The sequence below is a fragment of the Salininema proteolyticum genome, assembly GCF_042685645.1.
Classification (GTDB): domain Bacteria; phylum Actinomycetota; class Actinomycetes; order Mycobacteriales; family Micromonosporaceae; genus Salininema; species Salininema proteolyticum.
In genome coordinates this window covers 1,470,563-1,583,381 of sequence record NZ_JBHUNX010000001.1, presented here as the reverse complement: position 1 = coordinate 1,583,381, position 112,819 = coordinate 1,470,563, and the positions used below count along the sequence as shown (strand labels likewise).

Genomic DNA, 112,819 nt, shown 5'->3' with positions numbered 1-112,819 from the left:
CCAACAACGATTCGTCACAGTCGACGCACAAGACCGTCTGGCCTTTCCGTAGTTGTTCCAGAGCCGCACGGGAGGTCAGTGACAATGCTCCACCACAAATGTCGCAGTGGGCATCGTCAACGATGGCGCGCACTCCCACGGCGGCAGCGACATAGGACTGCTTCCCGATGGCGCTGGCCGTCTCCCTCCAGAGCGCGCGCCCCAACCTATCATAACCGGCTAGTTCCCAATAGCGTTCGCCGACGGATACGTGGGCAGGGTCGGCACCGTCGACGGGTTCGACTCTGAACTTGATGGGCGTGACTGCTTCGTCGTCCATGGTCACCTTTTTGCGTGTCGTTTTCACAGGTCGAGGCCTATTCTCACGCGGATTACCTTGGCACGCAACCGGCCTGGATAAGACCAATAGCCGATCAGCCATAGCCATAAATGGACCCCGGTTTACAAGGCGACGCCGGCGTGCCATCCTGAACGCCTTGAACACCGACTGAGAAAAGAGCTTCTGGTGGATTACTGCTGTAAACGCGCACATGCAGGCGCTGGCCTGATTTTCAACCGTGACGACATGGTGCAGATCTGCCCGCGGCACTTCTCACCAGAGCAGGCTGCTCTCATCGAGGACCTTGACGCACGGGGCACTGCGGTTGGGGTCAAGAGGAACCCGGATGCATGGCACGGTATGGCGTGGCCGTATGGCCCGAACGTTCAGGTGCCGATGCGGTTGGCGATGATCGAGTGGGCGGAGAAGCACAAGCTGTCGCTCGTCTACCGTCAGAAGCTCAGTTGCGCCTGTTGGCCGACGTCGTCTCGGGTCAGCAAGTGCGACTGCGGCCCGAATGGAGTCAAGTTCGCCCCTGATTCCGCTACGTGGGACCATGTGACCCGATGGAAGGCCCGCCGTGGTGGGCGAGCTGTTGTCGTCTTGCAGCCGTATCGAATTAGCGACGAAGGCTGGGAAACCTTGACGCGATGGAACGACCGCGAAGACGTGGCGGTAGAGGTGCGCCCGGACTCGTGGTACGGCATCGGTACTCTCTTCGTCGGAATTTGGAACGCGGAGGCCGCTCCTGCCGGCGCAGGTCGTCTTGAGCGCCCGGCCGCACGTGTCCAGTAAGCAACACTTGGTTCGTCCTCGTCATCGGAAGGAGGTCCTACTTTATGAACACCAGTTCGCCACCTCCCCCAGATTCGCTCATGGACCTGCTCAACCAGGCCACTCGGTCGCTGTGACGGTTCGAGTGGCAAGAGGTCTACAACGTCGGGACCGAACTTGAACGTGCCGCGGCGTGGGAAGCCGGCTCATCCTCGCGGCCTCCCATGAGTTCGGGCCTTCGAACGTGGTGCGAAAAGATTCGCCAGTGGAGAAGCGAAGGCAAGTCCATGTGCCGAGTCCGCGTTCACAGCGATCCGCCAAACTACTACCAGGCGTTCTTGAAAGCTGTCGGCACATACAACATAGAAGCCGGGGAGGACATGCGTTACCTTTCGAAACCGACTGCGGCCGCACTGGGCGTTCCCGTCGCTGAACCGTTCGACTGGTGGATCGTAAACGAGTCGTACTTGGTCCAGTTCAATTGGGATCCCGACACCCATCAGCGACGATCGCTTGAGGTCGTCACCTCCTCCCACCGTGTTGAAGAAGCGGTTGAATCCTGGAGCGTGGCCTGGAAGGAAGCCATTGGCCAATGACAGCCACACCCGACCCCGCCTACATCCGTCTGATACACCTCGGCTACAACAGCAAGTTCACTCATGACCCTCGGTTCACCTCGCACTGGTGGGAACCGCGCCAGGGGCCCCAGGGACGTGAACGGTTCTCCGCATTTCTCAACGACAAGGAAGTCGCCAGAGCGTCCTGTTCGATCGGCATTGACCTGTTCGAGGTCTCCGCGTACGTTACGACAGCGACATCTCAAATCACTGAAATCGATCTCTTCGAGACTGCCTCCGATGTTCGACGCAACGGAATCGGAGCGAAGGTGGCGCAACTGATTGCCGAGCAGTTCCCTGGGGCGGTGTATGCTCTCGCCAAGTCGGAAGAGGCTGGACGGTTCTGGGCGTCCCTGGGGTGGCGGGAGTTTGAGAACGTGCAAGGCCGGGATTTCAGGGTCATGTACTTGTCCGACCCTGGTACGCCGGTCCGGTCGTGGGCTGAACTCACCGACGTGGTCATGGACGTGCGAAGCGTCGGTCCGGAGGATGTGGCACTGGTGTTCTCGGGTCTCCAACATGGTAAGCCGTTCGATATCACGGTTGAGGTAAACCAGTCCGGCGATGAGGTAAGCGTGCTGGAGCGAATGCGCGTCACCGTCGGCGCTACAAGTGCTATCGGGGTGATCAACGAGATTCAAGAATTCCCCGGGCTGTTGGCTGTGTTTTGGGACGATGAATTTCGAAACCGGGTTGGGAACGTCGCGCTCCGGATTGTCTTTCGCAATCCCGGAGATTCCATTGACGCACTCAGACATCTCGTTGGTTAAGGTGTACCGAGACCGGTTGCATCCGATCCCCTATACACATCAGAATACCCGCAGGTCACCGGTACGCTAGAGCCCATGCGTTCGGAACCATCACTACCCGTCACCGCCCAGGTCCAGCGGTTCTATGACTGGCTCGGTCCTGGCCGGAAGCTCACCCAGACGGGCAACCTCGGCCTCAAGGACGCGAAGGCCCTCGTTGCGGAATTGGGGACCGGCGACGAGGTTGACCCGCTCATCAGCGACCGCCAGTTTAAAACGCACTCCTCCACTGACCTGCCCAACCTGATGGAGATTTACGGGTGGGCGCACACCACCGGGTTCGTCCGCACCGTCAAAGGTAAGCTCACTCCGGTCAAGAACAAAGCCAAGACTGTCCACGACGACCAGAGGCTCACCCAGGCGCTGTTCAACGCGACGTTCCAGAAGACGTTCCTCGCCGACATTGATCCCGGACGCGGGTCAGTGCTGGCGGACGACTACCTTCTGGGGCTGGACATCATTTGGCAGCGGTTCCGCGCCGCTGACACTGGCGACGGCGTTTCTCTCCCAGTGGTGGCCGATGAGCTGTGGGAGGTGATTTCCCCGCGCTGGTCCTGGCCGGAGCTGACGGACAGGCAGCTTGAATCGCAGAGAAATTTCGTCCTCTGGGATCTCCGCCGGCTCGCCGGACTCTACGCACGCCTCGACGCTGTCCGGGTCCATGACGACTATGCCCAGCTCACGGAAGCAGGCCGCACGCTCTACGCCCGCGCCCAGGGTGCCCCTGAGCCCGGTGACATGATCTGGCAGGTGACCGTAGAGTTGGAAGATGTAGAGAACCCGCGGGTGTGGCGGCGCATAGAGATCTCCCCCGCAACGACGTTGAGCCAGTTTCACCAGGTCATCCAGGCCATATTCGGCTGGCAAAACTGCCACCTGCACCAGTTCACAATCGGTGACTGGGACTACGCCCCAACCGCGTTCCAAATCCACGGCTCCCGAGACGAGACTCGCGTGAAGCTGTCAACGGTCATAAAGGTCGGTTCATCTGGGCTGTACGTCTACGACCTGGGAGACGACTGGCGGCACCGGTTCACAATCGATGCCGCAAACATGGCCGGCGAAGGCGTGACGTATCCGCGCTGTGTGGACGGCGCAGGCACCTGCCCACAGGAGGACAATGGCGGCGCGGCCGGTTGGGCGCAGTTGAAGGACGCCATGGCCGACCCGGATAGCCCCGAGGCAGGCGAGTACACACGGTGGCTCGGGCTGAACGGACCCGACGACTTTGACCCTGATGTGGTGGACCTGACCGCCATCAACTCGGCCGTGAACCGCCTCCACTATTGAGAGCTTGCGTACGACCAGAAACCGTGGAACGCTCCACCTGATCAGCACCGTCATCGCAGCCCACGCCATCACAGCGTCATCTGCTTCAGCTTCGCACAACAGGTACACTACGTCCGTCGCTACAGCAATTCGAGCCGGAGGCCTGACCATGACAACACACGGTGCCTACCTCCGTTCGCTCCGCCTCGACAACCCTCCGCGTGGCACCTGGCCTTTCAACCTGCCAGCGTTCGTCAACCTCGAGCACGATCTGAACCTGGATGCCCCAATCGTGGCGTTCTGCGGAGACAACGGTGCCGGCAAGTCAACGTTGATCGAAGCGCTCGCAGTCGCGTGCGGCTTCAACGCCGAAGGCGGGTCAGCGAACTTCCGGTTCACCACCCGGAAGACCGATACGTCTCTGGCTAACCACCTCATCGTCGCCCGTCACCCCGGTGCGCAGCCGGCAACCGGGTACTTCCTCCGTGCCGAGAGCTTTTTCAACGTCGCAACCGAGATCGAACGCCTCGACGCTGACCCCGACACGGAACCGCTGCTGCCGGCCTACGGTGGCGTGTCGTTCCATGAACGCAGCCACGGTGAGGGCTTCCTCGCTCTCGTCAACCACAGGTTCGGACCACGCGGGCTGTATATTCTTGACGAGCCAGAGGCCGCGTTGAGCGTTCACGGATGTCTCGCCCTGCTGTCCCGCATGGTCGAACTAGCAGGTCAAGGCTCCCAGTTCTTCGTCGCCACACACTCCCCGATCCTGTTGGCAGCACCGGGTGCGGTCATCTACCAGTGCGACGAGACCGGCACTCACGAGGTCGACTACGACGATGCGGACCCTGTCGCCCTCACCCGCGGCTTTCTGGCTTCTCCTGAACGGTTTCTGCGGCATCTGTTCACCAGTGAGTAGGTTATTCGCTCTCATCTCAGACGCTATGGCGGCGAGGACTTCCGTTTGCAAATAGACGTGCCACCGGGGGCAACGTCGAATCACCGATTTCTGGTGGGTGACTTCGCTGCAACAACGTCGTACGGTGTATCGGCGTGCAAGGCGTCCGCAGACTGGATTGGGAGGTCAAGCGATGAACAGTGAGTCTACGCATCGAACGCATGACCAGGTTTACAACCATTTGCGCAACCAGATCGTCGATGAAGTCGTTACCGCCGGAGAGCAGCTACCGTCCGTTCAGGTTCTCGCCGACGCGTGGGACGTGCAGGAGTCTGTGGCTTCGTCAGCGCTCGCAGCGTTGGTGCGAGAAGGGTTCGCCCTCGAGGCTCCGTCTGGCGCGGGAGCAGTAGTCGCAAATTTTTCGACTCAGCACACGGCACATGACCACGTGCGGTCCAGTCGCATGTCAGGTCGTATTTACCCCGTCGGAGAGTACGCTCGCATTCTCGAGGCTGACAAAGTCCCAGCGCCCACACATGTCGTGCTTGCACTCGGTCTTGACGCGGGTGCCGATGTCATTCGCAGGCAACGGGTGACGATGTCACGGAGCCTTGACGCTCCGGTATCGACCTCGACAAGCTGGTTCCACGTCACGGTTGCTGAGACGTCGCCGGCGCTGTTGAGCACGGAGCGAATTCCCGAAGGAACACCTGCCTATCTTGAGCGGACCAGTGGTCGTCGGGTGGTCAGTGGTCGCGAACAAATCGCTGCGGATCGGGCGGGCCAGTTCGATGGAGACCTTCTCGGTGTCGAGGCTGACGCTCCAGTAAAGCGAACCCGGACGTGGCTGTTCGACGCGAAGGGCGACGTTGTCGAGTTCGGTGAGTCGGTATCTCTGGATGGCAGGTGGTCTACCAGTAGCTTCACAGTTGATCGTGGTCAGGAAGGCTAAGGCGCGCGGACTGGCGTCTCACGGCTCTGGTTCAAACGGCCAAGTCGCTTGCCGTTGGATAAGGGCAAAGCTTTGCAGGCGGAAGTTAAAAAGCATGGTGAAGCAGTTCCGTGCGGCTGTTCTCCACTGCGGTGCCTGGCACGTTGGGCTGTTCGGCCGTAAACAGGGGCTTGTTCCGTTTCCACTGATATGGGTCCGACTCGTTCATCTTCGGCAGTCAAGGCAGAGGCCCATTATGGTGTGTTAAGCCAGCAGGATAATTGAGTGGTGCACTACGATTCCGCAGTGGGTTGACGATACCACCTGCTAACCTACGGTACAGTCGCCTGCTCACCGCGCTCACCTTGGCTGTGTTCACCACCCCCTTCGCACCAGCGGCGGTAGCGCATGAAGCAACTGAGGAGAAACCAACGCTCGGTCGAACGCACCAGTTCATGCTCGTGATGAGGTTGTCGATGCCGTACTTCGTCAGCCGGTTGATCTCTCCTCCGCTCCTGACCTTGACCAGGCGCTTCTTGTAGTTGGAGTAGCGGTAGAACTGGGCGCACTAGTAGTACCCGAATCCGGCATTGTCGATGGAGCTCGTACGGTTGTCGAGGAACGACGGGTACTTGGCGTTGTTGTACTCCGCTACGAGGCTGCTGCCGGAGAAGTTCGGGTGCTGATACGAGCATGCGTTGAGCTTGGGGCACTTGTTCGAGACAGCGGACGCGGCCGTGCCGGTGAGGACTTGGGCTCCGATGGCGATGGCGGCAGCGATGGTGGCTCCAGCGGCGCCGAGGAACGTGCGGCGGCCGATTGTGGGCAGGCGGAGAGAAGGCATGCTCAGTGGTCCTTTCAACTGGGGGAGATTCCGGGGAAACTAGAGGGGGCGGTGAGTGGTCTGGCGGTCGCGGTGACGGATCAGCATCCCGACAGCGGCTGCGGCGAAACCGAGGAGAGCGAGGATCGGCAGTCCGTAGTGCAGGACGACCGGTTCGCGGATCAACACCGGGTTGCACGTCAGACCGGTGTCCAGGCCGCTGGGGTCGTCGGTGTGGAGTCCTTCCCCGAAGTGGAGGAGGCACTCCACCCGGCTCAGTTCCTCGGTGAAGCCCAGGCGCACACCGATGAAAGCGAGAGTCACGACTGTTGCGTAGACCGCCAGGTAACGCCAGAAATAGCGTCGAGCGTGGGCGCGGACACGTTGCCACATGGGTCACGAACCTCCTTCCTGCCGAGCATGCCGGACCTGCCAGACGAGGCGGCCGACGACCGCTACACCGCCGAGCGCCAGCAGCCACGGGAACAGGGCGTTGAAGATGACCGGTTCGTAGTGGTCGTCGGCCGAGCACGGAGTACCGGGCAAGAGAGAACCTTGGAAGTTGTCGAAATAGGATGGGTCCCAACGGTGGCCTTCTCTCTGGCACGTCTCCTCAGGGTCCCAGGCTGAGTACTTGAACCGCTTATAGAGGTATAGCATGAACAGGGTGAAGAGGTAGGAGATCGTATAGAACCAGTAGGCTCCGGCAACATGGCCGACCGCTCGGCGCACGAAACCATCAGATGCACTCATCAATAGCCTCTTTTCGCAGCATGCTAGTTCTCTTCCTTCGCGCGTTTTTCCACCATTTCACAAAACCCTCTGATGAACGGCATGATCTTGTCCTCGTCCTGGTTCCACGGGCGGGTATCGAGGAAACCCATTTCCTTACTCAAGAGCACGGCATCAGCAAAGTCCTCGAACATGGAACTCTTGATCGATCAGGGCGATCCCAAGGATTCCTGTAACCAGTCACCTGGGCAGCGGCAGGGGCGGCAGGGGCATCAAGCAGGAACGCGACCATATCGCCAACCGGCCCTACACGGCAACGCTAGCGATACTCGGAATCGCGCGCATAGAACAGGGGCCCTTGTTCGACGACTTTGAAAACGCCGCGGCGATCTACTAGTTCCGCGAAGTACTCAAACGGACCCGAATTGCAGCTACAAACGAAAGGACGAGGACAGGGATAATCCCTAGCACATACCACCACCACGGCATAGCAGGAAACAACGAGAGAAACTTACTACTGACCAACGAAATTGGGATACAAACACCTGGAAAAAGAAAGTACGCTGCAAGAACAGAATGTAGCGAGGAATCTTTATCCAAATGCAGTCTTGACCTACCGACAACTACACATATAGGAATTGCTATCAAATATACCGGAAATTGCCCTATTATAAACAGAAAAATAGGAACAACGAATAGCAATTCGATTGCACCAGGTGCATCGCTTAGCGCCATTATAATGGGACTAGCAATTGAGGTTATAATGACGCTGAAGCCATACAGTGCTTCTGCTCTCGGTATTGATTCAATGATTCCGCCAAGGCGCTCAGAAGAACAAGATTTTCTGTTCATCGCTACCACTCCTTCACCCAAGATCCAGTATCTTGTACAGAAAATGGAGTCATAAGCGACGCTGGTGTAGTCTCATCATAGGTACCCAATATGTTACCGTTCTTTCCTTTTTCATAGTAGGAGATTGTAGTCGAAGGAAATGCATCTCCCTCCATATCGCCATGTACTCTTCCATCAGAAATCCACACGTCTACCCTTCGATCAATCTCCGGAGATGGAATCGCGAATGCGGATTGTCGGGCCGTAATCTCGATTCTAAAATGCCCACTACCTGTCCATTTTTCCCCTTGCATCTCATCGGTTACCACCCGGTTGTCTCCGGAATCACAGAAACAGGTTTCCAATGCATCCTTGGGATCGCCATTCTTAGTTGAACTAGGCCACGCAACGATGGACATCCTACCTGATTCAAGATCCCAATAGATTCTCACTCGACTCTCAGCTCCTGGATCACTCGTGTGGCCCCGGCCATCACCGTGAAGTCCCCATGCCTCATCAGCAGCAATAAACATATCAAATGTGACTATTCCGCTGCCGCCCTCGACTACGTAATTCGTATCGGTAGTGGCACAAGCCCCCTGAACTGGAGTCGAATTGCAGTTAAGATAGGAGTTTGCTAGATCCCATTCGGTCTCATTGCTCCCGCTACCTGAATTATTTCCAGGACTCGAGGGATATTCACTAGCTGGGCCAGCTGGATGCCCTGGAGGGGGAGCCTCACCACTTCCACCAAGCCCAAGCGCTTCTTCCTGCTGAGATATGTCCTGCCCCGGGCAGAATGCGCCAGGAGAAGGGCTGCAAATCAGCAAGCCTGTGGGGTCTGAGAACGTGGTCGGGTTGTTGTTTGAATAAGCGTAACCGTTGAGTTGGAGTGCGCTGCCCATGTCAGCAATTGGGTCGACTGTCATAAACCGGCCCAACGTCGAGTTGTATTCTCTCGCCCCTATATGAGTGTATCCGGTTCCGTCAATCGTGCCCCCAACGTATCCTTTCTGTCCGATCCAGTTCTTGGAAGTCGTGGTGTTGCCGGCGAGGTTGCCGTAGGGGTCGTATTGACGGCGGGTGATGTCGCCGGTGGTGCAGTCGATGGCGATGGTGCCGGTTCCGTGGTGGTCGGTGAACTGGAGCTGTGTCTGGTTTCCGCTGGATTCGATGCGGGTGACGCCTCCGGAGAGCTTGACTGCCCGTGTTGAGGTGGTTTTTCCGGTGGCGGTGTTGTGGACCAACTCCAGGTCGTTGAGGAAGAGGTTGGCAGTGGTGTCGCCGTCGAAACGGAAGATCCGTTTGCCGTCGGCGTCGTAGGCGTAGGTGGTGGTGCTGTCGGAGATGTTTTCGCCAACGGTCTGCGGGTCGGCGGTGGCCGATCCGGTGGTGGTCAGGCTGGCGAGTTTTCCTGTGGGACTCCATTCGAATTGCTGGTTGAATCCGTTGCCGTTGGAGACGGTCTTGGTGTTGCCGACGCTATCGTAGGCGAACTGGGTCGTCTCGGTGGCGGGGTCGATAGTGCCGTCCATGTTCTTGTCGGCCTCGACGGCGTCGAGGGCGTGGGCGGCGCTGTCGTCGGTGGTGTTGTAGTCGTAGTTAACGGTGCGATCTTGTTCTCCTTCCGTTACGGCGTGGTGTGTCATCGAAGTGCGGTTGCCGGCTTTGTCGAAGGTGTAGGACTGCCAGAATGGTGCCGCACCGGACACACCAGTAGTGGCGGCGCCCCCGTCGCAAGCATTCGCGCCGGTGCCGGACTTGGCGGTGGTCCAAGCTTCGGTCAGTCGGCGCAGTCCGTCGTAGGCGAAGCATTGGGCCTGGCGTTGACCTTCTTGGGTGGTTGGCTCGTCGATGATCGAGTCGATGTTGCCGGCGTCATCGTAGTCGAAGTTGACGTGGGACAGCGCTCCGCCCAGGTCGTCCTTTTCGATCCAGGACTCAGTGAGCCGGTCGGCGGTGCCGTAGACGTTGGTTTTCTGTACCGTGGTTCCGGCCGCGGGGTAGCGTGCGGAGGTGAGTTCGCCGGTTGGCGTGTAGTGGGCGCTGGACATGTAGACGCCGTCGCTGCCGGTGGCTTTGACGACCTGGCCGAGCTTGTTGCGCTCGTAGTAGACGCTTTCGGCGTCGAGACCACCTTGGGCACTCCAGCCTTGTCCTTCAAGAGTGCCGTCGATGTTGTAGTCGACCGAGGTGCTGTAGTAGCCCTTGAGCGGGTCGGCTTTGCCGCCGCCGACGTAGTACATCGTCGAGGTGGGCTTGTAGTTCCAGTTGCGACCGGTGATGTACTTGTAGATCGTCACATCCCCTTGGTAGGAGATGGAACTGGTTTCATAGCCCTTGAATTTCGTGTCCCACAAGCGTTTGGTCAGCTGTGTTCCGGTTCCCGGCTGGCCCTCCCATGTGGCGGTGGTCCGGCCTAGTGCGTCGTATTCGGTGGAGACGGTCACTCCGCGGGCGTCGGTGGTGGAGGTCTGGTTGCCCAGTGCATCGTAGGTGTAGGTGGTGGTGCCGGTATCGGGGTCGGTGTACTTGACCTTTTGGCCCAGTTGGTTGTATTTGGATTTCCAAACGTTGTCGGCGGCGTCGGTGGCCGTCTCCATCTTGCCCGCAGGCGTGTAGGTGTAGGAGATTGCCTCGTAATCGCCGGTCGGTTGGGCCCCGTAATACTGGCGCAGTTCGGTGGTGTTCCCACGGGCGTCGGTGTAGGTGCGGGTGGCGGTGCCGCCGTCGACTGCGGTCAGGGCCGTCTGGTCGGCCCAGTGTTCCGTGGTCGTGTGCCACAGTTCCTCGCTGCCCTGGTAGGTAATCGACGTTGTGGCGCGGCCAAGGTCGTCGAACTCGGTCACGGCCCGTTCGTCGGTCTCACCAGTGTCGACCACCAGTAGCGACGTCGAAGGGGCACCGGTGGCGTAGTAGGCTTCGCGTTTCTCTGAGGTTCGTCCGAGGGCGTCGTAGATCGTGTCTGAGACCAGTCGTCCGCCGTCGGGGCCAAGTGCCTGGGTCTGACGTTGGCGAGCCAGGCCGTCGTAGATGGCCACGCTGGAGCGTTGGCTGTTGAGGTCGTTGGTGACCTGCTTTGTCACTACGGCCGGTGCCGTACTGGAGGCGATGTTGTACTCGAACTCCAGGTAGGGAATGTTGGTGTCGTTGATGACCTGCCCAGGTGTCCAGACTGTGGTCATCCGTCCCAGCGCGTCGTATTCGAGTGTGGTGGTCTTGCCGTTGGCGTCGGTCTTCGTCAACTTCGAACCACGCCTAATGTCGAATTTAACAATCTCCCTGTGTCCGAGCGGGTTAGTCACCACGGACTCTACTAGGTGACCTTCCGTGTCAGTATATGCGGTCTCAATCGTATTACCTACCGCATCAGTGACTGAAATAGAACGCCCATAGCTATCGTAGGAGGTTTTTGCCACGGACTTATATTCTCCGGCTACGCCGTCATGGGATTCAAGAATCTGGGTCTCAGTGGCCAGTCCCTTGGTGGGGGCGTCGCCGTAGGCGCCGCCGTCGTAGAGGGTGCGGGTGTCGCTGATGACCTGGGTGGCGCGGTCGGGTGTAGCGCTGCAGCCCACCGAGACCGTCTCGACCCTCTTGGTCAGTGAGACGATGTTTCTGCCCGTGTTGTCGGCGTATTCGTATCGGGTGCACTGGTCATCGGCGGCGCCGGGGCCACCGAGGTCTTGCGCCTCGGTCAGGCGCCCGTAGGTGGAGTCCCAGTTTTTGTTGGTGCTGGTGCGCCGCCAAGTGCCGTCCTTTTTCAACGCGTCGGTCTTGGCGATGTTCTCCCGCACATAGTAGGACTGCAGGCTGCCCCAGTCGTGGTTCTCCTCGGCGGTCTGGTGCCGCCAGTAGGTGGTGGCCGACTTCTGCACGGCCGTGCCGTCGTTGTAGGACACGGTGCCGGCGACTTGCCCGGACAGTTCTTTGTAGTCGGTGACGGTCTGGCCGATCGGGTTGGTGAAGGTGACGTTCTTGGTCCCGCCCGAGCCGTCGTCATCGCCGTGCATGCCTTGGAAATAGGTGGAGGTGGACTGGGTCTCCAGGGTGGTGCCGGGGGCGCCGACGGTGGTGACGGTGCGGTAGCCGCGCCAGTCCGACCACGTCAGGTTCTCCTCATCCCCGATGCCCTTGTAGTCGGCCTTCCTCCAGGCGGGGTTCTTGTAGAGGTAGGTGGTGACCTGGTCGGGCGATTCGGCCACGCGGTCGGAGACGGTCACCTTCGCGACGGGGTACTTGTTGAACCAGTCGGTGATGTCGTCGCTCTTGGAGGCTGGCTTCCAAATGACGGGGAAGCACCGCCGCGTGTTGGTCTCCGGAGTCGGCGTGTCTCCCGGGGTGCAGTTGGCTTTGTTGTAGGTGACGTCGATCTGGCCGCCGAGGTCAGTGTAGATGGTGGCGATACGCGGCCGGATCATTGGGGAGATGTTGTCGCCGGTCTCATCGACGCGGTTTTCCAGTTGGACGGGCAGCAGCTCGGTGGAGGGCAGGGTGATCGGGTCGGTGCCGGTGTGGCCGGTGCGGGTGATCTTCTCCAACCACAGCGACCGGGTCCCGTCGCCGTTGGACACCCAGGAGTGCTCGAGTTTCCAAGAGTCGACCTTCTGGTATCCCGACCCGTCGTGGACCTCGGTGGTGATTCCGGTCAGGCGCTTGCGCGTCCAGAACGTCGGTGAGGCCTGCCAGTACTCGCATTTGGTATCGGCTTTGCAGTTGCGGTCATAGGGTACGTCGGCCCAGTTGCGGGCTGTTTCGGCGCCATCGTCGATCTTGGCGGGGTCGCAGTCGAACTCCTTGGTCGCCAGGCACCGTTCGGAGGTGTCGAACACGATCCGTGAGGGGGCGGTGGCGTAGGCGTTGTCGGCGTCCAGGCCGTAGTCGACGCGTGTGAGGTAGCCGCCGCGAATGTAGGCGTCGCCGTTGACGTCGGTGTCACCGTGTCGTGCGTAGTGGTTGGTCTCGGTGCCGTAGTAGTAGGCCATGGCCGCGCCGGTCGGGGAGACGATGTAGTCGAGGTTCCACCGCCACGCCTGGTCGCAGTAGGCGTCGGCGAAGGTGGAGTTGTAGCACGGTTCGCCGGAGTCGTCGCCGAACACCGGGACGGTCCAGGTGGAGTCGGTCGTGGCGTCTCCCGAGGAGTGTCCGGGGAGTTGGTGGCGTCCGAAGTAGTACTGGGTGCCGTCGGTGGTGGTGACCTTCCAGTACTCGCCGTTGTTGTCGCCGTTGTCCGCTCCGGTCAAGTGTTCGACTTTGGAGCCGTCGTCGCTCGACAGCCTCCAGGTGTCGCCATCCTTGACCAGATCTCCTGCGGAGCCGTTGAGGGAGATGGTGGCGTTGTCCCTCGCCCAGCACTGGTCGCCGGCGCCGGGTTCGTCCTTGTGTCCGTCGTCGGAGCAAGACTGGTATCGCCGTTCGATATAGCCCGGTTCGAGTGTGAAGCCCTCTCCGATCCAGGAGCCTTGGTTGTTGGTCGCCGACGTCCGACCGTCGGAGGACTGCGAGGAGTATGACAGTGCCAGTTCAGGCGCCAAGCTCCGCACCGTCGAGGGTGCGGAGAACGGATAGGACCACGTGAACGCGCCCGATGCGCCCGAGTGGTTCCAGGAGGACGACTCGGCCAAGCTGGTGGCCTTATAGTCACCCGCGGCGGAGTCCTCACTGGCCGCCAGAGCGACCACTCTGGTGGAAGCCGGCGCGGCGGACCACTCGGCCTGATGGGCAAGCGTCGAACCGTTGCCGGTGTAGTCAGCAGGGCGAACCTCCGCCTTGCCTCCCGACTCGTTCGACTTGCGGTCGGCCTTCTTCTCGTCTGCAGTGCTGTTTGCGCCAGTGGCGACGGTGAACGTGACCGTCTGGTCTTCCCCGTTGTTGGACGAGGCCAGCGCGGTCGCGCTCTGCGCGCACTCAGCTTCGACCACACCGCAGTCGGGAACCGACCACGCCGCCAGACGCTGGCCCCAGTCGCCGCCGTAGGCGGCCGTGATGCCGTCATAACCGACCGACACGTCGACCGTGCCCTCATCATCGGCCGCGACCGCGAGCAGGACCCCGCCGATGTCGGCCTGCTCGGTCTGTTGCGGTGAGACAACCCCCACGTCCACCTGGTCGGGACCGGAAGACCCGGTCCACGACACCATGACAGGCAGACCACCAACTCTGCTCTGAGCCAGTCCGTCTCCCGACAGGTCGAGCGAGACAGTGTCGGACTCCGGCCACGACACCTCCGGCGGCGCTTCCACGGCGAGGTCGTTGCCTTCGCGGTCGCGCACTTCAGCGTCACGGCCCTCTGCGGGGTCCCCGTAGCCGGGGTGTTCGGGGACGTCGCCGAAGAACAACGGTTCCAGCGCGACGGCGCCAACGCCGATAGCCAGCGCCAGACACAGTGACGAGGCCAGGGCGCGCGTGCGGGCGCGGGTTTCGCGTTCAGGCTCGGTGGGCAGCAAGGGTGTGGTCATGAGGGTGGTCGTCCTTCCAACCGTGAGGTCGCTGGGGCGGTCAGATGTCGGGGAACTCTTCGAAGTCGCGGTTCAGCCTCTGGATCGAGGTGTCGTCGAGAACGCCTTGGTAGATCCGGAAGTCGTCCAATCCGCCGTGGAAGTACCCGTTGTACGAGCCGCTGGCGAAGCCGCGCCCGATCTGAATGTCACCGGTCGCCTTCCATGCGGTGGTGAACGGTTCGGCCAGTGCAGTAGTCGACTGACCGTCCACGTACAACCGGAGTTGACCGGTGATCCCGTCGTAGACCACCGACAGCAACTGGCCGGCGTCCTCGTCGGTGGGCAAGACCTGCGAGTGGACGATCGATACTGTCTCAGCACCGGCAGCGTCAGAGGTCATGGCCCTCAGAACCCAACCTCCCTGGTTGTCGTTGGCGGCCGGGTCATAGCTGAGCGTGATGGCCGACTCGTTGGCGCCGGGCAGCGACATGACCGTCATGGCTTTCTCCGGGTGGGCCGTGTTCAGCTTGGCGCGCAGCGAGAGACTGAACGACCGCGACGAATCGATCATCGGGTCGGGCACACTGGCGTATCCCTGGCCTGCGCTGTCGAGCTTCAAGTAGCCGTCTCCGACCAGCACTCTGCTCGGGGGGTTTCCGCTCGGGTCTGGCGGGGCGTCCTGCCACCGGTAGATCTCGCTTCCGGTCTCCGACAGCACTGCTTTGGCGCCGCCGTCGAGGTTCTCCACCGTGCGGCCCTCGCCGAGGATCGAGAACTGCCACAGTCCCTTCCTGGCCGGGACTTGTTGACCCAGGTAGGCGGCTTCAGGTGCGGGAACGACGCGGTCGTAGACGCGGACGTCGGCGATACCGCCGGAGAAGTTGTCGCCGTAGGCGCCATTGGTCTCAGCACGGCCGATCTGAACCGTGCCGTCCCCCCACCACGGGATGATGCCAGTTTCCTGGGCGATCTGTTTCCCATTGGCGAACAGGGTGAGAATCTCGGTGCTGCTGTTGTAGACACCCGTCAGGTGCACCCACTCGTCCTGGTTGGATTCCGAGACGATGCCGCCGGCGGCTTCCTTGTAGGCGAAGGCGTTCAAGGGCATGTCGGCCATCGCGACCTTCCACCGGCCGCCGGTGGTCGAGGTCGACTCGTAGGCCAGCATCATTCCGGCCTCTCCGGTCGATCCGATCGCGGCGATCACACCGTCCCGCGACAAATCATCGACACGAGCCCAGGCCGCCATCGACACGCTGGCTCCGGTCGGCGTGAGGCCCCATGACGTGGTGCTGACATAGGCGTCGATGGTTCCATCAAACGATGCCGCGGACCGCGTGCCGGGGCCGTTGACTCCAAACGTGACACCGCCGCCCGGGGTACCGGGGTTGCGGTCGGCCTCGTCGGTGGCCGTGGTCGAACCGACCGAGTCGGTCAAAGTCCAGTGCCCGTCTGGCGCTGCAGCCGAAACCCGGAACGAGTAGGTTGAGGCGGTTCCGTTGCCCGCATTGTCCAGAGCCGTCACCTGCAGCACATGCCGGCCAGGCACCAGAGGACGATAGGTGATCGTCGCCGGGTCCCCACCTTGGGAGACGGACACCGTCTGTGGTCCGGACTCATCTTGCAGGAAGTCGTAGCGGTAGGAGAAGACATCGGTCGACGTCGTCGACAGGGTCAACTCACCAAGCTGGCCCACCATGGGAGACACTACCTCATTGCCGTCCGCATCGGTCTGCGGCAAACTCTGCGATGAGATTGTGGGCGCGTCGGGAGCGTCCGCGTCATACCAGAACCGGCAACGAGTCGGAGACCCATGTCCACTCCACGGCCCTGCTGCGCCTTCTTGATCGACAGCTTTCACCTGCCACCGGACCTCAGTACCATCGGAAATCTTGTCCGCCAGTCCCGACACCGTGTTCAGGTCCAGCTCGAACTCCGACCCCGAGGCCTTCTCTGCTGCTCCGGTTCCACTCCACAGCACGGCATCATCGGCATCCGTCAGCTCCCACTTGGCCTTCAGCTGCTCGGTGACCTTTCCCCCGTCATAAGAGCCCCACTCATTAGTGTCTCCGTGATCGGGGTCGGTCAACGTCGCATACAGCGTCGGAAGCTCGTTGACCGCGCGGGATCCGTCACTGGGATTCCACGCGCAGACCGGCCCGGGGTTCATGCGCAGCTCGTCCATCGGCGCCTGGTCCGGCTTCGTGTTGTACTTGACGCGCAGTGTGGCGTTGTTGCAGATTTTCAACCAACGCTTCGACTCTTTCTCCGAGTAGTTGCGCACCTCGAACGACAAGCTCGACTTGCCGTCGTCAGCAGCCTCCTGGACGGTGGAGGTGATGCCCCACTCCATCGACGAAGTCGACCGGTTCGTCGGAGCTTTACACTGACCGCCGTCGGCGGCAGGCGCGTCGGCATAGGTGACGTAGGACGAGGAGGGCATGTTGTTCCAGTTGGTCGAACTGGAGAACCCGGAGACCTGACGCAGGTTCACGTTATACCCGGTCGCATGGTTATCGTGGTACCAGTTGTAACCGACCGCGACGGCCAACTCGGCGCTGAGAATGTCCTTGCCCCGGTAACGCGAGGTAGGAACACGAATGTACTGTCGCTTGACCGAGGCCCCGTCGTTCCACGTGCCGACCCCGCCGTGCTTCTGGGAGTTCGACCACTTCCAATATTCCTGGTGGGGGTAGTCGTCGAACACCGCCGCCCAGGCCGACCGGTAGTAGTCGTGGTAGACCGGGTCGATGAACACGGGGAAGACCGTGTCAGGGTCCTCCAGCATAGCCTGATCGGGCCGCAGGCCGATCGCCGTATCAGAGGCATCGATATCGAACTCGGTCTTCCGACCGGTCGCTTTAGTCGCCGCCGACGTGTCGCTGAATCCCTCGACATCAGTCGTGTCGACCGACTCAGGCATGCTGCGCAGCAAGCCTGGATCAGTGTTCTCACTGTCAGCCCGGTCAATGCCCGAGGAGTCCCACATGACGGCTCCCCCGGACTCCATCCACACGCCTTCATCGCCAGCGTCGCGGACGGTCATGCCCCCATTCTCGGCGTTCTCGACAGAGACACCGTCAACCGTGACCGGCATGTCGATCGCGTCCAACGCAGGGTTCGCCGCCGCCTCGGCAGTCGTGACCACGAGGGTGTGCGTGAACCCCGCTGCCAGAGCGGTCACCACGAGGTCGACACCCGGCAGCACGTCAGCATAGTGCGCCGAATCGCCCTCCACTGTCGGTTCAGGAAGGTCGCCCTCCCAATCCAGTTCGAAAGTCGAACCGGATTTACGCACTGTCACCAACGGGTCACTGCCACCCTCGGAGAAGGCAATCGGCAATGTCGTTGACGCAGGCCGAATCCCATTGCCGGAATCAACCGACAGTGTTGTGTCAATCGGCCTCCACTCTCCACCGACACGCGCACGCACCGGGGCGGCATGTTCCGAAGCCGTGAACGTCCCATCCGGATTGGCTACCACGTCCCGGCGTTCCGAACGTTCGGACAACACCTCGACGGGCTGCCCCGAGGACACTGCCTCCTCACGTGCAGCCGCCGCGGTTTGAGCCGCTCCGTCGGACTGTCCCGCTTCCTCAGCCTGGGCGGACGGAGGGGATGCCGCATTCCACGGAAAGGTAGCGGCCGCTGTAGCGGCCAGGACCGTCGACACTCCAGCAGCTACGAGCCGCTTCCAACGGAAGGCATGTCGGTCTTCGGGATTCATGGATTCCTCTTCACATCACAAGCAGGGGGCAGGGGGCTGTGTCAGATTCGATGGGCGTCGCTAGGCGAGAGCAGCGCCGAAGTTGACCGAGTCGGCCGGGATTCCATCTTCACCGGGCTTGTACACGATCACCGTTTCAGTTTCACCGGCGTACAGGTTGTCCCAGGGGATTCCGTACACAGCCGGTGCCGCGTCAGAGAAGTCGGTGAAAAACAGATGTGTAGCCGTCGCATGAAGCACATCCCCAATCCGTGAACCCGAATGCCAGGTCATCGCATCTGATTCCACTAGACTCTTATCGATGGAAGAAATGTGGTCATCGGGAGAGGTCAGCAAAGAGACTGTCTGCACCCACCCACGGTCGACATGCTCAGCCCCATCGTCGCTGGTGACATCCTCACCAGGCACCCCAACGGCCAACAACAAGTCCGACCATGCCGGCACAGAGCCCGGTTTCCGGTTGATCGCTGCCAGACCGGCGCCGAACAAGTCCCCGTCTTCCCGCGCGCCAGGGATTCCGGATGACCCCTGCCCGAAATTCTCTTTTTCGACGATCGACCCGTCGGCCGTGAACTCGTAGACTCCGCCCTGGTCCTTATATCCGCCGTCTTCACCGGGGTTGCCCACCACGACGATGCTGGAGAAGTCTCCGCTAGAGGTCTTGTAGTCGACCATGTCAACAGAAAACCCCATCATGTCCCCAGCTTCGGCGACTCCGCTAATGCCGGGAGTGTCTTGTTGCAAGTCCCCCCAGACAGTTCCTACCGACAAATCGGCCGGATGCTTGAACACATGGGCCACTCCCGCGTACTCGCTGGGACCGATCGCCTCCCCAGGGGCGCCAATGACGAATCCTCGCGCAGAGGCCGCCAGGGAATAACCGTACATGTCGTTGACTTCGGCGCCGCCGACGACGTTGTCATGGCCCTGGTGAATTGAAGCGAACTCACCGCCCGGGCGGCCGTAAACGACCATGCCCGCCCGTTCCACTGCACCGATCGACTCGCCCGGAGCACCGATCAACACGAACGGGTTGTCGCGCTCGTCAACGCCGGCGGCAATGGAGTACCCGAACCGGTCGCCCTCCTCCGCGCCGCCCGGCACGGCCGACTTGCCTTGGTGGATCAGCTCGGTCTTGGCCACGTCCAGCCCCGAGGGAGACCCCGGAATCATGGCAACCATGCCTGCCTCTGAGATCGTGTTGTTGTTCCACAGCTCGAAAGGTGCTCCCACGAACAGGTCCGAACAACCGTCATCGTTCCAATCAACGGAGTCGAGGGCGAACCCGAACCGGTCACCGGCACCGTTATCGTTTCCCGGGGTTTCGCGCTGGTCAATGACCTGCGTCCCTCCACCTCCGTAGGCCACAGTGACGTGTCCAGCGCGGACTTGGCCGTCAACGGTCGCGTCCGGGTCGGCAATCGCAAGGTCAGGTTTGCCGTCACCGTTGAAGTCCGAATCCACCCCGCCCTGGCAGGTATTCGCAACAGCCGCACTCGGAATTGAAAATGCAGCAACACTCGCCAGGAGAGCGAGAGCGGATACCTGGATAACGGTCTTTCGCGACCGTCGACTACTACCGATCGCGGGCACGACAGCGGGAGTAAGGGGCACAGAATCTTCCATCAGAGGTCCTGATCGGGGTTGAGGGCATAGAGTTTTCGCTTCGCAATGTTAGGAAACGTTAATGCATGGGGAAATGCTCCCCCTCTTGAGCAATTTCCGACACCCCGAACAGAACAGCACAAACAGTCAATAGATACTTAATAACTCAGCAAGAAACTTTCTGATCACAGTCAGCTATTAGATATGGAAGCCACGTTTGAAAATTCAGAACGTCACAGGTTCGCAACAAAATCCTCTCACCGAGTTCCATGAAGCCAATCACCCAGACTTATTTCTCGACGGTTGAGTCTCGCCCCGTGAGCGCACCAACCACCGCTTGCGGGCCCAACGCCGAGGCAACCCCGCGTGGTCAGGAAGGCTGAGGCGCGCGGACTGGCGCCTCACAACTCTGGTTCCAGCGGGCCGAGTCACTTGCCGTTGGCCAACGATGCGCTCGTGCGGACCGGTTGGCCGCTGTCACGCTTGGATCCGCCGATGAAATTTCGCCTAGCGTTAATCCAGTCCCGGGAAGTAGACTAGTTCGCCGCCGGGTGCGCAGATGACGCGCTGACGGCTGGGGCCGACGATGTTCCACGACTCGAATTCCGGGTCGGGTTCCACGACGAGTTCAATGCCCGAGCTGAACTGCAGCTCGAGGACTCCATCGGTCATGGTTGCCGCCGTGACCGTGGACTCTTCCACAACTTTTCTCAGCCGGCCGGGCAATTCAGGACTCTCCCTGTTGAGCTGCTCTCTGCCCGCCGCAGTGATGGACATCTGCATGTCGTTCTCAATCTGGATCACCCAGCCGGTGTCCGTCCTCATCGTCACTGGAAGGTAGTGCTCTATTTTTGCGACGGAGGAGCCAGTGAGGTCGTTGAAAATCATTCATCACAGCCTTTTCGGTAGCTCGTACATCCCATCGTCTCTCATGGGCCATGGACCTGCACTAGCTAGGTGCCTCCGCCACAGATCCCCTGTCGTGACCAGCACTGGGTCAACAAGTCTGCCGGAGCGCCACCCGTTCGGGTTATGCACTACCGTCGCGTACGGGAGGAAAATCAGAGACATGATTCTCTTGGACACGAACGCGGTGCGCGGCGATGCGCGCGAGACGAAACCACACTTTCGTCTCGTCCAGGCTGTCGCTAGGCGGTGGCAAGTACTGGTGCGAATTCCAGAGCTCGCGGTCGAAGAGTACGTGGGGCAGCGCATTCGCGACCTCGATACCTCAGGAAAGAGGGCTCTACCTCCTTGGGTTGCCGGCCTCAAAATCCGGTCTAGTGACCGCGGAGCGTACCTGGCGGGATGCAACGAGGCGGCTCCTTCGATCGACCAGATTGAGGAGGTTCTCCGCCGCGGCTTGAACACCAAGTTTGGGCCACCCGTGCCAACTCCGGTTGGCGCTGCGGATAAGGCTCAGCGACGTGAGATCCGCCGTCAGGCACCTGCGGACAATAAGGGTGGCAACGGCCGCGATGTCACGATGCTGGAGACGGCAATCCACCAGGCAGAAGACGACAAGGGTCACGTGACGTTCTTCGTCTCGAACGACAAGAAGGCGTTCTTCACGGACACGGCGTTGAGAGAGGAACTCGTCGCGCGTACAGACGACCGACTCGTCATCGTCCCAAATCTCAACACCCTACTGAACATACTGGGCGACCTAGATTCCACCACCTGGAACAGCGATGACGAGCACTGCCGCGGTCTCAGAAGGCGTCTCTGCGGTCATGATTCCATTTTGGATAGCTGTCGGGCCATGACGAAGATGCTGGCGACCAGCACGAACCCCTCGGCGTGCTCGGGCTTGCGCTCGTAATCACGGCAGAGTCGGCGCCGGTGCATGAGCCAGGCGAAGGATCTCTCCACCACCCAACGGCGTGGCTGTACCACGAACCCTCTCTGGCCTGCCAGTTTAGAAACGATCTCGACGACAAATCCATAGAGCTCTCGAGCGAGGTCGGCAATCGGGCTCTGGTAGCCGCTATCGGCCCAGACTCGGGCGATGGTCGGGAACCGCTGCGATAGGGCGAACAGGAGGTCGCGGGCGGCGGTCCGGTCCTGGACGCCGGCGCCGGTGACCATCACGACCAGGATCAGGCCCATGGTGTCGACGGCGATGTGTCTTTTGCGGCCGTTGATCTTCTTCCCGCCGTCATAGCCCCTGGTCGCGGCCGGAACGGTCATGTCAGCCTTGACCGACTGGGAGTCGATGGAGACAGCTGAGGGTTCGGCCTTCCGCCCGGTGGCGTAGCGGAGCTTTTCACGAATGACGGTGTTTATGCGGTCCCACACACCGGCTGATACCCAGCGCGAATAGAACCCGTAGACGGTCTTGAACGGCGGGAAGTCGACCGGGAGGCTGCGCCATTTCGTGCCGGAGTCGGCGATGTACCGAATGGCGTCGACGATCGCCCGACGACAGTGGTGTTCATGCCCGCCTCGTCCGCTCAAGGCGGCCGGGACCGGCAGGAGCGGGGCGATCAGAGCCCACTCTGCATCGGTGCAGTCTGACGGATAGACGGAGGTGCGGGTCGTGTGAAGCCATGGGTCGCAGGTAGGATGCAAGGGAGCCTCTGGGGTTGTCGATCTTGTGGTTAAGAAAGACTGATACCAGAGGCTCTTTTTCTATGGGCCGCAGGGGCTCCGACTCCAAAGACAGCTTCTCATAGGCGGCGTCAACGAGGCGGTAGAAGCCCTCGGCGGCGTCTTCGGAGACCGGGAGCAGTCCGATGTCGTCGACGATGATCAGGTCGGCGCGGGTGATCCTGTTGAACGCCTTGGCGACGGTGTCGTCGACGCGGTGCTTACGGACGATCGCCCCGAGGTCCTCGATGGTGAACCAGGAGACGGCCAGGCCGGCGTCGACAGCGCTTTGCCCGAGTGCTTCGCAGAGGTGCGATTTCCCTGTCCCGGAGGGGCCGCAGATGCAGAAGTTCTCCCGGCGCCCGACCCATTCCAGCGTTCTCAATGCTTGCTGGGTGGGGATGGGGATGGACGAGGCGGTCTCGTCCCAGACGTGGAAGGACTTCCCGGTCGGGAACGCGGCGCGGCGGCGCCTGGTGCGGAGGTTGGAGGCGTCGCGTCCGGCGACTTCTTCGGCCAGGAGGACGCGGACGATCTCGGCCGGATCCCAGCGTTGCGCTTTGGCGGTGGGGATGACTTCTTCCAGCGCGCGGCGCAGGTGCGGCATCTTGAGGCGTTTGGTGAGGTGGACGGCCTCGTCGAAGGCTTGGCCGGTGACGGCGGCGACGGCCGATGCGGGCGCCGCCATTCTCGGCGGGGCAGGGGTGGAGACGGTGTCGGTCATCGGTTACCTTTCTGAATTAGATGTAGTTGCGCCTCGAACCCATCTCTGGCCGGGTTCGGGGCGTTTTTTAGTTGGCTCCGAACGACGCCCAGGCGCCGGTTCCCGGCTGGAGGGAGTGCTCTTCGGAAGCGCGGGTGATCTCACCGGTGCGGGCCTCGAACCGCTGGTACTCGATGATGTCTTCGATGGCGTGCTCGTCGAACCGTTCGGCCTCGGAGGCTGCCGCGAGGGCGCGGTTGACCGCCTCGGGACCGTAGATGGCGGAGGCTTCGACCGCGTGGCGCATCTTCAGGCGCATCCGTACTGTTCCGGCGGCGGCTGCGGCGACCAGCCATATCTCGGCGGCCGGGCCGATGGCGAGGAACGCCTCTTCATCGGGGTTGGTGGCCCTGGCCCGGCGAATGCCCCTCGAGGAGGGCGGGTAGTGCTCGTCCTTGATACTCGGCCTGCCCGGTGTGGAGACGTCATGGCGGGCGATCTCGCGGGCGGACCCTTCGACGACGGCAGCGATGACGACCTCGTCTCCGGCCAGGCGGACCCAGACTGTCCCGTCGATGTGCTGGTAGGGAACGGAGTAGCGGACGCCGTTGAACGAGATCGTGGAGTCGCGGCTGACCTGGCGAGTCTGACCGAACGCCGCGGTGTAGGCCTGCTCGGGGATCAGGTGGAGGCGGGTGCGCTCCTCGAAAAGCGCCTCGGCCGGGGCCCGGCGGGTCTCGCGATGGATGTCTGCGTTGATCCTCTCGCAGAACGCCTCGGCGGCGGCTTGCAGGTCGCCGAACGACCCGTAGTGGGGTCGGAGGTTGACGCCGGTGGGCAGCAGGTCGCGTTTGGCCAGCCGGACGGTGGCTTCCGATCCGCCCTTCGACTGCGGGTCAGCCGGCAGGCAGGTCTTGATGGTGGTCCCGTAGAACCGGCCGATGGCGGCCATGTCGCTGTTGAGCACCGGCAGGCGGGCGATATGGTCGACGGTGACGGTCTTCTCGTTGTCGGTCAGGACGTTGTCCGGGACGCCGCCGAAGCGGCGGAACGTCTCATCCAGGCACGCGGCGATGGTGGGGATCTTCTTGTCCCAGACAGGGATCACGACTCGGTAGCGCGACCAGGCCAGCCATGCGCACCAGAGGAACGTGCGCTGCCCGTCGACCTTCGGGCCCTCGCCCCAGTCGAATTGCGCCCACAAGCCCGGCTCCGGTGTCCAGGGACGGAAGACGCGCCTATTGCCGTCGCGGTAGGACTTCTTCGCTGCGGACACCGCGCGGCGGGTCGTTCGTTCGTCGCCTTTGAAGCCAATGGCGGTGATCTTGTCGTGGACGACGTCGGCACCGACCAAGCCTTTGGAACGCTCGACCAGCTCTTCGATCTTGGGCATGTAGCGGTCGATGATCTTCGCCCGCGGTTTGCGGTTCTTCGGGTCCACGCCCTGGCCGCGCAGCTTCACATACCGCGCAACGGTATCGGGGTTGCATCCGACCAATGCGGCGGCCTTGCGGTAGGACTTCACCAGGTCGTAGGCTTCCAGGATTTCCATGATCTCCTCGTTCGACTTCACGAACAGATGTTCTAGGAAACCCTGTGTTACGGGGCACCCAGGTTATCTGTCCGTGGCTGACACCTCGGAAATGTCCGCAGGTGCCGGACCGAACTGTCCGTCAATACCTAGAATGACCTGTCCGCTGACAATCTCCTCGGACAGCAGGAAGGCTCCTTGTAAACATGCAGGTGTTCTAAATCCGCCTGTTACAAGGAGCCCCAGTGCACTATCGTGCCTCAATCAACCTCTCGGAAGCAAGTCTGCAGCTCACTGCCCGCCTGATCAGGAAGCGTCGGGCGGCCATCGGCACCCACTGGCGCAAGCTCGGCCCTGCCGGGCAGGCCAAGCTCGCCCTCGTCTACCTCGTCAAACACGACACCCTCGCGGAGCTGGCCTCCGGATTCGGCGTCGGGATCGCCACCGCCTGGCGCTACATCCGTGAAGTCCTCGACCTCCTCGCCGCCCTCGCCCCCAGCCTGGAAGCGGCGCTATGGACAGCCTGCTCACGTGGGCTCCGCACGATCCTGCTGGACGGAACCTGCTGCGAAACCGATCGCCTCCACGACTACCGCGACCCCGACATCCCCTGGAGAGAGCAGGTCGACCGGCACTGGTGTGCCAAGCACAAGCACCACTCCGTCACTCTCCAGGGCATCACCGACCTTGACGGGAATCTTCTGTGGCTGGGGACGGCCTACCCTGGTTCGGTCCACGATCTCACCGCCGCGCGAGCTGATGGCGTGTTCACCCTGGCCAGGAAGGTTGACCTGGAGATCTTCGCCGACAAGGGCTACATCGGCGCCGGCCCCGGCGTCACCACACCGATCAGAGGCCGCAACCTCCCTGAGGCGAAGCTCCGACACAACTACGTCGTCAACTCGATCCGAGCGCTGGTCGAACGAGGCTTCGCCCAGCTCAAGAAGTGGGCCATCTTCAACCGATCACGGTGCAGCCCGCAGAAGGTCGGCCAGGCCGCCCATGCATGGATCGCCCTCACGATCCATGAAGGACAGATTTAGTCCACATAGTCATACGTGACCGTCGATGGATGCGCCAGTTGAAAAGAGTTCACTGGTCTGAAACCGAAACGCTTCGAGTACTGCAGCCCTTGGAACCGGGGGCACGATCCCGAGTTTGAGTCGAAGGACGTGTACTCCGGGATCTGGTTCACTGTCGGAATGCTGGCAGTGAAACGAGACGATGCTTCGGACTTCGTGTTTGAAAGCGCCACCTGGTCTGCTCCAAGGCTCGCTGGCCCCGCGTCGACGATGGAGAGTTGAGTTGATGACTGACACAGACGTGAAGGCCGTTCTCGTGTCAGACACAGCTATCGTCGAAGCCCCTCAGAACCTCTGGGGCTACCGCCGCATCAGCGTCGAACACGGCGCCGCGACGGCGTTGGCCGCGCTCACCGCTGGCGCCTACGTCCCTAAGGAAAACGAAAGATGGGCCGTCGTCCGGTGCGGAGCGAACACTGACCCTTGTTCTCTCAATATGTAGGGTTCACATCGCATCGGCGTAATCGCTGCACATTCAGCCTGCTGGCTCCACTACCTGTACCGCGTTCATGCCACGTGAGGCGCCCGTGTGAGCAGGTATTTGGGAACGAAAATGAGGTGGCAGATGCAGAGACCTCACCGTGGAAGTGGGCCCGAGGAGCGCACAGTTAGGCAGGCCCCTCGGGCCACACCATGCGGGAGTTGTCCCGCAGGTGTCCTTTCACTAACCGGCGCTTCGACTACTAGAGCCGTGGAGACGCTTCCACCTGACTACTTCTTCTCTTGGTCAGACTCGTGCTTGTCTGCGGCGGACTGGGACCACTCTGAAAAGCCAGACTTTGCCGAGCTGCTGTCGGGGTTCTTGTCCGATGCCGACTGGATACGAGAAGCGGACTCTTTGTCCATCGCTTGCCGGCCACCGTCGCCCTTGTTCGTACGGCTCATGGTCGTTACCTCCTTTCTTCGTCGATGTTGCGGTTTCAGGATAGTGGCAATTTGCGCTCCCGCAGTACAAACGCCATCAGTTCGCTCCGAGGGGACGCCCGGCTTTAGCCGGGTGAGGAATCGGAGCCCCGCTGTGGCGGGCGTCCTGCGGAGCAGGACCACGTTTAATATGTTTACTTGTGCTGTATGCATAATAGGCGTGTGACTGACACGCGAACGGTGCGCCGCTATTCAGGAGGCGTCTACGACCTCGGGTACCACGTAGTGTGGTGCCCGAAGTACCGTCGTCGTGTCCTCGGCGGACGGGTCGCTGAGCGCCTGCGTGAGCTGATCAAGCAGAAAGCCGCTGAGAAGAACTGGGAGATCATCGCGTGTGAGATCATGCCTGACCACGTTCACCTGTTCGCCAAGGCCGACCCGAAGTCCTCCCCGTCGCATATCGCCAACCAGTTCAAGGGGTTCACCTCGCGTGTGCGGCGATCTGAGTTCCCGCACCTGAAAACAGGACTGCCCACGTTGTGGTCGTCGTCGTTCTTGGCCGCGACGGTAGGGAACGTGTCTGCCGCGACGGTGAAACGGTACATCGACACGCAGTGGGAACGCCCGTGGGTTAAAACCAAGGGCGGTAAGAAGTGACAGCTACGGTGCGCAAGGCGTTCAAGTACCGGCTGCGGCCGACCCGTCCGCAGCGGCGGATGTTGGAGGCGATGCTGACTGACCACGCCGAGCTGTACAATGCCGCTCTGGAGGAGCGCCGCACCGCCTGGTCCAAGGCTGGAGTGTCGATCACGTACACGCAGCAGTCCGCGCAGTTGAAGCACATCCGCCGTGACGACACCGAGGGACAGGGACGGTGGTCGTTCTCCAGCCAGCAGGCCACACTCAGGCGGTTGAACCGGGCGTTTGAGAACTTCTTCCGACGTGTCCGGCAGGGGCAGACTCCCGGGTTTCCGCGTTTCCGCTCCCGCCACAGGTTCGACTCAGTGACCTGGCCGTCTGATGGTGACGGCTGCAAGTGGATCGACGGAGACACCAAGAACGACGGCGTATCGCGCGTCCGCCTGCAAGGAGTTGGTACTGTCCGCGTCCACCGGCACCGTCCAACGGCCGGCAGGATCAAGACCCTCACCGTCAAACGCGAAGGCCCGAAATGGTACTTGGTCCTGTCGGTCGAAACCGCGCTTCCCGACGAGGTCGAGAAGACCACGCAGGCGACGGGCGTGGACATGGGTGTCACGCACTTCGCGACAACCGCCCAGGGCGAACACGTCACGAATAACCGCGCCCTGGAAAACAGCGAAGAGAAGTTGGCGTCCGCGCAGAGAGCCCTGGCTCGATATCCGAGAAGCAGGAAGGGTGACGACAGGTCCTCTCGGCACCGGCAAGCCGCCCGTAAGGTTGCCAAGCTGCATCGGAAGGTCGCCGACACCCGCCGCGACTACGCACACAAGACCGCGCTAGAACTCGTGCGCCGTTTCGACGTGATCGCAGTCGAGAAGCTGTCGATCCAGAACATGACCAAGGCTCCGGCCCCTAAGCCGGACCCCGGCAACCCCGGTCAGTACCTCCCTAACGGTGCTGCCAATAAAGCTGTACTCAACAAGCGAATCGTTGACGCCGCCTGGGGACAGTTCATCGCAATCCTGACCGCCAAGGCAGAATGGGCCGGGCGCGAGGTGAGAACGGTGGACCCCAGGAACACGTCCCGTACCTGTTTTGAGTGCAAGCATGTTGACGCCGCCAGCCGCGACGGCGAAAAATTCGAATGCACCGCGTGCGGACACACTGATCACGCGGACGTGAACGCGGCCAAGAACATCGCTTACAGGGCCGGGCTGGTCCTCGGTGGGCACGGCATCTAGAGTGCCGTGCCCACCGGAAGCCCCACGGATTTACCCGTGGGGAGGAGTCACTCCCCCTTCGAAGTGGAGACTTCGCCGTTGTCCACGGTAACCACGAGATCTGACTCGCGCTCGCTCCTGGTCGAAGAGCGCGATACTGCGAGTCCCTTTCGTCCTGACGCTCGTTCGATGCGGTTGAGGTCGGCAACAACATGGGCCAGCTCGGTGGCGTAGTCAGGCTTTCCCCTGAAGCGGTTCGTCACGGAGCGCAACGCCTCTGCGGTCTGCCTGTTCGGTGACCGTGCTGGATTTCACGGTCGACGCTGTTGCGGTGCTCGCGTCGGTGTGCGTGGATACGCTGGGCAAATGCATGGAAATATGGCCGTTATGTACGAGCTCCTGGCCACGATTCGGGCCCGCGTCAGCGGCACCCAGTTGCCGCGCTCCAGGTTCGTTTCGAGCAACGCCACTAGGTTCGTCAACGGCGAGACATTGGTTGAGCGGGTCGGCCGGCTTGATCCTGATGTGATTGCGACCGTTGAGGCGGCGCCGTATTTTCTCTGGCCCGATGGCATTCGCCCTGCTGCAACTGCTCCGAGCCGTTCTCCGATGGCTGTGGTCGTCGACTTCCATTCGCACCGCGAGTTGTGGTGGCCGCGAAGAGACTACAGGCCGGTAGCGCCACCGTCGGGTGCTCGATTTGGGCGATCACAGTTCGTTGGCCATACGATCCTCACTCAAGCCACGGCGCTCAGCCCTGATCGCCTGGACATTGATGAACAAGAGGACCTCTTGAGGCAAGCACTGGACGGCATCATCGACGCTTGCATCCGGCATGAGCCCGCCGACATGATGTGGACGCGCTGGTTCGAGCGAGCCCGCAGTGCTCTCGACGACGGTGGGTCAGGAAAGCGGATCGATTGGGTCGACTCGCTGTTCCCTGCAAGCCTCTATACGGCGCGAGCGCGCCGCGTGCTCGCTTCGGCTGCGGATGCGTCGGACGTGTTTGGTGGCATGGGTTCGTGGATTGACTGGAGCGTCTGCCAGGATTTCGACTATGGGCCGTTCACTGGTCGACTGGGGACAGCGGTCGACAGGGCGTTGGCTGCGGCAGCGAATCATGGTCTGCTGCCTGGAGCGACGCTGTGACGCCCTGGTGAGGTTTTCAGCTCTGGACGGTGGTGGACGAGGTGTCGGTCCGGTTGGGTTCTCAAGCGTTCGGGTTTACCAGGCTTCCTCTCGCGGCGTGTTGACTGTCGCAAGGGTTTCGTTTGGTTGGCGATGCTGCCGTGGCGTGGGATGGATGGCGTTGTGAGAGGAACGGCTGTGGTGGCGGATCGTGCGAACTGAAGTGCGTGACGGTGCAGGTGGGACGTGGCGTGTTGTCGTGTTTCTGACAGGTGGCCCGCTTCTGCTGGACAGGCCAGGCGGTGTCGATGTGTCGTGTGCCGTCCGCGGTTCACAGCGAATAAAGGTGCGGCCCCTGGTGGAGTCTGCTGGTCGTCTTCGTGGCTCATGCGCCTGTTCGTTGAGTTTCGCCTGGTAGTGAGCGCTGCTCGGTTTCTCATGGCGGTACTCTGTCTTCTCAGAACCACTCGTGTCCAATGCATTACTGAACGTACGATATTTCCTGTTTCCCACCTGTCAGGAGGTACCCATGACGTCCACTGCCTGCCAACGAGTGGCCCCAAGCCTTGCTGCTGTGGCAGCCCTGCTCGTTCTTCTCGTCGCCGTCGGCCAACCCGTTCAGGCCACTGAGCTGCAGGAAAAGCCGCAGGAAGAGGCCAACGACTCGGCCACGTCACCCTTCACCAACGGGGCGAAGCTGCGCACTGACGTGTGGATTAAAACCAAAATCGTCGGAACTCCCGAATTCCCATGGAAGACGAAAGTCGTCATCGAGGGCGGCAGCAAGCCTGCGGCAGGACATGACTGGGTCCAGAACACGACCTCGTTTCAGTCATATGGCGTCGCCTCGTCGGTCACCGAGTTCGGCCAGACCAGTAGCGAAGTGTCCGAGACGTGGCGCAACGACGCCGGCCAGCGAGGTTCGTTTCAATCTGGTGCGTTCACGATCAACTGGCGCACCATGTACGTCGAGGGGCACGTGTCAGGGTCAGCGTTCTACAACGGGCAGACCGTTCATTCCAGCGCTCAGACGAGCATTTTGACGTAGCACGAGGATCAGAGAGAGGAGGGTTTGCTGGCATGGCGTTGACGACTAAGAAGCAGGTCCTGTGGAGTGCGGCCGCCGGCGTCGTGGTCGTCGGTGTTGCCGTCGCTGCGTTGGTGTTCATTGGCCACCGCGGGGATGACTACACCGACCGGCTCGTAGCCGATCTTGAACAGTTTCGCACCGATGACGACTTGTTCGGTTACGCCAGCGCTCACGCGCTCAGCCCCGCAAGCCTGGAGGCGACCTATTATGCGTCGGCAACGTTGAACGCCGTCGGCCATCCTCTGTCGCCAACACTCGCTGCTGCTGTCGACGCCTCCACCGCGGACGCTGAGAACGGGCTCGATGAGGCATGGTTCGCCGCTCAGGTGCGGTCCCTCATCGACGCGCCCGAGCACGGACAACTCTCCTACACCGCGACAGACTGTCCCGACGCCGGTTGCCAGCTGCTCAACCAGGCCATGGAAGCCGACCTGAAGGTTCTCGCCGGCACTGCTATACCGCCGTCGCTGGTTGACGAACTCGTCCAGGGGCTGGCTGCCTCGGACTCTCCCTACCAGTGGGCTCGCGTACTGCAGACTGTGGAACGCGCCGACCAGCCGGTGGGGCTCGCACCGCCGGACTTCACGCCACCAACGGGCACCGGCCTCGCCTCACTCATGGATTCGTGGGGTTTGACATGGCTACACCACGCTGGACATGTGGACACCCCAGTGCCGGGACGGCCGTTCTCCCAGGAATGGGAGGCGATGACGAACCTCGAGATCTACCTCAATGCGACCGGGGTGCAGTGGAGCGGCCAGGACATGGACACCACTGCCGTGGCGGACGTGGTCCTGGCGCGCGGTGACGCTGCCAGTGGCCTGTTCGCGGACAAGGCCGCCACGATCGGGTCGCTGCGGGCCACGTACTATGCCGCGTCGATCGCCTCCACGTGGGACGTGGCCGGCGATGTGATCGACGCCGACACTCGACAAGCGGTGCGGGAGGCTGTGACGCGGGCCGAGAACGAGGAGGACGCGCTCGCTCTCGCCTACGCCGCGGCGACGCTCGACACGATCGGGAGCCTCGACGATGCTCTGGCGAGTAAGGCGCTCGGGGGCCTGGACACGATCGTCGCGGGTCCCCTCGCTCCCGAGTCGCTTCCGGTCGTGGTGGAAGCGGTCAATATGGCACGGCAACTGGGCGAGGCCAGTCCAGCGGTCACGCTCGCGGATCTTCCCCCGCCGGACGGTCCCGAGGCTCTCTACTACGCGCGCTTGGCCATTGGGATCGAACCGTGGACGACCGAACCGCCGATGGACGAGGCCACGCGTACGGACGTCCTCGCCGCAACCAACGCCAGTATCGACGATGAGACCCTGTTCGACCTGCCGACGCGTGAGGTCGCGGCCGCCTACCAAGCCGGCGAGTCCGCTGACGTTCCCACCACCGGCAAGGAAGGGTTCACCAGTTGGGAACAGGACGTCTACACGTGCGACAACGCCTCCACGTTGGCGCGATCCAGCCGCGGCGTGACCGACTGCGACCTTCCATCGACGTACGTGACCCTCATCAGTGGTCTCAACCCGCACTTGCAATGACGAACGGAGACCCATGCCTCCAGTCCTGACGCTGACCGACATCACGAAGTCCTACCCGGACGGCGCCACAGAGCGCCGCGTCCTGTCGGACCTCAATGTCACGGTCGACCAACGCGAGGTCGTCGGCATTACGGGACTGTCGGGCAGCGGCAAGACCACACTGTTGGGCATTGCCGGGCTTCTCATCGCACCCGACTCAGGCACCGTCACCATCGGGGACACCGAGGCACGCCACTGTGGTTCACAGGCAGCCCACCTGCGCCACCACGATATCGGGTTCGTGTTCCAAGAGTTCAACCTGATCGACCGCTACAGCGTGGCCGACAACATCCGCATCGCCATGACCGGCCCCGACTCCGACGCACGCGCCACCGACCTCATAAACAGTCTCGGCCTAGCCGCCGTGGCACGCCAACCGGCCAGGTTCCTCAGCGGCGGCCAGAAACAACGCACCGCTCTCGCCCGCGCACTGGTCAACAAGCCACGCCTCGTTCTCGCGGACGAACCCGTCTCCGGCCTGGACGCCGACAACAGCCGCATCGTTCTCGACATGCTCCGCCAAGCGGCAGCCGACGGCGCCGCCGTCCTCGTCGCCTCCCATGACCCCACGATCGACCAGATCACCACCCGAACTGTCGCGCTCGACCACGGTCACGTACACGACCTGGAGAGGAAACCACAGAGATGACCAATTTCTGGATCGTCCTCACCAACACACGATGGCTCCTCACCACCCGGTGGCTCCTGGCCGCGCTCATAGCCCTCGTCATCACCGCCGCGTTGACCGCCAGCCTGATCGTCACCCACCACCGCCTCGACGTTGACGCGAAAATCGCCACCGACCGGCCCGCCGCCACCCTTCTGGTCAACCAGTCCGACGGCGGAACTATCCGCCACAGCGACCTGGACACCATCACAGCCCTCCCCGGCGTGGAGAACGCGTGGCCATGGACAACGACCGGCGGCAGTGTCACGACCGGCAGCGACCACGTCGTGTTGTGGGCCGTCCCCTACACGCCCACGGGACTGCCCATCGTTAGGGAATCAACACGCGCGAACGTATGGCCGCTGGCCCCAGGCGAGGCCATCGTTCCCGACACCGTGGACGGCAGAGACTTGTCCGGTCTCCTCGGCGACCAGGTCGCGTTCGAAGGAACAGTCGCCACAGGCCCCAACACCGGCAGTGAAACCCGCAGCCACACGTTCACCGTCGTCGGCGTGTACGACGCCTCCGTGGGAACGTTCAACGGGCCCGACTCTCTCTACTTGCACAGCGACGACGCACTGGCCATCCGAGCGGACAACGACGGAACAACACCCGAGAGCCTCCTCGAGACCCAAGGAGTGGCGAAAGCGGTCGTCGCCACAGGCGACCCGGAAATGGCGCGCGAGATCGCCCGTCACCTGTCCGATGCCGGCTACTACGCCATACCCGTGTCCGATGGCATCGGTTTGTACGACGACACCTACGCCCTCATCGACCAAGCAGCCGCGGCACTCGGCGTGCTCCTTGTCGTTCTCTCCCTCGCCATTGGGCTCGTTGTCGCGGCCACGGTCACCTCGAGCCGACGACGTGAAATCGGCATCCTCAAAGCCATCGGCTTCACAACGAAACGCATCATGGCACTCATGGGAGGTGAATTCGTGCTGTTCGCCGCTAGCGCCCTGGCCGCGGGGATCGTGGCCAGCTGTATCGTCGCCATAGCCCTCGCGTCCTGGTGGCACGACGCCTCCGTCCTCACCGCCTACCTTCACACGTTCGCGGACGGTCTGACGTTGTTCATCCTGGCCACTCCGTTCCTCGGCATGATCGCCGGCATGATCGTGCCGTTGTCTCGGACCACACGAGTGCCAGCTGATGTGGCGTTGAGATCGGCCAGTACCTGAACCCGAGCTGCGAATAGGAGTTTACTGGAAGGTCCGGCCTTTCCCGTTGTACTCGACGAACACTTCATCGGGCAGGATCCCGGCGTCGTTAGAAGGCGTCTCTGCGGTCATGGTTCCATTTTGGATAGCTGTCGGGCCATGACGAAGATGCTGGCGACCAGCACGAACCCCTCGGCGTGCTCGGGCTTGCGCTCGTAATCACGGCAGAGTCGGCGCCGGTGCATGAGCCAGGCGAAGGATCTCTCCACCACCCAACGGCGTGGCTGTACCACGAACCCTCTCTGGCCTGCCAGTTTAGAAACGATCTCGACGACAAATCCATAGAGCTCTCGAGCGAGGTCGGCAATCGGGCTCTGGTAGCCGCTATCGGCCCAGACTCGGGCGATGGTCGGGAACCGCTGCGATAGGGCGAACAGGAGGTCGCGGGCGGCGGTCCGGTCCTGGACGCCGGCGCCGGTGACCATCACGACCAGGATCAGGCCCATGGTGTCGACGGCGATGTGTCTTTTGCGGCCGTTGATCTTCTTCCCGCCGTCATAGCCCCTGGTCGCGGCCGGAACGGTCATGTCAGCCTTGACCGACTGGGAGTCGATGGAGACAGCTGAGGGTTCGGCCTTCCGCCCGGTGGCGTAGCGGAGCTTTTCACGAATGACGGTGTTTATGCGGTCCCACACACCGGCTGATACCCAGCGCGAATAGAACCCGTAGACGGTCTTGAACGGCGGGAAGTCGACCGGGAGGCTGCGCCATTTCGTGCCGGAGTCGGCGATGTACCGAATGGCGTCGACGATCGCCCGACGACAGTGGTGTTCATGCCCGCCTCGTCCGCTCAAGGCGGCCGGGACCGGCAGGAGCGGGGCGATCAGAGCCCACTCTGCATCGGTGCAGTCTGACGGATAGACGGAGGTGCGGGTCGTGTGAAGCCATGGGTCGCAGGTAGGATGCAAGGGAGCCTCTGGGGTTGTCGATCTTGTGGTTAAGAAAGACTGATACCAGAGGCTCTTTTTCTATGGGCCGCAGGGGCTCCGACTCCAAAGACAGCTTCTCATGCCTGCAACCATTACTGCCGTACCGAACCCCCGACAGCCACCGTCACCGTCACCGCGACCGGCGTCCCTGCTGGGACCGTGAAGCTGGAACGTTCTAGCGGCGGCGGCCCGTGGGAGACCGTCCAGGGCGCTCACGTCCTGCTGGATGACGTCGATTATGAACATGATGTCCCGCCTGAACAGGAACCACTCCATGATCAGTGCGGCAACTATCCACCATGGTGGTTTAGAACCGGAGTCTTCCGACACTAGTGCCTCCAACAGGCGAGGGGATGAGACAGGAACTCCACCATACTTTCCCTCACCCACCTCAATTACCTGAGTACCAAGAGTGCAACCAAAATGTCGCCCCCACACCAATACCTCACCGAAGACAGCGTGACCGCCCTCGCGTTCCACCGCATCTACGCGGGCGCGACCGCCTCTTACGTAGGATTTCTCATTATGCCCCGGACCTGAGGTCCCACCATGTGAACTGTGGAATTGCGACCGCAGCCCACCAGGAAGCAACACTCACGGTGGCGACGGCAGGAAATGACAACCGAAAAGTGAGGTCGTCCCCCGCCACGCTGGCCATCGGCAACAGCGTCAGGAGCAGTGAGACAACCCAAATGCTAACCGTTGTGACTTTAGCCGTTCTCCAGGAAAACCGTTCAGCATAAGAGAACTCCCGGCATGGCCACTTGATGAACTTGTAGGCGTTCCTCCAGCACAGCCCGGTGACAGCTGCGGCAACGAGTAGATCCCCGATCGGGCCAAACGGGTAGAACACTATCCGGGCGTCAACTTCGAACATGGTCACCCATGGAAAGAGCGTAAAGAGGACACACATCGTGACCCGAAAAGCCCAGTGATGCTGGTGTTCCCGCTGCAGGCAGGACCAGGGCGAGCGTGGCGGTTTTCTGCGCCGGCTCGTGCGGTTCGGAACGTCCGCCTGATCGTGTGGAGTGCCAGCTCGGGTTTCGTCAGAAGGAATCGGCAAAAGGCGGGGAATCCCGTCCGGTCCCCTACGCTGTCTGGGGCGCAGCGGTCGGGGTTGACCTCCTGGGTTCACGTGCTCATCACTGCTATGTCTCGTAGATGACGGTGACTGGAGGTCTACCGCGATGGGCAACCGTGGCAGATGTTCTTGCTGTTCCTTCGTGTCCGCAAGGAATCGGTGGGCATGGCCGTTCACTGGTTCCATAGTTCCGGAGACTTGGTAGGCGAACAGGCGCATCCCGACTTCATCCGCGTAGTCCCGCGCCGGTTTGCTGTAGCCGGTTCCAGTGAAGAAGAACAACTGTTGGTCACCGATACCGCGGGCACCGAACAGGCGCTGAAGGTCGGGGCGGCCTACCTGGGAGGCCACATATTTCACTTGTCCTAGGGCTCTACCGGCGGTGGCATCAATACCGTTGTCGCTGCCTCGTCGAGTCTTTTGGGCGTCGCTGAAACCCCAGTGCCGCATCCAGTCGACGGCATTCTCTTCTGCCTGCTCCCACGTCATGATGTGGCGGGGGCTCGGGGGTTTCACGATCTCTCACCCTTCCAATTAATCCTGCCACCGATTGTCCTCGACTACTGTTCGAAGCCTCAAGACGGTCATTCCGATGTCGTCTTCCCTGAAGCAAGTTGCCCTTTTCATGCCTGCGCCCATCCCTGCTGTCCCGGACCCGGCACGTGGCGTTCCCTTATTGACAGGACCGCTTCTATAAGTGACACCACGGCCATGCCAGCAGGCAGCAGCCACAAAAGACCACCCCACCATCCGGCCGCGACCATGGCCGCCAAAAGCACCATGCCGGGCGCGATGCTGGACGCTAGAACAACTCCGGCGATCAGACCGGAGCGCGTCACTCTGCTACATCCCCACACCGTCACCACTACAGCGGCCGTGAACAGGACCGTACCCAAGACTCCACCGATGAAGTTTCCGTTCGCGGTCACTCTCGTGCTCGCGTCCGCCTGCCATGGCGGAAGCGACGCCATCTCATACCACGGCGCCAACAACGCAACCGCCGCACCGGCACCGACAACCAGGGGATACGCGACCAGGAACCTCGCTGTAGGAGAGGAAAGAGATTTTCTGTCCATCACCACATTTTATCCGACCAGCTGTTCCACCCCCGTTCCGTAGTGGAGCACCTCGACCGACACCCCCGTCTCTGTTCTCAATAACCTCTCTGCCGGCCAAGTGCGTCAACCTCTGCTGCAAGCCGCGCCAGCCTGAACTCGTCCCTTCACAGTGCCCCGGCGTAGAGAAGAACCAGTATTCCCGAGGCTGGTAGTCTCGTCACATGTCACGAGACAGTCTCATCCCCAAGGCAAGTCGTCGACCCACTGAGGTCACCCCGCCCGCCCGCTTGTCCCACCTTCAAGTCGACCCACGGGGTTACCCCATCATCAGTGTCATCCCGCAACAACCAGGAGACGTCGACTTCGGTGTCCTGTCGGAAAAGCGGAAACTTGTTGTCGCTACGTACGACCTGTGCGCAGTGTGCGCGCTTCCGTTCCGTGACGAACTGCGCTGGCAGGTGATTTTCGGTGAGGAAATACAGAAGGTCGACTCGTCAGTGGCGGTCCCCGAGGCGCCAGTGCATGAAATTTGTGCATTGTATGCCGCGCAGGTGTGCCCGTACGTGTCGTCGCCGTACGCCCGCCTGGGCGACCCGTACCGCAAGGGCCAACGTCGCCCCGAAACGCTCACGCTCGCCGGCTTCGCCAGCACTGCCTCGGTGTTCGGCTACGCAAGCGACGTGCAAAAAGGCGAAAACGTCCTCGTGTACGAGATGGCCGATCTGCGTCGGACCCACACACTCGTCAGCGCCGACGATGCCCGGGAAGTGTACGAGACGGCGTTGCGCACTGAAACTGCGATCGAACTCGACGACCAGGAGCGGCGCATCGTTGACCTCCTGTGCAACCCACTCCCGGAGAACAACGAGGACTCAGGTACGGCCATGGCTGGTGCCGCTTTGATCATCGGTGCAGCGTTCTGCCCTGATATTCGGCAGGTCCAAGGGATGAAGATGTTCACCGAATCTCACAACAGCCATTACTTCCCATTCGCAACAAACCTCCTGTTCAAACCCGAGTTGATGGCCGCTGCAGACTTCGAGGATGACTCCTTTGCAGCAGCGGTCTCATGGTTCCAGACCAGAGAGAACCTACCTGCCGTCCTGGAGAAATGGCGTCTCGATGCCGCCCGCACGCTGCGAGACCCACAAGGTCGGCGACCGCCCATCGCTCGTCGGCAGGCGCCGGTCGTCCGCGATGACGAGGCGATCCGTAAACGCCACGAAGCCGAGGCGCGCCTGCGCAAACAGCGCAAGAAGGGCAAGGGACCGTCGCAGAGCTAGATGGCCTGGCCTGGAAAAAGAACGAATTTGACCAGGCAGGCAACGATAGTCGCCGGCGACTGCATCAACCACGGGCGGGAAGACGCCAACGGCACATAAGGCCGTCTGAAATCCGACAGGCAGCCTCTGGCCAAGGTCAGATGAAAACACCAGCGCAGTCCTAAACTCAGCGGTATGACAAGCATAACAGATCCGACGATGCGGATTGGAACCGAGACTTTCAAGGTACAAGTACAGCTTCCAGATGCCGTGCTCAAGCCTCTGTCTACCGAAGAGCGACACGGAACTGCAACCATCCATACCGCTCCTCTTACCGCTGCTTTGGCCAATGCCATCAACGAGGACAACGGATTCGAACTCGAATACAGCGCAGCCTCCGACGCACTTGCCATCCTCGACATTGACGTAGAAAGCCAGGTCGAAGAGGGCGACACCGAAATTGTGTGCCTGGCGCCAGGCGGTGGATGGCCCAAGCTCGCAGCGCGCCCGATTGACTGACTCGCCAGGCCCGTGCCTGAATGAAATCAACCGATGCCAACCTGGCCCAACTTGACCTGCCCCCCATCGGGCTGCGGGACGCCCATTAAGGGGGAGATGTCTGGCTCAGAGGAAGGCCGCCCGCCGTCAGTCAAGAGGTGCTTCTAATAGTCCCTCCCCATCCAACTCATGGCTGGATCACCACCTGCCGGGCGATCCCGGAGAACGACTCTGGCGCCGAGACAGAGAAAGCGACCTTCCAGAGCCCGTTGGCCTCCGCCACGACCCCAGCCTCATCCGTTAGAACATAGTCGCCGGGCGTCCCATCCGGGGCGAACGGCATTCGCAGGACCCGCTCCTTGTCGAGAAACCAGTAGTCCTCCGCTGGCAGAGCGAACGCTGGGTCGGCCGTGATTGCCGCCGACCTCGAGACGTACCGGAAGCTCTCCCCAGCGTCAGCGTTCCACGCCGCTGTCCACCGCACCCACTGTTGATACAGGGTTGGTGCGTCCTCGTGGACGCGGACGCGATGGAGGTCGACGCCCCGCGCGCGCCAGGAACGGACGAGATCATGCCACGCAGCTTGCCGGCGGCTGGGGTCGAGGGGTGCGCCGTTCCCGAACGCCTCCACCTCGTCGCCCTCTCCGACTTCGCACCGGGGCTGCAGCTCCAGCCGCCACAGGCTGCGGACGGTGGAATCCAGGACGTTGAGTAGGTCGTGCTGGGGAACGGCGCGTTCCATGAAGTTTCAGCTCCAGTTCTCTTTGAACTTGTCGATGACGTTGCGGGGGTGCGACCACGGCGTCTTCGCTGGGGTTGAGGTCTCGAAGTTCCGTCCAGTCGGCCGGGTCGGTGAGCTTCCGGGCCTGGACGACATAGCCGCTCTCGGTCTTGTAAACGGTCGGACAGTTGCCGGTGTCGAAGTTGTCGTCCTTCCACAAGTATGTGGGTTCTCAGTGTTCGCCTTCGTCGGCTCAGTCACGTTCGCCGCGGTCAGCCGCAGCATCAATCCTATCCCAAAGGTCAACAGGCCCAGTTTGAACCAACGCCACGTCTTTAGTTCATGTTTGCAGGTAGGGCGGTAGTATTGCTGAGGTGGATGTCGTGATCGGCGCGGGTGGTGGCGGGTTCGTCGGTTCGGCGGGCGCGGAAGCGGTGGTTGGCTCGGCGGCGCGCTCGGGGCGCCTGGCGCCCTGGCCGGGACTTGACCAGAAACCTAGTTAGTTCCACTACGGCCCTGTCGATGACGGATTTCCACTGTCGAGGGGGAAAAAGCCTCGGCGACCGAGGTGATGGTGGAACGGAAGAACCGCAGGGTGTCGGAGAACGAGATCCGATCCGGGCTTTCGCCAGCCGTGTCGCCGACCTGCACGACGAGGTCCCCGATCGCCTGGTAAACGCACAACAGCGCCCACGCCTCGCCGCGGGCCAGTTCCGGCGACCTCGACCGGAGCACGGCGTCGGTCCCGCCTCGCATATCGGTCTTGACCGCGTCGAAAATTTCCTCGGACACCCACCGGGACCGGTAGAGGTCGGGGAAGTCCTCCGCCGGGTAGGCCTCCACGTCGAGCAGGTCGGTGATCAGGCGAACGGTCTCTCCTTCGGTAACCTCACCGGTGGCGTGGTCGGTGGTGGTCACCGAGTACTCGATCACCCGCACCGTGATCGCCTCACGCCCGGCCTTGTGCAGTTCGGCAAGGTACGTCCCGTCAGGCAGGACCTTCGCCTGCGTCAGCGGGAACTGCGAGCCGGCCCTCATGACCACGTGTGCCCCGGTCGCTCTGAGAAGCCATCTCTGGGGTCGAGACCCCTTCCGGGGCAAGAAAAAGAGCCTCTGGTATCAGTCTTTCTTAACCACAAGATCGACAACCCCAGAGGCTCCCTTGCATCCTACCTGCGACCCATGGCTTCACACGACCCGCACCTCCGTCTATCCGTCAGACTGCACCGATGCAGAGTGGGCTCTGATCGCCCCGCTCCTGCCGGTCCCGGCCGCCTTGAGCGGACGAGGCGGGCATGAACACCACTGTCGTCGGGCGATCGTCGACGCCATTCGGTACATCGCCGACTCCGGCACGAAATGGCGCAGCCTCCCGGTCGACTTCCCGCCGTTCAAGACCGTCTACGGGTTCTATTCGCGCTGGGTATCAGCCGGTGTGTGGGACCGCATAAACACCGTCATTCGTGAAAAGCTCCGCTACGCCACCGGGCGGAAGGCCGAACCCTCAGCTGTCTCCATCGACTCCCAGTCGGTCAAGGCTGACATGACCGTTCCGGCCGCGACCAGGGGCTATGACGGCGGGAAGAATATCAACGGCCGCAAAAGACACATCGCCGTCGACACCATGGGCCTGATCCTGGTCGTGATGGTCACCGGCGCCGGCGTCCAGGACCGGACCGCCGCCCGCGACCTCCTGTTCGCCCTATCGCAGCGGTTCCCGACCATCGCCCGAGTCTGGGCCGATAGCGGCTACCAGAGCCCGATTGCCGACCTCGCTCGAGAGCTCTATGGATTTGTCGTCGAGATCGTTTCTAAACTGGCAGGCCAGAGAGGGTTCGTGGTACAGCCACGCCGTTGGGTGGTGGAGAGATCCTTCGCCTGGCTCATGCACCGGCGCCGACTCTGCCGTGATTACGAGCGCAAGCCCGAGCACGCCGAGGGGTTCGTGCTGGTCGCCAGCATCTTCGTCATGGCCCGACAGCTATCCAAAATGGAACCATGACCGCAGAGACGCCTTCTGAGGGGATGTCCTCGACCGTCCACGTCTTCGACCCGCGCGCGGGAGGGGCGTTCCGCATTTCGCTGACCTACGCTGACGAGGGGCAGAAGGGGAAGTCCGAGGCGCACACGGACACCTACCGGGGGACGTTCCTCGCTCTCGTTCCCGACGTCGAGGTCGTCGAGGAGTTCTCCTTCGAGACCGGCGACGACGCCCTGCGGGGAACGATGACCATGACGACCTCGCTGGAGCCGGTCGCCGGCGGCACCGAGGTGACCATACTGCACGAGAACGTGCCCGACGCGATCCCGCCGGAGCAGAACGACCAGGGCATGACGATGGCCCTGGACAACCTCGCCCGTCTGGTCGAGGAACCCCAGGGCCCGAACGCCGCGTCCTAACTCTTCCATTTGATGTTGCAGCCGATGGACGGCTTCTGGTCCTCGGGGACCTCTCCGTTGAGCACCGCGTCGATGGCCGCGGACAAGTCGTTCCCGGTCACCGGGACGTCGTTGCCCGGGCGCGAGTCGTCGAACTGTCCCCGGTACGCCAGCTTGCGATCGGCGTCGTAGAGGAAGAAGTCCGGCGTGCACGCGGCGTGGTAGGCCTTCGCCGTCTCCTGCGACGCGTCGATCAGGTACGGGAAGTCCCATCCCGCGCGCTTTGCCTGGTCGGCCAGCCCTTCCGGGCCGTCATCCGGCACGTCCACAGCGTCGTTCGAACAGATCGCCACCACGTCCAGTCCTTCGACGCCCGAGACAACCCTTCCGAAGACTTCCTCGACATGCTTTACGAACGGGCAGTGGTTGCAGGTGAACGCGACAAGAAGCGCCCGTCCGGTGAAGTCCGCCAGGGTCCTCTCCTGCCCGTTCAAGTCGGGCAGGGCGAAGTCCGGGGCAGGGGTTCCGAGCTCGACCATGCTAGAGGGAGTCGCCGCCATTCTATTCACTCCTTGATAGGAATCTACATCTGCACGTCTCAGTCTAATCCGCTGGAGGCGCCGTCCTCTCCCCCACACCGGACCAATGATCATGCTGTACTTATACGGCCCCACCGAGCACGGCGACGGACCTGTCACCGCCCTCTCGGTTTGGGGATGGCGACTCCTTCGGCTTCGGCGATGTCCTGCCAGCTGCGGCTCCTGGTGCGGGGTTTGGCGCGTTCGGCGGTGCAGCCGTCGCAATAGCGGTCGTCATTGTCGGTGGGCACGTTGCACGTCCAGCAGTTGAACTTCCGGTGCGGCCGCCTGCCGTCCTTGAGCGGCGGATTGAACACCGCGACCTGCTTCAACCGGTGCTTGAGCACACCGAACGGGCTGTTGATGGTCCCATTGGGCGGCCCGACCCACCGGCAGAGGCTCTCACCGTCCCAACCTTCGGCGACCAGCGGGGCGACATGGTCGCGCAGGTACTTGAATCCCCCTCTGCGTATGTCCCACAACGCGCCGATCGCGTGGAGCGCCTCGGCGAGCTCGCCCTCGTCAACGACCACCTCGGGCTCTTCAGGTTCGGTATCCTCCCGCTGCACCTGCGGTGCGGACGCCGGACGGTTCACCGGCGCCGGTTCCGGAGCCGCCGGCGCCGCCGGCGCCGCGGGCGGCGCGGGCGGCGCGGGCGGCGCGGGCGGCGCTTCGGCCGGGACGGGCGCCGGTTCCGGTGCGGGTTCGGGTGTCGGCTCGGGTGCGTGCCCGGTGTCGACTGAAATGGTGAAACTGTTCGGCCGCCGGTAGGCGCGGTGGCGCTGGACGAGCCCCACGTCTTCGAGCCCGCGCAGAGCGCGCTGGACGGTGCGTTTGGAGACACCGCACAACTCGGCTAGCGCGGTGGCCTGCAGTCGCGGAGTGGTGGCCGCGTCGTCGGCGAAGGTGGCGAGAACGAGGAGGACGACCTTCTCGCGGCATTTGAGGACACGCTCGCGGCAAGCGGTGATGAGGTCGGGACGCATGATAACGTGGAATCTCCTTTCTGGCGCCGCATTGCGGAACCAGTTGGTTAGTGGAAGGCGTCCAGGAACGTTTGCCGACGAAGGCCTGGGCGCCCTTTTCGGTGTGCCACGGACTCGAAGGTGGTGATGTAACTGTTTTCGAGGTGCTGTGTAGCTGATGGAGGTTGGCCCTCCGAGATCGCCTTTCGGGAGGGGGTCTCAAACCGGCGTATGCTGCATGACCGGTAACGGGACTGTGGTGAGCGATACGTTTAGAAGGCAGCGTTGAGCTGTCAGGTGGGGACTGCGGAGACGTTGCGTGAAATCCAGTGTCAGAGACTCTGGCTGGGGCCCTGTTTGAAGCGTCGAAAAGCGTTGAACTGATGTCAAAACCGGCCTGTCGAAAAGAGGCTGGGAGGAGTCTGGCAGAAACCCGTTTACTGGCCAGGCGGCATCCGGCGTAAAGGGGGCGTGAACGCAGTCTGCTGCGGCTGCATGGAACGTGGGAAGATCCTCGCTCGATGCGAAGGGAGTGTTCCGAGCCTTAGCCGGCGAGGAATCGAGTACCGATGCGGGCAGGGGATTGCGGACGGTCTCGTAGTAGTGGCGAACCTCTTGCTGGCGCGGTGGGAGTGGAGCGAAGGGGACCGGCAATACAGATTCAGATTACTGGGTCAACCAGCGATGGGAGGAACCCCGTGAGTGAATCACGGTCAGCGACCGGGAAGCCTTTTGACGTGTCCCGGGAGGAGGTATGGGCCGCCTGGTTGGCGGTGGCCCGTAACGGCGGAGCCGCCGGAGCCGACGGCGTGGGGATCGACGATTTCGGTCGTGATGCGAAGACACTGCAGGGAGGCCTGTACAAGATCTGGAATCGCATGGCGTCGGGATCGTATTTCCCTAAGCCGGTTCGGTCGGTGTCCATACCGAAGCCCGCAGGCAGTGGTCGGCGGGTTCTCGGCATACCTGTTGTGGCCGACAGGATCGCTCAGACGGTGGTGGCGAAGCGTGTTGAGGAGGTGGTGGAACCTCTGTTTCACTCCGACTCCTACGGGTTTCGACCGGGCCGTTCAGCGAAGGAGGCCGTGAAGGTTTGCCGGGATCGGTGCTGGTCACGGTCTTGGGTGGTCGATGTTGATATCGCCTCGTTCTTCGACGAGGTGGACTGGAACCTGCTGGTGAAGGCGGTGGAGGCCCTTGGGCTTCCGTCTTGGGTGGTGCTTTATGTGCGCCGCTGGCTGGCCTGCGAGGTCATCGATGCCGACGGGGATGTTGCACCGCGTGAACGGGGGCTGGCGCAAGGGGGACCGGTCTCGCCGGTGTTGGCGAACCTGTTCCTGCACTGGGCGCTGGATTCCTGGCTGGAACGTGCCCATCCGATGGTCATGTTCGAGCGTTACGCCGATGACGTGGTGATTCACTGCGTTTCGCAGCGTCAGGCGGAGAAAGTCCTGGCTTCGCTGGAGGTGAGGATGACCGAGGTGGGTTTGCGGCTCCATCCGGAGAAGACTCGTATCGTCTACTGCGGAAATGACCGCGACGTTCGATGGAGTGGCCCGCGGTCGTTTACTTTCCTGGGGTTCGATTTCCGGTGCAGGCCGGGAGGATGGCGCCGGGACGGGGAGCGGATGACGACGTTTTCGCCTGCTGTCAGTAGAGCGGCGCGTAAACGGATGTCGCAGGTGATGCGGTCTTGGCGGATCGGCAGGCGAACCGATCGGGGGTTCGATGAGATCGCCCGGTTGGTCAACCCGATCGTTCGGGGCTGGATGAACTATTACGGGTCATTCGGTCGCTCCGAGCTCTATCCGCTTCTGGGACAGTTGAACGCGATGCTGGCGAAGTGGGTGAGGAAAAAGTATCGACGGTTTCGGAGCTGGAAGCGGTTTATCCGCCGCTGGTGTCAAGTCGTCGAGGAGTACCCCGCCTATTTCGAGCATTGGCGTTGGGTGACGAGAATGGCACGCTGACCGGTGTTGCAGGAGCCGGATGACGCGAGAGTGTCACGTCCGGATCTGTGGGAGCGCGGCGGGGAGGTTCCGCCGCGCCACCCGACTATGCTTAGAGGTTCAACGAGCGGGGAACGGTCCGGTTACGGCCTGTCCCAGTTTTTTCTCACCTGTCTTTCGTGGAGCGATCCCACCGGTGACCGGTCACCGGTAAAACCAGTACCGGTGAAACCGGTACTGGGAGTGGCTCACCCTGTCACCCTTCCTTGCACACCAACAGATGCGCCTGCGGGAAGCCCCGCTCGTCCTCCTTCGGGACGCGGATCAGGCGGGCGGTCTCGGCGAACCCCTCGCTTCGCAAGAGCTCGGCCATCGCGTCCACCGGCCACCGGTAAGCCTGTGCCACCCTGTGGTCGAAGGCGGTCGGAACGGTTCCCTCGGTGTCGGACTGGAACGAGATCAACACGTATCCGCCCTCGATCGTCACCCTGTGGAACTCACGGACCGCCAGAGCGACATCCTCGGGCTCCATGTGGATCGTCGAGTAGCGCGCCAGCACTCCCGCGAGCGCCCCGTCCTCTTCGTCCAGATCCGCGATGTCTCCGACGGAGAAGTCCAACTCGGGGTAGGCCTTCGTCGCGAGGCGGATCATCTCCGGAGACTGGTCCACACCCTTCGCCGTCACACCGAGCCCGCTCAGGTGGTCGGTCGCGTACCCGGGGCCGCAGCCCGCGTCGAGGACCGTGCCGTCTCCGACCAGTTCTGCGAAGGCCGCCATCATGGCGCGGTCGAAGGGTTGTCCGAGGAGGATGTCCTGCGTGTACTCCTCGTACACTTCTGCCAGCGGCTCGTAGGGGCCGCCTGTCGTATTCTCTACTGCCACAGCCGCTCACGTTACTCGTTTCGCGGCGGGGTGTCACCGGAGGCCGGGCGGGGCGACGCCGCGCCGTCTCGGGGTGTTTACGCCCCTACCTCGAAATTCACAATGGCCGATCGGTTAGACTCGGGCGCGACTCACAAGAGAGGCGGCCTACGGTGACCGGAATGTACGCAGGTGACGAAGGGGAACGCACGCTGAGGGCCGCCAGGGCCGATATCGCGTTCGCGGGCACGGTCTTCGACGACGCCGGCGCCTGGCTGGACTCGGCCATGGAGCGGGGCGTCCCTCCATTCGCCGCCGAGACGTGGGTTGTCGACTCCGACCTGGCCAGGGTCCTATTGGTCCGGCACCGTATTCGCGGCTGGGTGGCTCCCGGCGGCATGGTCGAGAACGGCGAGGAGCCCCGCGAGGCCGCCGCCCGGGAGCTTTTCGAGGAGACGGGCGTCGAGGCCGCCCTCTTCGTCACGCCGGCCGCCGCCGTCGTGCGCGACTACCACCCGGATATCGAGCCCACGCTGGGGCTCGTCTACGCCGCCTTGGTCTCTCCCGACGTTCCGCTGCGGCCGGAGCCCGGCCAGGCGGCGCGGTGGTTCTCCCTCGACGAGGAGTGGGAGTCCTGGTTCCCCGAGGACCGCGGCCGCATCCTCTCCCACGTCGAGAGGCTGCGCCGCGCCCCAGGACGCCCGAAGTAGGGGGCCGAGGGCGGGGCGGCGGCGCGACCCGGGTTCCGGGTCGAAGACCGCGGGAGGCCTCGTTTTCTCCTTGAGGCAGGATCGGCCCTGTCTCCGGCTCTTCCCCGGCGATTCCGCGGACCGTTTCGGAGCGGCCGACGGGTCCTTGCGGTCGCACTGATGTCATTGCGGCCGTGAGGCCGACCGGAAACCGGACCGGCCCCACGACGTTCCCGCTGATCAGCTCGCGTTACGGCGCCGCGCCCCGTTCTCCACCAGGACCAGATCCGAGAGCTGCCACCGCAACCCCATCTGCCGCAACTGCATCAAGGCGAACTTGGGCCTCCTCTCCACGTCGAACCGGAAGAGGAACTCCGCCGTTCCGGGTTCGAAGGTGTACTTCTTGACGACGGTGACGTCGCGGACCGCCGAGCGGACGGCCCGCTTCCAGAACTGCAGGGCCTGCCAGCCCGTGGTGGCCGCGTGGTTCCGGGCGCCGTGGGACGGGCGCTTCCCGGTGATGATGTCGAAGAAGTAGGTCGCCACGGCGGCGGCCTCCCGGGGGATCGGGCGCTCCTGGAAGCTACGGCCGCCGAGGTGAGATTCGAGTGCGTGTGCGGACATGATGTACTCCTCTTTTCTCTTGCAGTGCAAGAACATTGACGAGTTACTATTTAGTAACTATACGTATTGGTAACTTAAGTCACCTGGCTTGCGGAGTCAAGGCGGGACACGGAAGAAAATGCTCTCTCGCATCCCGGACACGCTCGGGCGCAAGGCGAACAGAGGACCCTCGGGGCGCCTCTATCATGCGATCATCCGTGCTCTTCAAGCGGCACAACAGGGAAGGAATCGAACAGGCCTTCGCCGGATCAGGATCGGCGGACGGCGGCGGAAGAACACCACCGGGGACCCCTTTGACGGTGTTTCTGTCGGGCCTCCGACAGTTCCAGGCGGCCCCGGGGACGGACCGCACCCGGCGCACCCCGGCAGCGGACGGGGCACAGGGCCGCGCATGGGTCGCTCATGGGCGGCACTTCCGGACACGGCGAAAAAGTTACGGGGAATTCCGCCGACCATGTCGAAAAACCGGGACCGGCTCCGTCACCCTGGTGAGAGCGGCCGAACGGGCCGCACCGGCACCAAGGAGAGACGATCATGGCCAAGTACCTGCTTCTGAAGCACTACCGCGGCGCTCCGGCCGCCGTCAACAACGTACCCATGGACAAGTGGACCCCGGAGGAGGTCTCGGCGCACATCAAGTACATGAAGGACTTCGCCGCCCGGCTCGAGGAGACCGGCGAGTTCGTCGACGGCCAGGCGCTCGCGCCCGAGGGCACGTTCGTCCGTTACGACGGCGAAGGGCGCGCACCGGTCACCGACGGCCCGTTCGCGGAGACCAAGGACCTCATCGCCGGCTGGATGGTCATCGACGTGGACACCTACGACCGCGCCCTCGAGCTGGCCGGGGAACTGTCGGCCGCGCCGGGCGCGGGCGGAGAGCCCATCCACGAATGGCTCGAGCTGCGCCCCTTCCTGGGCGAGGCGCCCACCATCACGGAATAGCCTCGTTCCATGGACGAATCACTGCTGCGGGGCCTCATCCCGAACGTCCTCGCGATCCTCGTCCGCCGCGGAGCCGGGTTCGCGGCGGCCGAGGACGCCGTCCAGGACGCCCTGATAGAGGCCCTGCGCACCTGGCCGGGCGATCCGCCGAGGGATCCGAAAGGCTGGCTGGTCACCGTCTCCTGGCGCCGGTTCCTCGACGCCGCCCGATCCGAGTCCTCCCGCCGGCGCCGGGAGGACCTCGTCGAGGAGGAACCGCCGCCCGGCCCCGCCGCCCCGGCGGACGACACGCTGTGGCTTTACTTCCTGTGCGCCCACCCGTCCCTGACGCCGGCCTCCGCCGTCGCCCTCACCCTGCGCGCCATCGGGGGCCTGACCACCCGGCAGATAGCCCGGGCCCACATGGTCCCCGAGGCCACGATGGCCCAGCGCATCAGCCGGGCCAAACGCACCGTCGACGGCCGGAGTTTCGACCGGCCCGGAGACGTCGCCACGGTGCTGCGCGTCCTCTACCTGGTCTTCAACGAGGGATACTCCGGCGACATCGACCTCGCCGCCGAGGGGATCCGGCTCGCCCGGCAGCTCGCGGCCGCCGTCGACCATCCCGAAGCGGCGGGTCTGCTCGCCCTCATGCTCCTCCACCACGCCCGGCGCGCCGCCCGAACCGCCCCCGACGGGAGCCTGGTGCCGCTCGCCGAACAGGACCGCGCCCTGTGGGACACCGACGCGATCACCGAGGGCGTGTCCATCCTCCAGGCGGCCCTCGCCCGCGACCGGCTCGGCGAGTTCCAAGCGCAGGCCGCCATCGCGGCTCTCCACGCCGACGCCCCCGCCGCCGAGGAGACCGACTGGACGCAGATCGTCGAGTGGTACGACGAGCTCGCCCGTCTGACCGGCAGCCCCGTCGTCCTACTCAACCGCGCGGTGGCCGTCGGAGAGGCCGACGGTCCGCGTGCCGGTCTGGCAGCACTCGCGCCACTGGACGACTCGCTGCCCCGTTACACCGCCGTGGCGGCCTACCTCCACGAACACGACGGCAACCGGGAACTGGCGGCGCGGTTGTACGCCGAGGCCGCCCGAAAGGCCTCCAACCTGGCCGAACGCGATCATCTGATCCGCCAGGCAGCCCGCCTCAACACCGCGTCCTGACACTGCTCCACCCCGGAGGTCCGCATTCCCCCCGTGCCCGGCTCGATCGAGCCGGGCACAATTTCGTGCCGCGAGAACTTGCGATGGTGCCATGAACGTGCCATACTGGTGCCATGGATTTGACACCGTTTGTAGAGAGCGCCCGCCGCGAACTGGCGGCAGCCGCCGACCCCGAAGGGGCCAACCGGGAGGTCGCCGAGCGAATGGCCGCGGCCCTCGACCCGACGATCCGCCTGATGCTGCTGAACGCGCTCTCCACGGCGGCCGACGACATCACTCTGGAGATGGCGCCGGGCTCGGTCGAGGTCAGGCTGCGGGGAGGCGAGCCCTCCTTCGCGGTCGACCAGCCGGCCTCCGAGCCGCAGCCCCAGGCGGAGACACCTGAGCCAAGTAGTGCCACTACGGCACCGACCGAGGGCGACGACGGCCCGATGACGCGAATCAACCTGAGGCTGCCCGAACGGCTCAAGGCCCGCATCGAGGAGGCCGCCGACCGCGAGGGCCGCTCGGCAAACGCCTGGCTCGTCCGGGCGGCGGCGACCGTTCTCGACACCCCGAACCGCACTCCGTCGGCACCGCGCGTCACCACATCGGGCTCCAACCGACTCACCGGCTGGGTGCGCTAGCCGCCCCCGCCGAACGACACCACCACTTCAACACCGCACCACGAGAACCCCGAAAGGACACCGACATGCCTTCCTTCGACACTCCCGAACCCATCGACGTCGAGATCGACCTGCTCGTCGCCTCCGTGACCGTCACGGCCGAGGACCGCGACACCACCGAGGTCACCGTGGCCCCCGCCGACCCCGGCAACGAGTCCGACGTGGAGGCCGCCGAGCAGACCAAGGTGGCCCTGTCCAAGGGCACCCTCACCGTCAAGGGCCCGGCCTTCCACAAGTACATGGGCTGGAAGAACAAGAGCCGAGCGGTCACGCTCGCCATCGCCCTGCCCTCCGGATCCGGCCTGTCCGGGTTCGGCATCGGGTCCGTGGCCTCCCTGGACGCCACGGGCCGCCTCGGCGCCTGCGAGATCAGGTCCGGTATGGGGAACGTGCGCATCGAGCGCGCCGACCGTTTGAAACTGAACGCGGGCGGCGACATCCTGGTCGACCAGGTGGACGGGGACGCCCACCTGACCACGTCCATGGGAAAACTGCGACTCGGCCGGGCGGCCGGATCAGTGAAGCTCAAGAACTCCCAGGGACCGTGCACCGTCGACGAGGTCGGCGGTAACGCCCGGGTACGCACGTCCATGGGCGACATCGCGATCGGCCGCGTGGACGGCGACGTCGACGCCGCCAGCGCGCAGGGAACCGTCCGCGTCGAGGAGATGACCAGAGGCACCGCCGAGCTCAAGACCTCGCTCGGATCAATCGACGTCGGCGTCGGCGAGGGCACCGCCGCATGGCTCGACGTCCACGCCGCCGCCGGAGCCGTCAACAGCCATCTGGAGAACTCCGGCGAGCCCGGGCCCGAAGACCCCGTCGTGAGCGTCAAGGCCCGCACCTCCTACGGCGACATCACGATCCGCCGCACCGAACACCAGTGAAAGGAACAGGCATGACCACCGCCATCGCGGCCGCCGGGCTGCGCAAGTCCTTCGGCGACAAGACCGTCCTGGACGGCATCGACCTGGACATCCCCGCCGGCAGCGTCTTCGCGCTGCTGGGCCCCAACGGCGCCGGCAAGACCACCACCGTCAACATCCTGTCGACGCTCTTGAAGGCCGACGGGGGAAGCGCCTCGGTCCACGGCCACGACCTCGCCTCCGACCCCGGATCCGTCCGCGACTCCATCGGGGTCACCGGCCAGTTCTCCGCGGTCGACGGGCTCATGACCGGTGAGGAGAACCTCCGGCTGATGGCCGACCTCCACCACCTGGACCGCCGCGACGGACGGCGGACCACCGCGGCCCTCCTGGAGAGCTTCGACCTCGTCGACGCGGCGAAGAAGCCCGCGAGCACCTACTCCGGCGGCATGAAGCGCCGACTGGACCTGGCGATGACTCTCGTGGGCTCCCCGAAGACCATCTTCCTCGACGAGCCGACCACCGGCCTCGACCCGCGCAGCCGCCGCACCATGTGGGAGATCGTCCGCCGCCTGGTCGCCGACGGAGTCACGATCTTCCTGACCACCCAGTACCTGGAGGAGGCCGACCAGCTCGCCGACAGGATCGCCGTCCTCGACGGCGGCCGCCTGGTGGCGGAGGGGACCCCGGCCGAGCTCAAGCGCCGTATTCCCGGCGGACACGTCGCCCTGCACTTCGCCGACGAGGCCGCCCTCGAGGCGGCCGCCCGGGCGCTCGACGACGCCACCCGGGGCGGAGACGCGAACACGCTGCGGATTCCCAGCGACGGGAGCATGCCCGCGCTGCGCGCCCTGCTCGACCGCCTCGACGCGGCCTCCATCGAGGTCGACGAACTGTCCATGCACACACCCGACCTGGACGACGTCTTCCTGACGCTGACCGGTCAGCCCCACCTGGAGAAGACACCATGAGCACCAAGGCCCACCCGATCCGCGACTCGGCGACCATGCTGCGCCGCAACCTCGTCCACATCAAGCGCTACCCGTCCATGACGATCCCGCTGCTCGCCACGCCCGTATTGCTGCTGGTGCTGTTCGTCTACGTCTTCGGCAGCACCATGGGCGACGGACTGCCCGGCGCCTCCGGAGGGCGCGCCGACTACCTCGCCTACGTCGTCCCGGGCATCATGCTCATGACCGCCGGGACGGTGGCCCAGGGGACCACGATCTCGGTCTCCAAGGACATGACCGAGGGCATCGTGGCCCGTTTTCGCACCATGTCCATCTCACGGGGCTCCATCCTCACCGGACACGTCCTGGGCTCCACGATCCAGGTGGTCGCCGGCATCGCCGTCATCCTCGGGGTCGCCGCGCTCATGGGATACCGGACGGAGGCCGTCGGCCTCGACTGGCTGGGAGTCCTCGGGAGCACCGCCCTGGTCGGCTTCGCGCTGGCCTGGATCACGACCGCGATGGGCGTCATCAGCAAGACCCTGGAGATGGCCGGCACCATACCGATACCGCTGATGTTCCTGCCAATGCTGGGCAGCGGTTTCGTGCCCACCGACACGATGCCGACGGGACTGCGCTGGTTCGCCGAGTACCAGCCCTTCACCCCGATGACCGAGTCGCTGCGGGGCTTCCTCACCGGACACCCCGACACGGCCGCGACCTGGGCGACCGTCGCCTGGTGCGCGGGGCTGGCCCTCATCGGATACCTCTGGTCGCGCGCCAAGTTCGAGAGCGCGTCGACCGTGGCCTGAATGACTTGACGGGAAACAGGAACGGGTCCGGGCGGCGCGCGGGAGTGCGGGCCGCCCGGACTTTTCGTGTGCGCGAGCGCATGCGGGTCCGCCGGGTTGGAGGACGACCTCGCGAAGATGGACTCTCCGTGTGCACAGGAGTCCGGGGCCGTCGGTGTGCGGTCAGGCGCGGCCCGGGCCGCGGGAGGAGCGGACTCGCAAGTGGAGTGCGGCGGCGATGACCAGCACCCCTGCCGCCGCGAAGGCCCAGCGGACGCCGAGGGCGTGGGCGATCCATCCGGCGAGCAGCGCCCCCAGGGGAAAGAGCGCGGTGGCGACGGTCTTATAGGCCGCGAGGATCCTGCCCCGGAGCTCGTCGGGGATCAGGCGCATCAGCACGGTCATGCTCGCCACGTTCCAAACGCCGGCGGTGAAGCCAAGGATCGCGGCCGCGATGAGCGCGGCGGATACGGACGCGGCGAAGGCGTAAAGGGCGAACCCGCCCACTTTGACCGCGACGGAGAGGACCGCGAGCGTTCCGGCCCCCATACGCTCCAGGAGCCTTCCGGCCAAGTAGTTTCCCTCGATCATCGCGGCGGCGCCCGCCGCGGCTAGGAAACCGTAGGCGGCGGGCGACATTCCGAGCTCGTAAAGCGCCAGGACGGGCAGGACTCCCGTCGACATGCCGGAGGCGAAGTTCGTCATCCCGACGGTGGTCACGAAGGCCGCGACGACCGGAGTCCCTTTGATCCAGGCGAGTCCGGCATGGAGGTCGCGCCTGAGCGGTTCGGCACGGCGTTCCGGCTCTGAGTCCGGGAGCCGGCGGACGAGGTGGGCGGAGCACAGGAAGGCCGCCCCGGTGAACAGGAATGCCGAGGGGCCCTTCCAGGCGAGGAGGGCGGTGGTCGCGGGTGCTCCGGCCAGGCGGCCGATTCCGTTCTGGGCCATGCTGAGGCGGGCGTTGGCCCGGCCTAGGCCGTCGGCTCGGACCAGGGCGGGCACCAGGCTGTTGAGGCAGCTGTCGGAGACCGTCTGCAGGGCGGTCATGGCGAAGGCGCCGATGAACACGGCCGCGAGGGACAGGTGTCCGGTGAAGAGCAGGGTCGCGAGGGCGAACGCCAGGACGGCGCGGACCAGGTCGGCGGTGAGGAAGAGGCGGCGGCGAGAGTGGCGGTCGACGAGCGCGCCGGAGACGAGTCCGAAGAGGACCCACGGGAGGAAGGAGCAGGCGGCGACGGCGGACACGAGGCGGGGGTCGTCGGTGAGACGGGCGGCGAGGAGGGCGAACACGGCCGTGTGGCCGGTGTCTGCGAAGCGGGTGAGTACGGCGGCGCAGGTCAGGCGCCGGAAGGGATCGGAGAGCATGGGGGGACCTGCCGGGAACGCGTGAACGGAGAGGACTGTCGATATGAGGGTATCGACGGCCCTCTCCGACATGGGTGCCGGGACAGGGTGCGACCAACCCACGGCCGTCCGGCGCCAGGGAAGGACTCGAGACAGTGGGATTCCACCCGACGGCCGTACGCCCCTGGGGAGGTCTCTCCGTCCGAGGTGGCGGGGTACCGGGCTCAGCCGGCCGTCAGACGGAAGGCGTAGGCCTTGTAGGGCAGGTCGATCCTCTCCCGGCCCTTGAGGTCGGGGTGGGTGTCGAGGAGCCGTTCCATTCCCTCGTCGAGTTCGGCGCGGCGCTCGGGGGTGCCGTCGATGTAGTAGGAGCGCGAGCGGACCAGTGCGACGAGCCCGCGGCGGGTCACGGGCAGGGCGAAGCGGAAGACGGCGTACTCCTGGTCGGGGAACTGGGGCGCGAAGTAGTCTCCGGCGGTGGCGAGGGGCGCGACGTACTCGGCCGAGGACCAGCCGATGATCTCCGACATGGCGGCGACCCACTCGTACTCCTCGTCGCGAACGTTCCAGACGGGGGCGAAGACGCCGCCTGGCTTGAGGACGCGGCGGAACTCAGTGAGCGCCTTTTCCTTGTCGAACCAGTGGAAGGCCTGTCCGGCGGTGACGGCGTCGAGGGACGCGTCGGCGAAGGGCAGGTCTTCGGCCGGGGCCTCCTCCCCGCGGGCCCCGGGGTGGTTCTCCCGGAGCTTGGCGAGCATGCGCCCGTCGGGTTCGACGGCGGTGACGGTGTGTCCCTCGGCGAGAAGGCCGGCGGTGAGCTTGCCGGTCCCGGCTCCGACGTCGGCGACGGTGAGGGGCTCGGCCCCCAGCATGTACCGGACGGCCTCGGCGGGGTAGGTGGGGCGGATGGAGTCGTAGAGGTCGGCCTCGGTACCGAAGTTCTGGGTCATCGTCGTCCCTCTCCTTTGAGCGGTTCTGGACGGGGTTCCGTCTCCACAATTCTAACAATACGTACGTACTGTTTGCAATAGGAAAATGGACGCGGGCGAAATGAAAAGTCCTTTGAAGACCCCTCGCAGGGGCGCCTAGCTGGTGTTGCGCGAATGGCTCACGTTCGCTCGGGCCGTGGGTTTACAGTGCGCGAGCCGGTGTGTAGAGTGATCTCGACTCTAGATAGCGGTAGTCAGGAACGCGGTGCGAATCCGCGGCGGTCCCGCCACTGTATTCGGGGAGTCTCTCGCTCCGGGCGCCTCAGGCGTCCGATCGGACAGAGAATAGCCACTGGGAGACCGGGAAGGCTGAGCGGGGGACGGCGATCCGATAGCCAGGATACTGACTCGCTGTCCCGATTCTCGGGGACGAGGTATTCCCCGTGGAGGAAACATGACTGCCATCAGCGCTGCGGCGGCTTCGCCCCGCCGAATTCTCATCACCGCCCTCTCCGTCGTCCTCTTCGCGGCCGTCCTGTACGCCGTGGGCTTCGAGCAGGGCACTCTCACCGGCGGCACGCCCTGGCTCCACGAGGCCTTCCACGACGCCCGCCACCTTCTCGGCTTCCCCTGCCACTAAGGGGAGCCATGACGATCACCGACTACCTCCGCCGGGGACTGGCGGCGGGACTGCTCGCTGGGCTCCTCGCGGGCCTCTTCGCCTGGGCGGCCGGGGAACCCGCCGTCCGCGACGCCATCGAACTCGAAGAACAGGCCTCCGAACAGGAGGCCGCGCACGACCATGACGCGGGCTCCGAACAAGAGGCCGGCGCCCACGGACACGACGAAGGGGAACTGGTCTCCCGGCCCGTGCAGGAGGCGATGCTCCCGGTGGCCACCGGCCTGGTGGGCGCCGCCTTCGGCGGCGTCTTCGGCCTCGGCTACGGACTCGCCCGCCGGCGCATGGAGACCGCTGACGAATGGGCGGCCTCCTGGAAGGCCGGCGCCGCCGTCTACGGCACCGTCGTCCTCTTCCCCGCCCTCGCCTACCCGGCCAACCCGCCCGCGGTCGGAGACCCGGGCACCATTGCGAACCGGACCGGCCTGTTCACCCTGTCGCTCGGCATCGGCCTGGCGGCGCTGCTCGTCCTCTGGGCGGTGGCCCGTTTCCTGCGCTCGCAGCACTGGTCGCGGGAGGCCCGCCAAGTCGCCGTGGGCCTCGCCGCCGTGGTGGTTCTGGGCGGCGCGTGGTTCGCGCTGCCCGCGCCCGAATCGGCCGGGGACTTCCCCGTCGACGTCATGTGGAACTTCCGGCTCTCCTCGATGGGCACCCAACTGATCCTGTGGACCGCCCTGACCGCCGTGTTCGCGTGGTTGAACCTGCGCGCCTCGCACAAGGCCGCGGCCGGGACCGAGAAGAAAGCCGAAGCCGCCGCATGAGCCGTCGCTCCACCGTCCACCTGCTCCGGCACGGCCCGACATCGGCGACCCGCCGGAGCCTCTTCGCCGCCGACGAACCGCTCGACGCGAAGGGCCGCGACCTGGTCGCCGACTGGTGCGGAAGGCTGGAGGCCGACCGGGCCGCCTCCTCCCCGCTGCGGCGGTGCCTGGAGACGGCCGAACTGGCCGGGCACGCCGACCCGGTCGTCGACGGCCGGTGGAGCGAGCTCGACTTCGGACAGTGGAAGGGCCTGAGCCTGGCCCGGGCCGCCGAACTTTACCCGGACGACATGAGCCGCTGGCTGGAGGACCCCTTCGGCGTCTCCCCGCCAGGCGGGGAGACCTTCGCGCAGTTGAAGGAGCGGGTCGAGTCCGCGATGCGGGACCTCGCGGCGACCGGCGAGACCACTCTCGTCGTCACCAGCGCCGGACCGATCAAGGCCGCCGTGCTGTCGGTCCTGGAGGCCCCGTCGACGTCCCTGTGGCGCATCGACCCGATGCCCGGGAGCGTCACGACCTTCACCGCGCACGATGGAATCTGGTCGCTCCGCGCGCTCAGCAAGGAGCCCGTGCGATGAGGGCGGCCGGCATCGCGCTCGGCGCCCTCGCCGACGCGCTCTTCGCCGACCCGCGCCGTTTCCACCCCGTGGCCGGATACGGGCAGGCCGCGATGCGGCTCGAACGCGTCCTCTACGCCGACAGCCGGGCCGCCGGCGCGGTCTACACGGCCGTCGCGGTCGGCGTTCCCACGGCTGCGGTCTGGATCCTCCAGCGCCGCGCGAGCGGAGGCTGGACCGTCGTCCTCACCGCCGCCACCGCGTGGGCGGCCCTCGGAGGCCGCTCGCTGTTGCGCGCCGCCGACGGCGTCGACCGTCCCCTGGAGGTCGGTTCGCTCTCCCGGGCCCGCTTCGCGCTGCGCTCTTTGTGCGCCAGGGACGCCGCCGAGCTGGACGGAGACGAGTTGGCGAAGGCGACGGTGGAGTCCTTGGCGGAGAACACCTCCGACGCCGTCGTCGCTCCACTGTGGTGGGTATTCGCGGCGGGACCGGCGGGGATCGCCGCCTACCGCGCGGTCAACACTCTCGACGCGATGGTGGGTTACAAGACGTCCCGCTATCGGAACTTCGGCTGGGCCTCGGCCCGGCTGGACGACCTGGCGAACGTTGTCCCGGCAAGGATCAGCGCCGCCCTGGCCGCCGTCCTGGCACCCGTGGCGGGCGGCAGCACGGCCGAGGGGCTGCGGGTCTGGAGAAGAGACGGGTCCCGACACCCGAGCCCGAACGCGGGCCAGGTGGAGTCGGCCTTCGCCGGCGCCCTGGGCCTGCGGCTCGGCGGGTCGGTCAACTCCTACGGCGACGCCGAGGACTCCCGTCCGGCCATGGGCGACGGAAAGGCCCCGGCGCGAGAGGACATCAAGCGCGCCAGGAAGCTGTCGTGGGCCGTGGGCGCCGCGGCGGCCGGGCTCGCGGTGGCGGGAGCGCTCATGACGAGGAGGCGGAAGCGATGAACCGAGGACTGACGGGAAGCCTGCTCGTGGCCGGAACGACGTCGGACGCGGGAAAGAGCGTCCTCGTGGCCGGGCTGTGCCGCCTGTTCGCGCGGCGGGGCATCTCCGTGGCGCCGTTCAAGGCCCAGAACATGGCGCTCAACGCGGCGGTCACGCCCGAGGGAGGCGAGATCGGCCGCGCCCAGGCGGCCCAGGCCCACGCGGCGGGCGTCGAGCCGCACGTGGACATGAACCCCATCCTCATAAAACCCACCGGCGAGCGCCATTCGCAGGTCGTCGTGAGGGGGAAGGCCGCCTTCGAGGCCGGCGCGCGCGACTACCACGGCAGGAAGAAGGCCCTGCTGCCCGTGGTGGCGGAGTCCTTCGCGAACCTGGAGAACAGTTTCGACCTCGTCATCGCCGAGGGGGCCGGGGGCGCGGCGGAGATCAACCTGCGGCCCTTCGACCTGACGAACCTGGGGCTGGCCCGGGAGTGCGGGCTGCCGGTCGTCATCGTGTGCGACATCGACCGCGGCGGCGCCTTCGCCGCCCTGTACGGCACTCTGGCGCTGTTGGAGCCCGAGGACCAGGCGCTGGTCTGCGGTTTCGTCATCAACCGCTTCCGGGGCGACCGGGCGGTCCTGGATCCGGGCATCGAGCAGTTGGAGATCTTGACGGGGCGGCCGTGCCTGGGCGTGGTCCCGCACGTGGAGGGGCTCATGGTCGACGCCGAGGACTCCCTGGCGCTCGACCGTTCGCGGCCCTCCACTCCCCCGCTGGGGCGCGACGGGATCGACGTGGCGGTGGTGCGCTTTCCCCGGATCTCGAACTTCACCGACCTCGACGCGCTGGCCGCCGAACCGGGTGTGCGCGTGTCCATGACAGCCGATCCGGCCGAGGTCGCGGAGGCCGACCTGGTCGTCGTGCCCGGAACGAAGAACACCGTCGCCGACCTGGAGTGGATGCGGGGCCTGGGGATCGACGCGGCGCTGGAGAAGCGCGCGGCCTTGGGAGGCCCGATCCTCGGGGTGTGCGGCGGTTACCAGATCCTGGGCGAGGCCATCGACGACGACGTGGAGTCCGGCGCCGGGCTGGTGCGGGGCCTGGGGCTCCTGCCGGTCGAGACGGTCTTCCACGAGGAGAAGACCCTGCGCCGGCACGAGGGCCGGGCGACGGTCCTCGGCGGGCCTGTGGCGGGCGGTTACTCCATCCGGCACGGCAGGCCGAAGAGACTGGCGGGCGACGCCTGGCTCGTGGACGGCGACGGGGCCGAGGAGGGCTGCGTCGTGGACGCCGTGCACGGCACGTCCTGGCACGGCCTGTTCGAGAACGACGACCTGCGCCGCGCCTTCCTGGGCGAGGTGGCCCGCCGGCGCGGACTGGACTTCACTCCCGGGGACGTGGACTTCGCGCGGCTGCGGAGCGAACGCGTGGACGCCTTCGCCGACGTCCTGGAAGAGCACCTCGACACGGCGGCCCTGGAGGGGATCATCTCCAATGGACCGCCGCCCGACCTGCCCGTCGCACCGCCGGGCGGGGCGCCGCTGACAGAGACCCTGAGAAAGCAGATGGAGCGAGACTGATGGCCACCGACACGATCCTGTACCTGTCCACCGCCGACACGGAGATCCTCGCGGCGGCCTCGGCGGTCGAGCGCCTCGACCGCGAGGCGATCGCCGTGCGCGCGCTCAACCCGGCGCGTGCGCCGAAGGACGACAGGGCCGCGCTCGAGCGCTGGCTCGACGAGGCGATGGGCGACGTGAAGATCGTCGTGACCCGGCTGTTGGGAGGGCGTGCGGCGTTCCCGGACCTGTTCGACCGGTTGCGGGCGCGGTGCGCGGAGAGCGGTGCTGCGCTGGTGGCGCTGTCGGGCGAGTCCTCCCCCGACGCCGAGCTGACCGAGGCGTCGACGGCGCCGACGGCCGTGGTGGCGCAGTCGTTCGAGTACCTGCGCCTCGGAGGGGTGGACAACACCGAGCACCTGTTCCGCTTCCTCGCGGACACCCTGCTGCTCAAGGGCTTCGGCTTCGACGAGCCGGCCGACGCGCCGGAGGTCGGCGTCTACCACCCCCGCCTGGAGGACCCGTTCAGCGGGATCGAGGAGGGGCGGCCGGTCGTCGGCGTCGTCTTCTACCGCTCGCACCTCTTGGCGGGCAATACGGCCTTCATCGACGCGCTCATCGAGGCCGTCGAGGCGAAGGGGGCCCGGGCGGTGGGCCTGTACTGCTATTCCCTGAGGGAGAACGCCGACGGCGCGATCGATGTCCTCAAGCTGGCCGAGCAGGCCGGGGTCGAGCTGCACGCGCTGATCGTGACGGTCCTGGCCGCCGGCGGCGCGCACGGTCAGCAGGCGGGGGCTCTGACCGAGCAGAGCTGGAAGCCCGGCGCGCTGGACACCCTGGGCATTCCGATCGTGCAGGCCCTGGCGGCCACCGGTGCCAGGGAGGACTGGCGCGAGTCGGACATCGGGCTCTCACCGCTGGACACGGCCATGCAGATCGCCATGCCCGAGTTCGACGGGCGGATCATCTCCGTTCCGTTCTCCTTCAAGGAGACGACGGGCGTGGACGAGCGCATCGGCGGGCCGCTGGTGCGGTACGTGCCCGACGAGGAACGCTGCGCCCGGGTCGCGGGGATCGCGCTGGGCTACGCCCGCCTGTCCCTGGTCCCCAACGAGGACAAGCGCATCGCCATCGTCATGTCCAACTACCCGACCAAGCACTCCCGCATCGGCAACGGCGTCGGGCTCGACACGCCGGCCTCGACGGCGGCGCTGCTGCGCGCCATGCGCGAACAGGGTTACCGGCTGGGCGACGACGACCGCCTGGAGACGTGGCTCGACGACTCCGACGCGCTGATCAACGAGATGATCGCGCGCGGCGGCTTCGACTCCGAGCAGCTGTCGGACCTGCAGCTGGCGCAGGCCGAGGCGCATGTCGAGATCGAGGACTACAAGGAGTGGTTCGCGCGCCTCCCGGAGGGGCTGCGGGAGGACGTCGAGGAGAAATGGGGCCCGGCCCCCGGCGAGGTGCTGCTGGCACCGGACGGGAAGTCGCTGGTCACCTCGACCCTGCGCCTGGGCAACGTAGTCCTCGCCATCCAGCCGCCGCGCGGCTTCGGCGACAACCCGGTGGCGATCTACCACGACCCGGACCTCGCCCCCACCCACCACTACATGGCCGCCTACTGGTGGATCGAGCGTATCTTCCAGGCCGACGCCATCGTCCACATCGGCAAGCACGGCACCCTCGAATGGCTGCCGGGCAAGGGAGTCGGCCTGTCGAGCGAGTGCGCCACGGACGCGACGCTGACCGACCTGCCGCTGTTCTACCCCTTCGTGGTCAACGACCCCGGCGAGGGGACGCAGGCCAAGCGGCGCGGCCACGCGACGATCGTCGACCACCTGGTGCCGCCCATGATGCGCGCCGAGACCTACGACGACATCGCCCGCCTGGAGCAGCTGCTCGACGAGTACGCCGAGCTGGAGCTGCTCGACCCGTCCAAGCTGCCGAGCCTGCGGGAGAGGATCTGGGAGATCCTGGTCAGCTCGAACATCGCCACCGACCTCGGGGCGGCCGACATGCCCGACGACCCCGACGACTTCGGAGACATGGTCACCCACGTCGACGGCTACCTGTGCGAGATCAAGGACATGCAGGTCCGCGACGGGCTCCACATCTTCGGCTCCGTTCCGGCCGACGCGCAGCTGCAGGGCCTGCTGAAGGCCGTCCTGCGGTTGCCGCAGGGCGACATGCCGGGGCTGCGCGCCCAGGTCGGCGAGCACTTCGGCGTCAGCGAGCGCGAGCTGCTCAGCGACCCGGGCCAGGCCATGGAGTCGGACAAGGCCGACCTCGACGCCCTCCGGAAGGCCGCGCCGGGGCCGGTCGCGAAGCGCTCCGACGCCCTCGACCGCATCGACGCGCTGGTCGACGCACTGGTCGAGAAGATCGCGGCGACGGAGTGGGACCCGAACGAGGCGAGTGCCGTCACGACGGCCGTGCTGGGCGGCGAGGACGAGTCCGTGGCCGAGGTGCTGCGTTTCGCCTGCCGCGAGGCCATTCCCCGCATCAGGGCCTGTTCGGGGGAGATCGACAAGCTGCTGGCCGGGCTGGCCGGGGAGTACGTCCGGTCGGGTCCTTCGGGTTCGCCGACGCGCGGTCGGCTCGACGTGCTGCCGACGGGCAAGAACTTCTACTCCGTCGACCCCAAGGGCCTGCCCTCGTCCCTCGCCTGGGAGGTGGGTCAGCGCCTGGCCGACGCGCTGATCGCCGAGTACCGCGAGGCTCACGAGGACCGGTTCCCCGAGTCGGTGGGGATCGTCGTGTGGGGCACGGCGAACATGCGCACCCACGGCGACGACATAGCCGAGATCCTGGCGCTGCTGGGCGTCAGGCCCGTGTGGCACCCCGAGACGCGGCGGGTCGTGGATCTGGAGGTCATCGACCTCGAAGAGCTGGGGCGTCCGCGGGTGGACGTCACCGTCCGCATCTCCGGGTTCTTCCGCGACGCCTTTCCGCACCTGGTCGCCCTCGTCGACCGGGCCGTGGAGATGGTCGCGGCCCTGGAGGAGGACGAGGGGCGGAACTTCGTGGCGGAGCACGCCCGGGCGGACGAGGAGCGGCTGCTGGCGGAGGGGCGCGACGCGGCCTACGCCCGCCGGCGGTCCACCGCGCGCGTCTTCGGGGCCAAGCCCGGCGCCTACGGCGCCGGACTGCTGCCGCTGATCGAGGCGCGCAACTGGCACGACAGCGCCGACATCGCCGAGGTTTACACCGTCTGGTCCGGCTACGCCTACGGCAAGGGCCTGGACGGGGTGGAGGCGCACGAGGACTTCCACCGCAATCTGGGCCGCGTCTCGGTGGCGGTCAAGAACACCGACACGCGCGAGCACGACATCCTCGACTCCGACGACTACTTCCAGGAGCACGGCGGCATGATCGCCACCATCCGGCACCTGACGGGCAAGGACGTCCACGCCGTCATCGGCGACTCCTCCGACCCGTCCCGGCCCCAGGCGCGCACCCTATCGGAGGAGGTCAACCGGGTCTTCCGCGCTAGGGTGGCGAATCCGAAGTGGATCGCGTCGATGCACCGGCACGGTTATAAGGGCGCCTTCGAGATGGCCGCGACCGTGGACTACCTCTTCGGCTACGACGCCACCGCCTCGGTCGTCCACGACTGGCAGTACGAGCGCGTCGCCGAGGCCTACGTGTTCGACGAGGACAACCGCGCTTTCATGGAGAAGTCGAACCCGTGGGCGCTGCACGGCATCACCGAGCGGCTCTTGGAGGCACAACAGCGCGGCCTGTGGAGCGAGGTGGATCCGGAGACGCTGCAGAGGCTGCAGGACTCCTACATCGCCGCCGAGGGCCTGATCGAAGAACGCGGAGAGGAGAGCGCATGAGCGCCGAGGTCTATCCCTTCAGCGCCGTCGTCGGCCAGGAGAGGCTCAAGACGGCCCTGATCGCCAGCGTCGTCGACCCGCGCATCGGCGGGGTCGTCATCCGGGGCCAGAAGGGCACCGCCAAGTCGACCGCCGTGCGGGCGCTGCGGGCGCTGCTGCCGGACATCGACGTCTCCCCCGGCTGCGCGTTCCACTGCGAGGCCGGGCGGGCCGTCGATGTCTGCGAGGCGTGCGCGAAGGCGGGCGAGCGGACGACCGTCCCGACCCCGCTGGTGGAGCTGCCCATCGGCGCGGGCGAGGACCGCCTGGTCGGCTCGCTCGACGTGGAGGCGGCGCTCAAGGAGGGCCGCACGGCCTTCCAGCCGGGCCTGCTCGCGAGCGCCAACCGGGGCCTGCTGTACGTCGACGAGGTCAACCTGCTCGACGACCACCTCGTGGACGTGCTGCTGGACGCGGCGGCCATGGGCGTCAACCGGATCGAGCGGGAGGGCGTGAGCCTGGAGCACCCGGCGCGGTTCAGCCTGGTCGGGACGATGAACGCCGAGGAGGGCGAGCTGCGTCCGCAGCTGCTGGACCGTTTCGGCCTGTCGGTGGTGGCCGGAGCGCCGGCCGATCCGGCGGAGCGGTCGGAGGTGGTGCGCCGCAGGATGCGTTACGAGGCCGGTCCCGAGTCGTTCGTGGAGGAGTACTCCTCGGAGGAGAAGGAGCTGGCGGCGCGGATCGCCGAGGCGCGCGCGAACGTCGGCGGCGTCGCGCTGTCCGACAGGTGGCTGCTGGCGATCTCGCGGGTGTGCGCGGCGTTCGAGGTGGACGGTCTGCGCGCGGACATCGTGACGTCGCGGACCGCGATCGCGCTGGCGGCGTGGAACGGCGTGGACTCGCCGGGGCGCCCCGAGGTGCGCGAGGCGTGCCTGTTGGCGCTGCCGCACCGCCGGCGCCGCGGTCCGTTCGACGACATGGGGATCGACGAGGACGAGCTGGACCGCCTGTTGGACGAGGTCGAGCCGCCCGAGCCCGAGGAGCCGGAGGACGGTCCGGAGGACCCGGACGACGGCCCCGACGACGGTGGCGATGATGACGGCGACGACGGTTCGGATCGGACCCCGCCGCCTCCGCAGTCGCGGCAGGAGCCGGAGCAGCAGTCTCCTCCCCCGCCAGAGAACTCGCCCGCGAACGAGTCGACGGACCAGGCGCCGTCACAGGCCGACGGCCCCGCCGCTCAGGAGCAAATCGTGTCCGCCGCGCCGGCCGGGCGCGTCGCCCGACTGTCGGCCCGCGCGCGCGGAATCGGCGCCGCCGGGCGCCGTTCGCGGGGTGCGACGCCTCGCGGTGCGGCCGTTCGTTCGCGCCCGTGCCGCGAGGGCGAGTCGCCGCGCCGGGGCGACCTGGCCGTGGCCTCGACGATAACCGCGTGGGTGAGGCGGGGCAAGGACACTCCGCTCTCGCAGCGCGACTACCGCGTCTTCGACCGGGCGGGAAAGCAGGGGCACCTCATCGTCCTGTGCGTGGACGCCTCGGGGTCGATGGGGGCCCGCAAGCGCATGGCCGCCGTCAAGGGCGCCGTCCGCTCCCTGCTGCTGGACGCCTACCAGCGGCGCGACGCGGTCTCGCTGGTGACCTTCCGCGGGAAGGGGGCCGCGGCGGTCCTCCCGCCCACCTCCAGTGTGGACGTGGCCGACCGGTCGCTGCGGGTCCTCGCGACGGGGGGGCCGCACCCCGCTGGGCGAGGGCCTGATCAAGTCCTTCGAGGTCATCGAGCGCCACCGCCGCAAGGACCCGCTGCGCCGGCCGCTGCTGGTCGTCGTCACCGACGGGCGGACCAACTCCGGGCGGTCCGCCGAGCGGGCGAGCGAGGCCATCGCCCGCCAGGGGGTGCCGGGGGTCGTCATCGACTCCGAGTCCGGCTTCGTCCGCACCGGCGGAGCGGGCTCGGTCGCCGAAGACCTCGGCATGAAGTGCGTGCGCCTGGAAGAATTCGCCTCGGAGACGCTGAGCCGGACCATCGAACTGGTCGCGGGACGCTAGAGAGAAGACACATGAGCACTGACAACGGCGCGAACGCCGAGAACCCGAACCGCAAGGACTCCACCTACGACGGCGCCACCCCGGAGGCCCCGGCCAGCGAGCAGCCGCGCCGCCGCAAGCGGGAGCAACCGCTGCTGATGGTGCACACGGGAACGGGCAAGGGCAAGTCCACCGCCGCCTTCGGCATGCTCCTGCGCGCCTGGAACCAGAACTGGCCCTCGGCGGTCTTCCAGTTCGTCAAGAGCGGCAAGTGGCGCATCGGCGAGCAGGCCGCCGCCGAGAAGCTGGGCGGGATCGACTGGTTCAAGATGGGCGACGGCTGGTCGTGGACCAGCCGCGACCTCGGCGAATCGCGTGACCTGGCCGTCGAGGGCTGGGAGGAGGTCAAGCGCTGCCTGGCCGAGGAGCGCTACCGCTTCTACCTGCTCGACGAGTTCACCTATCCCATGAAGTGGGGTTGGGTCGACGTCGACGAGGTCGTGGAGACCCTCGCGAACCGGCCGGGACTGCAGTACGTCATGATCACCGGGCGCGACGCGCCGCGGAAGCTGGTCGACGCCGCCCAGCTCGTCACCGAGATGACCAAGGTCAAGCACCCGCTCGACGAGGGTTACCGGGGCCAGAAGGGCATCGAATGGTAGCCGGTCCGGCGCGGTTCATGATCGCGGGCACGCACTCGGGGGTCGGCAAGACCCTCCTGTCGGCCGGGATCATGGCGGCGCTGCGCGAAAGAGGACACGCGGTGGCCCCCTTCAAGGTCGGCCCCGACTTCATCGACCCCGGCTACCACTCCCTGGGCGCCGGCGTGCCCGGGCGGAACCTGGACGCGTTCATGCAGGGCTCCGACCGGATCGCCCCGCTGCTGCTGCACGGCGCCGCGAGCGCCGACGTGGCCGTGGTCGAGGGCGTCATGGGCCTGTTCGACGGGCGCGGCTCGACCGACGAGGCCTCCAGCGCCCACATCGCCGAACTGACCTCCACCCCGGTGGTCCTGGTCGTGGACGCCTCCTCGGCCTCGCGCTCCGTCGCGGCCCAGGTGCACGGCTTCCACACCTTCCATCCGAGGGTGCGGCTGTCGGGCGTGGTGTTCAACCGCGTCGGCTCCGACCGCCACGAGGCGCTCCTGCGCGACGCCGTGGAGCAGGTCGGCCTTCCGGTTCTGGGCGCGGTGCGCCGCCACGACGCGTTGAAGGTCGACTCGCGGCACCTGGGGCTCATTCCCGCCGCCGAGCAGAGCGTGGACGCCGTCGACACCGTCAAGGCCGCCGCCGCGATCGTGGCCCGGGAGGTCGACCTGGACCAGCTGATGCGCCTCGCCTCCGAGGCGGGGCCGCTGGACGCCGCACCGTGGGATCCTGCCTCCGCGGTGCGGCGCCCGGCGCGGCCGGTGCGCGTCGCCGCCGCCTCCGGCGCGGCGTTCAGCTTCCACTACGCCGAGCACTCCGACCTGCTGCGGGCGGCGGGCGCCGAGGTGGCGCCGTTCGACCCGCTGCAGGACGAGGCCCTTCCGGAGGGCGCCGGGGCGCTGTACATCGGGGGCGGCTTCCCCGAGATCTACGCCGAGCGCCTGGCCGCCAACGAGAGGCTGGGCGCCGACATCCGCCGCGCGGCCGAGGCGGGCATGCCCGTGGTCGCCGAGTGCGGCGGCATGCTGTACCTCTGCGAGACGCTCGAGGGCCGGCCCATGCTGGGGCTGCTGGACGCCTCCGCCTCGTTCACCTCGCGCCTGACCCTGGGGTACCGGGAGGCCGCGCTCGGCAGCGACGGCCTGCTGGGGCGTGCGGGGCTCAAGGTGCGCGGGCACGAGTTCCACCGGACGGCGACCACGCCCTCGGCGGGGCCGTCCCCGGCGTGGCTGATCGACGGCCACCGCACCGAGGGCTTCTCGACTCCGTCGATCCACGCCTCCTACGTCCACCCCTCGTGGGTGGGGACGCCGGAGCTGGTCGACTCGTTTCTGTCCGCCGCGGTGAAAGGGGTGAGGGCATGACCGGCACTCTGACCGGGGTCGGCCTGGGCCCGGGCGACCCGAAACTGGTGACCATGGCCGGGGTGGAGGCGCTGCAGAACGCCGACACCGTCTACGCGCCGGTTTCGGTGACGACCGAGGGCGAGGGCTTCGCCGAGAAGATCCTCTCCGCCTATGTCGCGCCCGAGCGCGTCGTCCGGCTGCCTTTCGCGCTGCGCGGTCCCGAGCGCGAGGAGTCGTGGAGGGACGCCGCCCGCGTCGTGGCCGAGCCGCTGCGCGACGGGGGACGCCTGGCATTCGCCACCATCGGCGACCCGAACACGTACTCCACGTTCACCTACCTGGCCCGCGAGGTCGCCGACCTCGTTCCCGGGGCGGCCGTCGACACCGTCCCCGGCGTCACCGCCGCCTCGCTGCTGGCCTCACGCGCGGGCACCGTGCTGTGCGAGCACGACGAGCCGCTGACCATCGTCCCGGCCACCGCCGGTGAGGACGTCCTCGACCGGGCCCTGGCCGGCGAGGGCACCGTGGTGATCTACAAAGGAGGCCGCCACTTCGACCGGCTGGCCGAGAAGATCGAGGCCACCGGGCGCGTCCGCGAGATCGCCTTCGGCACCCGCCTGGGCACCGAGGGCGAATCCGTGTCCAAGAGCCTCCCGCAGGGCCGGGAGCACTACCTGTCCACCGTCATCGTCCGGCTTAAGGAGAACGGCGCCCATGGCTGAAGTCTGGTTCATAGGAGCGGGGCCGGGAGCCGCCGACCTCATCACCGTGCGGGCCTCCCGCCTCATCGGAGCGGCCGACATCGTCGTGTGGGCCTCCTCGCTGGTCACCGAGGACATCCTCGACTACGCCGCGAGCGGGGCCGAGATCCACGACTCCAAGGTCCTCACCCTGGAGGACGTCCAGAAGATCTACGCTCGCGCCGCCGAGGAGGACCTCACCGTCGCCCGTGTGCACTCCGGCGACCCGAGCCTCTACGGCGCCGTGCAGGAGCAGATCGAGACCGTCGAGTCCTACGGGCTGGACTGGGAGATCGTCCCCGGCGTGACCTCGGTGGCCGCCACGGCCGCCGCGGCGGGCAAGGAGCTGACGATCCCCGAGGTCGCGCAGTCGGTCGTCTTCACCCGCATGGCCACCCGCACGCCCATGCCCGACGGCGAGGACATCCGCTCCTTCGCCGAGCACGGGACCACCATGGCGCTCTTCCTGTCCGCCTCGCGGCCCAAGAAGCTCCAGGCCGAGCTCATCGCCGGAGGCTACGCCCCCGAGACGCCGTGCGTGGTGGGCTACCGCGTCTCCTGGCCCGAGCAGGAGGTCCGCCACTGCCGCCTCGACGAGCTGGCGCGGACGGTGCGCGACATGAAGGTCTCCATGCACACCATGGTGCTCGTCGGCCCGGCCCTGGGGGCCAGCGGCAAGCGCTCGCACCTGTACTCGCCGACGTTCTCGCACACCTACCGCCAGGTCGGAAGGGGCGAGTCGCAAGGGGCGCGGGACGATGGCTGAAGGACAGGGCGCCGCCCGCCGGCGTTCGCTCCCGTCACGGCTCCCCAGCCGCGCCACCTCCGGCCCCGTCCACGCCGACCGCGCCAGCCGGCCCCCGGTCAAGGACCGGGATCTGGTCGAACCCGACCTGCCGCGCACCGCCAAGGCGCGCGACGCCAAGAAACTGCGCGAGGGGTTCACCACCGGCGCCTGCGCCACCGCCGCGGCCAAGGCCGCCGCGCTCGCGCTGGTATCCGGGGTGCCGCGCACGCTCTCCGACATCTGGCTGCCGGCCGGGCGCCGCCACCAGTTCGCGGTGGAGCGCTGCGACTTCCTCGACGAGGACACCGCCGAGGCCGTCGTCGTCAAGGACGCCGGGGACGACCCCGACGTCACCAACGGCGCCCACCTCACCGCCACCGTCTCGCGCTCGGCCGACCCGGGCGTGCACATCTACGGCGGGCCCGGCGTCGGCCAGGTGACCCGGCCCGGTCTCGGCCTGGAGATCGGCGGGCCCGCCATCAACGGCACGCCGCGCCAGATGATCCGCATCGCGCTGGAAGAGGTCGTCAACCCCTACGAGGGCCAGGGCTTCGACGTGGTCGTCTCCGTCCCAGAGGGCGAGCGGATGGCCAAGCGGACCACCAACGCCCGACTGGGCATCCTCGGCGGCATCTCCGTGCTCGGCACCACCGGCATCGTCCGTCCCTTCTCGACCGCTTCATGGCGGGCCTCGGTCCTGCAAGCCGTGGACGTCATGTCCGCGCGGAACATGCCGAGCTGCGTGCTGACCACCGGCGGGCGCACCGAACGCGGGGCCATGCGCCTGCTGCCCGGGCTCGACGAGGGCTGCTTCGTCGAGGTCGGCGACTTCACCGGCGCGGCGGTCGAGCGCTGCGTCGAGAAGGGCCTGGGGCGGCTCATGTTCGTCGGCATGGCCGGAAAGCTCGCCAAACTCGGGTCGGGCGTCATGATGACCCACTACACGCGCTCTCGCGTCGACACCGGCTACCTCTCAGAGGTCACCTCGCGCGTGGGCGGCTCGCCGGAACTGACCGACGAGGTCGCCGCCGCCAACACCGGACGCCACGCCTACGAGCTGTGGAAGGCCGACGGGTTGCTGGAGACGGCCGGGGACGCGCTGTGCGACGACGTCGCGGCCAACCTCGCCGGCTGGGCCAAACACCACGGCGGCGACGTCGACACCGCCGCCGTCATGGTCGACTTCGACAGCCTCGAACCGGTCGCCTGGTCGGCCCGCGCCTGGCGGCACGTCGGCGACGCCGACGGCGACTACGGACGGTTGAGGAGGTCGACGGCATGATCGAACGCCTCACCGTCATCGGCGTCGGTTACGACGGCGTCCCGGCCGCGCCGGTGCCCGGCGACGCCTCCGTCATCGTCGCCGGCAAGCGGCACCTGGAGCGCTTCGCCCCGGAAGGCGTCGCCACACTGGCGATCACCACGAGCATGGACGCCGTCTGCGACGAGATCGAAGAAAGCGACGGGCACGCCGTCGTGCTCGCTTCGGGCGACCCCGGCTGGTTCGGCGTCGTCCGCTCCCTGGGCGAGCGCTTCGGACCCCACCTGCTGGACGTCAGACCCGCCGTGTCCTCCATCGCCGCCGCCTTCGCCGCGCTCGGACTGTCCTGGGAGGACGCCGTGGTCGTCTCCGCCCACGGGCGCTCCCCTCGCCCCGCGCTCGCGGCGCTGCTGCGCAACCCGAAGACCGCCGTGCTGACCTCCCCCGAGCACGGGCCCGACCACTTCGTGCGCGAGTTGGTCGCCGCCGGGGCCGACGAGGGGACGATCGCCGTCGTCGAACGGCTCGGCCACCCCGACGAGCGGATCGTCGAGAAGGAGCTGCTGTCGGCCACCGGCCCGTACGCCGACCCGAACGTCCTCGTCTTCCTGCGCCAGGACGAGTCGCGGAAGAGCACGCTCGCGCACACCGCCGCCTCGCGGCCGTGGGGGCGCCCGGTCACCGACTTCGTCCACCGCGACGGCCAGATCACCAAGCCGTCCGTGCGGGCCCTCGCGCTCGCCCACCTCGCCCCGGGGCCCGGCAGGCTCTTGTGGGACATCGGGTGCGGATCGGGGTCCGTGGCCGTCGAGGCTGCTCACCTGGGCGCGGGCGTCATCGCCTTCGACAGGGACCCCGAACAGGTCGACCGCACGCGCGCCAACGCCGCCGAGCACGGAGTCCACCTGGGGCTCAAGACGGGCCACGCTCTGGAGGTCCTGCCCGGACTGCCGACCGCCGACGCGGCCTTCGTCGGCGGAGGGGGACTCGACCTCCACTCGATCATCGCCCACCTCGCCGAGAGGGAGGTGGAGCGGATCGTCGTCGCCCTGGCCACCGTCGAACGCGTCGCCGAGGCCCACCAGCAGGTCTCGGACCTCGGATGGGACGCCGACACCGTCCAACTGTCGGTCAACCGGCTGGCCCCGCTGGCCGGCGGCCACCGACTCGCCCCGGAGAACCCGGTCTTCCTCATTACAGGAGAACGAACACCTTGAGCACACACACTCACGACCACCGAACCGCCGACGCGCCGAACCGAAGCGGGCGAGACCCGCACCGCGTCACCGTCATCGCGGCCACCGCCGCCGGGCGGGCGCTCGGCGCGCGCCTGGCCGAGAGCCTCGGGGGCGCCTTCGCCGAGGGCAGGCCGTCCGAGGCCCTGGCCGAACACTGGCCCTCCAGCGGCCGGATCGTCATGGTCATGGCCGCCGGGGCCGCCGTGCGCCTCCTCGCCCCGCACCTGGGGTCCAAACAGGATGATCCGGGCGTGGTCTGCGTCGACGACACCGGACGCCACGCGATCGCACTGGTCGGCGGGCACGAGGGCGGAGCCAACCAGCTGGCCGGGCGCGTGGCGCGTTTCCTCGCCGTGGAACCGGTCATCACGACCGCCTCGGAGAACGCCGGACTGCCGAACCTCGGCGAGCTCGGCGGGGAACTGGGGCTCAAGGCCGAAGGCGACATCGCCGCCCTCGGCGGGCACCTCGTCTCCGGCGGATCCGTCCGCCTGGAGCGCGAGACCGCCTGGCCCACCGGGGCCCTCCCCTACGACCTCACCGACGACGCCGACGCCCCCGCGCTCGTGGTCTCCGACCGCGTCCGCGACGCCTCCTCACCCGCCGTCTTCCTGCGCCCGCCCAGCCTCCACCTGGGTATCGGCTCCTCGCGCGGCGTCTCCGCCGAAGAGGTCGGGAAACTCATCGACGAGACGCTCGCCGAGGCCGGCCTGTCCCCCGCCTCGGTCGCGGGCGTGGCGAGCATCGACGTCAAAGCCGACGAGGAGGGCATCACCCAGGCCGCCGTCCAACGCGGCTGGGAGGTCGTCTACCACTCCGCCGAAGAGCTGAACGAGGCCGACGTCCCCAACCCGTCCGCGGTGGTCGCCCAGACGGTCGGAACGCCCTCCGTCTCCGAGGCCGCCGCGCTCCTGCACGGGGACGAACTGGTGGTCCCCAAGCGCCGCAGCGCCATGGCCACCGTCGCCGTCTCCCGCCGGGCCCCGCGCGGACGGCTCGCGCTCATCTCGCTCGGCCCCGGAGCCGACGACCTGACCACGCCGCGCGCCCAGCACGAGCTGGGCCTGGCCGAGGTCGTCCTCGGCTACGGCGCCTACCTCGACGCCGCCGCCCCGTGGATCGGACGCGGCACCGCCGTGGAGCGCTTCGCCCTGGGCGAGGAGGAGAAGCGCGCGCGGCGGGCCCTCGAACTGGCCCGCGAGGGGCGCGCCGTGGCCATGGTCGGCTCCGGCGACGTCGGCGTCTACGCCATGGGCTCCCCGACCCTGGAGATCACCGGCGACGACATCGACGTCGTCTCCGTCCCCGGAGTGACCGCCTCGCTGGCCGCCTCCTCGATCCTCGGCGCCCCCTTCGGCCACGACCACTGCCACATCTCGCTGTCCGACCTCCTCACCCCGTGGGAGGTCATCGAGAGGCGGCTCCACGCCGCCGCGGCGGGGGACTTCGCCGTCGCCTTCTACAACCCGCGCTCGCGCGGACGCGACTGGCAGCTGTCCAAGGCCCGCGAGATCCTCCTGACCGAGCGCTCCGCGGACACGCCCGTCGGGATCGTCAAGGACGCCGAGCGCCCGAACCAGGAGGTCCTCCTGACCACGCTGGGCGAGTTGGACGTCGAGCAGGTCCACATGACCACCGTCGTCCTCGTCGGCAACTCGCGCACCCGGTACATCGCCGGGCGCATGGTCACGCCCCGGGGATACCGCGACCGCCATGAGGATTGAGGACCGCTTCACCGTCACCGACGCCTGCACGGCGTGCGGCGCGTGCCTGCGCACCTGCCACCTGAAATGCCTGCGGATCGAGCTGGGCGGCCCGAAGCCGCCGCTGACGATCCTGCAAGAGGTCTGCGACGGGTGCGGCGAGTGCGCCGAAGTCTGCCCCGCCGAGGCGATCAAGCCCCTGAAGGAGATCGAGACATGAGAACCATGGGACGCCCCCGCGTCCACGAGATCGAGGTGGAGAGCATGCGCCGGCTGCGCGCGCGCCGCGACCTCTCGCACCTGCCGCCGCTGACGCGCGCGGTGACCGAGCGGATCGTTCACTCCGCCGCCGACTTCCGCTACGCCGACGAGCTGGCCATGGACGAGGCGGCGCTCGCGGGCGCCTGGGACGCGCTGGAGTCCGGCGCTCCCATCGTCGCCGACAGCCGGATGGTCGCCGCCGGGGTCACCTCCACCGAGGTGTACGTGCCGCTGGCCGAGCCCGAGGTCCCCGCCCTGGCCGAGGAGTGGGGCACCACGCGCAGCGCCGCCGCCGTGAGGCTGGCGGCCGCGAAGGCCGGCCCCGGCGCGGTCTGGGTCGTGGGCAACGCTCCCACCGCCCTCGAGGCCGTTCTCGTCCACGCGGAGGCCCCGGCGCTCGTCGTCGGCCTGCCGGTCGGCTTCGTCGGCGCCGTCGAGTCCAAAGCGGCCCTTCGGGAGTCGGGACTCCCGGCCGTCTCCAACACGTCCGAGCTCGGCGGTTCAGCGGTGGCCGCCGGGTGCGTGAACGCACTGCTCTATATCGACCGCTCGCACAAGGAAGGTGCTCATCAATGAGCCACATGGTCATGATCGTCGGACACGGAACCGTGGACGAAGAGGGACAGGCCGAGTGCCACAAGCTGGTGGAGGCCGTCCGGGCCGCCCGCCCGGACGTCCGGGTGGAGACGGGGTTCCTGGAACTGTGCCCGCCGCCCATCACCGACACCGTCGCCCAGGCGGTCGCCGACGGCGTCGACCACATCACCGTCGTGCCGCTCATGCTGCTCGGCGCGGGGCACTCCAAGGGCGACATCCCCGCCGCGCTCGAACTGCAGCAGCGCCAGCACCCCGGTTTGAAGTTCACCTACGCCTCGCCGCTGGGCGTGCGCCCCGAGCTCGTCGAGGCGGTCGACGAGAGGGTCGCCGCAGCCGTCCCGGAGGGTGAGCGCGAGCAGACCGGCGTGGCGCTGATCGGGCGCGGCACGACCGACCCGGACGCCAACGCCGACCTGGCCAAGGTCGCCCGCCTGCTGTGGGAGGGCCGTTCCTGGCACGAGGTGCAGGCCGGGTTCGTCAGCCTCGCCGACCCGTCGGTCCCGGCCACGCTGGACCGCCTCAGGGCCCTGGGCTCCAAGAAGATCGCCGTGACCCCGTACTTCCTGTTCACCGGGGTCCTGGAGCGCCGCATCCGCGCCCAGGCGAACGAGTGGGCCGAGTCCAACCCGGACGTCGAGGTCGTCCACGCCGAGTACTTCGGCCCCGCCGAGACGGTGGCGCGACTGGTGTGGACCCGCGCCGACGAGGCGATGAAGGGCGAGGCGCACGCCAACTGCGACACGTGCCTGTACCGGGCGAAGCTGCCGGGCTTCGAGGACAAGGTGGGCGCCCCGCAGACGCTGCACTTCCATCCGGACGACGACCACACGCACGGTCACCACCACCACGACCACGGCCACTCGCACTCGCACTCGCACGGCCACTGATCGGATCGCCATGACGCTGACCTACATCTCCGGGGCGACCCGCTCCGGCAAGAGCGCCCACGCCGAGTCGCTGGCACGCGCCTCCGGTCGTCCCGTCGTCTACCTGGCTACGGGACGGGCCGCCGACGAGGAGATGCGCGAACGCATCGAGCTGCACCGCGCGAGACGGCCGGCGTCATGGCGGACGGTGGAGACCGCGGACCTCTCCGCGGCGCTGGACACTCTGGACCCGTCCTCGGCCGTTCTCGTCGACGACCTCGACGGGTGGATGACCGCCCGGATGGACGCGCGCGGCATGTGGGGCGAGGGCGACCACACGGCCGCGCGAAAGGAGATCCTCGCCGAGGCCCGGACGTGGATCGGGGCCGCCGCTTCGCGTCCGGGGCCGGTGTTCGCGGTGGGCGGGCAGCCCGGATGGGGGCTCCTGCCGCTGGACGCGCCCACGCGCGCGTGGGTCGATCTGCACGGCGAGGTGGCGACGCTGGTGAACCAGTCGGCCTCGGAGGCTCTGCTCCTCGTCCACGGCAGCGCCGTCCCGCTGCCGCGCGGCGGCGGGGAGAGCGGTGTCGAACCGCCGCCCGTAGGCGAAGAGACTCCCTCCGACGACGAGATGCTGGCCGACCACGGGGACACGCAAGTGCCCGACGGCTGCGTCGACCTGGCGGTCAATGTGGAGCCCGGTCCTCCTCCGTGGTTGGCCGAACGGCTCATCCGCGCCCTCCCGTCGGTCAACGGCTACCCGAAGGTCGACCGGGCCCAGGCCGCCGCCGCCGCGCGGCACCGGCGCTCCCCTTCGGAGTGCGTGGTGCTCAACGGTTCGGCCGAGGGCTTCGAACTCGTCGCGCGCGCGGTGCGGCCGCATCGCGCGGTAGTCGTGCATCCGACGTTCACCGAGGGCGAGGCCGCCCTGCGGCGGTGCGGGGTGCCCGTCGAGAGGGTCTTCCGGGATCCGCGCGACTGGTCGCTGCGTCCCGAAGACGTCCCGGAATCGGCCGATCTGGTCCTCCTCACCCGCCCCGACAACCCGACCGGGGCGCTCGACCCGGTGTCCGCCGTGGAGGCCCTCACTCGCCCCGGCAGGACCGTCGTCGTCGACGAGGCGTTCATCGACTTCCTTCCCGAGCTGGACGAACTCGCCTCCCGGGGGGACCTTCCGGGTCTGGTGACCCTCCGGTCTATGACCAAGATGTGGGGCATCGCCGGGCTGCGGGCCGGCTACGCGACCGCTCCGGAACCCGTCGCCGCGACCATGCGCGAACTCCGGCAGCCGTGGAGCGTGAACACCCTCGCCGCCGAGGCGCTCATAGCCGTGTGCGGGGCCGAACAGACTAGACGGGGCCGGGCCGAGGATGTTGCGGCCCGCCGCGAATACCTCTATAACGTATTGAAAGGCATTGCGGCGCTTGAGGTATGGCCTGGCGCGGCCAACTACCTCCTGATTCGCTCCCCCCTTCCGGATCTGCGGGAGCGCCTCATCGCCGACGGATTCGCCCCGAGACGGGGTGAGACCTTCCCCGGTCTGGACCGTCGCCACCTGCGCCTGGCCGTGCGGACTGAGGACGTCAGCGACGCCCTCGCCGCGGCCGTCAACCGCCACTTGCGTGAAAGGACCTGACGCGAACATGTGCATCGAGAAACTCAGACAGCTGTGCGCAGCCATAGAACCCGTCGACGAGGAGGCCCGTACCGAGGCGCGACGCCGCCACGACCAACTGGCCAAACCGCAGGGCGCGCTCGGCCGCCTCGAAGAGCTCGGAGCGCGCCTCGCCGCCGTCGCCGGCGCCTGCCCGCCGCCCATCCCGGTCAACCCCGCCGCCGTCATCTGCGCGGGAGACCACGGCGTCCACGCCCAGGGCGTCTCCCCGTGGCCGCAGGCGATCACGCGGCTCATGCTCGAGAACTTCGTCAAGGGGGGCGCCAGCGCCAACGCCCTCGCCGAGGTCTACGGGGCCACCGTCACCGTCGTCGACGCCGGCGTCTCCGGAGAGTCCTCCCCTTCCACCCGGGTCGAGCGTGCCCCCGTCCAGGGGCCGACCAAGGACCTCAGCCTCGAACCGGCCATGGCCAACGAGACGTGCACCGTCTCCCTCTCCTTCGCCTCCTCGGTCGCCGACGACCTCATCGACAAGGGAGCCGACGTCATCATCCCCGGCGACATGGGAATCGCCAACACGACCTCCGCCGCCGCGCTGATCGCCGCCTACACCGGGAAGACCGCCGCCGAGACCACGGGGCGCGGCACCGGCATCGACGACCAGCTGCTCAAGCTCAAGACCGAGATCGTCACGAAGGCGCTGGAACGCCACGGCGCCGGCCGCGACGCGCTCACCACGCTCGCCTCCTTGGGCGGCCTCGAGCACGCCGCCATCACCGGCCTCATCCTCACCGCCGCCTCGCGCCGCGTTCCGGTCATCATCGACGGCGTCAACTGCGTGGCCGCCGCGCTCGCCGCCCAGGCCCTGCAGCCGCGCTCGGTCGGCTACATGGTCGCCGGGCACCGCTCGGCCGAGCCCGGCGCCACGGTCGGGCTCGAGCACCTGGGCCTCGAGCCCCTGCTCGACCTCGACATGAGGCTCGGCGAGGGCACCGGCGCCCTGACGGCCTATCCTCTTCTCAAGGGGGCCGCCGCGCTGCTGAACAACGTGTCGACCCTCCAGGAACTCGGAGTCTGAGGCCTCCGGACCTCACCGGCCGGCGCGGGTTCCCCGCGTCGGCCGACCCACGTCTAGAAAGCGATGGCCATGCGTGACGCCCTGGGCTTCCTCACCACCCTGCCCGTCAAGTCCACCCGGGGACCGGGACGGCGGTCCCTGGCCTGCTTCCCGCTGGTCGGCCTCGTCGTCGGGCTCCTGTGGACCGCCGGGGCGTTCGCGGGAGACTTCATCGGCGGGCCGCTCGTCGCCGCCGCGGCCGTGCTGCTGGTCGACCTCAAGGTCACCGGCGGATTCCACCTCGACGGCGTGGCCGACACCGCCGACGGCCTGGCCACCAAGCACCGTCCCGAGCGGATCCAGCAGGCGATCAAGGACTCCCGCATCGGCGCCCTCGGCTCGGTGACGGCGACGACGGTTCTCATCGTCCGTTTCGCCCTCCTCGCCTCGCTGGCCGCGCTGCCCGGATGGTGGTGGCTGCTGCCGGCGATCCCCGTCTGCGGGCGGCTGGTCAGCCTCTGGATGATCTCCCGGAGCCGCGAGCGCGAGGGATCCTCTGCCGCCGGTCTTCGGGACATGGCGCGCGGCCTGCCGGTCGCCGCCGCCCTCGCCGGGACCGTCCTCGCCCTGGCCGCCGCCCTGCACCTGGCCCATATGCCCTGGTGGTATGCGGTTCCCATCGTCGGTGCCGCCGTGGCGGGCGGCGAAACGCTCTACCGCTCCTGGGAGAAGCACCTCGGAGCCCACGGCGACATGCTCGGCGCGGCCGCCATCGCCGCCGAGGTCATCGCCGCGGCCGGGATCCTCGTCGTGGCCGGGCACCTCTAGACCGCTTCTGAGCGGAAACTCACCGATACGTCAATGGTGTTTTAAGCACGGTCGTGCTTTAATGGCGGTATGGGAAAAGGCGATGACACCCGCCAGGCGATCCTCGACGTGGCACTCCGCCTGGCCCGGCGGCAGGGACTGTCGCGGCTGACGATCGGATCGCTGGCCGCCGAGGCCGACATGTCCAAGTCCGGCGTCTGGGCGCACTTCAAGTCCAAGGAGGCGCTCCAGCTGGAGTGCATGGAGGCCAACGCCGCCCAGTTCCTCGACGAGGTCATCCGGCCCTCCCTGGCCGCGCCCAGGGGCATCACGCGCCTCAACTCCCTCGTCACGCACTGGATGAACTGGTACTCCAAGCCCGGGGGCTGCCTCTTCGTCTCCACCGCCAGCGAGTTCGACGACCTGGACGGGCCGCTGCACGACAAGATGGTCGCCGACCAGAAGGACCTGCTCGACTGCATCGCGCAGATCGTGGGCACCGCGATCACGGAGGAGGAGCTCGCTCCCTCCGACACCGCGCAGGTCGCCCAAGAGGTCTTCGGCATCCTGGTGACCTACAACTGGGCCCACCGCATTCTCGAGCTTCCCGACGCCGAGAAGCGAACCTGGACCGCGCTCGACCGGATCATCGACTCGCTCCGCGCCTGAGCCGGAACGCTCTCCGACAGAAAGTACGAACACCCATGGCACAGGACAGCAAGAAAAAAAGCACGACCGTGCAGTCCAATCCGGCGGCGAACATGCTCTTCACCGTCCTCGACTACACCGCCCCGGGCCTCGCCGCCGACATCATGCTCCGCCAGTGGTGCAAGATCCCGCCGAACCCGCGCAAACGACTGCGCGGCCCGCTCCCCAAGGGGGCGAAGCAGCTCTCCTTCCAGTTCGGCTCGACCGAGCTCTGGGGCTGGGAATGGGACCGCACCGGCGGCGAGGGCCCCCTGGCCTTCGCCTTCCACGGCTGGGGCGGCTGCACCGGCGACACCCAGCGCCTCGCCGAGGTCATGGTGGACAACGGCTACCGCGTCATCTCCTTCGACTCCCCCAGCCACGGCAACTCCGGTCCGGGCCGGCTCGGAGAGAAGAGCAGCCACGGCGTCGAGGTCATCGAGACCTGGACGGCGCTCATGGAGCACTACGGGATTCCCGACGTGGCGCTCGCGCACTCCTTCGGGTGCTTCTCGGCCGTCGAGGCGCTGCAAGAGGTCGGCGCGCCGATGGAGGAGACCGGACTGATCCTCGTGGCGCCCTGGACCGGCGGTCCGCGCGCGTTCTACGACACCCTCAGCTCCTACGTCTCCATCGGTCCGCGCGCGATCAAACGCTTCATGCCGAAGCTCGACCGCGTGACCGAGTCGGCGATCTCCACCATCGACCTGACCGCGCAAGAAGTGCCCTCGCCGACCCTAGTACTGCACGACACCTGGGACCGGCCCAACCCGGTCAAGTACGGGCAGAAGCTGGCCGACGCGTGGCCGAACGCTGAGCTGGTCGTGTCCGAGGGGCTGGGACACCGGCGCATTCTCGCCGACCCGTCCGCCATCGCCGCCGTGGAGCGCTTCCTCAAGGACTTCGACAACAGGCGGGCCTGAACGGCGAAGGGACGACCGGACCCCGCGCCGGCGCTCTGTCGACGCGGCCCCGTTGTCCCACCAACATTGAAGGGCGCGAAGGTATTCACTGAATGAACGCCTTCGCGCCCTTCGCCGTTCTCCGGGCGCCTTCGCGGCCTGAGGAACGTATCGTCTCGGAGTCCGGACTTCGCCGCGCCCGTGACCTTCGAAAACCCTCAGGGGCCGACGGGTCGAAGGCACCGTCCAGGGCTCGGCACGCGGACGAACTGGGAATCACTGCAGCCGAACAATGAACGACATATCAGGTATTGAGTTGGTGTTGACTTCGCCCGCAATGCGCCATACCGTGAAGTTCCGTTACGCCCCTTTGCAACTCCGCAAGCATAGGAATCTCCCACGTGAACTCGAAGAACCGGTCCCCTGTCCTCTACATTCTGCGCGCCGCACTCGGCCTCGCCGTCCTCCTGGCCGGCACCCTGGTCGTCGCGGCCCCGTCCTCCGCTTCCAGCACGCTAACGCCGGTCGGCGGCGGTACCGGACTCATCTTCCGCATGAGCCCGAGCCCGGAGAACCCGACGTCGTTCCACATCTGCACCCTCACCGCCGTCGGCTATGACCGGACCGGCAACCTGGTAGGGCTGACCAACGCCCACTGCTTCTACGACGAAGAGGGCAATAAGCTGGTCGGCGCGGAGGTCTACCGCGACGAATCGCCGGCGGGCACGGCGCTCTCACCGGCTCCGCTGGAAGAGAGCAGCCCCGACCTGGAGACCGGGGCCATCGGCACGGTCACCTACGTCAGCGTTCCCAACAACCTGACCAACACCGGCCCCAAGGGCCTGGACTTCGCGGTGATCGACCTGGACGAGACCAGGGTAGAGCCCACTGACACCATCGGTTCGACCACGATCACCTCGATCGGGGAGCCGCCCGGCAACGGCGTGCGGATGTGCAAGCAGGGCCACCGAACCGGACTCACCTGCGGCATAAAGCTGGGCACCCACGAAGACTGGTTCGTCCATCTCATCTGGACCGACGGCGGTGACTCCGGCGCGCCCGTCGTCGTCGGGGAGACGCTGGTCGGCAACGCCTGGGGCGTCCAGCACAGCTCGCCGATCCTGAGCATCATCGAGGAGATGAACGAGGTCGGCGGAGTCGGCGCCGGCTTCCACCTCGCGACCTGAGCCGTCCCGAAGCCCACCACGAGTCAACGAACTTCGTCATGCCCGCGCAGAAGCGCGGAGTCCCACCGCTCTCCCAGGAGGACATGTTGAGTGAGCAGCGCTCCAACCGCAGAGACTTCTTCAAGAATATCGGCGGCCTCTCGGCCGCATTGGCGCTGGGCACCGGAGGTGCCCTAGCGGCGGCGGCACCCGCCGCAGCCGCCGGCGAGGGATTCGGCCTGCGCATTGTGGACCGGAACGAGGACGATCCCCGAATGTGGTACTACCGCTTCGCGACCGACGCGATCGGCTGGGACCCCGGCGTCAACGTCCTGCTGCCCGACGACTATCACACCAGCGGACGCACCTACCCCGTGCTCTACCTCTTCCACGGCGGGGACCAAGACTTCATCTTCTTCGACCGAGAGGGCATCCGCGCCTGGACGGCCGGCAAACCGATCATCGTCGTGATGCCCGACGGCGGACGCGCGGGCTGGTACTCCAACCCGGTCAGCTCCAACGCCGGCCCCCGCGACTGGGAGCACTTCCACATCGCCCAGCTGCTGCCGTGGGTCGAGGCGAACTTCCGGACCTTTGCCGAGTACGACGGCCGCGCCGTGTCCGGGTTCTCGATGGGCGGCTTCGGCGCCTTGAAGTACGCGGCCAAGTACTACGGGCACTTCGCCTCGGTGAGCTCCCACTCCGGCCCCGCCAGCCTGCGACGCGACAACGGGGCGGTGGTCCATTGGGCGAACGCTTCGTCCGCGGCCGTGGAGCTCAACGGCGGCACTGTCTACGGCACTCCCTGGGACGAGAACAGGGTCACCGCCGACAACCCGGTCCAGCGTATCGAGAGCTACCGGAACAAGCGGGTGTTCATGGCCGCCGGCACCAGCCCCGAGACCGTGTGGGACTGGTTCAACGAGCACCACGTGCTCAACGGGCAGAGGGAGTTCCGCGGTCTCCTCGGTGAGGCCGGGATCCCTCATGAGTGGCATGAGGTCCCTGGCGGCCACTTCGTCCGCCATGACCTCTTCATTCGTGACCTCGACGGTATGATCGCCCGGCTCCGCAAGGCGTGACCGGCGGATCGGCGTGGCCGTGGTCGTGGACATCGAACCCGGCCACGGCCACGCCGACGGGCGCCGTCGATCATGGTCCGCCGATCTTGCTATCCGGTATTTCTCGTGGCCGAGTTCAGCGAGGAGCAACAGACCCTCTTTTACAGTTCATGCCAACGTCGAGCGGGACGGATTCCATCTTCGCCTCTGGTAGGTTCCTCGATCTGTGCGGCCTCGGCGCGCAACCTGACCATAGGCGCAAGTGTCACCGCCACCGCCGTCAGCCGGCCTTCTGACGAGGACGTCGGAACATCCGGGCCAGGCGTTCGACGATGAAGGCGAGCGCGAAGGCCTGGACCATGCCGGCGAGCGTGGAGAAGGCGAACAGGGCCGTCACCGAGTCGAACCCCGGTACCGGCAGCAACATGAGGGCGTTCGTGAGATACGAGGTGGGGCACGTGACGAAGAACAGGAGAATGCCCGGGAAACCGATGGGACCTTCTGCCGTGACGACTCTTTCGATCTCAACTGCCAGTACCGCGACGACAAGGAACAAGTAGACGGAGCCTACGATCGTGGCTGTCCGTCCAAAATAACGCTTCATAAATACATACTAGGGATCCCCTGCCACCGAGGACCGTCTGACCCGCCGACCACCGCCCGAACCCGGCCCGTCTTCGTCCCTGTACGCAGTTGCCCCGTCCTGAAGCCGTTCCCGATCATCAGCGCCCTATATCAACGTCTCCGCAGCTGACATGCTCCGATTCCCCTCCCCTGAAGCCGCCCGTCTAGTGCATCGCGGATTCGTTCCCGCTAGGTGTCGGCCCGTACCTACCGTGGCTCTCACTCGCTGAAGCGAACCGGACCACTGAGCTACGCACACCTTCAGTTACGCGACAGTATGTTTGGTATATTCGAGCTGCCACAGAAGTCGATCCCCACTTCAAAGGAGCGATGATGAGGTCTCTACATGGACTCCCCAACCCGTACTTCTTTCTCATTGCGGCTCTCACTGCGTCCATATCGGCAGTCGATTCCCCTTCTTGGGCGCTGGCCGTCTGGGCCGCAATACCGGCACTGTTGACCGCAGCGGCGATTCACGGGGCCGTTCACGCGCGCCGACAGGCGAGTGCCGCAGTAGGACTCGTCCAGTCCGAAAAGGTCTGAGCAGATGGCCGACGAGGATCGGTATCAGCTGCTGATCTGGGCCATAACCGCTCTCTATACGTTCGTCTGGATCATTTTCGGTGTCATCGCCTTGGCCTTCGACCTACCTTTGTGGGCAGGGCTTCTGCTGGGAATCCCCTTCACGATGGGCATTCTCAAGCTAAGGGACGGCGTGGAAGAGAAGTACGGCTCTTGACTTGATCCCTGGGCCCTGAGCACAGGAAAGGTGGGTCTAGGGCGTGGAGACCCCTTCTTCAAGCGGGCCGGTTCTATTGGAACCGCCCACGCGTGTGGGCCAGGGGCGATCGCATCCAGACCCGACAGGTACGCATCGAGCCCTTCGCAAGGGCGGCCGCCGTCGCCCGAAGTATCTAAGCCCGTGGGCTCCTACACTTTTATGCCGGGAAACTCTTGCCTGCCGTGCCCGGTTTTCCTTTTCGTCAACAATCACCAGATTGAACGACAATATTGTCGATGATGACCGATCGGAACCGGCTTTTGATGCTTGGCGCAACGCTTGCCGAAAGTCGGGGCGCGGCGCCAGACAGTAGCGCAAGAGACGGCGAAATTTGTGCTGCATCTGGTCATCGTTCGGTGTATGTTATTCCGTTCCAACAGCGGATTTATTTCATTCCACAGAGGATATATCGGACACGTCATGGCATGGAAGACAACCACTGACGCACTACAGTCCGTTAAAGACAGGATGGACTCGCCTTTGGAATCTACAAACGATAGTCTATTACGGCCGTATCAGGGTTAACTGGCCAACGACACAATGGCGACTTCCTATGCCGCCAGGTAAAATAGATGTAAGTGTCAGTTCCCACTATTTCGGGCGTTCCGCCGGCGGCACGAGGAACGCAGGTTTTCCAGTCAACGTGACGATCGGAGCCAGGAGAAGTATACCGGGCAGTAGAATGCCAAATATATAGACGCGAAGATACAGTGACAGCATATCCGCGATAGTCGTCATGTCTCCCCCGAAAACAGCCGCGATGAGGGCGATGTCCATGGGTACGGCGAGAAACCCGAAAACCAGACACACCACAAGTATCGAACGATGCATTTTAGAAGTGAAGGCACTGGGGAGCGGGAATCTGGCGTAGCCCTTCTTAACGTACGCCACCACCTTGGGATTCCCCTTCCACACGAGGACTACCATCACCAATCCGACCACAAAAGCCACCGTTGAGAACGAGGCGATTTTAAAGAGGTCGGATATCTCCGCAGGCTGGCCCGACACGCTAATTCCTTTCAACTACCCGCACATGGGACCGGGCGCATCCCCACCCGACCCTAATGCATTCTATTTTGTAAATATGAGGACTCCGCTCATCTTGTCATGTTGTATAGATCGGAATATTCGCCATCAACGACAGTGTTCCAGCCATGGCATACGAGCGTCCCGCTCATTCGAACATGGAGGTATCGCTGGGCATGTCACCAATGGAATCTACGATGCGGATGTGATGCCACGTTGGGAGCACCACAACATCAGTGCGTCGACCTTGTTCATCGTTCCTGCGTAATATTCCAGGATCGGGCAGGCGCGACACCGATCCGGAAGACCTCCACCGCTAGACTCTCAGCGCTCGCTCTCCATCACCTCTGCGGCGCTACGATGGAGCGATGCGAGAAGAGGTGCTCTCCGACGGGAACATGGCCCCTGTAATCAAGGTCGGCGACACCGTGCGGTGAGTCCGCGCCTCTGGGACTTCGCCTATCTCGCCTACCGACTGGTTCCATACGCGGAAGACGCTGACGGATTCGATCCAGAACTCTTCGGCCGTCCCCGGGACCGTTTGCGCATGCTCACCGACGCCTACGGTACCGAGATCGATCCTGCAGAGGTAATGGCCGTTATGGCTCGTCGGCTGGACGAACTGGCGGACTTCTCCGAGCAGCGGGCCGCGGAGACCGGACGGCGGGACCTCCTCGCCCACGCGGCGATGTACCGGCGCGACGCGCACGCAGCCGCGAAAGGGCTGTTCAAGTAGCAGGGTTCCGACATCGACGACCTGTACAACGACCGGACGGCGCGGGCTCCCCCTTCGTATGCTGTCCTCATGCGTCTCTCGAAGCTCTCGCTCGCCCTGTCCGCCGGTTCGGTCTCCGTCCTCATTTTGGGCGCCTGCCAGACGCAGCCAGTGAACGTTCACGACGAGTGGACCAACCAGTCCGCCTACCGGGAAGCCGAGAGCATCGCCGCCGACTCGGTCGCCGGCCTTGAGGACTTCCCCGGCTTCTCCGCCCGGACCTGGGACGAGGACTACTGCGGTGAGGGCTGGGACGAGAAAGAACCGGTGGAAGGCTACACGAAACCGGGCCTCACCTATACCTTCGGCGAAGAGGCCTCCCAAGATCCGAACGTGCGCACCGCCTACCCCGACATGTTGGAGGAGCACTGGAAGGAGCTCGGCCACGAGGTCGAGCGCCGCGAATCCGAAGGCGGCGACAACGTGACCGTCATCGGCACCCGCGACGACGGAATGAACATGATGTACCAAGTCGCGAGCATCGCGACCTTGCAGGTCTGGGTCGACGAGTCCTACTGCGTCGAGTTCACCGGCCCGGTCGACCCGACGGAACCCCTGGGCGAGGGGATCGACGCGGACAGCGACGATATCGACCTCGAGGGCTGGTGGTGACCCCGGCTTCCATACGGCGACGTCCGCTCACCGCTTCAGCGTGGGAGACCCCGTCGTTTACGACCGGGAGGATGTCAAAGGACGTAGTAGACCGTCGCGAGCGCCGTGCAGAATCCCACAATTAGGACCGTCACCGCGGTGTCGGCCCTCCTCCACACCGCTCGCCGGGCACACGACCGCTGAACGTCCGGATCGAAACCGCGCGCCTCGATCGACACCGCCAGCCTCTGCCCCCGCCTGAGCGCGACGACCAGGAGTCCGAACATGGTCGAGGCGAACAGGCGCAGCCGCCGCACGATATTGCCGCGACCCTCCAGCCCTCGCGCTCGCCTCGCCTGAGTGATGCGGTTCCACTCCTCGGCCAGCAGCGGCATCATGCGCAGCGCCGAGAGCGCGCCGATGGTGAAGCGCTCGGGGAAGCGCCACTTCTGGATCAGGGAGTCGGACAGGTCGGTCGGGTCGGTGGCGCCCAGGCCCAGCAATCCCGCCAGGGAGAAGACGGCGACGCGGAACCCGAAGACGGCCCCGTTCTCGGCGGCGTCGGACGCGATGGTCACCGGCCCCCACTGCCACCAGATGTCGCCGGTCTTGTTCTCGGCGTAGACGGTGTTGACCACGCCGACCATGAGCGCCGCTCCCCAGAGGTACGTCAGGCGCTTGGCCAACGCGCCCGGGTTGATTCCGGAGACGGCCGTGAGGACCACGAGGAAGGCGAGCAGGGCAGCGACGTACTGCCACTGTCCCGGCAGGAAGGCGGTGACGCTGACGGCGGCGGCACCGATTATCTTGGACAACGGGCTCAGGCGTGCCAGGGCTGAGTCGCGTTCGGCAAGTGCTGTCATGGGCGCCGTTCCCTCACTCGCCCGCCTTCCAGGACGGTCTCGCTGTCGGCGAGCGCGTCGATGAACTCGCGGTCGTGGGTGACGGCCACCAGCCCCGTCCCGTCGCGGCGGACTTCGTCCATGAGGTCGGTCATCTCGGTCCAGGTGCGCCGGTCCTGCCCGAAGGTGGGTTCGTCGAGCAGTAGGACGTCGGGCGCGGCGGCGAGCGCTCCGGCGACGGAGAGCCGGCGTGCCTCGCCTCCGGAGAGGGTGAACGGGTTGGCGTCCGCCAGGTGGGTCAGGCGCAGGCGTTCCAGCAGTTCGGCGACGCGTGCGGCGGTGCGTTCGTCGCTCCATCCGGCGCTGCGGGGGCCGAAGGCGAGTTCGTCGGCGACGCGCGAGGTGACGAACTGGGTCTCGGGGTTCTGGAAGACGGTGCCGACGCGTGCGGCGAGGGCGGGGGCCTTGAGCTTGTGGAGGGGTTTCTTCTCTCCGGCGGCGGTGACGGTTCCGGAGGTCGGGGGTGCCAGGCCGCCCAGAAGGCGCGAGAGGGTGCTCTTGCCGGAGCCGTTGTGCCCGGTGAGGGCGGCCAGTTCTCCGCGGTGGACGGCGAAGCTCGCTTCCCGCAACGCCAGGGGTTCTCTCTTGCCGTAGCGGTACGAGACGTCGTCGGCCCGCAGGAGTTCTTCGCCCGGTTCGCCGCGGCGGGGTGTGGTCGCGGGGGCGCCGGGTATGCGGATTCCCTGGTCCAGGAGTATTTCTCCGTGGGTGGTGAGGACGTCGGCGACGGGCCCGTCCGCCAGGGGGCGTCCTCCGGAGTCGAGTGCGACGACGCGGTCGAAGCTCTCCCAGAGTCCGTCCAGGCGGTGTTCGATCATGACGCAGGTGATGTCGGGGTCGTCGAGGGCGGGCCGGACGGCGTCCCGTACAAGGGCGGCTCCTTCCGGGTCGAGGTTGGCCGTCGGTTCGTCGAGCAGGAGCAGTTCGGGGCGGCGTACGAGGATGCCGGCCAGGGCCAGGCGCTGCTGTTCGCCGCCGGAGAGGGCGGTGGTGGCGTGGTCGGCCGCGTAGGGAAAGCCCACGGCCTCGTGGGCTCGGGCGACGGCGGGCCAGATCCGCTCGGGGGCGACGCCCTGGTTCTCGAGTCCGAAGGCGGTGTCGTCGCCGCAGCGGGCCATGATCAGCTGGGTCTCGGGGTCCTGGAAGACCATGCCGGTGCGGTGGCGGGTCTCGAAGGGGTCGCGGCCGTCCACGGTCATTTCGCCGGCGGCCTCGCCGCCCCGGGCGTGTTCGAGTCCGGCCAGGACGGCCAGGAGGGTGGACTTGCCGGAGCCGGAGGGCCCTAGTAGGAGGACGTTCTCCCCCGGTTCCACGGCGAGGTCGACTTCCCGGAGTGCGTGCGCGCGGCGCCCCGCATGTCGGTAGGAGAAGCCGCGCGCGCGTATCCGCATGTCAGGTCCGTCCTTCTCAAACGCGCTTGCGGTCGGCGCCGCCGGCGAGGGCGTTGACGGCGCCGGTGGGCAGGAGCGCCTTGTAGAGGGCCCAGGAGCCGAGGCCGGCGACGACGGCGCCGGAGAGGGCGGCCAGGAGGATGTAGGGGATCTTGAACGCCCAGAGGGAGGTCGCCCCGTAGGAGACGAAGACGTCCCAGGTGGTGGCGAAGAGGCCGCTCAGGGCTCCGGCGAAGACGGACACGGCGATGTTGTAGCGCTTGTACCGGCCCGCGGCGAAGGCGGCCTCGCCGCCCAGTCCCTGGACAAAGCCCTGGACGACGACGAGCAGGCCCCAGGCGCTGCCCAGCATGGTGCTGACGAGCGCGGCGAAGCCCTCGGTGAAGACGGCGGCGCCGGTCTTGCGGACGAGGAGCGGGGCGAGGACGGCCGGCATGAGCCAGACGCCGTAGAGGAGGCCCGAGGCGGGCGGGTAGGCGGTCGTGAGCGGCTCCGAGGCGGCCCAGACGAGGTTCCACGCCTGGAAGACCGCGCCGAAGGCGACGGCGAGTACGGCGCAGGCGATGATGTCGGCCATGCGCCAGCGTGTGGGCGTGTTCTGCAGCGACACTTCCGTGCCTTTCTATTCGGGCAATGGGGCACAGAAGAGACCTCCGACTCCTTCCACCGGTCCGAACCGGGTCAAGTTCGAAGGGTCTGCGCACCGCGGGCGGTCCGCACTCTCAGCCTGAGGGCTCCCCTGTCGTCAATTAGACGGTAGCATCGGCGCGTCGCGGAACCAAAAGCTTGCACAGATCGTCACAATTGACATAAGGGGATGCCGTCGACGCACTAGTCGGCAGTTTTCTCTGTCCTGTTGTGTGGAGCCGGCGGCTATCCGCCGTCGGCTCGTTTCCCTCCCGCCCCAGGGCATCGACCTCGCCGCCTCCTCTATCCTACTTTCGCGTATCGTTCAAGTCGTTATCCCGCAAGACGACTGCCCGACACCGATGAGAAGAGGCGTGCCCATGCGTCGCATCACCCGTACCGCCAAGATCCTCAACTCCGTGCTCGCCCCCGCCACCCGCGAGCGCACCGACCCCGAGCGCGCGTCGGCCGCCTGGTGGAGGACGGTCGAGAAGGTCCAGGCGCAGACCGGATACGACCTCGGCGCCGACGCGCCCTTCGCCGAGGACCTCGACTTCCTGCTGCGCTGTTTCGCGAACGTCCCCGGTCTGACGCCCATCGGCTGGAAGGGGCAGTTGGGCAACGCCGCGACACGCCTGGAGAACCGCATGCGGGTCAGCGAGATCCACCGCCGCGTCCCGGAGGTCGCGAACGAGCGGATCGAGCGGCCGGTCTTCGTCGTCGGACTGCCCCGCACGGCCACGAGCCTCACCCACAAGATCCTCGCCCGCTCGGCCGGGCACCGCGGACCGCTGCTGTGGGAGCTGAACTACACCGCGCTCGACGACGACCCGGCCGAGCGCGACCGGCGGATCAAGTCCATCGACCGCGAGCTGCGGGCGACGTTCAAGTTCTCCCCGGCGTTCGACGTCATTCACCCGGTGCGCATCGACCAGCCCGAGGAGTCGATCGCGCTCATGCCGCACACCTACTTCCCGCTCAGCTGCGCGCTCATGCCCGACTACCGGGAATGGCAGTCCCAGCGCGACCAGACGGCGGACTACGCCTACCTCCGCCAGGCGCTGCAGGTCCTCCAGTACGGCCGCGAGCGCAAGAGGTGGATCCTCAAGTACCCCGGCCACGTGGGCGACCTGGACGTCCTGTTCAAGGTGTTCCCCGACGCGCAGATCGTGTGGACGCACCGCGACCCGATCACCGTCATGGGCTCCTTCTGCTCGCTGGTCGAGACGCTGGGCGGCCTGCACGTCAGGAACATCGACCTGCACGAGATCGGACGCATGTGGCTGGAGATCCTCAGCGAGTCCGTCGAGAGCGGGCGGCGCCACCGGCCCGACGCGCCCATGGGGGCGGTCGTCGACGTCGGCTACCACCAGCTGGTGTCCGATCCGCACAACTACGTGCCGAAGCTCTACGAGCAGATCGGGGCGCGCTGGACGGCGGAGGACGCCGAGAAGCTCTCAGGGCTGACCGAGCGGCCCCTGCGCGACAGGCGGCACGAGTACGACATCTTCCACTACGGCCTGAGCCCGCGCCAGATCGAGAAGGCGTTCCAGGACTACATGCCGCTGGTCCACCGCGTGAACGCGTGAAACCCGCTCGCCCCTGTCACACCCCTCGCTTAGACTGCGGGCATGGACAACGACACTTTTAGAAGCCTGCTCGACTCCGAGGCGGCCCTCCTGCGCGGGGCCGCCTCCACCGCGTTGGAGGACCGGGTCCCCTCGTGCCCCGACTGGACCGGGCGCGACCTCGTCCAGCACGTGGCGGAGGTCTACTGCGACAAGACCCTCGCCATCTCCGAGGGCGCGGAGTCCGAGAGCTGGCCGCCTCCCATGCCGGAGGCCGACGGTATCCTCGACCTCTTCGACACGACCTTGCGCGACCTCAACGCGCAGTTCGACTCCCACTCCGCGAGCGACCCGGCGGGGAGCTGGTACACGCCGGACCAGACAGTCGGGTTCTGGATTCGGCGCATGGCGCAGGAGACCCTCATCCACCGCGTCGACGCCGAACTGGCCGCCGGGAAGGGCCTCAGCCCCGTCGACGAGGCGTTCGCCGCCGACGGCGTGGACGAGTTCCTGGACTGCATGGTCGGATTCGGCTCGGTCAACTGGAACAAGTACCTTCGGCCCGTGCTGGAGGCCGAGGACGGCCTCACCCTGCTGATTCGCTACGGCTCGAAGGAACGCACCCTGCGGGTCGCCCCCGGTGGGGTCGAGCTGGACAAGGCCGGCGCCGACGAGTGCGCCGCCACCGTCTCCGGCGACGCCTCGGCCGTGGACCTTTGGCTGTGGCGCCGGGGCGATGTCGACTCGGTCGACGTCTCCGGGGACGTCGAGGCCGCCCGCCGCTTCTACGGGATCGTCGCGAACTTCGCCGACTGACCCCGGTTCAGGCCGCGATCGCGTCCAGCGCCTCGGCGATCCCGTCGAGCGAGGAGATCTCGGCGTCCGGCCGGACGTCTGCGTCGGCCGTCGCTCCGTCGCGGTTGAGCCACACGGCCCGCATCCCGGCCGCTTGGGCGGCGGCCACGTCTTCGACCAGGTTGTCGCCTATGTGGACCGTCTTCTCCGGGTCCGTCCCCAGACGCTCGGCGGCCAACCGGTAGATGGCGGGGTCGGGCTTGTACACGTTCTCCTCGGCGGCCATGACGACGGTGGTGAAGTACTCCTCCATCCCCAGCGTCGAGGGGAGCGTGTTGCCGTTGGTCACCAGGGCCAGGGAGAACCGGCCCCTCCAACGCTCCAGGGCCGGGCGGGCGTCGGGGAAGGGCTCCAGGACGCGGCGGCGGTCGGCGAAGTAGCGGCGGCAGACCTTCTCGGCCAGCTCCATGTCTTCGCTGCCGCACCGGCGGACGCTCTCTTTGAACGCGGCCAGGCGGATCGAGTCCATCGGGACGTTGGAGCCCGACTCGCGGGCGGCGACCTCGTCGCGGACGGACGCCATCCAGGCGACGGTGACCGGTTCGCCGTCGCGGTCGAGTCCCTTCTCCCGCAAGGTCTCGACGGCGATCGTCATAGCCTTGACCATGGAACTCTCGAAGTCCCACAGGGTGCGGTCCCCGTCGAAGGAGAGGGCCTTGAAGCGGCTGCGGTGGGGCATGGCGCCTTCCTACGAGGCGGGCCGGCCGCCTCTGGCATGGTGGGGTGTCTATTCAGGGCACGTCAGGGCCGCTCCCGCACGGGCCGGACGAGGGTCGCTCCCGTTCCGGGGTCGAGGTCGACGGTGACGGGCTGATCGTACACCTCGGTGACGTGCGCCGCCGTCAGCACCTCGGCCGGTCTTCCCGCACAGTGGACGCGCCCGGCGTCCAGCAGGGCGATCCGGTCGGAATAGGCCGCGGCCAGGCCCAGGTCGTGCAGGACGGCGACGACCGTCCTGCCCTCCGCCGCCAGCTGGCGGCATATCCGTCCGACCAGTTCCTGGTGGCGCAGGTCGAGGGCCGCGGTCGGCTCGTCGAGGTACACCACCGGCGTCTCCTGCGCGAGGACCCGCGCGAGCATGACCCGCGCCGCCTCCCCGCCCGACAGGCTCGGGAAGCTCCGCCCGGCGAGGTGGGCGACGTCGGTCGCCTCCAGGCTCCTCGCCACTACGGCCTCGTCGTTCTCCGGCGGGGACTCCCTCCACGGCGCCCGCGCCATGGCCACCACTTCGCGCACCGCGAACGGGAACGAGACCCGGTGGTGCTGTGGCAGGACGGCGCGCAGCCGCGCGCGCCGCGCGATCTTCCACCGCCGCAGGTCCTCGCCGCCGTAGGCGACCCGGCCCGTATCGGCGTCCAGGTCCCCCGCGAGCACGCCCAGCAGGGTCGACTTCCCCGCCCCGTTGGGGCCCAGGAGCGTCAGGACCTCTCCCGGCTCCGCCGCGAGCCCGACGCCGTCTAGGATCCTCGTTCCGCCCGCGGAATAGCGGACGTCCTCCGCGGTCACGGTGTACCGTTCGCTCATCCCCAACCTCCGGACTGTCGACGGGTGCGGCGCAGGAGCCAGAAGAAGAACGGCGACCCCACCAGGGCGGTCAGGACTCCCAGGGGCGCCTCGGCCGGGGCGGCCGCGGTGCGCGCGGCGAGGTCGGCCCACACCAGGACCGCCGCGCCGCCCAGGATCGACAGCGGCAGCAGGCTGCGGTGGCCCGGACCGGTCCACATGCGGACCAGGTGGGGAACGACCAGGCCGACGAAGCCGATCACCCCGGACACCGCCACGGCCGCCGCCGTCAGGACGGCCACCGCCGCGATGAGGACGATCCGCATGCGCTCGACGTCCACGCCGAGGTGTCGCGCCGGCTTCTCCCCCAGCGTCAACAGGTCCAGCCGGCGGGCGTACAAGGGCGCGACCGCCAAGCCCGCCAGGGCGAACGGCAGGACCGCGAGGACCTTCGTCCAAGTCGCCTGCGCCAGGGAGCCCATCTGCCAGAACACGATCTCATTGACCGCCGCGACGTCGGCGGTGAAGACGAAGACGCCGATCAGCGCCCCGGCGAAGGCGTTGACCGCCACGCCGGTCAGGATCAGGGTGACCGTCTCGGTCCTCCCGCCCGACCGGGAGGCGGCGTACACCACCGCCACCGTGGCGAGGCCTCCGGCGAAGGCCGCCACCGGAAGCGTCCACGCGCCGAACGCCGTGAGCCCCAGCGAGATGGCGGCGACGGCGCCGGCGGCCGCCCCGGACGACACCCCGATCACGCCGGGTTCGGCGAGCGGATTGGCGAACATGCCCTGCATGAGCGCGCCGGCCGCCGCCAGGCTCGCCCCCACGAGGACGGCCAGGGCCACCCGTGCGAGCCGAATCGACCACAGCACCTCTTCGCCGTAGTCGGGGAGCGGCTCGCCGCCCAGTCCCCAGTGGTGGGCCACGGACGACAGGATTCCCGGCACGTCCAGCGGATAGGCGCCGACCGCCGCCGAGGCGAGCGTGCCGCCGAGCAGCACTGTCGTCAGGCCGACGGCCGTCATCGCCGTCCGGCCGCCGGTTCGGGGCGCGGGGGCCTCGACTCGCGTTGCCGCGCTTTCGTCGATCATCGTGCCGCACTCCCGCCGCCATTACCCCGGCGCGTCATCGCCTCTCTCCGTACAACTGGTCGATGAAGGAGTCGAGAACCTGGTCGGTGCGCAGTCCGTAGTTGAGCATCATGCCGTCCGGCAGGCTCACCACGCGGCGCTCCTCCGCCGCCGGGGTCTGGCCCAGGCCGGCGAGGTCGAAGAGCCCGTCGACGCCGCCCACCGAGTCGAGTCCCTTGTCCATGACCAGGATCGCGTCGGGGCTCATCGCCGCCATCGCCTCCGGGGTGAGCGGGACGAAGTCGCCCTCCAGTTCCGATCCCGCGTCAACGCCCCCGGCCGCTTCGATCAGCGAGCGCGCTCCGGAGTCCTCCGCACCGATCATGTAGACGCCCGACGAGCCGCGCAGGTACAGGAAGGCCACGCGCGGCCTCTCCCCCGCTTCGGGGACCCGCGACTCCGACTCCTCTATCCGCTCGTGGATCTCCGCGGTCAACTCGCCGCCGAGGTCCCCGACTCCCAGGGCCGTCGCCACGGCGTTCACCGTGGCGTCCACGTCGGCGATTCCGGTCGCCCGTGGAACGGTGAACACGGTGACTCCCGCGTCCGCGATCTGCCGCAGTGCTGTGTCGGGGCCGGTCGCCTCCTCGACCAGGAGCAGGTCCGGGCGTGTCGACAGCGTGCCCTCGGCGGAGAGGTCGTGCCCCTTGGTGATGACCGGGAGTCCGTCGGCGTTGTCGAAGGTGGTGGTGACGTCCCTGGCGACGACCCTGTCCCCCAGGCCCAGGGAGAACACCGTCTCCGCGATCGCGCCCGAGGCCACCGCTATCCGGTCGGCGCGTTCGATGACGACCTCCTCCCCTCGCGCGTCCACGGCCGTGGCGGGGAGGTCGGGGTCGGCCTCGGCGGTGATGGGTTCGACGTGGTCGGCGGTGTCGTCCACCGGCTTCTCTGGCGTCCCGCACCCGGCCATGGCCGTCAGGGCGAGCGCGGCGAGTCCGGCGGCGAGCGTCGGCAGTGATCTCATAGGCGTCTTTCATTCCGGCGGAGGGGATACCACTCCGGTCGATGTATTTATTAGGAGAACCTAACATACATTAGGTCCCCCTTACTAAGGGGAACCTAAGTTAGTGTAGCCTCAGTTCCCATCGAGTCGTTTTCCTTCCAGGAGTGCCCATGAGAATGCCTGTCCGCCAAGTGAACCCCCATGAAGCGCATCAGTATGCGCCTTCGTCGGCCCCGCGGCCGACGCGGTGGACGCCGGTTCGCTTCGCCCGGATTCACCGCCTCCTGCGGGCCGTCGCCGCACTCCTTCCGGCGCTCGCCGTCCTCGCACTCCCGTCCGTGCCGGCCCACGCCGCCGACTGGGACGCCGGCCGGCTCCTCTGGGGAGTCAAGGCCTCCTTCACCTCGTACGTCTCAGGTCCCATAGCCCAGGGGGAGATCGCCCTCTCCGACGGCGCCTCGCGAGAGGGCGACCGGTTCCAGTTCCCGCTTCGCGAGTCCTCCGAGTCCGGCGGCACGACCACGCTCGCCTACCAGGGCACCGTCCGCTTCACCGGTCACGACGGCCGGCTGGACCTCGCCCTCTCCGATCCCGCCGTGGCCGTCTCCCCCGACGGCGCCCGGCTCATCGCCGCCGTTTCCTCCTCCGGCGAAGACTTCGGCCGCGTCGCCGTCGCCGACCTCAGCGGGGTCGAACCCTCCGCGCTGGAAGACGACTCCCCCGTACTGGACGGCCTGTCCGCGTCGCTCACGGCCGAGGGCTCCGAGGCCTTCGCCGGCTACTACGAGGCCGGGGAGGTTCTCGATCCCGTCGACGCCACCGCGGAGTCCAGCGGGCGCGAGTCTTCCGGCCCGGGCGAAGACCTCGCCCCCGGGGAGGTCCGAGGGGCCGTCCTCGACTGGGGAGTGCGCCGCAGCTGGCGGGAGTACGTCTCAGGCGACATCGCCGAAGGCGGATGGACGGTCTCCGATGGCGCCCTGGACGGCGGCGACCGTTTCCGCTTCACCGATGGCGAAGGCACCCTGGACGACGGCACGGGAACCGTCTCGTTCCACGGCTCGGTCCACTTCTCCGGGGAGGACGTCTACCTGCGGATCTCCGACCCCGTCGTGTCGATCGAAGCCGGCGAGGGGCTCCTCTCGGCGCGAGTCGTCGGCAATGGACTCGACGAGACCGTCGCGCTGGCCGCCTTCTCAGCGGACTTCGCCGAAACCGACGGCCTGACGACGCTCGACCGGGCCGAAGCCCGCCTCTCCGACAACGCGGCCGCGGTGTTCGGGAACTTCTATCAGCCCGGCGACCCCCTCGACCCCGTCACGATCGCCTACGCGACCGAGGCGGAGGCGACGATCCCGGCACTCCCGAACCCCGGTTCGGGCGACGAGGCGAAGGCGGCGCCCTCCGACGGAGGCCAAGACGCGACCTCATGGTGGCCCTATGCCGCCGGCGCCACAGCGCTTCTGCTCGCCACCGCCGCATTCCTGCTCATTCGCCGCCGCACCGGAGCACGGAACGACGGCGGAGACAACTCTCCCGCCTCGGCCAATGCCTCCGTCGGGGACGATTCCCCGGCCGCCGAGGGCCCGGGCTCGGGCTCGGACTCCGGCACCGGACCCGGTCCAGACCGAGATCGGAAGAGCGCCACATGACCTCGCACAGAGCACCCGCTCGCCGTGACACCGCCGGGCTTCGGCTCACGGCCCCTTTCACAAAGCCCGTTAACCGTGCCGGTCCTCTCCACCGGATCCGGCGCGGAATCCCTACTACAGGACAAGGAACACCGATGAGAACCACCATCCGACGCCTGGCGCCGGCCGCCTTCGCCGGCGTGCTCGCCGCGGGCTTCGCCGCCCCGACCGCCGCCTCGGCACAGGAGAACACGATTCCGCTCACGGAGGGGCAGGTCACCTGGGGCATCCACACCGGATTCACGGACTACGTGGAAGGACCCATCGCCGGAGGGGAGATCACCGTCTCCCAAGGCGCCCAACGCGACGGGAAGAACTTCACCTTCCCCTCGCTCACCGGGTCCTACGACCTCTCCGACCACCACATCGAAGCGTCCACCGAGGGCGCCGTCCGGTTCACGGGCCACCACGGCGCGCTGGACCTGACCATCGCCTCCCCGAGCGTCGTCACCGACAACTCCGACAAGAGCGGCGTCCTCAGCGTGACGATCACGCAGGACTCCTCCACGGAGACCGTCGCCTTCGCCGACCTCTCGTACACCGGCGGCAGCGCCTCCGGCTTCGAGGGCATGACCGCTTCGCTCACCGCCGAGGGCGCCGAAGCCATGGGCGGCTTCTACAACGCCGGCGACGAGCTGCCCGCTCCGGATATCACCTTCGACACCGCGCAGGAGGACGGTGGGGGCGACGAGGACTCCGGCGGCGGCTCGGACGAAGAGTCGGAGGACCCCGGCGACACCGGCGGAGGAGAGAACGAGGACGGAGACGACTCCGGCGACGAGCGGACCGACGAGACCGCGTCCCCGAACGCGAACAGGGCCGACCCGGTCCTCAACGCCGTGTCCGGTTCCGCCTCATGGGGCGTGAAGGAGTCCTTCCGCTCCTACGCCACCGGCCCCATCGCCGACGGTTCCTACACGGCCGTCGACGGCGCCTCCGAGGAGGGCGGCGTCTTCTCCTTCCCCGTCGCGAACGGCACCTTCAATACCGACACAGGAGCGGTGGACCTCGCCTTCACCGGCGGAGCGCATTTCACCGGCCACGGCGGAGAACTCGACGTGACGCTCGGCGACGTCCGGCTCCAGGGCACCGGAAAGAGCCTGGCCCTGTACCTCAACGGGACCGCCGCCGCGACCGTCGACCTCGGCCAGGGGCTGTCCGTCGCCGACGAGCGGGTGTCCGTGTCCGACGTCCCCGTCACGCTCACCGAGTCCGGCGCGAAGCTGTTCTCCGGCAACGGCACGTCCTTCTACAAGGCCGGCGACGCTCTCGACCCGCTGAGCTTCACGGTCGACTTCGACGGCACGGTCACCGCCGCCGATTTCGACAAGACCGGGAACCTGCCCACCACGGGCATGGATCTGACGTGGATCCTGGGTATCGCCCTAGCGCTCACAGCCGCCGGAGTCGTCGCTGTCGTGGCCACTCGCCGCCGACCCGCCAACGCGTGACCGCAGCCGGCCGTCCGAAGCGACGGCGCGGCGGAGCGACGGAGCGACGGAGCGACGGAGCGGCGGAGCGGCGGAGCGACGTGCGCAGACGCGATACGGCCGGTCGGCCGCGGACGGGCATCGCCTACCCGGCGATCGCCCTCGCCGTGGTGGACCGTCCCGGAGGCGCCTGCGCGCAGGCCGGACGCCAAGGCCGTTCAGAGCGGCCGTGCGACGGTCGTCCGCCCGATCCGGTATCGCACTGCTCGGCGAGGTCGTACGGATCTGTCAGGATGCGGCTGTGAGGGCACAGCCGTGAGGACGTGGCCGTGAAGGCGCGACCGTGAGGGTGCGGCCATGTTCGACCTCTGGCGCGCGACGCCGGCCTCGCGGCGCCGTGGCCAGAGGGAAAGCCGCACGGCTACACCAGAGAACAAGACCGAGCTCGGCTCCGCCCACCGCGGCCGAGCTCCCATAGACGTCGGAGGGCCCTTCCGCCCCGTTCACGGGTCGGTCGAAATCGCCTCACCGGATCCGTCCAGGTAGTCCATGCCCGTTGGCGCACGGGCAGTGGGACGGCAGGGTTCTCCGACTCCCCGCGGCGGGTTCCGGACCATCTGACACCGGAGCCCGTCGCGGCCCATCCCGCTAGATCCGGCACCACACGGCCGTACCGGTACACGTGCGGCCACCGGTTTCGGTGCCCCGTCAGCCGCCGGCCACGGACGGCAGGATCTGCACGACGTCCCCCTCCTTGAGTGCCGTCTCCTGTCGGTCCAGCGCGCGGCACTCCTCGACTCCCACGAAGATGTTCACGAAGCGGCGCAGGTCGCCGGCCTCGTCGCGCAACCGGCGTTCCAGACGAGGGAACGTCTCTCCCAGCGAATCGATCACGGTTCGCAGGGTGGCCCCCTCGTCCAGGTCCAGGAACAGTTTCGACTTCCCGCCGCTGTCCGCGCGCAGTGCCGATGGAATGATCACCGTGACCTCCATGCCGCCGGCGCCTCCCTTCCATGCCTCGACCCGTTCCAGAGCTCGCCGGGCGGACCGGCGGCCGTATCCGCCGCCTCAGGCCTCTTCCAGCCCATTGAGTCCATGGTCCTCACACCTCGGCCGCACGCACGCACAGCACGTCCGGCAGGTTCTCGGCCACCGTGGACCATTCGCCGCCGTACACGCCCGCGTAGACGTCGCCGCACCTGGTGCCGAAGTAGAATCCGGGCTCCTCGGCGTTGTCGCACGACGCCCCGTCCCGCAGGGCCTCGCCGAAGTACTGTCCTTCCGGCAGGCCCCGGCTCCACTCGGTCCAGGACTCACCGCCGTCCTCGGTGACCCACGTCTGCAGGCGGTTCCCGGGCGGGAAACGGTGCAGGCTCGCCTCGACCGGGAAGACCACGGCGGTCTTCTCCTTCGACGGGTGGGCCACCACCGGAAAGCCGAACTCGGTGGGCAGTCCTCCCGACACGTTCTTCCACCCGTCGGACGGCTTCTCCGAGTAGAACACCGGGCCGTGGCTCTGGACGAAGTACCCGCCGCTCGTATCGCGCGCGACCTTGTGGATGCACTGGCCCGACTCGGGGAACTTCTCGGGAAGGTAGTCCGTCGAGATGCCCTGGGAGACGTTCGTCCAGGTCTCGCCCTCGTCCTGGGTCTGATAGATGCCGCCGGTCGACACGCCGACCGTGACGTCTCCTTCGGCGTCGCCCGGGACGATGGTGTGGACGGCCGCGCCGCCGGCTCCCGGCCCCCAGGTCACGTGCTCGGGAACGTCCCACAGCGCGCGGTTGAAGGTGAAGCTCTTGCCGCCGTCCTTGGAGATGAACAGCGCCGACGGCTCGACGCCCGCGTAAACGGTGTCGGCGTCGTGCCCGAACGTCAACTGCCAGACGCGTTTGAGCGTGTTCTTCTCCGGGGAGTCCGGCTGGTCGATGCCCGGGTTCTCGCTGAAGTCCAAGGGGCGGTAGGCGAGGTCCTGCGGGAACGATATGGGCGCCTGGTCGGGCTCCTGCCAGGTCTCGCCGAGGTCGTCCGAGTACCAGATGCTCGAACCGAAGTGCGGACTGTCCGCCCCCACGTAGAGCCTTTTGCTGTGCGGATTGATCCCGATCGCGTACATCTCGCTGACGTTGGTGAACCCCTCGGGGTCCAGGTTGACGGGCCCCTTGAGGTCCCATGCCCTTCGGTCCTCGCTGGTCGCCAGGAAAAGGCCCTTGCGCGTCCCGATGGCCGCTAGAAACGTCATTGTCCCTGCCTTTCTGCTGTTGAGGCCTGTGTCACGGCCCTTTCCTGCGAGTCTATGACAGGCCTGTGACATTTTCTCTGGCTCGATGAAACGGACCCGGTCCGCGCGTCCAGGTCGGCAGGGGCCGGTGCAGAGGGAAGGCGTGACGACACCTCCGCGTCAGACTGCGAAAGCCCGATGGGCGCCACTCCTTTGAGCGCCGCTGGGACACACGACGCGAAGGGCCTCGGGAAAACCGAGCACGAGGGCGAGGCGTGCGCAGAGCTTCCTTCGCGACCCGATGACGCCGCCTCGGCCCGGAACCCGCGCAGGAGGCGGAGCCGCTAGCGAGCGCCACCATGGCGAGAACCGTTGCCGAGCCGCCGTTCAAGGGGCCTGTTCGACGACAATGGTGGAAAACCGGCCATCGGGGCGGTGGACGACCGGACATGGGAGGCTCCGGACATGGCGCACCGGAGTGCCCGGCCGGGTCTTGGGACGCAAAAACCCAGTCCGGGACACGCAAACCCAGACTGGGACGCAAAAACCCGGCCCGATGGTCTGAGCATCGGGCCGGGCCAGGAAACAGTGTGCGCTTGCCGGGAAGTCTCAGCGCCCCGCCGGGCCGTCAGGCCCCGGGCGCAGGTCCATCGAGCGGGAACCCCGACGTCCTCGGCCGGCGCTCCACGCGTCGGTTAATCGACCTTCAGCGCCTTGCGGAGGCGGTTCAGGTCCTTGACGCTGGCCTTGATCTTCACTTTGCCGGTCAGGAGGGCCTTGGCGGGGCTCAGCTCCTTCTTCTTGACCTTGACCAGGTCGTCGGACGCGATGGACATGCGCACCTCGGCGTCCGGGTCGTCGCCTTCGTCGAGGTTGGAGAAGCGACCGTCGTCGATAACGCCGCGGAAGGACACTCCGAGATCGGTGATATCGCAGACCAGGCTCCGCTTGAAGTCCTTGAGTCCCTCGTACTTCTCGACCTTGGAGTCGGCCGATCCGACCATCTTCTCGAGGATCTGGCGGCACTCAGCGACAGTTGCCATAGGTGTCTCCTTACCAAAGTAATTCTACCGAAAACCTTGGTCAACAGATTACCTTGTCACAGTTGGGTATCAGCACCGGTGCCACACCTTTATCCGGTGCGCCGCGAGCGCTGCGCCGCGCCGTCGAATCTTCGGTTCGGAAGAGCCCGAACGAAACGTGCATTATGATGTAACGTTGCGTGATCCCCGGTCAAGCCCCCGTGCGGAAAAGGCCCTTCGGATTCCGCGAACCGCGCTCTCCGGAGCGCCTATTCACCCATGGCTACGGCATCGACAATCCGACACGCCGGATATTCCCTTCTGTCAATAACATGTCGCCACCGTAATTCAGCATTATCCATACAATTTAATATGCCCACTCCGTGCGCTTAGGCCGCTACTCCTTATCGCCGTCCGAACTAGACGCACTCGACCCACCACAGTGCACAGAACGAGCGCCCGCGTCCGCCAATGCGAAGGCCGCGGTTCGACCCACGAACCCGCGGCGCCCGCGTCACCATTGGGGCCGGCGGAGCCAGCGATGCCGTTGCGGACGGCGAGGCCAGCCGTGCAGCTACGGGCCACGGGGCCAGCGGTGTCGTTGGAGCCGGCGGAGCCAACGATGCCGTTGGGGCCAGCGGGGCCAGCCGTGCAGCTACGGGCCACGGGGCCGGCGGGACCTTTTCGGCAGGCGGGACCGGCGATGGCTGCGAAGCCCCAGGTCCGGTTCCGGGCACGATCCCCCTCATCACGGCCCGTGGCCGAAACCGCCGAACCGTTTCGGGGAGGAGCGATGCCGGTCCACGCCGAGGAACCCCGGCTGACGGACCGCTACATGAAGTCGAAGACGGCTCCACCGGTCTCGTTCAGACCTACGCACGGGTTCGAGAAGGTGTCCGAGTAAAGGTGCAGCTTACCCTTCCACACTCCGATCGCGTCGAAGTCCGCCGGGACGTACTCCATCGTGCAGACACCGCCCCGCGCCGGGATCCGGCCGATGTCGCCCTTGGCCCTGGCGAGCTGTTCGCACGCGGTCGTCGCGCTCGGATGCGTCGACAGGTCCGCCGGGCAGACGAGAACCTCATTGAAGCTCCGTCCGTCATCGGTGCTGACCGTCAACACGTAGAGCCCTTCGATCTGCGGAGCCTTCTTCTCCTCGCCGTCGGCGGCGACGGCCACACCCGAACCCGCCAGGGCGAGCGAACCGCCCATCGCAATGGCAGCGGCAAATTTCTGGAAGTAGTTCTTCATGCAGTGGATTCTAAGGAGACGCACCGCCTTTCACGAGGAGCGACACACCGCCGCAAGGGTTGCCGTGGCGACGAAGGCCGATCAGGGAAGCGCCGCAGAGGAGCGGCCGACCGCCGCCCATCCAGGAGGCACCCCCGCGGAGGCCCGGTCGCTCGCCGACCCGTGTGCGGAGCGCCGCGGCAAACGACGGCGTTACATCGACGACGCCCCGGCCACGCGTTCACGCCGGGGTCCGCGGGTCGTCCAGAACCACTGTCACGAAGCGATCCGATGGCTCCGGCGTCGCCTCCGGTTCAGATTCCGACGGCGATTCGTCCTCCGGCCCGGAACCCCGCCTCCGCTCGAACTCGGCGGGCGCCGAATCGCTCCCGGTCTCCGGCGCCGATTCCCCGACACCATTCCGGGCCGTGACGGAGGAAGCACCGGGGAGGCCTTTCGCCGCCGTGGCCGAGTGGCCTGGTGCGGCGGCGTCCGGCCTGTCGAAGTCGCCGTACCGTGCCGCGGCGGGCGGCGGATCCTCAAGAGCCGGGTCGAGCTTCACGAGACGGGCCTTGATCGCCCCGAGCGACCGCTTGAACTCCGCGCTGAGGTCCTTGACGGAGACGCCGGCCTCCCAGCGCCGCATGAGATCACCGTCGTCCTCCCCTTTCCAGGGCTTCCCGTGGTTCTCGAACGCGGGTCGAGCTCGGGGCGGAGCAGCTGCATGTGCGCCCGGCGGCTGCTCCCGCTCGACGGCGTCGAAGACGTGCGCATAGGCTTTCTGCTGCCAGAGCGGCAGATCTCGCCACGGCGGATGGCAGCGGTGCAGGGGATCGGAACCGGTCTGCCGCGTCACCCACAGGCCGTAGACGATCTGCCCGCACTGGCGCCACGTCAGTCGCCAGGCGGCATCGACCGCGTCGGCGATGAACTCGGCGACGTCCCGGTAGACGCCGTCGCAGCACTGCCTCTGCCAGGCCTCCGATCCGTCCCAATCGCGGCGGGCCTCGGCCTGCGCCTTATTGTCGCAGTGCTTGCGCACCCCGTCGATCCATGCTTCGTGGAGAAATCGTCCCTGTTCGCTCATGACACCGTTATAGGGGTCCCCACCGACACGGGTGGAAGCGATTTCCCCGGTGAATTCGGAGGTTCTGGGAAATACGGGCAGAAACTGTCGCCGGTTTGACAGGAACGACGGTGAAACCGGTCGCCCGCCCCCGGCGGTGGCTCGTCCAAGGCCGGTGGGGAATCGACGCGTCGGCCCCCGACGACCGGAAAGGCCGGCGGAGGCCGTAGGAGGAGGCCGGGAACGCCGAACATCAAGCGCCCGTGTCCGGCGAGGGGAGGCCGGCGTCCGGATAGGCCGGTCAGCCGCCGATGACGGGGTAGTGGTCGGAATAGTCGTCGTAGGTGTAGGTCTTCCCCCAGCTGGTCACGCTCCACTCCGGCGAGCGCCGGTCGAGGACGGTGTTCGTCCAGTCCGCCGGCCCGGCGTGGTCGGCGAGCAGGAGCACGTAGTCGAGGGTCTCGCGGCGGTCGCCCTCGTAGCGGTCGCGTGCGACGGAGTTGGCGACGGGGTCGAAGGAGTACTGTCCGCCCTCCCAGGTCGGGTCGTCGGCGCCGAGGGCGGCCAGCATCTTGAGGTGCTCTTCGCTTCCGCGCGTGATGTTCAGGTCGCCGGCGATGACGACTTGCTCGTCCTCGGGTATGGCCTTGGCGTCGAGGAAGGACCGGATCTCCTGGAGCTGGGAGGCGCGGACGGAGGCGTCCTCGCCGGCGTCGAGGTCGCACCCGGGGTCCTCGGACTGGAGGTGGGCGGAGACGGCGTGCACCGTGCTGCCGTCCACGTCGAGTTCGGCGTAGGCGATGCCTTTGTTGGCCAGTGCGTCTATGCCGCATCCGCGTTCGAAGACGTGCTGTTCCTGGCGGGTGATGGGCCATTTGCTGGCGAGGAACACGCCGCCGTTCTCGGGTTTGGTCCAGCGGAAGGATCCGCCGGTGTCGTCCCAGCCGGAGGTGGAGCGCCCGACGACGGGGGTCATGTGCGGGTACTCGCCGGCGAGGTTGTCGCGGAGTCGGGAGCCGGCCTTGACGGCGAAGGCCTCCTGGACGGCGATGATGTCGTGGCCCCGCATGAAGTCGGCCTCCGCTATGAGATCGGCTCGCGCTCCCTGCGCCCAGTTCGGAAACAAGACTTGCGATAGGAACATGACGTTGTGGCTCGCGACGCTCAGGCGCGGCGTCGATGCCTGTGCCGGTGAGGCCATGAACACTCCTGCGATGAAGGCTACTACGGCGGTCAGGGCCGCGGCGGATCGTTTCACATTGTCTCCCTGGTAGGTCGGTGTCTCCTCCGTTGTAGCCCGAATTGATTACTGACGAGTAGACCAGGGTCGTCCGATCCGTGAAGCGCGCGTTACCGGCCCATTCTAGAAAAGCGGAAGGGCCGCCGTGCGGATCACGCGGCGGCCGCCTCTGCAAAGCATGTCTGTGAAGCCGAGTCCCCGTGGCCGACTCCGCGCGGGAGGGCGGCCGTGTGCACGCGGTTCCGTCAGAACGGGCGCGAAGTGAAACCGGTGAAGCCCTTCTCGAAGGCCCTGGAGATGTAAGCCGAGAGCGCCGGCATGACCGCCTCGGCGTCCCGCACCGCCCCGTGGACGGAGTTGGAGTAGAGCGAGATGTTCAAGTCGAATCCCACGAAGGCGATCCCCGGCCTCTTCAATGACAGGCCGTTGCGGTGCCGGGGGTTTCCCTTCTCATCGAGGACGCCGAGACCCTCCAGGTAACCTACCGCGGGCCGGTAGCCGGTGGCCAGGATGACCGCGTCGGCCCGCTCCCTGTCCTCCTCACCCCATACCACGGAGTCGCCTTCGAGACGCAGGAACGGATCGCGCACGTCGATCTCGCCCCGTTCGAACAGTTCGCGGTAGCCGCCGATGTCGACGACCATGGAGACCTCGCCCGTCTCCTCGGCTCCGGGCATGGCGCCCAGCCACTCGAAGGGAAGGTCTCCGAAACCGTCGAACAGCTCGTAGTGGAAGTCCCGGCCGGTGGCCATGGGGTCCACCAGGACCACCGGTTTGCGGCGTACCAGGCTGACCTCCGCCTTGTCGCGCAGTTCGACCGCGAGCTGCACTCCGGTGTTCCCGGCGCCCACCACGAGGACCCTCTGTCCCTCGTATGGAGAGGGGGAACGGTACTCGGCCGAGTGGACGACCGAGCCGGTGAAGCCGTCGAGTCCCGGCAGGTCGGGCCGGTGCGGGTTGCCGAAGGACCCCGTGGCGGCGACGACCGTCCGGGTGCTGACCGTCTCGCCCCCTTCGACCTCGAGGTGGTAGACGAGGTCGTCGTCGACCGTCGCTCCGACCACGCGGGTGCCGGTCCTGATCTCGACACCGAGGCCTTCGGCGGTCTCTCGGAAGTGCTCTATGATCTCTTCTTTGCCGGGATAGCCCGTCGGCGCCCCTTCCATGGTTCGCCCCGGTAGGGTGCTCAGCTCCCGTGGCGAGAAGAGACGCAGGCTGTCGTAGTAGTGCGGCCAGGATCCGACGGGCGCGTCGCCCGCCTCGATGAGGACCGGCTCGATCCCGGCCTCCTTGGCGATGGCCGCCGTGGACAGGCCGGCTTGCCCGGCCCCCACGATGACCATATTGTGAACGGTGGTTTCCATGACCACATGGTAGGAGATTCAGGACGTGATGTTAACTGATTTATTTTCCGTCTGAGTCCTTGCCGCACAATGGAATGCCTCCGAATCGAGCGGCCCTCGACCGCCCGCCGCTCCGTTCCGGAAACGGAAGGGCCGCCGCGCGGAATGCGCGGCGGCCCCGCACCATCGGGTGACGGAGGCTCAGGCGATGCCCTTCGTTCCCCCGGCGAACACGATGTGGCCGGTCTGGGCGTCGAGGGTGACGGCCGAGGCGACGTGCTCCGCGAACTGGTCGACGGTGAGCAGGCCTCCGGCGGCCTCGCGGCGGTTGGAGATCGCTCCGGGCTGGGCGCGTTCGAGGAGGGTGGCCGTGATCGTCCCCTCGATCATGTCGCCGGAGACGGTCAGGAAGTCCACCCCGTGGTCGGTGAAGACGGGGATCATCTCCCGCAGGGCCGTCTCGCCGGCGCGTTTGGACGCCGCGACGGGCCCGTAGGCGTCGAGTTCGCCGGGCACGGTGTCGGCGAAGTGGGCCTGGTGGCTGGTGACGTAGACGATCCGCCCGCGACCGGGCATCAGGGCGAGCGCCTTGCGCGCCAGGTCGACCTGGGCGTCGCGGTTGAGCCGCAGCGCGTACTCCGGGTCGGCGTCCTTCTCCAGCCCGCCCGAGGCGTTGAGCACGAGGACGTCGAGCCGGTCCAGCCCCTCCAGCATCGCGTCGACGCTGTCGCCGTCGGTGATGTCGGCGCGGACTGCCGAGGCGGTTCCTCCCGCGGCCTCGATGTCGGCCACCACCTTGTCGGCGCGCTTGGCCTTGTCGCGGTAGTTGATCAGGAGGTGAGCGCCTTCGGCGGCCAGGAGTTTGGCGGTGGCCGCGCCGATGCCGCGCGATGATCCGGTGATGAGGATCCGTTTGTCGTTGAGTTCGTCCATGGTGTTCTCCATGCTAGAGGTGGATGGGACGTCCGGCCTCCGGACGGTTCGGCTATGCGGCGACGGTCTCCCGCTCGGGGGCCTGGTCGTCGGTCTCGCCGCCCTGCAGTGTGCGGTTGGGCAGGAAGACGGCGAGGACGATCGCGACGACCAGGACCGGTGCGAGCGCTCCGAAGACGGGCAGGAGCGCGTCGGAGTAGGCGTCGATGACGGGCGCCTTGAGCTGCTCGGGCAGTTGCTGGACCAGGTCGGGTGTTATCGACTCGGTGTTTCCGCCGTTGAGTCCCCCTCCGAGCTCGGCCAGCCGGTCGGTGAGGCGGTTGGCGAACAGGGCTCCGACGACGGCCACGCCGACGGTGGCGCCGATTTCGCGGAAGAAGTTGTTGGCGCTGGTGGCGGTGCCGACTTCGCTCTGCGGGAAGGCGTTCTGGACGGCGAGCACGAGGTTCTGCATGATCAGGCCCATGCCGACGCCGAGGAGGCCGAGGTAGGAGCAGAGGACGACGACGGAGGAGTCCACCGTCAGGTTCGACATCAGGTAGACGGCCACCGGGATGACGGCGGTGCCGGCGATGATGAAGCCCTTGTAGGTTCCGGTCTTGGAGACCACGGCGCCGGACCCGATGGCGGTGAGCATCATGCCCGCCACCATGGGCAGCAGGAGCAGTCCCGACTCGGTGGCGCTGTATCCGTAGACCATCTGCAGGTAGGTGGGCATGTAGGCGACGACGGCGAACATGCCGGCGCCCATGACGACCATTCCTATGAGGGTGGCGACGCCGAACACGGGGTTGCGGAGCATGCGCAGCGGGATCAGCGGGTCGGTCGCGCGGCTCTCGACGATGACGAAGAGGACGCCGGCGGCTATGGTGGCCGCTCCCAGCCAGAGGATGGTCGGGCTGGTCCAGGCGTACTCGGTGCCGCCCCAGGTGCACACGAGGACGAGGCAGGTGACGGCGACGGCCATGAGTCCGGTGCCGAGGTAGTCGAAGGCGACCTTCGCCTTCGGCTTGGGCAGCCGGATGGCGTAGGCGCTGATGAGCAGGGCGGCGATGCCGAGGGGCAGGTTGATCCAGAAGGCCCAGCGCCAGGTCGTGTGGTCGGTGATCCATCCTCCGAGGAGCGGTCCGGCGACGGCGGCGAGGCCGAAGACGGCGCCCATCGGGCCCATGAACTTGGCCCGCTGGCGCACCGGGACGAGGTCGGCGATGATCGCCTGGGCGGTGATCATGAGTCCGCCGCCGCCGAGTCCTTGGAGGGCGCGGAAGGCGATCAGCTGGTTCATGTCCTGCGAGAATCCGGCCAGGGCGGAGCCCAGGACGAAGACGACCAGTGAGAAGAGGAAGAGGGTGCGGCGGCCGAGGAGGTCGCCCAGTTTCCCGTACACGGGCATGGCTATGGTCACCGCGAGGATGTAGGCCGTGGTCACCCAGGCCATCTGGCTGAGCCCGTCCAGCTCGCCGACGATGGTGGGCAGGGCGGTGGAGACGATGGTCTGGTCGAGCGCGCCGAGCAGCATGGAGACCATGAGCGCGGCGTAGATCCATCCGAAGTGGGAGGGCAGCTTCGACTGCGTGGGTGTTGTCATCGGTCGGCTCCGTCTGTTCTGGTTTCTAGGGCCCTGGCCGCGGTGGCGCAGTGCGGGTAGGACGATGGTGTCGATGAACTCGCCGAGGTGGGCGAGTTCGGCTTCGGTGCCGGTCCTCATGTGGTGGGCGATGGCGGTCAAGAGGCGGGACTGTCCGGCCGCCTCTTTAACGAAACGAAACGTTTTCGTTTTGGAACGCTAGCGCGTGAAACCGGCGCCCATCCAGGGCCGGTTCATGGGTTCCTCGCCACAGGAGCGGCGACCGCAGGGGCGGAGAATGACCGGGGTGCGGGCATGCGAATGTACGGACGGTCCCGTCCGTTAAGGGCTTGGAGGGGCGTTCAGTCGCCCTTGACCGACTCCCAGATGCGCTCGGGCAGGACCGCCCGGGCGTCGTCTATGCCGACTTCGGGGAGCCCCAGCAGCCAGGCGCGGAGGAACTCGTTGACCGGGCCGTTGACGAGGGCTTCGAACATCCGCACCGGCATGGGGCGCAGGGCTCCCGACTCGAAGTGCGGGACCAGCCAGGCGACGAGCTCGGCGAACATCTCCTCGACCTCCGTCCAGGTCTCGGCCGTCCGGTCGGCGAGCGCCATGTGCGGGATGACGAGCATGAAATGGGCCATGTCCCGGTTCCGCTCGCACCAGTCGATGATGGTGAGGACGAACGCCTGGATGCCGCCCTTGGCGGTCGTCTGCGGCAGGATGGCCTCGGTCAGTTCGGCGTTCAGGTCGCGGCTGCCGCGCAGGTACAGGGCGGCGTTGAGGCCGTCGAACCCTCCGAAGTGGTGGTAGAGGCTGCCGACGCTGACGCCGCTGTGCTCCAGGACGGCGGAGAGCGTGTAGTCGCGAGGGCCCTTCTGCGAGTAAACGGTCAGCGCGGAGTCCAGGAGCTTCTCCACGGTCTGTCGGCCGCGCTCCCTCTTCACCGGCATGCGGTCTCCTCACTTCCGTCCCGTGTGGCGCCTTGCTCGCTGCCAGGTTACGCCACTGTGCCGGGCACCTCCCGATACGCCCTCGGGATGTGAGGGTCAGGCCGCCTCCCAGACCAGTTCGGAGTAGTGGGTGCTGAGCGCCGCGCGGGCCTCTTCGAGTCCGGGGTCGACGGCGCCCACGAGCGTGTAGGGGTCGAAGTAGCCGATCCGGGTGCCGTTGGTGCGGGAGGAGAGGTGGACGGTCACGGGCGCGGCGAGCCGGGTCTCGGGGCTCGCGGCGAGGTCTTCGGCGTGCTCGTCGGGGTATCCGACGGTGAGCGTGGCGTGCTCGCCGTCGCGGGAGAGGATGTCGAGCGGGACCTCCCGTTTCTCGGCGGCCTTCTCCAGCTCCTCGACGAGGTCGGCGAGGGGCAGGTCGGAGTCGTGGGCGGTGTAGGTGGCGGGAACGGGTTCTCCGGTCTCGGCGTCGGGATAGGTCTCGGCGAGGGCGTCGCGAGCGGGTGCCCACAGCGACTCGACGTGGTCGGCGGCCTCCGGCTCCACGGCCTCGGCGAGGCCGACGGGGTCGAAGTAGGCGGCGGTGGCGCGTCCGTCGTCCTCCCGCAGGGCTACGCGGAAGGGCGCGACGAGGTTGAGTCCGGGCCGGTCGGCGAAGAGGTCGGGGTCCGTCTCGGACGGTGTGATCGCAAGGAGCGTGAGTTCGCCGCTCTCCGCGGCGGTGACGGTGTATCCGGCGTCCTCGAGCGCGTCGGCCGGGTCGGCGCCGGTGTCGTCGGAGGAGAGGGTCGCGAGGGAGACGGTGGGGTCGGGGAAGCCCTCGTCGGGCCCGAAGGGGCGCGCGTCGTCCGGGAGGGGCATGTCCGGATCCTCGTTCCCCCCTCCGGATCCGGTGCATCCGGCCAGTGCGGCGACGAGGGCTCCGGCGAGGACGGCCCGGGCTTTTCTCATGGCGTGCTCCTCACGTCATTTGATGGCGCCGGCGGTGAGGCCGGCCTGTATCTGGCGCTGGAAGAAGATGTAGGCGAGGAAGATCGGTACGGAGGCCAGGACGGTCCCGGCGAACAGCGCCCCGGGGTCGCCCTCGTAGCCTTGGCGCAGCGCCAGGTTGGCGAGGCCCTGGGAGATGACGGCGTCGTCGGGGTTGCGGTTCAACAGGACCAGCGGCAGCAGGAACTGGTTCCACTGCCCGATGATATTGAAGATGGTTATGGCGACCAGACCCGGGCGGGCCATGGGGAGCATGACCTGGAAGAAGAGCCGGTAGTGGCCGGCTCCGTCGATCATGGCCGCCTCGGCGACCCCGGTGGGAAGGGTGCGGAAGAAGGCGGTCAGGAAGAAGACCGTGAACGGCAGCGAGTAGGCGATGTAGACGAGCGTGAGCCCGGTGTAGGTGTTGAGGAGGGCCACGTTGTCGAGGGTCTTGAACAGCGGGAAGAGCGCGAGGAAGACGGGGAACATCATGCCGCCGGCGAACAGGAAGTACAGCAGGCGGCTGCCGGGGAAGCTGTATCGGGCGATGACGTAGGCGGCCATGGCGCCCAGGAGCATGGTGCCGGTGACGGAGAAGGCCATGATCTGGACGGTGTTGAGGAAGTAGTGGCCGATGTTGCCGTTGGTCCAGGCGTTGAGGTAGTTGACCCACTGGGGGGCGTCGGGCAGGCCCAGGGGGTCGGCGGCTATCTCGCGGCTGGTCTTGAGGGAGCCGATGACGACCCAGACGACGGGGATGATGACGAGGGCGGCCCAGGCCCACAGGAGCCCTTGGGAGAAGAGGCCCGAGGCCCGGCCCTTGGCGGGGCGCTCCGGCTCGGGGCGGCCGGTCGCGGTGTCGAGGTCGGCGGCGGGGCGTTCGGTGTCCGCGGTCATTTGCTGCTCCTTAGAGTTCGATGCTGTCCTTGCGCCCGAAGCGCAGCGCGATCACGGCGATGGAGAGGGAGACGAAGAAGAGGACCACGCCGAGCGCCGAGGCCAGCGCCTGTTCCCCCTGCGGGAAGGCGAGTTTCCAGATCGCCCCGCCGACGACCTCGCTGTGTCCGTCGGGTCCGCCCTTCTCGGGCGTCATGACGTAGACGAGGACGAAGGCGTCGAGGGCCACGATGGACAGGTAGATCCAGGCGGTCTGGACCGACTCGAACAGCAGGGGCAGGGTGACGCGGAAGAAGGTCTGGACCCGCCCGGCCCCGTCGAGGATGGCCGCCTCGTAGATGTCGCGCGGGATGGCCGCCATGGCCGAGGAGAAGTACACGAGGTAGAAGCCGACCGAGCTCCACACCAGGACGGAGATGACGGCGATGAGCACGAACTCCTTGGTGGCGAGGAATCCGTTGGCCGGGGCGGGCAGGCCGACGGTCTCCAGGGCCCTGGACAGGAGGCCGCCGAAGTTGGGCGGGGCGTACACCTGCCGCCAGATGATGGCGATGATGGCGACGGAGAGGACCTGCGGGAAGAAGAAGACGATCTTGTGGAAGCGGGCGCCGGGAACGCCCTCGACCCGGCCGCGCGTGACCTTGCCGCCCACGTTGAGCATGAAGGCGAAGAACAGTCCCAGCGCGATGGTCACCGCGGGCAGGACGACGAGGATGACGGCGGTGTGCCGGATCGCGGGCATGACGAGCCGGTCGTCGTCGAACAGCTCGGCGAAGTTGGCGAGTCCGATGTAGTCGAACGAGTTGGTCGATCCGCTCCAGTCGGTCAGGGAGATCTGGAAGGCCTGCGCGAAGGGCAGGACGACCAGCCACGCGTAGAGGCCGAGGGGCAGGGCCAGAAAGGACAGGATGAACGGATACGTGCGGTGCTTCAACGCTTCTCCCTGGGTCGGGGGTTCCCGCGGGCGCGAGGCCCGCGGGAGGGCCGGTCACTCGTCGTGGCTGAACTTCTCGATGGAGTCGTCGGCGGCGGTCTCGTCGGCGACCTTCTGCATCCGGTCGATGAACTTGTCGGGCTTGATCTCACCGCTCATGAGGGCCCCGAGAGAGGGTCGGACCTCTTCGTTCATGTCGGTGTA

The 112,819-nt window shown here is 66.5% G+C and carries 105 protein-coding genes, 2 pseudogenes and 2 riboswitches (2 of these 109 cut by a window edge); of the genes and pseudogenes, 59 read left to right on the top strand and 48 right to left on the bottom strand.

Annotated elements, in window-relative coordinates:
* Positions 1 to 319, bottom strand: partial view of a hypothetical protein gene (locus tag ACFTE1_RS07435; protein ID WP_380624745.1) — the beginning only. Its footprint begins 1,427 nt before the window's first position; only the first 319 of its 1,746 coding nucleotides appear in the window; its start codon is at positions 317 to 319; its stop codon lies off the left edge, out of view.
* A 186-nt stretch (positions 320 to 505) separates the two neighbouring features.
* Here ACFTE1_RS07435 and ACFTE1_RS07430 point away from each other — a divergent pair, with 186 nt between their 5' ends.
* The 6 genes and pseudogenes from ACFTE1_RS07430 (at position 506) to ACFTE1_RS07405 (ending at position 5,638) form a co-directional block, all read left to right on the top strand.
* Positions 506 to 1,114, top strand: coding sequence for a hypothetical protein (locus ACFTE1_RS07430; protein WP_380624747.1), 609 nt, complete (start codon positions 506 to 508; stop codon positions 1,112 to 1,114).
* Positions 1,115 to 1,242: 128 nt separating this feature from the next.
* A pseudogene (locus tag ACFTE1_RS07425) lies at positions 1,243 to 1,689 on the top strand (DUF6879 family protein); the annotation flags it as partial.
* Positions 1,686 to 2,480, top strand: coding sequence for a hypothetical protein (locus tag ACFTE1_RS07420; protein ID WP_380624749.1), 795 nt, complete (start codon positions 1,686 to 1,688; stop codon positions 2,478 to 2,480). The pseudogene ACFTE1_RS07425 and the gene ACFTE1_RS07420, both read left to right, overlap by 4 nt.
* 75 nt (positions 2,481 to 2,555) lie before the next feature.
* The gene (locus ACFTE1_RS07415) at positions 2,556 to 3,809 is read left to right on the top strand and encodes a plasmid pRiA4b ORF-3 family protein (protein ID WP_380624751.1); all 1,254 of its coding nucleotides are present in this window, start codon (positions 2,556 to 2,558) and stop codon (positions 3,807 to 3,809) included.
* Between the two features lie 148 nt (positions 3,810 to 3,957).
* Positions 3,958 to 4,707 carry an AAA family ATPase gene (locus tag ACFTE1_RS07410; RefSeq protein WP_380624753.1) on the top strand — a complete coding sequence of 250 codons (750 nt, stop codon included), beginning with the start codon at positions 3,958 to 3,960 and terminating at the stop codon, positions 4,705 to 4,707.
* Positions 4,708 to 4,879: 172 nt separating this feature from the next.
* Entirely contained in the window at positions 4,880 to 5,638 is a 759-nt protein-coding gene (locus ACFTE1_RS07405) for a GntR family transcriptional regulator (RefSeq protein WP_380624755.1), read from the top strand.
* Positions 5,639 to 6,185: 547 nt separating this feature from the next.
* Here the strand turns inward: ACFTE1_RS07405 and ACFTE1_RS07400 are convergent.
* The 8 genes from ACFTE1_RS07400 to ACFTE1_RS07365 form a co-directional block, all read right to left on the bottom strand.
* A complete protein-coding gene (locus ACFTE1_RS07400) occupies positions 6,186 to 6,461 on the bottom strand; it encodes a peptidase inhibitor family I36 protein (protein ID WP_380624757.1) in 276 nt (91 codons plus the stop codon).
* A 39-nt stretch (positions 6,462 to 6,500) separates the two neighbouring features.
* Entirely contained in the window at positions 6,501 to 6,833 is a 333-nt protein-coding gene (locus tag ACFTE1_RS07395) for a hypothetical protein (RefSeq protein WP_380624759.1), read from the bottom strand.
* A gap of 3 nt (positions 6,834 to 6,836) precedes the next feature.
* On the bottom strand, positions 6,837 to 7,193 hold the full coding sequence (locus ACFTE1_RS07390; protein ID WP_380624761.1) for a hypothetical protein: 357 nt from the start codon (positions 7,191 to 7,193) through the stop codon (positions 6,837 to 6,839).
* A 23-nt stretch (positions 7,194 to 7,216) separates the two neighbouring features.
* Positions 7,217 to 7,366: a hypothetical protein gene (locus ACFTE1_RS07385; protein ID WP_380624763.1), complete on the bottom strand. Its 150-nt coding sequence runs from the start codon at positions 7,364 to 7,366 to the stop codon at positions 7,217 to 7,219.
* Between the two features lie 660 nt (positions 7,367 to 8,026).
* On the bottom strand, positions 8,027 to 14,461 hold the full coding sequence (locus ACFTE1_RS07380) for an RHS repeat-associated core domain-containing protein (RefSeq protein WP_380624765.1): 6,435 nt from the start codon (positions 14,459 to 14,461) through the stop codon (positions 8,027 to 8,029).
* 40 nt (positions 14,462 to 14,501) lie between these two features.
* Positions 14,502 to 18,170, bottom strand: coding sequence for a LamG-like jellyroll fold domain-containing protein (locus ACFTE1_RS07375; RefSeq protein WP_380624767.1), 3,669 nt, complete (start codon positions 18,168 to 18,170; stop codon positions 14,502 to 14,504).
* A 60-nt stretch (positions 18,171 to 18,230) separates the two neighbouring features.
* On the bottom strand, positions 18,231 to 19,634 hold the full coding sequence (locus ACFTE1_RS07370; RefSeq protein ID WP_380624769.1) for a hypothetical protein: 1,404 nt from the start codon (positions 19,632 to 19,634) through the stop codon (positions 18,231 to 18,233).
* Between the two features lie 654 nt (positions 19,635 to 20,288).
* Complete coding sequence (locus tag ACFTE1_RS07365) at positions 20,289 to 20,663, bottom strand: DUF6188 family protein (RefSeq protein ID WP_380624770.1); 375 nt, start codon at positions 20,661 to 20,663, stop codon at positions 20,289 to 20,291.
* Positions 20,664 to 20,844: 181 nt separating this feature from the next.
* Here ACFTE1_RS07365 and ACFTE1_RS07360 point away from each other — a divergent pair, with 181 nt between their 5' ends.
* Positions 20,845 to 21,597, top strand: coding sequence for a PIN domain-containing protein (locus tag ACFTE1_RS07360; RefSeq protein ID WP_380624772.1), 753 nt, complete (start codon positions 20,845 to 20,847; stop codon positions 21,595 to 21,597).
* On the opposite strand, the gene ACFTE1_RS07355 is transcribed toward ACFTE1_RS07360, so the two are convergent.
* The 3 genes from ACFTE1_RS07355 to istA all read right to left on the bottom strand — a co-directional run bounded on the left by ACFTE1_RS07355 (position 21,507) and on the right by istA (position 24,640).
* A complete protein-coding gene (locus ACFTE1_RS07355) occupies positions 21,507 to 22,250 on the bottom strand; it encodes an IS5 family transposase (protein WP_380762916.1) in 744 nt (247 codons plus the stop codon). The genes ACFTE1_RS07360 and ACFTE1_RS07355 overlap by 91 nt on opposite strands.
* A complete protein-coding gene (locus ACFTE1_RS07350; RefSeq protein WP_380762913.1) occupies positions 22,210 to 23,052 on the bottom strand; it encodes an ATP-binding protein in 843 nt (280 codons plus the stop codon). Before ACFTE1_RS07350 ends, ACFTE1_RS07355 begins: the two co-directional genes overlap by 41 nt.
* A gap of 103 nt (positions 23,053 to 23,155) precedes the next feature.
* On the bottom strand, positions 23,156 to 24,640 hold the full coding sequence (istA, locus tag ACFTE1_RS07345; RefSeq protein ID WP_380624828.1) for an IS21 family transposase: 1,485 nt from the start codon (positions 24,638 to 24,640) through the stop codon (positions 23,156 to 23,158).
* Between the two features lie 203 nt (positions 24,641 to 24,843).
* Between istA and ACFTE1_RS07340 the strand changes: the two genes are divergently transcribed.
* Entirely contained in the window at positions 24,844 to 25,641 is a 798-nt protein-coding gene (locus ACFTE1_RS07340; RefSeq protein ID WP_380624776.1) for a transposase family protein, read from the top strand.
* Between the two features lie 265 nt (positions 25,642 to 25,906).
* Positions 25,907 to 26,122 carry a hypothetical protein gene (locus ACFTE1_RS07335; RefSeq protein WP_380624853.1) on the top strand — a complete coding sequence of 72 codons (216 nt, stop codon included), beginning with the start codon at positions 25,907 to 25,909 and terminating at the stop codon, positions 26,120 to 26,122.
* Between the two features lie 269 nt (positions 26,123 to 26,391).
* On the opposite strand, the gene ACFTE1_RS07330 is transcribed toward ACFTE1_RS07335, so the two are convergent.
* Positions 26,392 to 26,565, bottom strand: coding sequence for a hypothetical protein (locus ACFTE1_RS07330; protein ID WP_380624852.1), 174 nt, complete (start codon positions 26,563 to 26,565; stop codon positions 26,392 to 26,394).
* Positions 26,566 to 26,766: 201 nt separating this feature from the next.
* On the opposite strand from ACFTE1_RS07330, the gene tnpA reads away from it, so the two are divergent.
* Both tnpA and ACFTE1_RS07320 read left to right on the top strand, forming a co-directional pair.
* Positions 26,767 to 27,201 (top strand): IS200/IS605 family transposase, encoded by a 435-nt coding sequence (tnpA, locus tag ACFTE1_RS07325; RefSeq protein ID WP_449329517.1) that lies wholly within the window; start codon positions 26,767 to 26,769, stop codon positions 27,199 to 27,201.
* Positions 27,202 to 27,209: 8 nt separating this feature from the next.
* On the top strand, positions 27,210 to 28,427 hold the full coding sequence (locus ACFTE1_RS07320; protein WP_380624848.1) for an RNA-guided endonuclease InsQ/TnpB family protein: 1,218 nt from the start codon (positions 27,210 to 27,212) through the stop codon (positions 28,425 to 28,427).
* A 47-nt stretch (positions 28,428 to 28,474) separates the two neighbouring features.
* On the opposite strand, the gene ACFTE1_RS07315 is transcribed toward ACFTE1_RS07320, so the two are convergent.
* A complete protein-coding gene (locus tag ACFTE1_RS07315) occupies positions 28,475 to 28,669 on the bottom strand; it encodes a hypothetical protein (RefSeq protein ID WP_380624846.1) in 195 nt (64 codons plus the stop codon).
* A gap of 124 nt (positions 28,670 to 28,793) precedes the next feature.
* Between ACFTE1_RS07315 and ACFTE1_RS07310 the strand changes: the two genes are divergently transcribed.
* The 5 genes from ACFTE1_RS07310 (at position 28,794) to ACFTE1_RS07290 (ending at position 34,052) form a co-directional block, all read left to right on the top strand.
* On the top strand, positions 28,794 to 29,555 hold the full coding sequence (locus ACFTE1_RS07310) for a hypothetical protein (RefSeq protein WP_380624844.1): 762 nt from the start codon (positions 28,794 to 28,796) through the stop codon (positions 29,553 to 29,555).
* A gap of 508 nt (positions 29,556 to 30,063) precedes the next feature.
* Positions 30,064 to 30,582 carry a hypothetical protein gene (locus ACFTE1_RS07305; RefSeq protein WP_380762646.1) on the top strand — a complete coding sequence of 173 codons (519 nt, stop codon included), beginning with the start codon at positions 30,064 to 30,066 and terminating at the stop codon, positions 30,580 to 30,582.
* 32 nt (positions 30,583 to 30,614) lie between these two features.
* Complete coding sequence (locus ACFTE1_RS07300) at positions 30,615 to 32,165, top strand: hypothetical protein (RefSeq protein WP_380624840.1); 1,551 nt, start codon at positions 30,615 to 30,617, stop codon at positions 32,163 to 32,165.
* Positions 32,166 to 32,178: 13 nt separating this feature from the next.
* Complete coding sequence (locus ACFTE1_RS07295) at positions 32,179 to 32,853, top strand: ABC transporter ATP-binding protein (RefSeq protein ID WP_380624838.1); 675 nt, start codon at positions 32,179 to 32,181, stop codon at positions 32,851 to 32,853.
* On the top strand, positions 32,850 to 34,052 hold the full coding sequence (locus ACFTE1_RS07290; RefSeq protein ID WP_380624836.1) for an ABC transporter permease: 1,203 nt from the start codon (positions 32,850 to 32,852) through the stop codon (positions 34,050 to 34,052). Before ACFTE1_RS07295 ends, ACFTE1_RS07290 begins: the two co-directional genes overlap by 4 nt.
* Before the next feature lie 107 nt (positions 34,053 to 34,159).
* Here the strand turns inward: ACFTE1_RS07290 and ACFTE1_RS07285 are convergent, their stop codons facing one another.
* From ACFTE1_RS07285 to ACFTE1_RS07275, 3 genes are all read right to left on the bottom strand, one after another.
* The gene (locus ACFTE1_RS07285; protein ID WP_380762594.1) at positions 34,160 to 34,999 is read right to left on the bottom strand and encodes an IS5 family transposase; all 840 of its coding nucleotides are present in this window, start codon (positions 34,997 to 34,999) and stop codon (positions 34,160 to 34,162) included.
* Between the two features lie 544 nt (positions 35,000 to 35,543).
* On the bottom strand, positions 35,544 to 36,551 hold the full coding sequence (locus ACFTE1_RS07280; protein ID WP_380762910.1) for a restriction endonuclease: 1,008 nt from the start codon (positions 36,549 to 36,551) through the stop codon (positions 35,544 to 35,546).
* A 173-nt stretch (positions 36,552 to 36,724) separates the two neighbouring features.
* On the bottom strand, positions 36,725 to 37,177 hold the full coding sequence (locus tag ACFTE1_RS07275; RefSeq protein ID WP_380624860.1) for a hypothetical protein: 453 nt from the start codon (positions 37,175 to 37,177) through the stop codon (positions 36,725 to 36,727).
* 203 nt (positions 37,178 to 37,380) lie between these two features.
* Between ACFTE1_RS07275 and ACFTE1_RS07270 the strand changes: the two genes are divergently transcribed.
* Positions 37,381 to 38,442 (top strand): hypothetical protein, encoded by a 1,062-nt coding sequence (locus ACFTE1_RS07270; protein WP_380624862.1) that lies wholly within the window; start codon positions 37,381 to 37,383, stop codon positions 38,440 to 38,442.
* Positions 38,443 to 38,616: 174 nt separating this feature from the next.
* On the top strand, positions 38,617 to 38,940 hold the full coding sequence (locus ACFTE1_RS07265) for a hypothetical protein (RefSeq protein WP_380624864.1): 324 nt from the start codon (positions 38,617 to 38,619) through the stop codon (positions 38,938 to 38,940).
* Positions 38,941 to 39,106: 166 nt separating this feature from the next.
* On the opposite strand, the gene ACFTE1_RS07260 is transcribed toward ACFTE1_RS07265, so the two are convergent.
* Positions 39,107 to 39,661: a DUF6879 family protein gene (locus tag ACFTE1_RS07260; protein ID WP_380624866.1), complete on the bottom strand. Its 555-nt coding sequence runs from the start codon at positions 39,659 to 39,661 to the stop codon at positions 39,107 to 39,109.
* A 474-nt stretch (positions 39,662 to 40,135) separates the two neighbouring features.
* Entirely contained in the window at positions 40,136 to 40,741 is a 606-nt protein-coding gene (locus ACFTE1_RS07255; protein WP_380762643.1) for a transposase, read from the bottom strand.
* A 61-nt stretch (positions 40,742 to 40,802) separates the two neighbouring features.
* On the opposite strand from ACFTE1_RS07255, the gene ACFTE1_RS07250 reads away from it, so the two are divergent.
* Entirely contained in the window at positions 40,803 to 41,642 is an 840-nt protein-coding gene (locus ACFTE1_RS07250) for an IS5 family transposase (RefSeq protein WP_380762640.1), read from the top strand.
* Positions 41,639 to 42,040 carry an SRPBCC domain-containing protein gene (locus ACFTE1_RS07245; RefSeq protein ID WP_380624826.1) on the top strand — a complete coding sequence of 134 codons (402 nt, stop codon included), beginning with the start codon at positions 41,639 to 41,641 and terminating at the stop codon, positions 42,038 to 42,040. Before ACFTE1_RS07250 ends, ACFTE1_RS07245 begins: the two co-directional genes overlap by 4 nt.
* Here the strand turns inward: ACFTE1_RS07245 and ACFTE1_RS07240 are convergent.
* Together ACFTE1_RS07240 and ACFTE1_RS07235 are read right to left on the bottom strand one after the other, a co-directional pair.
* Positions 42,037 to 42,579 carry a thioredoxin family protein gene (locus ACFTE1_RS07240; protein WP_380624824.1) on the bottom strand — a complete coding sequence of 181 codons (543 nt, stop codon included), beginning with the start codon at positions 42,577 to 42,579 and terminating at the stop codon, positions 42,037 to 42,039. The two genes, ACFTE1_RS07245 and ACFTE1_RS07240, sit on opposite strands and share 4 nt — an antisense overlap.
* Before the next feature lie 134 nt (positions 42,580 to 42,713).
* The gene (locus tag ACFTE1_RS07235; RefSeq protein WP_380624822.1) at positions 42,714 to 43,583 is read right to left on the bottom strand and encodes a helix-turn-helix domain-containing protein; all 870 of its coding nucleotides are present in this window, start codon (positions 43,581 to 43,583) and stop codon (positions 42,714 to 42,716) included.
* Positions 43,584 to 44,299: 716 nt separating this feature from the next.
* Here ACFTE1_RS07235 and ltrA point away from each other — a divergent pair.
* Positions 44,300 to 45,532: a group II intron reverse transcriptase/maturase gene (gene ltrA / locus ACFTE1_RS07230; RefSeq protein WP_380618290.1), complete on the top strand. Its 1,233-nt coding sequence runs from the start codon at positions 44,300 to 44,302 to the stop codon at positions 45,530 to 45,532.
* Between the two features lie 235 nt (positions 45,533 to 45,767).
* Here ltrA and ACFTE1_RS07225 read toward each other — a convergent pair whose 3' ends face one another.
* Positions 45,768 to 46,394: a class I SAM-dependent methyltransferase gene (locus ACFTE1_RS07225; protein WP_380625802.1), complete on the bottom strand. Its 627-nt coding sequence runs from the start codon at positions 46,392 to 46,394 to the stop codon at positions 45,768 to 45,770.
* A gap of 161 nt (positions 46,395 to 46,555) precedes the next feature.
* Here ACFTE1_RS07225 and ACFTE1_RS07220 point away from each other — a divergent pair, with 161 nt between their 5' ends.
* Positions 46,556 to 47,083 (top strand): NUDIX domain-containing protein, encoded by a 528-nt coding sequence (locus ACFTE1_RS07220; RefSeq protein WP_380625800.1) that lies wholly within the window; start codon positions 46,556 to 46,558, stop codon positions 47,081 to 47,083.
* A gap of 219 nt (positions 47,084 to 47,302) precedes the next feature.
* Here ACFTE1_RS07220 and ACFTE1_RS07215 read toward each other — a convergent pair whose 3' ends face one another.
* Positions 47,303 to 47,686 carry a hypothetical protein gene (locus tag ACFTE1_RS07215; RefSeq protein ID WP_380625798.1) on the bottom strand — a complete coding sequence of 128 codons (384 nt, stop codon included), beginning with the start codon at positions 47,684 to 47,686 and terminating at the stop codon, positions 47,303 to 47,305.
* A 534-nt stretch (positions 47,687 to 48,220) separates the two neighbouring features.
* Here ACFTE1_RS07215 and ACFTE1_RS07210 point away from each other — a divergent pair.
* The 6 genes from ACFTE1_RS07210 (at position 48,221) to ACFTE1_RS07185 (ending at position 53,070) form a co-directional block, all read left to right on the top strand.
* Positions 48,221 to 48,628, top strand: coding sequence for a YciI family protein (locus ACFTE1_RS07210; protein WP_380625796.1), 408 nt, complete (start codon positions 48,221 to 48,223; stop codon positions 48,626 to 48,628).
* Between the two features lie 9 nt (positions 48,629 to 48,637).
* Positions 48,638 to 49,777 (top strand): RNA polymerase sigma factor, encoded by a 1,140-nt coding sequence (locus ACFTE1_RS07205; protein WP_380625794.1) that lies wholly within the window; start codon positions 48,638 to 48,640, stop codon positions 49,775 to 49,777.
* Positions 49,778 to 49,890: 113 nt separating this feature from the next.
* Complete coding sequence (locus ACFTE1_RS07200) at positions 49,891 to 50,403, top strand: hypothetical protein (RefSeq protein WP_380625792.1); 513 nt, start codon at positions 49,891 to 49,893, stop codon at positions 50,401 to 50,403.
* A 65-nt stretch (positions 50,404 to 50,468) separates the two neighbouring features.
* Positions 50,469 to 51,329 (top strand): DUF4097 family beta strand repeat-containing protein, encoded by an 861-nt coding sequence (locus ACFTE1_RS07195; RefSeq protein WP_380625790.1) that lies wholly within the window; start codon positions 50,469 to 50,471, stop codon positions 51,327 to 51,329.
* An 11-nt stretch (positions 51,330 to 51,340) separates the two neighbouring features.
* Complete coding sequence (locus ACFTE1_RS07190; RefSeq protein WP_380625788.1) at positions 51,341 to 52,279, top strand: ABC transporter ATP-binding protein; 939 nt, start codon at positions 51,341 to 51,343, stop codon at positions 52,277 to 52,279.
* Entirely contained in the window at positions 52,276 to 53,070 is a 795-nt protein-coding gene (locus ACFTE1_RS07185) for an ABC transporter permease (protein WP_380625786.1), read from the top strand. Before ACFTE1_RS07190 ends, ACFTE1_RS07185 begins: the two co-directional genes overlap by 4 nt.
* 162 nt (positions 53,071 to 53,232) lie before the next feature.
* Here ACFTE1_RS07185 and ACFTE1_RS07180 read toward each other — a convergent pair whose 3' ends face one another.
* Together ACFTE1_RS07180 and ACFTE1_RS07175 are read right to left on the bottom strand one after the other, a co-directional pair.
* A complete protein-coding gene (locus ACFTE1_RS07180) occupies positions 53,233 to 54,414 on the bottom strand; it encodes an MFS transporter (RefSeq protein WP_380625784.1) in 1,182 nt (393 codons plus the stop codon).
* Positions 54,415 to 54,617: 203 nt separating this feature from the next.
* Positions 54,618 to 55,343 (bottom strand): class I SAM-dependent methyltransferase, encoded by a 726-nt coding sequence (locus ACFTE1_RS07175; protein WP_380625782.1) that lies wholly within the window; start codon positions 55,341 to 55,343, stop codon positions 54,618 to 54,620.
* Between the two features lie 183 nt (positions 55,344 to 55,526).
* A riboswitch (cobalamin riboswitch) is annotated at positions 55,527 to 55,748 on the top strand.
* A 28-nt stretch (positions 55,749 to 55,776) separates the two neighbouring features.
* Between ACFTE1_RS07175 and ACFTE1_RS07170 the strand changes: the two genes are divergently transcribed.
* The 24 genes and pseudogenes from ACFTE1_RS07170 (at position 55,777) to ACFTE1_RS07055 (ending at position 82,418) form a co-directional block, all read left to right on the top strand.
* Entirely contained in the window at positions 55,777 to 55,962 is a 186-nt protein-coding gene (locus ACFTE1_RS07170; RefSeq protein WP_380625780.1) for a CbtB domain-containing protein, read from the top strand.
* Positions 55,963 to 55,970: 8 nt separating this feature from the next.
* Positions 55,971 to 56,762 carry a CbtA family protein gene (locus ACFTE1_RS07165; RefSeq protein WP_380625778.1) on the top strand — a complete coding sequence of 264 codons (792 nt, stop codon included), beginning with the start codon at positions 55,971 to 55,973 and terminating at the stop codon, positions 56,760 to 56,762.
* Positions 56,759 to 57,340, top strand: a complete 582-nt coding sequence (locus ACFTE1_RS07160; RefSeq protein WP_380625775.1) for a histidine phosphatase family protein — start codon at positions 56,759 to 56,761, stop codon at positions 57,338 to 57,340. Before ACFTE1_RS07165 ends, ACFTE1_RS07160 begins: the two co-directional genes overlap by 4 nt.
* Positions 57,337 to 58,269: a cobalamin biosynthesis protein gene (locus tag ACFTE1_RS07155; RefSeq protein WP_380625773.1), complete on the top strand. Its 933-nt coding sequence runs from the start codon at positions 57,337 to 57,339 to the stop codon at positions 58,267 to 58,269. The genes ACFTE1_RS07160 and ACFTE1_RS07155 overlap by 4 nt, the downstream gene beginning before the upstream one ends.
* A complete protein-coding gene (locus ACFTE1_RS07150) occupies positions 58,266 to 59,831 on the top strand; it encodes a cobyric acid synthase (protein WP_380625771.1) in 1,566 nt (521 codons plus the stop codon). Before ACFTE1_RS07155 ends, ACFTE1_RS07150 begins: the two co-directional genes overlap by 4 nt.
* Entirely contained in the window at positions 59,831 to 63,652 is a 3,822-nt protein-coding gene (gene cobN, locus ACFTE1_RS07145) for a cobaltochelatase subunit CobN (RefSeq protein ID WP_380625769.1), read from the top strand. Before ACFTE1_RS07150 ends, cobN begins: the two co-directional genes overlap by 1 nt.
* A pseudogene (locus ACFTE1_RS07140) lies at positions 63,649 to 65,677 on the top strand (magnesium chelatase subunit D family protein). The gene cobN and the pseudogene ACFTE1_RS07140 overlap by 4 nt, the downstream one beginning before the upstream one ends.
* A gap of 11 nt (positions 65,678 to 65,688) precedes the next feature.
* Positions 65,689 to 66,318 (top strand): cob(I)yrinic acid a,c-diamide adenosyltransferase, encoded by a 630-nt coding sequence (cobO, locus tag ACFTE1_RS07135; RefSeq protein WP_380625765.1) that lies wholly within the window; start codon positions 65,689 to 65,691, stop codon positions 66,316 to 66,318.
* Positions 66,312 to 67,667 (top strand): cobyrinate a,c-diamide synthase, encoded by a 1,356-nt coding sequence (locus tag ACFTE1_RS07130; protein ID WP_380625763.1) that lies wholly within the window; start codon positions 66,312 to 66,314, stop codon positions 67,665 to 67,667. The genes cobO and ACFTE1_RS07130 overlap by 7 nt, the downstream gene beginning before the upstream one ends.
* Complete coding sequence (gene cobI / locus ACFTE1_RS07125; RefSeq protein ID WP_380625761.1) at positions 67,664 to 68,371, top strand: precorrin-2 C(20)-methyltransferase; 708 nt, start codon at positions 67,664 to 67,666, stop codon at positions 68,369 to 68,371. The genes ACFTE1_RS07130 and cobI overlap by 4 nt, the downstream gene beginning before the upstream one ends.
* On the top strand, positions 68,364 to 69,155 hold the full coding sequence (gene cobM, locus ACFTE1_RS07120) for a precorrin-4 C(11)-methyltransferase (protein ID WP_380625759.1): 792 nt from the start codon (positions 68,364 to 68,366) through the stop codon (positions 69,153 to 69,155). The genes cobI and cobM overlap by 8 nt, the downstream gene beginning before the upstream one ends.
* The gene (locus tag ACFTE1_RS07115) at positions 69,148 to 70,458 is read left to right on the top strand and encodes a cobalt-precorrin-5B (C(1))-methyltransferase (RefSeq protein WP_380625757.1); all 1,311 of its coding nucleotides are present in this window, start codon (positions 69,148 to 69,150) and stop codon (positions 70,456 to 70,458) included. Before cobM ends, ACFTE1_RS07115 begins: the two co-directional genes overlap by 8 nt.
* On the top strand, positions 70,455 to 71,654 hold the full coding sequence (gene cbiE, locus ACFTE1_RS07110; protein WP_380625755.1) for a precorrin-6y C5,15-methyltransferase (decarboxylating) subunit CbiE: 1,200 nt from the start codon (positions 70,455 to 70,457) through the stop codon (positions 71,652 to 71,654). The genes ACFTE1_RS07115 and cbiE overlap by 4 nt, the downstream gene beginning before the upstream one ends.
* Complete coding sequence (cobJ, locus tag ACFTE1_RS07105; RefSeq protein WP_380625753.1) at positions 71,651 to 73,399, top strand: precorrin-3B C(17)-methyltransferase; 1,749 nt, start codon at positions 71,651 to 71,653, stop codon at positions 73,397 to 73,399. Before cbiE ends, cobJ begins: the two co-directional genes overlap by 4 nt.
* Positions 73,389 to 73,598 (top strand): 4Fe-4S binding protein, encoded by a 210-nt coding sequence (locus ACFTE1_RS07100; RefSeq protein ID WP_380625751.1) that lies wholly within the window; start codon positions 73,389 to 73,391, stop codon positions 73,596 to 73,598. The genes cobJ and ACFTE1_RS07100 overlap by 11 nt, the downstream gene beginning before the upstream one ends.
* Before the next feature lie 5 nt (positions 73,599 to 73,603).
* Positions 73,604 to 74,215, top strand: coding sequence for a precorrin-8X methylmutase (locus ACFTE1_RS07095; RefSeq protein WP_380625824.1), 612 nt, complete (start codon positions 73,604 to 73,606; stop codon positions 74,213 to 74,215).
* Positions 74,212 to 75,123: a sirohydrochlorin chelatase gene (locus ACFTE1_RS07090; protein WP_380625748.1), complete on the top strand. Its 912-nt coding sequence runs from the start codon at positions 74,212 to 74,214 to the stop codon at positions 75,121 to 75,123. The genes ACFTE1_RS07095 and ACFTE1_RS07090 overlap by 4 nt, the downstream gene beginning before the upstream one ends.
* Before the next feature lie 10 nt (positions 75,124 to 75,133).
* On the top strand, positions 75,134 to 76,738 hold the full coding sequence (locus ACFTE1_RS07085; protein ID WP_380625746.1) for a bifunctional adenosylcobinamide kinase/adenosylcobinamide-phosphate guanylyltransferase: 1,605 nt from the start codon (positions 75,134 to 75,136) through the stop codon (positions 76,736 to 76,738).
* 7 nt (positions 76,739 to 76,745) lie between these two features.
* Positions 76,746 to 77,795, top strand: coding sequence for a nicotinate-nucleotide--dimethylbenzimidazole phosphoribosyltransferase (cobT, locus tag ACFTE1_RS07080; protein ID WP_380625744.1), 1,050 nt, complete (start codon positions 76,746 to 76,748; stop codon positions 77,793 to 77,795).
* 69 nt (positions 77,796 to 77,864) lie between these two features.
* Positions 77,865 to 78,602, top strand: coding sequence for an adenosylcobinamide-GDP ribazoletransferase (cobS, locus tag ACFTE1_RS07075; RefSeq protein ID WP_380625742.1), 738 nt, complete (start codon positions 77,865 to 77,867; stop codon positions 78,600 to 78,602).
* Positions 78,603 to 78,671: 69 nt separating this feature from the next.
* Positions 78,672 to 79,250 (top strand): TetR/AcrR family transcriptional regulator, encoded by a 579-nt coding sequence (locus ACFTE1_RS07070; protein ID WP_380625740.1) that lies wholly within the window; start codon positions 78,672 to 78,674, stop codon positions 79,248 to 79,250.
* Between the two features lie 35 nt (positions 79,251 to 79,285).
* Positions 79,286 to 80,191 (top strand): alpha/beta fold hydrolase, encoded by a 906-nt coding sequence (locus tag ACFTE1_RS07065; RefSeq protein WP_380625738.1) that lies wholly within the window; start codon positions 79,286 to 79,288, stop codon positions 80,189 to 80,191.
* Positions 80,192 to 80,571: 380 nt separating this feature from the next.
* Positions 80,572 to 81,357: a peptidase S1 gene (locus ACFTE1_RS07060; RefSeq protein ID WP_380625735.1), complete on the top strand. Its 786-nt coding sequence runs from the start codon at positions 80,572 to 80,574 to the stop codon at positions 81,355 to 81,357.
* An 83-nt stretch (positions 81,358 to 81,440) separates the two neighbouring features.
* Positions 81,441 to 82,418: an alpha/beta hydrolase gene (locus ACFTE1_RS07055; protein WP_380625822.1), complete on the top strand. Its 978-nt coding sequence runs from the start codon at positions 81,441 to 81,443 to the stop codon at positions 82,416 to 82,418.
* A 259-nt stretch (positions 82,419 to 82,677) separates the two neighbouring features.
* On the opposite strand, the gene ACFTE1_RS07050 is transcribed toward ACFTE1_RS07055, so the two are convergent.
* Positions 82,678 to 83,001 carry an SCO4225 family membrane protein gene (locus ACFTE1_RS07050; protein ID WP_380625732.1) on the bottom strand — a complete coding sequence of 108 codons (324 nt, stop codon included), beginning with the start codon at positions 82,999 to 83,001 and terminating at the stop codon, positions 82,678 to 82,680.
* A gap of 567 nt (positions 83,002 to 83,568) precedes the next feature.
* Between ACFTE1_RS07050 and ACFTE1_RS07045 the strand changes: the two genes are divergently transcribed.
* Positions 83,569 to 83,760, top strand: a complete 192-nt coding sequence (locus tag ACFTE1_RS07045) for a hypothetical protein (protein ID WP_380625730.1) — start codon at positions 83,569 to 83,571, stop codon at positions 83,758 to 83,760.
* A gap of 633 nt (positions 83,761 to 84,393) precedes the next feature.
* On the opposite strand, the gene ACFTE1_RS07040 is transcribed toward ACFTE1_RS07045, so the two are convergent.
* Positions 84,394 to 84,810: a hypothetical protein gene (locus ACFTE1_RS07040; protein WP_380625729.1), complete on the bottom strand. Its 417-nt coding sequence runs from the start codon at positions 84,808 to 84,810 to the stop codon at positions 84,394 to 84,396.
* A 451-nt stretch (positions 84,811 to 85,261) separates the two neighbouring features.
* Here ACFTE1_RS07040 and ACFTE1_RS07035 point away from each other — a divergent pair, with 451 nt between their 5' ends.
* A complete protein-coding gene (locus ACFTE1_RS07035) occupies positions 85,262 to 85,564 on the top strand; it encodes a hypothetical protein (protein WP_380762636.1) in 303 nt (100 codons plus the stop codon).
* Positions 85,565 to 85,633: 69 nt separating this feature from the next.
* Positions 85,634 to 86,215, top strand: a complete 582-nt coding sequence (locus ACFTE1_RS07030) for a hypothetical protein (protein WP_380625724.1) — start codon at positions 85,634 to 85,636, stop codon at positions 86,213 to 86,215.
* Between the two features lie 74 nt (positions 86,216 to 86,289).
* Here the strand turns inward: ACFTE1_RS07030 and ACFTE1_RS07025 are convergent, their stop codons facing one another.
* The 3 genes from ACFTE1_RS07025 to ACFTE1_RS07015 are packed head-to-tail and all read right to left on the bottom strand — an operon-like array spanning position 86,290 to position 89,097.
* A complete protein-coding gene (locus ACFTE1_RS07025) occupies positions 86,290 to 87,057 on the bottom strand; it encodes an energy-coupling factor transporter transmembrane component T family protein (RefSeq protein ID WP_380625722.1) in 768 nt (255 codons plus the stop codon).
* Entirely contained in the window at positions 87,054 to 88,487 is a 1,434-nt protein-coding gene (locus ACFTE1_RS07020) for an ABC transporter ATP-binding protein (RefSeq protein ID WP_380625720.1), read from the bottom strand. The genes ACFTE1_RS07025 and ACFTE1_RS07020 overlap by 4 nt, the downstream gene beginning before the upstream one ends.
* 16 nt (positions 88,488 to 88,503) lie before the next feature.
* Positions 88,504 to 89,097: an ECF transporter S component gene (locus tag ACFTE1_RS07015; protein WP_380625718.1), complete on the bottom strand. Its 594-nt coding sequence runs from the start codon at positions 89,095 to 89,097 to the stop codon at positions 88,504 to 88,506.
* A gap of 31 nt (positions 89,098 to 89,128) precedes the next feature.
* Positions 89,129 to 89,238, bottom strand: a riboswitch (TPP riboswitch).
* 256 nt (positions 89,239 to 89,494) lie between these two features.
* On the opposite strand from ACFTE1_RS07015, the gene ACFTE1_RS07010 reads away from it, so the two are divergent.
* The gene (locus tag ACFTE1_RS07010) at positions 89,495 to 90,703 is read left to right on the top strand and encodes a sulfotransferase family protein (protein WP_380625716.1); all 1,209 of its coding nucleotides are present in this window, start codon (positions 89,495 to 89,497) and stop codon (positions 90,701 to 90,703) included.
* A gap of 42 nt (positions 90,704 to 90,745) precedes the next feature.
* Positions 90,746 to 91,498, top strand: a complete 753-nt coding sequence (locus ACFTE1_RS07005; RefSeq protein ID WP_380625713.1) for a maleylpyruvate isomerase family mycothiol-dependent enzyme — start codon at positions 90,746 to 90,748, stop codon at positions 91,496 to 91,498.
* A 7-nt stretch (positions 91,499 to 91,505) separates the two neighbouring features.
* Here ACFTE1_RS07005 and ACFTE1_RS07000 read toward each other — a convergent pair whose 3' ends face one another.
* The 4 genes from ACFTE1_RS07000 to ACFTE1_RS06985 form a co-directional block, all read right to left on the bottom strand.
* Positions 91,506 to 92,216, bottom strand: a complete 711-nt coding sequence (locus ACFTE1_RS07000) for an HAD family hydrolase (protein WP_380625710.1) — start codon at positions 92,214 to 92,216, stop codon at positions 91,506 to 91,508.
* 62 nt (positions 92,217 to 92,278) lie between these two features.
* On the bottom strand, positions 92,279 to 93,061 hold the full coding sequence (locus ACFTE1_RS06995) for a heme ABC transporter ATP-binding protein (RefSeq protein ID WP_380625708.1): 783 nt from the start codon (positions 93,059 to 93,061) through the stop codon (positions 92,279 to 92,281).
* Positions 93,058 to 94,134, bottom strand: a complete 1,077-nt coding sequence (locus tag ACFTE1_RS06990; protein WP_380625706.1) for a FecCD family ABC transporter permease — start codon at positions 94,132 to 94,134, stop codon at positions 93,058 to 93,060. Before ACFTE1_RS06990 ends, ACFTE1_RS06995 begins: the two co-directional genes overlap by 4 nt.
* A 34-nt stretch (positions 94,135 to 94,168) precedes the next feature.
* Positions 94,169 to 95,140 (bottom strand): heme/hemin ABC transporter substrate-binding protein, encoded by a 972-nt coding sequence (locus ACFTE1_RS06985; RefSeq protein ID WP_380625703.1) that lies wholly within the window; start codon positions 95,138 to 95,140, stop codon positions 94,169 to 94,171.
* 149 nt (positions 95,141 to 95,289) lie between these two features.
* Between ACFTE1_RS06985 and ACFTE1_RS06980 the strand changes: the two genes are divergently transcribed.
* Both ACFTE1_RS06980 and ACFTE1_RS06975 read left to right on the top strand, forming a co-directional pair.
* On the top strand, positions 95,290 to 96,768 hold the full coding sequence (locus tag ACFTE1_RS06980) for an HtaA domain-containing protein (protein WP_380625700.1): 1,479 nt from the start codon (positions 95,290 to 95,292) through the stop codon (positions 96,766 to 96,768).
* Between the two features lie 134 nt (positions 96,769 to 96,902).
* The gene (locus ACFTE1_RS06975; RefSeq protein WP_380625698.1) at positions 96,903 to 98,258 is read left to right on the top strand and encodes an HtaA domain-containing protein; all 1,356 of its coding nucleotides are present in this window, start codon (positions 96,903 to 96,905) and stop codon (positions 98,256 to 98,258) included.
* A gap of 687 nt (positions 98,259 to 98,945) precedes the next feature.
* Here the strand turns inward: ACFTE1_RS06975 and ACFTE1_RS06970 are convergent.
* From ACFTE1_RS06970 to ngcE, 14 genes are all read right to left on the bottom strand, one after another.
* The gene (locus ACFTE1_RS06970) at positions 98,946 to 99,218 is read right to left on the bottom strand and encodes a MoaD/ThiS family protein (RefSeq protein ID WP_380625696.1); all 273 of its coding nucleotides are present in this window, start codon (positions 99,216 to 99,218) and stop codon (positions 98,946 to 98,948) included.
* A 121-nt stretch (positions 99,219 to 99,339) separates the two neighbouring features.
* Positions 99,340 to 100,479, bottom strand: coding sequence for a WD40/YVTN/BNR-like repeat-containing protein (locus tag ACFTE1_RS06965; RefSeq protein ID WP_380625693.1), 1,140 nt, complete (start codon positions 100,477 to 100,479; stop codon positions 99,340 to 99,342).
* A 674-nt stretch (positions 100,480 to 101,153) separates the two neighbouring features.
* Entirely contained in the window at positions 101,154 to 101,501 is a 348-nt protein-coding gene (locus ACFTE1_RS06960; RefSeq protein WP_380625691.1) for an SCP2 sterol-binding domain-containing protein, read from the bottom strand.
* Positions 101,502 to 102,311: 810 nt separating this feature from the next.
* Entirely contained in the window at positions 102,312 to 102,731 is a 420-nt protein-coding gene (locus tag ACFTE1_RS06955) for an SSI family serine proteinase inhibitor (protein ID WP_380625689.1), read from the bottom strand.
* 220 nt (positions 102,732 to 102,951) lie between these two features.
* Positions 102,952 to 103,797, bottom strand: a complete 846-nt coding sequence (locus ACFTE1_RS06950) for a hypothetical protein (RefSeq protein WP_380625687.1) — start codon at positions 103,795 to 103,797, stop codon at positions 102,952 to 102,954.
* 280 nt (positions 103,798 to 104,077) lie between these two features.
* Positions 104,078 to 105,034 (bottom strand): sphingomyelin phosphodiesterase, encoded by a 957-nt coding sequence (gene sph / locus ACFTE1_RS06945; protein WP_380625685.1) that lies wholly within the window; start codon positions 105,032 to 105,034, stop codon positions 104,078 to 104,080.
* 227 nt (positions 105,035 to 105,261) lie between these two features.
* On the bottom strand, positions 105,262 to 106,380 hold the full coding sequence (locus ACFTE1_RS06940) for a flavin-containing monooxygenase (protein WP_380625682.1): 1,119 nt from the start codon (positions 106,378 to 106,380) through the stop codon (positions 105,262 to 105,264).
* Between the two features lie 180 nt (positions 106,381 to 106,560).
* A complete protein-coding gene (locus tag ACFTE1_RS06935) occupies positions 106,561 to 107,292 on the bottom strand; it encodes an SDR family oxidoreductase (RefSeq protein WP_380625680.1) in 732 nt (243 codons plus the stop codon).
* A gap of 52 nt (positions 107,293 to 107,344) precedes the next feature.
* Complete coding sequence (locus tag ACFTE1_RS06930) at positions 107,345 to 108,880, bottom strand: MDR family MFS transporter (protein WP_380625678.1); 1,536 nt, start codon at positions 108,878 to 108,880, stop codon at positions 107,345 to 107,347.
* Between the two features lie 341 nt (positions 108,881 to 109,221).
* The gene (locus ACFTE1_RS06925) at positions 109,222 to 109,815 is read right to left on the bottom strand and encodes a TetR/AcrR family transcriptional regulator (RefSeq protein WP_380625676.1); all 594 of its coding nucleotides are present in this window, start codon (positions 109,813 to 109,815) and stop codon (positions 109,222 to 109,224) included.
* Between the two features lie 96 nt (positions 109,816 to 109,911).
* Positions 109,912 to 110,763, bottom strand: a complete 852-nt coding sequence (locus tag ACFTE1_RS06920; protein WP_380625674.1) for a hypothetical protein — start codon at positions 110,761 to 110,763, stop codon at positions 109,912 to 109,914.
* 15 nt (positions 110,764 to 110,778) lie between these two features.
* Positions 110,779 to 111,681 (bottom strand): carbohydrate ABC transporter permease, encoded by a 903-nt coding sequence (locus ACFTE1_RS06915; RefSeq protein WP_380625672.1) that lies wholly within the window; start codon positions 111,679 to 111,681, stop codon positions 110,779 to 110,781.
* Between the two features lie 10 nt (positions 111,682 to 111,691).
* Positions 111,692 to 112,615, bottom strand: a complete 924-nt coding sequence (locus ACFTE1_RS06910) for a carbohydrate ABC transporter permease (RefSeq protein WP_380625668.1) — start codon at positions 112,613 to 112,615, stop codon at positions 111,692 to 111,694.
* Positions 112,616 to 112,669: 54 nt separating this feature from the next.
* On the bottom strand, positions 112,670 to 112,819 hold the final stretch of the coding sequence (gene ngcE, locus ACFTE1_RS06905) for an N-acetylglucosamine/diacetylchitobiose ABC transporter substrate-binding protein (RefSeq protein WP_380625666.1). The gene runs 1,251 nt beyond the window's last position; only the last 150 of its 1,401 coding nucleotides appear in the window; its start codon lies off the right edge, out of view; its stop codon occupies positions 112,670 to 112,672.

What these genes read in the sequence shown, in the direction of transcription:
- ACFTE1_RS07420 (WP_380624749.1), top strand. Translation starts at nt 1,686, where the DNA reads ATGACAGCCACACCCGACCCCGCCTACATCCGTCTGATACACCTCGGC.
- ACFTE1_RS07415 (WP_380624751.1), top strand. Translation starts at nt 2,556, where the DNA reads ATGCGTTCGGAACCATCACTACCCGTCACCGCCCAGGTCCAGCGGTTC.
- ACFTE1_RS07410 (WP_380624753.1), top strand. Translation starts at nt 3,958, where the DNA reads ATGACAACACACGGTGCCTACCTCCGTTCGCTCCGCCTCGACAACCCT.
- ACFTE1_RS07405 (WP_380624755.1), top strand. Translation starts at nt 4,880, where the DNA reads ATGAACAGTGAGTCTACGCATCGAACGCATGACCAGGTTTACAACCAT.
- ACFTE1_RS07400 (WP_380624757.1), bottom strand. Translation starts at nt 6,461, where the DNA reads ATGCCTTCTCTCCGCCTGCCCACAATCGGCCGCCGCACGTTCCTCGGC.
- ACFTE1_RS07395 (WP_380624759.1), bottom strand. Translation starts at nt 6,833, where the DNA reads ATGTGGCAACGTGTCCGCGCCCACGCTCGACGCTATTTCTGGCGTTAC.
- ACFTE1_RS07390 (WP_380624761.1), bottom strand. Translation starts at nt 7,193, where the DNA reads ATGAGTGCATCTGATGGTTTCGTGCGCCGAGCGGTCGGCCATGTTGCC.
- ACFTE1_RS07385 (WP_380624763.1), bottom strand. Translation starts at nt 7,366, where the DNA reads ATGTTCGAGGACTTTGCTGATGCCGTGCTCTTGAGTAAGGAAATGGGT.
- ACFTE1_RS07380 (WP_380624765.1), bottom strand. Translation starts at nt 14,461, where the DNA reads ATGACCACACCCTTGCTGCCCACCGAGCCTGAACGCGAAACCCGCGCC.
- ACFTE1_RS07375 (WP_380624767.1), bottom strand. Translation starts at nt 18,170, where the DNA reads ATGAATCCCGAAGACCGACATGCCTTCCGTTGGAAGCGGCTCGTAGCT.
- ACFTE1_RS07365 (WP_380624770.1), bottom strand. Translation starts at nt 20,663, where the DNA reads ATGATTTTCAACGACCTCACTGGCTCCTCCGTCGCAAAAATAGAGCAC.
- ACFTE1_RS07360 (WP_380624772.1), top strand. Translation starts at nt 20,845, where the DNA reads ATGATTCTCTTGGACACGAACGCGGTGCGCGGCGATGCGCGCGAGACG.
- ACFTE1_RS07350 (WP_380762913.1), bottom strand. Translation starts at nt 23,052, where the DNA reads ATGGCGGCGCCCGCATCGGCCGTCGCCGCCGTCACCGGCCAAGCCTTC.
- ACFTE1_RS07335 (WP_380624853.1), top strand. Translation starts at nt 25,907, where the DNA reads ATGACTGACACAGACGTGAAGGCCGTTCTCGTGTCAGACACAGCTATC.
- ACFTE1_RS07330 (WP_380624852.1), bottom strand. Translation starts at nt 26,565, where the DNA reads ATGAGCCGTACGAACAAGGGCGACGGTGGCCGGCAAGCGATGGACAAA.
- ACFTE1_RS07310 (WP_380624844.1), top strand. Translation starts at nt 28,794, where the DNA reads ATGTACGAGCTCCTGGCCACGATTCGGGCCCGCGTCAGCGGCACCCAG.
- ACFTE1_RS07305 (WP_380762646.1), top strand. Translation starts at nt 30,064, where the DNA reads ATGACGTCCACTGCCTGCCAACGAGTGGCCCCAAGCCTTGCTGCTGTG.
- ACFTE1_RS07300 (WP_380624840.1), top strand. Translation starts at nt 30,615, where the DNA reads ATGGCGTTGACGACTAAGAAGCAGGTCCTGTGGAGTGCGGCCGCCGGC.
- ACFTE1_RS07295 (WP_380624838.1), top strand. Translation starts at nt 32,179, where the DNA reads ATGCCTCCAGTCCTGACGCTGACCGACATCACGAAGTCCTACCCGGAC.
- ACFTE1_RS07290 (WP_380624836.1), top strand. Translation starts at nt 32,850, where the DNA reads ATGACCAATTTCTGGATCGTCCTCACCAACACACGATGGCTCCTCACC.
- ACFTE1_RS07280 (WP_380762910.1), bottom strand. Translation starts at nt 36,551, where the DNA reads ATGCGGCACTGGGGTTTCAGCGACGCCCAAAAGACTCGACGAGGCAGC.
- ACFTE1_RS07275 (WP_380624860.1), bottom strand. Translation starts at nt 37,177, where the DNA reads ATGGACAGAAAATCTCTTTCCTCTCCTACAGCGAGGTTCCTGGTCGCG.
- ACFTE1_RS07270 (WP_380624862.1), top strand. Translation starts at nt 37,381, where the DNA reads ATGTCACGAGACAGTCTCATCCCCAAGGCAAGTCGTCGACCCACTGAG.
- ACFTE1_RS07265 (WP_380624864.1), top strand. Translation starts at nt 38,617, where the DNA reads ATGACAAGCATAACAGATCCGACGATGCGGATTGGAACCGAGACTTTC.
- ACFTE1_RS07260 (WP_380624866.1), bottom strand. Translation starts at nt 39,661, where the DNA reads ATGGAACGCGCCGTTCCCCAGCACGACCTACTCAACGTCCTGGATTCC.
- ACFTE1_RS07245 (WP_380624826.1), top strand. Translation starts at nt 41,639, where the DNA reads ATGACCGCAGAGACGCCTTCTGAGGGGATGTCCTCGACCGTCCACGTC.
- ACFTE1_RS07240 (WP_380624824.1), bottom strand. Translation starts at nt 42,579, where the DNA reads ATGGCGGCGACTCCCTCTAGCATGGTCGAGCTCGGAACCCCTGCCCCG.
- ACFTE1_RS07235 (WP_380624822.1), bottom strand. Translation starts at nt 43,583, where the DNA reads ATGCGTCCCGACCTCATCACCGCTTGCCGCGAGCGTGTCCTCAAATGC.
- ACFTE1_RS07220 (WP_380625800.1), top strand. Translation starts at nt 46,556, where the DNA reads ATGTACGCAGGTGACGAAGGGGAACGCACGCTGAGGGCCGCCAGGGCC.
- ACFTE1_RS07215 (WP_380625798.1), bottom strand. Translation starts at nt 47,686, where the DNA reads ATGTCCGCACACGCACTCGAATCTCACCTCGGCGGCCGTAGCTTCCAG.
- ACFTE1_RS07210 (WP_380625796.1), top strand. Translation starts at nt 48,221, where the DNA reads ATGGCCAAGTACCTGCTTCTGAAGCACTACCGCGGCGCTCCGGCCGCC.
- ACFTE1_RS07205 (WP_380625794.1), top strand. Translation starts at nt 48,638, where the DNA reads ATGGACGAATCACTGCTGCGGGGCCTCATCCCGAACGTCCTCGCGATC.
- ACFTE1_RS07200 (WP_380625792.1), top strand. Translation starts at nt 49,891, where the DNA reads ATGGATTTGACACCGTTTGTAGAGAGCGCCCGCCGCGAACTGGCGGCA.
- ACFTE1_RS07195 (WP_380625790.1), top strand. Translation starts at nt 50,469, where the DNA reads ATGCCTTCCTTCGACACTCCCGAACCCATCGACGTCGAGATCGACCTG.
- ACFTE1_RS07190 (WP_380625788.1), top strand. Translation starts at nt 51,341, where the DNA reads ATGACCACCGCCATCGCGGCCGCCGGGCTGCGCAAGTCCTTCGGCGAC.
- ACFTE1_RS07185 (WP_380625786.1), top strand. Translation starts at nt 52,276, where the DNA reads ATGAGCACCAAGGCCCACCCGATCCGCGACTCGGCGACCATGCTGCGC.
- ACFTE1_RS07180 (WP_380625784.1), bottom strand. Translation starts at nt 54,414, where the DNA reads ATGCTCTCCGATCCCTTCCGGCGCCTGACCTGCGCCGCCGTACTCACC.
- ACFTE1_RS07175 (WP_380625782.1), bottom strand. Translation starts at nt 55,343, where the DNA reads ATGACCCAGAACTTCGGTACCGAGGCCGACCTCTACGACTCCATCCGC.
- ACFTE1_RS07170 (WP_380625780.1), top strand. Translation starts at nt 55,777, where the DNA reads ATGACTGCCATCAGCGCTGCGGCGGCTTCGCCCCGCCGAATTCTCATC.
- ACFTE1_RS07165 (WP_380625778.1), top strand. Translation starts at nt 55,971, where the DNA reads ATGACGATCACCGACTACCTCCGCCGGGGACTGGCGGCGGGACTGCTC.
- ACFTE1_RS07160 (WP_380625775.1), top strand. Translation starts at nt 56,759, where the DNA reads ATGAGCCGTCGCTCCACCGTCCACCTGCTCCGGCACGGCCCGACATCG.
- ACFTE1_RS07155 (WP_380625773.1), top strand. Translation starts at nt 57,337, where the DNA reads ATGAGGGCGGCCGGCATCGCGCTCGGCGCCCTCGCCGACGCGCTCTTC.
- ACFTE1_RS07150 (WP_380625771.1), top strand. Translation starts at nt 58,266, where the DNA reads ATGAACCGAGGACTGACGGGAAGCCTGCTCGTGGCCGGAACGACGTCG.
- cobN (WP_380625769.1), top strand. Translation starts at nt 59,831, where the DNA reads ATGGCCACCGACACGATCCTGTACCTGTCCACCGCCGACACGGAGATC.
- cobO (WP_380625765.1), top strand. Translation starts at nt 65,689, where the DNA reads ATGAGCACTGACAACGGCGCGAACGCCGAGAACCCGAACCGCAAGGAC.
- ACFTE1_RS07130 (WP_380625763.1), top strand. Translation starts at nt 66,312, where the DNA reads ATGGTAGCCGGTCCGGCGCGGTTCATGATCGCGGGCACGCACTCGGGG.
- cobI (WP_380625761.1), top strand. Translation starts at nt 67,664, where the DNA reads ATGACCGGCACTCTGACCGGGGTCGGCCTGGGCCCGGGCGACCCGAAA.
- cobM (WP_380625759.1), top strand. Translation starts at nt 68,364, where the DNA reads ATGGCTGAAGTCTGGTTCATAGGAGCGGGGCCGGGAGCCGCCGACCTC.
- ACFTE1_RS07115 (WP_380625757.1), top strand. Translation starts at nt 69,148, where the DNA reads ATGGCTGAAGGACAGGGCGCCGCCCGCCGGCGTTCGCTCCCGTCACGG.
- cbiE (WP_380625755.1), top strand. Translation starts at nt 70,455, where the DNA reads ATGATCGAACGCCTCACCGTCATCGGCGTCGGTTACGACGGCGTCCCG.
- ACFTE1_RS07100 (WP_380625751.1), top strand. Translation starts at nt 73,389, where the DNA reads ATGAGGATTGAGGACCGCTTCACCGTCACCGACGCCTGCACGGCGTGC.
- ACFTE1_RS07095 (WP_380625824.1), top strand. Translation starts at nt 73,604, where the DNA reads ATGGGACGCCCCCGCGTCCACGAGATCGAGGTGGAGAGCATGCGCCGG.
- ACFTE1_RS07090 (WP_380625748.1), top strand. Translation starts at nt 74,212, where the DNA reads ATGAGCCACATGGTCATGATCGTCGGACACGGAACCGTGGACGAAGAG.
- ACFTE1_RS07085 (WP_380625746.1), top strand. Translation starts at nt 75,134, where the DNA reads ATGACGCTGACCTACATCTCCGGGGCGACCCGCTCCGGCAAGAGCGCC.
- cobT (WP_380625744.1), top strand. Translation starts at nt 76,746, where the DNA reads ATGTGCATCGAGAAACTCAGACAGCTGTGCGCAGCCATAGAACCCGTC.
- cobS (WP_380625742.1), top strand. Translation starts at nt 77,865, where the DNA reads ATGCGTGACGCCCTGGGCTTCCTCACCACCCTGCCCGTCAAGTCCACC.
- ACFTE1_RS07070 (WP_380625740.1), top strand. Translation starts at nt 78,672, where the DNA reads ATGGGAAAAGGCGATGACACCCGCCAGGCGATCCTCGACGTGGCACTC.
- ACFTE1_RS07065 (WP_380625738.1), top strand. Translation starts at nt 79,286, where the DNA reads ATGGCACAGGACAGCAAGAAAAAAAGCACGACCGTGCAGTCCAATCCG.
- ACFTE1_RS07055 (WP_380625822.1), top strand. Translation starts at nt 81,441, where the DNA reads ATGTTGAGTGAGCAGCGCTCCAACCGCAGAGACTTCTTCAAGAATATC.
- ACFTE1_RS07050 (WP_380625732.1), bottom strand. Translation starts at nt 83,001, where the DNA reads ATGAAGCGTTATTTTGGACGGACAGCCACGATCGTAGGCTCCGTCTAC.
- ACFTE1_RS07045 (WP_380625730.1), top strand. Translation starts at nt 83,569, where the DNA reads ATGGCCGACGAGGATCGGTATCAGCTGCTGATCTGGGCCATAACCGCT.
- ACFTE1_RS07030 (WP_380625724.1), top strand. Translation starts at nt 85,634, where the DNA reads ATGCGTCTCTCGAAGCTCTCGCTCGCCCTGTCCGCCGGTTCGGTCTCC.
- ACFTE1_RS07025 (WP_380625722.1), bottom strand. Translation starts at nt 87,057, where the DNA reads ATGACAGCACTTGCCGAACGCGACTCAGCCCTGGCACGCCTGAGCCCG.
- ACFTE1_RS07020 (WP_380625720.1), bottom strand. Translation starts at nt 88,487, where the DNA reads ATGCGGATACGCGCGCGCGGCTTCTCCTACCGACATGCGGGGCGCCGC.
- ACFTE1_RS07010 (WP_380625716.1), top strand. Translation starts at nt 89,495, where the DNA reads ATGCGTCGCATCACCCGTACCGCCAAGATCCTCAACTCCGTGCTCGCC.
- ACFTE1_RS07005 (WP_380625713.1), top strand. Translation starts at nt 90,746, where the DNA reads ATGGACAACGACACTTTTAGAAGCCTGCTCGACTCCGAGGCGGCCCTC.
- ACFTE1_RS07000 (WP_380625710.1), bottom strand. Translation starts at nt 92,216, where the DNA reads ATGCCCCACCGCAGCCGCTTCAAGGCCCTCTCCTTCGACGGGGACCGC.
- ACFTE1_RS06995 (WP_380625708.1), bottom strand. Translation starts at nt 93,061, where the DNA reads ATGAGCGAACGGTACACCGTGACCGCGGAGGACGTCCGCTATTCCGCG.
- ACFTE1_RS06990 (WP_380625706.1), bottom strand. Translation starts at nt 94,134, where the DNA reads ATGATCGACGAAAGCGCGGCAACGCGAGTCGAGGCCCCCGCGCCCCGA.
- ACFTE1_RS06985 (WP_380625703.1), bottom strand. Translation starts at nt 95,140, where the DNA reads ATGAGATCACTGCCGACGCTCGCCGCCGGACTCGCCGCGCTCGCCCTG.
- ACFTE1_RS06980 (WP_380625700.1), top strand. Translation starts at nt 95,290, where the DNA reads ATGAGAATGCCTGTCCGCCAAGTGAACCCCCATGAAGCGCATCAGTAT.
- ACFTE1_RS06975 (WP_380625698.1), top strand. Translation starts at nt 96,903, where the DNA reads ATGAGAACCACCATCCGACGCCTGGCGCCGGCCGCCTTCGCCGGCGTG.
- ACFTE1_RS06965 (WP_380625693.1), bottom strand. Translation starts at nt 100,479, where the DNA reads ATGACGTTTCTAGCGGCCATCGGGACGCGCAAGGGCCTTTTCCTGGCG.
- ACFTE1_RS06960 (WP_380625691.1), bottom strand. Translation starts at nt 101,501, where the DNA reads ATGGCAACTGTCGCTGAGTGCCGCCAGATCCTCGAGAAGATGGTCGGA.
- ACFTE1_RS06955 (WP_380625689.1), bottom strand. Translation starts at nt 102,731, where the DNA reads ATGAAGAACTACTTCCAGAAATTTGCCGCTGCCATTGCGATGGGCGGT.
- ACFTE1_RS06950 (WP_380625687.1), bottom strand. Translation starts at nt 103,797, where the DNA reads ATGAGCGAACAGGGACGATTTCTCCACGAAGCATGGATCGACGGGGTG.
- ACFTE1_RS06940 (WP_380625682.1), bottom strand. Translation starts at nt 106,380, where the DNA reads ATGGAAACCACCGTTCACAATATGGTCATCGTGGGGGCCGGGCAAGCC.
- ACFTE1_RS06935 (WP_380625680.1), bottom strand. Translation starts at nt 107,292, where the DNA reads ATGGACGAACTCAACGACAAACGGATCCTCATCACCGGATCATCGCGC.
- ACFTE1_RS06930 (WP_380625678.1), bottom strand. Translation starts at nt 108,880, where the DNA reads ATGACAACACCCACGCAGTCGAAGCTGCCCTCCCACTTCGGATGGATC.
- ACFTE1_RS06925 (WP_380625676.1), bottom strand. Translation starts at nt 109,815, where the DNA reads ATGCCGGTGAAGAGGGAGCGCGGCCGACAGACCGTGGAGAAGCTCCTG.
- ACFTE1_RS06920 (WP_380625674.1), bottom strand. Translation starts at nt 110,763, where the DNA reads ATGAGAAAAGCCCGGGCCGTCCTCGCCGGAGCCCTCGTCGCCGCACTG.
- ACFTE1_RS06915 (WP_380625672.1), bottom strand. Translation starts at nt 111,681, where the DNA reads ATGACCGCGGACACCGAACGCCCCGCCGCCGACCTCGACACCGCGACC.